Annotated in this window: 101 protein-coding genes (2 of these 101 running past the window's edge); 34 read left to right on the top strand and 67 right to left on the bottom strand. The window is 66.3% G+C overall.

The features are described 5' to 3' along the window. Positions 1–698 carry the 5' portion of an ABC transporter permease gene (locus DFR52_RS14465; RefSeq protein ID WP_110032654.1) on the bottom strand. 196 nt of this gene lie to the left of the window's left edge, so the window shows 698 of its 894 coding nt (coding positions 1–698); its start codon is at positions 696–698; its stop codon lies beyond the left edge, outside the window. Positions 699–792: 94 nt separating this feature from the next. Next, positions 793–1,905 carry an ABC transporter substrate-binding protein gene (locus DFR52_RS14470; protein WP_170132272.1) on the bottom strand — a complete coding sequence of 371 codons (1,113 nt, stop codon included), beginning with the start codon at positions 1,903–1,905 and terminating at the stop codon, positions 793–795. Positions 1,906–2,260: 355 nt separating this feature from the next. On the opposite strand from DFR52_RS14470, the gene DFR52_RS14475 reads away from it, so the two are divergent. The 5 genes from DFR52_RS14475 to DFR52_RS14495 all read left to right on the top strand — a co-directional run bounded on the left by DFR52_RS14475 (position 2,261) and on the right by DFR52_RS14495 (position 8,118). Then, positions 2,261–2,974, top strand: a complete 714-nt coding sequence (locus DFR52_RS14475; protein WP_110032656.1) for an HAD family hydrolase — start codon at positions 2,261–2,263, stop codon at positions 2,972–2,974. 111 nt (positions 2,975–3,085) lie between these two features. After that, positions 3,086–3,427 carry an ArsR/SmtB family transcription factor gene (locus tag DFR52_RS14480; RefSeq protein ID WP_110032657.1) on the top strand — a complete coding sequence of 114 codons (342 nt, stop codon included), beginning with the start codon at positions 3,086–3,088 and terminating at the stop codon, positions 3,425–3,427. Between the two features lie 186 nt (positions 3,428–3,613). Beyond that, the gene (locus tag DFR52_RS14485; RefSeq protein WP_245415343.1) at positions 3,614–6,454 is read left to right on the top strand and encodes a molybdopterin oxidoreductase family protein; all 2,841 of its coding nucleotides are present in this window, start codon (positions 3,614–3,616) and stop codon (positions 6,452–6,454) included. Further along, positions 6,451–7,197: a 4Fe-4S dicluster domain-containing protein gene (locus DFR52_RS14490; protein ID WP_110032658.1), complete on the top strand. Its 747-nt coding sequence runs from the start codon at positions 6,451–6,453 to the stop codon at positions 7,195–7,197. The genes DFR52_RS14485 and DFR52_RS14490 overlap by 4 nt, the downstream gene beginning before the upstream one ends. A 9-nt stretch (positions 7,198–7,206) precedes the next feature. Beyond that, entirely contained in the window at positions 7,207–8,118 is a 912-nt protein-coding gene (locus DFR52_RS14495) for a dimethyl sulfoxide reductase anchor subunit family protein (RefSeq protein ID WP_110032659.1), read from the top strand. 24 nt (positions 8,119–8,142) lie between these two features. On the opposite strand, the gene DFR52_RS14500 is transcribed toward DFR52_RS14495, so the two are convergent. The 3 genes from DFR52_RS14500 to DFR52_RS14510 all read right to left on the bottom strand — a co-directional run bounded on the left by DFR52_RS14500 (position 8,143) and on the right by DFR52_RS14510 (position 12,500). Then, the gene (locus tag DFR52_RS14500) at positions 8,143–10,179 is read right to left on the bottom strand and encodes a TRAP transporter permease (RefSeq protein ID WP_110032883.1); all 2,037 of its coding nucleotides are present in this window, start codon (positions 10,177–10,179) and stop codon (positions 8,143–8,145) included. Between the two features lie 61 nt (positions 10,180–10,240). After that, positions 10,241–11,266, bottom strand: a complete 1,026-nt coding sequence (locus DFR52_RS14505) for a TAXI family TRAP transporter solute-binding subunit (protein WP_110032660.1) — start codon at positions 11,264–11,266, stop codon at positions 10,241–10,243. 172 nt (positions 11,267–11,438) lie between these two features. Then, a complete protein-coding gene (locus DFR52_RS14510; protein ID WP_110032661.1) occupies positions 11,439–12,500 on the bottom strand; it encodes a M14 family metallopeptidase in 1,062 nt (353 codons plus the stop codon). A 114-nt stretch (positions 12,501–12,614) separates the two neighbouring features. Here DFR52_RS14510 and xseA point away from each other — a divergent pair, with 114 nt between their 5' ends. The 3 genes from xseA (at position 12,615) to DFR52_RS14525 (ending at position 17,170) form a co-directional block, all read left to right on the top strand. Beyond that, entirely contained in the window at positions 12,615–14,204 is a 1,590-nt protein-coding gene (gene xseA, locus DFR52_RS14515) for an exodeoxyribonuclease VII large subunit (RefSeq protein WP_110032662.1), read from the top strand. Positions 14,205–14,474: 270 nt separating this feature from the next. Further along, a complete protein-coding gene (locus tag DFR52_RS14520) occupies positions 14,475–15,710 on the top strand; it encodes a putative DNA modification/repair radical SAM protein (protein WP_110032663.1) in 1,236 nt (411 codons plus the stop codon). Beyond that, positions 15,710–17,170 (top strand): UdgX family uracil-DNA binding protein, encoded by a 1,461-nt coding sequence (locus DFR52_RS14525; protein WP_110032664.1) that lies wholly within the window; start codon positions 15,710–15,712, stop codon positions 17,168–17,170. Before DFR52_RS14520 ends, DFR52_RS14525 begins: the two co-directional genes overlap by 1 nt. Before the next feature lie 62 nt (positions 17,171–17,232). Here the strand turns inward: DFR52_RS14525 and DFR52_RS14530 are convergent, their stop codons facing one another. From DFR52_RS14530 to DFR52_RS14630, 21 genes are all read right to left on the bottom strand, one after another. Further along, entirely contained in the window at positions 17,233–18,486 is a 1,254-nt protein-coding gene (locus DFR52_RS14530; RefSeq protein WP_110032665.1) for an aminopeptidase, read from the bottom strand. Between the two features lie 90 nt (positions 18,487–18,576). Beyond that, complete coding sequence (gene ybaK / locus DFR52_RS14535; protein WP_110032666.1) at positions 18,577–19,050, bottom strand: Cys-tRNA(Pro) deacylase; 474 nt, start codon at positions 19,048–19,050, stop codon at positions 18,577–18,579. Positions 19,051–19,061: 11 nt separating this feature from the next. Continuing rightward, positions 19,062–19,412 (bottom strand): ArsC family reductase, encoded by a 351-nt coding sequence (locus DFR52_RS14540; RefSeq protein WP_110032667.1) that lies wholly within the window; start codon positions 19,410–19,412, stop codon positions 19,062–19,064. 209 nt (positions 19,413–19,621) lie between these two features. After that, positions 19,622–20,863: a type II toxin-antitoxin system HipA family toxin gene (locus DFR52_RS14545; protein WP_110032668.1), complete on the bottom strand. Its 1,242-nt coding sequence runs from the start codon at positions 20,861–20,863 to the stop codon at positions 19,622–19,624. Then, positions 20,863–21,240: a helix-turn-helix domain-containing protein gene (locus DFR52_RS14550; protein WP_110032669.1), complete on the bottom strand. Its 378-nt coding sequence runs from the start codon at positions 21,238–21,240 to the stop codon at positions 20,863–20,865. Before DFR52_RS14550 ends, DFR52_RS14545 begins: the two co-directional genes overlap by 1 nt. 300 nt (positions 21,241–21,540) lie before the next feature. After that, positions 21,541–23,112 (bottom strand): glutamine-hydrolyzing GMP synthase, encoded by a 1,572-nt coding sequence (gene guaA, locus DFR52_RS14555; RefSeq protein WP_110032670.1) that lies wholly within the window; start codon positions 23,110–23,112, stop codon positions 21,541–21,543. 81 nt (positions 23,113–23,193) lie between these two features. Then, positions 23,194–23,820, bottom strand: coding sequence for a 5'-methylthioadenosine/S-adenosylhomocysteine nucleosidase (locus DFR52_RS14560; protein WP_110032671.1), 627 nt, complete (start codon positions 23,818–23,820; stop codon positions 23,194–23,196). After that, positions 23,817–24,266 carry a PaaI family thioesterase gene (locus DFR52_RS14565; protein ID WP_110032672.1) on the bottom strand — a complete coding sequence of 150 codons (450 nt, stop codon included), beginning with the start codon at positions 24,264–24,266 and terminating at the stop codon, positions 23,817–23,819. Before DFR52_RS14565 ends, DFR52_RS14560 begins: the two co-directional genes overlap by 4 nt. 104 nt (positions 24,267–24,370) lie before the next feature. Beyond that, positions 24,371–24,829 carry a TspO/MBR family protein gene (locus DFR52_RS14570; protein ID WP_110032673.1) on the bottom strand — a complete coding sequence of 153 codons (459 nt, stop codon included), beginning with the start codon at positions 24,827–24,829 and terminating at the stop codon, positions 24,371–24,373. A 49-nt stretch (positions 24,830–24,878) separates the two neighbouring features. Then, positions 24,879–26,171: an RsmB/NOP family class I SAM-dependent RNA methyltransferase gene (locus DFR52_RS14575; RefSeq protein WP_110032674.1), complete on the bottom strand. Its 1,293-nt coding sequence runs from the start codon at positions 26,169–26,171 to the stop codon at positions 24,879–24,881. A gap of 104 nt (positions 26,172–26,275) precedes the next feature. Further along, positions 26,276–27,022, bottom strand: a complete 747-nt coding sequence (locus DFR52_RS14580; RefSeq protein WP_110032675.1) for an SDR family oxidoreductase — start codon at positions 27,020–27,022, stop codon at positions 26,276–26,278. Positions 27,023–27,057: 35 nt separating this feature from the next. Beyond that, positions 27,058–28,524 (bottom strand): aldehyde dehydrogenase family protein, encoded by a 1,467-nt coding sequence (locus DFR52_RS14585; RefSeq protein WP_110032676.1) that lies wholly within the window; start codon positions 28,522–28,524, stop codon positions 27,058–27,060. Next, complete coding sequence (locus DFR52_RS14590) at positions 28,521–30,161, bottom strand: ABC transporter ATP-binding protein (protein ID WP_110032677.1); 1,641 nt, start codon at positions 30,159–30,161, stop codon at positions 28,521–28,523. The genes DFR52_RS14585 and DFR52_RS14590 overlap by 4 nt, the downstream gene beginning before the upstream one ends. Continuing rightward, the gene (locus DFR52_RS14595; protein WP_110032884.1) at positions 30,158–30,958 is read right to left on the bottom strand and encodes an ABC transporter permease; all 801 of its coding nucleotides are present in this window, start codon (positions 30,956–30,958) and stop codon (positions 30,158–30,160) included. The genes DFR52_RS14590 and DFR52_RS14595 overlap by 4 nt, the downstream gene beginning before the upstream one ends. A gap of 56 nt (positions 30,959–31,014) precedes the next feature. Next, positions 31,015–31,965: an ABC transporter permease gene (locus DFR52_RS14600; RefSeq protein WP_110032678.1), complete on the bottom strand. Its 951-nt coding sequence runs from the start codon at positions 31,963–31,965 to the stop codon at positions 31,015–31,017. A 73-nt stretch (positions 31,966–32,038) separates the two neighbouring features. Continuing rightward, entirely contained in the window at positions 32,039–33,529 is a 1,491-nt protein-coding gene (locus DFR52_RS14605) for an ABC transporter substrate-binding protein (RefSeq protein WP_210205837.1), read from the bottom strand. Between the two features lie 36 nt (positions 33,530–33,565). Next, positions 33,566–34,873: an acetylornithine deacetylase/succinyl-diaminopimelate desuccinylase family protein gene (locus tag DFR52_RS14610; protein WP_245415344.1), complete on the bottom strand. Its 1,308-nt coding sequence runs from the start codon at positions 34,871–34,873 to the stop codon at positions 33,566–33,568. Between the two features lie 114 nt (positions 34,874–34,987). Then, complete coding sequence (locus DFR52_RS14615) at positions 34,988–35,347, bottom strand: septal ring lytic transglycosylase RlpA family protein (protein ID WP_110032679.1); 360 nt, start codon at positions 35,345–35,347, stop codon at positions 34,988–34,990. 160 nt (positions 35,348–35,507) lie between these two features. After that, positions 35,508–36,380, bottom strand: a complete 873-nt coding sequence (locus DFR52_RS14620) for an SDR family oxidoreductase (RefSeq protein ID WP_110032680.1) — start codon at positions 36,378–36,380, stop codon at positions 35,508–35,510. Beyond that, a complete protein-coding gene (queG, locus tag DFR52_RS14625) occupies positions 36,377–37,507 on the bottom strand; it encodes a tRNA epoxyqueuosine(34) reductase QueG (protein WP_110032681.1) in 1,131 nt (376 codons plus the stop codon). The genes DFR52_RS14620 and queG overlap by 4 nt, the downstream gene beginning before the upstream one ends. Positions 37,508–37,570: 63 nt before the next feature. After that, positions 37,571–38,263 carry a glutathione S-transferase family protein gene (locus DFR52_RS14630; protein ID WP_110032682.1) on the bottom strand — a complete coding sequence of 231 codons (693 nt, stop codon included), beginning with the start codon at positions 38,261–38,263 and terminating at the stop codon, positions 37,571–37,573. Between the two features lie 170 nt (positions 38,264–38,433). Between DFR52_RS14630 and DFR52_RS14635 the strand changes: the two genes are divergently transcribed. Beyond that, positions 38,434–39,240 (top strand): undecaprenyl-diphosphate phosphatase, encoded by an 807-nt coding sequence (locus DFR52_RS14635; protein ID WP_110032683.1) that lies wholly within the window; start codon positions 38,434–38,436, stop codon positions 39,238–39,240. 72 nt (positions 39,241–39,312) lie between these two features. On the opposite strand, the gene DFR52_RS24300 is transcribed toward DFR52_RS14635, so the two are convergent. The 11 genes from DFR52_RS24300 to DFR52_RS14685 all read right to left on the bottom strand — a co-directional run bounded on the left by DFR52_RS24300 (position 39,313) and on the right by DFR52_RS14685 (position 51,214). Further along, a complete protein-coding gene (locus DFR52_RS24300) occupies positions 39,313–39,516 on the bottom strand; it encodes a hypothetical protein (protein ID WP_146215616.1) in 204 nt (67 codons plus the stop codon). Positions 39,517–39,687: 171 nt separating this feature from the next. Then, a complete protein-coding gene (locus tag DFR52_RS14640) occupies positions 39,688–40,398 on the bottom strand; it encodes a sulfite exporter TauE/SafE family protein (RefSeq protein WP_245415345.1) in 711 nt (236 codons plus the stop codon). A 74-nt stretch (positions 40,399–40,472) separates the two neighbouring features. Continuing rightward, positions 40,473–41,453, bottom strand: a complete 981-nt coding sequence (locus tag DFR52_RS14645; RefSeq protein ID WP_110032685.1) for a complex I NDUFA9 subunit family protein — start codon at positions 41,451–41,453, stop codon at positions 40,473–40,475. Positions 41,454–41,575: 122 nt separating this feature from the next. Then, a complete protein-coding gene (locus tag DFR52_RS14650; protein WP_110032686.1) occupies positions 41,576–41,869 on the bottom strand; it encodes a DUF1330 domain-containing protein in 294 nt (97 codons plus the stop codon). A 20-nt stretch (positions 41,870–41,889) separates the two neighbouring features. Continuing rightward, on the bottom strand, positions 41,890–42,618 hold the full coding sequence (pyrF, locus tag DFR52_RS14655; protein ID WP_110032687.1) for an orotidine-5'-phosphate decarboxylase: 729 nt from the start codon (positions 42,616–42,618) through the stop codon (positions 41,890–41,892). Between the two features lie 105 nt (positions 42,619–42,723). Beyond that, on the bottom strand, positions 42,724–43,305 hold the full coding sequence (locus tag DFR52_RS14660) for an NADPH-dependent FMN reductase (protein ID WP_110032688.1): 582 nt from the start codon (positions 43,303–43,305) through the stop codon (positions 42,724–42,726). Positions 43,306–43,385: 80 nt separating this feature from the next. Then, positions 43,386–44,009 (bottom strand): phospholipid N-methyltransferase PmtA, encoded by a 624-nt coding sequence (gene pmtA / locus DFR52_RS14665; RefSeq protein ID WP_425351189.1) that lies wholly within the window; start codon positions 44,007–44,009, stop codon positions 43,386–43,388. Between the two features lie 123 nt (positions 44,010–44,132). After that, positions 44,133–45,266, bottom strand: coding sequence for a molecular chaperone DnaJ (dnaJ, locus tag DFR52_RS14670; protein ID WP_110032690.1), 1,134 nt, complete (start codon positions 45,264–45,266; stop codon positions 44,133–44,135). 130 nt (positions 45,267–45,396) lie between these two features. Then, entirely contained in the window at positions 45,397–47,313 is a 1,917-nt protein-coding gene (gene dnaK, locus DFR52_RS14675) for a molecular chaperone DnaK (protein ID WP_110032691.1), read from the bottom strand. Positions 47,314–47,539: 226 nt separating this feature from the next. Then, positions 47,540–49,726, bottom strand: coding sequence for a transglycosylase domain-containing protein (locus DFR52_RS14680; protein ID WP_110032692.1), 2,187 nt, complete (start codon positions 49,724–49,726; stop codon positions 47,540–47,542). Between the two features lie 87 nt (positions 49,727–49,813). Beyond that, positions 49,814–51,214: a M20/M25/M40 family metallo-hydrolase gene (locus DFR52_RS14685; protein ID WP_110032693.1), complete on the bottom strand. Its 1,401-nt coding sequence runs from the start codon at positions 51,212–51,214 to the stop codon at positions 49,814–49,816. Positions 51,215–51,585: 371 nt separating this feature from the next. Here DFR52_RS14685 and polA point away from each other — a divergent pair, with 371 nt between their 5' ends. The 8 genes from polA (at position 51,586) to DFR52_RS14725 (ending at position 63,765) form a co-directional block, all read left to right on the top strand. Next, the gene (gene polA, locus DFR52_RS14690) at positions 51,586–54,537 is read left to right on the top strand and encodes a DNA polymerase I (protein ID WP_110032694.1); all 2,952 of its coding nucleotides are present in this window, start codon (positions 51,586–51,588) and stop codon (positions 54,535–54,537) included. Positions 54,538–54,723: 186 nt separating this feature from the next. Then, complete coding sequence (locus tag DFR52_RS14695; RefSeq protein WP_110032695.1) at positions 54,724–55,419, top strand: hypothetical protein; 696 nt, start codon at positions 54,724–54,726, stop codon at positions 55,417–55,419. Positions 55,420–55,703: 284 nt separating this feature from the next. Continuing rightward, positions 55,704–56,876 (top strand): ABC transporter substrate-binding protein, encoded by a 1,173-nt coding sequence (locus DFR52_RS14700; RefSeq protein ID WP_425351198.1) that lies wholly within the window; start codon positions 55,704–55,706, stop codon positions 56,874–56,876. Beyond that, entirely contained in the window at positions 56,846–58,594 is a 1,749-nt protein-coding gene (locus DFR52_RS14705) for an ABC transporter permease (RefSeq protein WP_425351190.1), read from the top strand. Before DFR52_RS14700 ends, DFR52_RS14705 begins: the two co-directional genes overlap by 31 nt. 11 nt (positions 58,595–58,605) lie before the next feature. Then, positions 58,606–59,253: an ATP-binding cassette domain-containing protein gene (locus DFR52_RS14710; protein ID WP_110032697.1), complete on the top strand. Its 648-nt coding sequence runs from the start codon at positions 58,606–58,608 to the stop codon at positions 59,251–59,253. Further along, complete coding sequence (gene hrpB, locus DFR52_RS14715; protein WP_110032698.1) at positions 59,253–61,718, top strand: ATP-dependent helicase HrpB; 2,466 nt, start codon at positions 59,253–59,255, stop codon at positions 61,716–61,718. The genes DFR52_RS14710 and hrpB overlap by 1 nt, the downstream gene beginning before the upstream one ends. 86 nt (positions 61,719–61,804) lie before the next feature. Beyond that, on the top strand, positions 61,805–63,142 hold the full coding sequence (locus DFR52_RS14720) for an ActS/PrrB/RegB family redox-sensitive histidine kinase (protein ID WP_110032699.1): 1,338 nt from the start codon (positions 61,805–61,807) through the stop codon (positions 63,140–63,142). Positions 63,143–63,198: 56 nt separating this feature from the next. Continuing rightward, positions 63,199–63,765 (top strand): ActR/PrrA/RegA family redox response regulator transcription factor, encoded by a 567-nt coding sequence (locus tag DFR52_RS14725; protein WP_110032700.1) that lies wholly within the window; start codon positions 63,199–63,201, stop codon positions 63,763–63,765. A 9-nt stretch (positions 63,766–63,774) separates the two neighbouring features. Here DFR52_RS14725 and DFR52_RS14730 read toward each other — a convergent pair whose 3' ends face one another. Continuing rightward, positions 63,775–64,257 (bottom strand): MmcB family DNA repair protein, encoded by a 483-nt coding sequence (locus DFR52_RS14730; RefSeq protein WP_110032701.1) that lies wholly within the window; start codon positions 64,255–64,257, stop codon positions 63,775–63,777. A 206-nt stretch (positions 64,258–64,463) separates the two neighbouring features. On the opposite strand from DFR52_RS14730, the gene DFR52_RS14735 reads away from it, so the two are divergent. Further along, complete coding sequence (locus DFR52_RS14735; RefSeq protein ID WP_110032702.1) at positions 64,464–65,120, top strand: L,D-transpeptidase; 657 nt, start codon at positions 64,464–64,466, stop codon at positions 65,118–65,120. Between the two features lie 186 nt (positions 65,121–65,306). Here DFR52_RS14735 and DFR52_RS14740 read toward each other — a convergent pair whose 3' ends face one another. From DFR52_RS14740 to DFR52_RS14750, 3 genes are all read right to left on the bottom strand, one after another. Further along, the gene (locus DFR52_RS14740; RefSeq protein ID WP_110032703.1) at positions 65,307–67,469 is read right to left on the bottom strand and encodes a malate synthase G; all 2,163 of its coding nucleotides are present in this window, start codon (positions 67,467–67,469) and stop codon (positions 65,307–65,309) included. Positions 67,470–67,583: 114 nt separating this feature from the next. Continuing rightward, positions 67,584–69,587, bottom strand: a complete 2,004-nt coding sequence (locus tag DFR52_RS14745) for a hydantoinase/oxoprolinase N-terminal domain-containing protein (RefSeq protein WP_110032888.1) — start codon at positions 69,585–69,587, stop codon at positions 67,584–67,586. Between the two features lie 129 nt (positions 69,588–69,716). Then, the gene (locus tag DFR52_RS14750) at positions 69,717–71,126 is read right to left on the bottom strand and encodes a cytochrome P450 (RefSeq protein ID WP_110032889.1); all 1,410 of its coding nucleotides are present in this window, start codon (positions 71,124–71,126) and stop codon (positions 69,717–69,719) included. A 172-nt stretch (positions 71,127–71,298) separates the two neighbouring features. Between DFR52_RS14750 and gyrB the strand changes: the two genes are divergently transcribed. Then, on the top strand, positions 71,299–73,734 hold the full coding sequence (gene gyrB, locus DFR52_RS14755; protein WP_110032704.1) for a DNA topoisomerase (ATP-hydrolyzing) subunit B: 2,436 nt from the start codon (positions 71,299–71,301) through the stop codon (positions 73,732–73,734). 102 nt (positions 73,735–73,836) lie between these two features. Continuing rightward, a complete protein-coding gene (locus tag DFR52_RS14760) occupies positions 73,837–74,661 on the top strand; it encodes an extensin-like domain-containing protein (protein ID WP_110032705.1) in 825 nt (274 codons plus the stop codon). A 16-nt stretch (positions 74,662–74,677) separates the two neighbouring features. Here the strand turns inward: DFR52_RS14760 and DFR52_RS14765 are convergent, their stop codons facing one another. The 6 genes from DFR52_RS14765 to DFR52_RS14790 all read right to left on the bottom strand — a co-directional run bounded on the left by DFR52_RS14765 (position 74,678) and on the right by DFR52_RS14790 (position 79,467). Next, entirely contained in the window at positions 74,678–75,487 is an 810-nt protein-coding gene (locus DFR52_RS14765) for an amino acid ABC transporter ATP-binding protein (protein ID WP_110032706.1), read from the bottom strand. Between the two features lie 13 nt (positions 75,488–75,500). Next, entirely contained in the window at positions 75,501–76,166 is a 666-nt protein-coding gene (locus tag DFR52_RS14770; RefSeq protein WP_110032707.1) for an amino acid ABC transporter permease, read from the bottom strand. Between the two features lie 12 nt (positions 76,167–76,178). Beyond that, positions 76,179–76,832, bottom strand: coding sequence for an amino acid ABC transporter permease (locus DFR52_RS14775; RefSeq protein WP_110032708.1), 654 nt, complete (start codon positions 76,830–76,832; stop codon positions 76,179–76,181). 63 nt (positions 76,833–76,895) lie between these two features. Further along, a complete protein-coding gene (locus DFR52_RS14780; protein ID WP_110032709.1) occupies positions 76,896–77,717 on the bottom strand; it encodes a transporter substrate-binding domain-containing protein in 822 nt (273 codons plus the stop codon). A gap of 201 nt (positions 77,718–77,918) precedes the next feature. After that, positions 77,919–78,488 carry a HutD/Ves family protein gene (locus tag DFR52_RS14785; protein WP_158284969.1) on the bottom strand — a complete coding sequence of 190 codons (570 nt, stop codon included), beginning with the start codon at positions 78,486–78,488 and terminating at the stop codon, positions 77,919–77,921. A gap of 67 nt (positions 78,489–78,555) precedes the next feature. Beyond that, entirely contained in the window at positions 78,556–79,467 is a 912-nt protein-coding gene (locus tag DFR52_RS14790) for a LysR family transcriptional regulator (RefSeq protein WP_342587909.1), read from the bottom strand. A gap of 475 nt (positions 79,468–79,942) precedes the next feature. On the opposite strand from DFR52_RS14790, the gene DFR52_RS14795 reads away from it, so the two are divergent. The 8 genes from DFR52_RS14795 to DFR52_RS14830 all read left to right on the top strand — a co-directional run bounded on the left by DFR52_RS14795 (position 79,943) and on the right by DFR52_RS14830 (position 87,812). Beyond that, positions 79,943–81,226, top strand: coding sequence for a polyhydroxyalkanoate depolymerase (locus tag DFR52_RS14795; RefSeq protein WP_110032711.1), 1,284 nt, complete (start codon positions 79,943–79,945; stop codon positions 81,224–81,226). 157 nt (positions 81,227–81,383) lie between these two features. Continuing rightward, positions 81,384–81,812: a DUF2852 domain-containing protein gene (locus DFR52_RS14800; RefSeq protein ID WP_110032712.1), complete on the top strand. Its 429-nt coding sequence runs from the start codon at positions 81,384–81,386 to the stop codon at positions 81,810–81,812. 117 nt (positions 81,813–81,929) lie between these two features. Further along, a complete protein-coding gene (locus tag DFR52_RS14805) occupies positions 81,930–82,676 on the top strand; it encodes a M48 family metallopeptidase (protein WP_110032713.1) in 747 nt (248 codons plus the stop codon). 71 nt (positions 82,677–82,747) lie between these two features. After that, a complete protein-coding gene (locus DFR52_RS14810; protein WP_110032714.1) occupies positions 82,748–83,425 on the top strand; it encodes a phosphoribosylanthranilate isomerase in 678 nt (225 codons plus the stop codon). Continuing rightward, positions 83,403–84,647 carry a tryptophan synthase subunit beta gene (trpB, locus tag DFR52_RS14815; RefSeq protein WP_425351191.1) on the top strand — a complete coding sequence of 415 codons (1,245 nt, stop codon included), beginning with the start codon at positions 83,403–83,405 and terminating at the stop codon, positions 84,645–84,647. Before DFR52_RS14810 ends, trpB begins: the two co-directional genes overlap by 23 nt. 2 nt (positions 84,648–84,649) lie before the next feature. Beyond that, the gene (gene trpA, locus DFR52_RS14820) at positions 84,650–85,489 is read left to right on the top strand and encodes a tryptophan synthase subunit alpha (RefSeq protein ID WP_110032716.1); all 840 of its coding nucleotides are present in this window, start codon (positions 84,650–84,652) and stop codon (positions 85,487–85,489) included. Positions 85,490–85,526: 37 nt separating this feature from the next. Continuing rightward, on the top strand, positions 85,527–86,438 hold the full coding sequence (accD, locus tag DFR52_RS14825) for an acetyl-CoA carboxylase, carboxyltransferase subunit beta (RefSeq protein ID WP_110032717.1): 912 nt from the start codon (positions 85,527–85,529) through the stop codon (positions 86,436–86,438). A gap of 45 nt (positions 86,439–86,483) precedes the next feature. Further along, positions 86,484–87,812, top strand: coding sequence for a bifunctional folylpolyglutamate synthase/dihydrofolate synthase (locus tag DFR52_RS14830; protein ID WP_425351199.1), 1,329 nt, complete (start codon positions 86,484–86,486; stop codon positions 87,810–87,812). Between the two features lie 83 nt (positions 87,813–87,895). On the opposite strand, the gene trxA is transcribed toward DFR52_RS14830, so the two are convergent. The 12 genes from trxA to DFR52_RS14890 all read right to left on the bottom strand — a co-directional run bounded on the left by trxA (position 87,896) and on the right by DFR52_RS14890 (position 105,459). Then, positions 87,896–88,219: a thioredoxin gene (gene trxA / locus DFR52_RS14835; RefSeq protein WP_110032719.1), complete on the bottom strand. Its 324-nt coding sequence runs from the start codon at positions 88,217–88,219 to the stop codon at positions 87,896–87,898. 103 nt (positions 88,220–88,322) lie between these two features. Beyond that, the gene (gene addA / locus DFR52_RS14840; RefSeq protein WP_158284970.1) at positions 88,323–91,877 is read right to left on the bottom strand and encodes a double-strand break repair helicase AddA; all 3,555 of its coding nucleotides are present in this window, start codon (positions 91,875–91,877) and stop codon (positions 88,323–88,325) included. After that, the gene (gene addB, locus DFR52_RS14845; RefSeq protein WP_110032721.1) at positions 91,870–95,097 is read right to left on the bottom strand and encodes a double-strand break repair protein AddB; all 3,228 of its coding nucleotides are present in this window, start codon (positions 95,095–95,097) and stop codon (positions 91,870–91,872) included. The genes addA and addB overlap by 8 nt, the downstream gene beginning before the upstream one ends. Then, positions 95,094–95,828 carry a nucleotidyltransferase family protein gene (locus DFR52_RS14850; RefSeq protein ID WP_110032722.1) on the bottom strand — a complete coding sequence of 245 codons (735 nt, stop codon included), beginning with the start codon at positions 95,826–95,828 and terminating at the stop codon, positions 95,094–95,096. Before DFR52_RS14850 ends, addB begins: the two co-directional genes overlap by 4 nt. A gap of 18 nt (positions 95,829–95,846) precedes the next feature. Continuing rightward, on the bottom strand, positions 95,847–97,364 hold the full coding sequence (gene tsaE, locus DFR52_RS14855) for a tRNA (adenosine(37)-N6)-threonylcarbamoyltransferase complex ATPase subunit type 1 TsaE (protein WP_280954194.1): 1,518 nt from the start codon (positions 97,362–97,364) through the stop codon (positions 95,847–95,849). A gap of 6 nt (positions 97,365–97,370) precedes the next feature. After that, a complete protein-coding gene (locus DFR52_RS14860; protein WP_110032892.1) occupies positions 97,371–99,848 on the bottom strand; it encodes a sensor histidine kinase in 2,478 nt (825 codons plus the stop codon). 222 nt (positions 99,849–100,070) lie between these two features. Continuing rightward, positions 100,071–101,471: an adenosylhomocysteinase gene (gene ahcY / locus DFR52_RS14865; RefSeq protein ID WP_110032723.1), complete on the bottom strand. Its 1,401-nt coding sequence runs from the start codon at positions 101,469–101,471 to the stop codon at positions 100,071–100,073. A gap of 133 nt (positions 101,472–101,604) precedes the next feature. Beyond that, complete coding sequence (locus tag DFR52_RS14870; RefSeq protein WP_110032724.1) at positions 101,605–101,895, bottom strand: HPr family phosphocarrier protein; 291 nt, start codon at positions 101,893–101,895, stop codon at positions 101,605–101,607. Continuing rightward, positions 101,892–102,293: a PTS sugar transporter subunit IIA gene (locus tag DFR52_RS14875; RefSeq protein WP_110032725.1), complete on the bottom strand. Its 402-nt coding sequence runs from the start codon at positions 102,291–102,293 to the stop codon at positions 101,892–101,894. Before DFR52_RS14875 ends, DFR52_RS14870 begins: the two co-directional genes overlap by 4 nt. Before the next feature lie 158 nt (positions 102,294–102,451). Continuing rightward, positions 102,452–102,916, bottom strand: coding sequence for an HPr kinase/phosphorylase (locus DFR52_RS14880; RefSeq protein ID WP_110032726.1), 465 nt, complete (start codon positions 102,914–102,916; stop codon positions 102,452–102,454). Further along, a complete protein-coding gene (locus DFR52_RS14885) occupies positions 102,916–104,703 on the bottom strand; it encodes a sensor histidine kinase (RefSeq protein WP_110032727.1) in 1,788 nt (595 codons plus the stop codon). The genes DFR52_RS14880 and DFR52_RS14885 overlap by 1 nt, the downstream gene beginning before the upstream one ends. Before the next feature lie 45 nt (positions 104,704–104,748). After that, positions 104,749–105,459, bottom strand: coding sequence for a response regulator transcription factor (locus DFR52_RS14890; protein WP_110032728.1), 711 nt, complete (start codon positions 105,457–105,459; stop codon positions 104,749–104,751). 359 nt (positions 105,460–105,818) lie between these two features. Here DFR52_RS14890 and DFR52_RS14895 point away from each other — a divergent pair, with 359 nt between their 5' ends. The 4 genes from DFR52_RS14895 (at position 105,819) to DFR52_RS14910 (ending at position 109,307) form a co-directional block, all read left to right on the top strand. Beyond that, a complete protein-coding gene (locus tag DFR52_RS14895; RefSeq protein WP_110032729.1) occupies positions 105,819–107,432 on the top strand; it encodes a phosphoenolpyruvate carboxykinase in 1,614 nt (537 codons plus the stop codon). Positions 107,433–107,637: 205 nt separating this feature from the next. After that, on the top strand, positions 107,638–108,072 hold the full coding sequence (gene arfB, locus DFR52_RS14900) for an alternative ribosome rescue aminoacyl-tRNA hydrolase ArfB (RefSeq protein ID WP_110032730.1): 435 nt from the start codon (positions 107,638–107,640) through the stop codon (positions 108,070–108,072). An 84-nt stretch (positions 108,073–108,156) separates the two neighbouring features. Continuing rightward, positions 108,157–108,669, top strand: a complete 513-nt coding sequence (lysM, locus tag DFR52_RS14905; protein WP_110032731.1) for a peptidoglycan-binding protein LysM — start codon at positions 108,157–108,159, stop codon at positions 108,667–108,669. 26 nt (positions 108,670–108,695) lie between these two features. Continuing rightward, positions 108,696–109,307: an alpha-ketoglutarate-dependent dioxygenase AlkB gene (locus tag DFR52_RS14910; protein WP_110032732.1), complete on the top strand. Its 612-nt coding sequence runs from the start codon at positions 108,696–108,698 to the stop codon at positions 109,305–109,307. 129 nt (positions 109,308–109,436) lie between these two features. On the opposite strand, the gene coaA is transcribed toward DFR52_RS14910, so the two are convergent. Genes coaA through hisB form a run of 8 tightly spaced genes read right to left on the bottom strand, consistent with a single transcriptional unit; the run spans position 109,437 to position 114,422 of the window. Next, complete coding sequence (gene coaA, locus DFR52_RS14915) at positions 109,437–110,423, bottom strand: type I pantothenate kinase (RefSeq protein WP_110032733.1); 987 nt, start codon at positions 110,421–110,423, stop codon at positions 109,437–109,439. 2 nt (positions 110,424–110,425) lie between these two features. Next, positions 110,426–110,749: a phosphoribosyl-ATP diphosphatase gene (locus tag DFR52_RS14920; RefSeq protein ID WP_110032734.1), complete on the bottom strand. Its 324-nt coding sequence runs from the start codon at positions 110,747–110,749 to the stop codon at positions 110,426–110,428. Between the two features lie 22 nt (positions 110,750–110,771). After that, a complete protein-coding gene (gene hisF / locus DFR52_RS14925) occupies positions 110,772–111,548 on the bottom strand; it encodes an imidazole glycerol phosphate synthase subunit HisF (protein WP_110032735.1) in 777 nt (258 codons plus the stop codon). After that, positions 111,545–111,883: a hypothetical protein gene (locus DFR52_RS14930; RefSeq protein WP_110032736.1), complete on the bottom strand. Its 339-nt coding sequence runs from the start codon at positions 111,881–111,883 to the stop codon at positions 111,545–111,547. Before DFR52_RS14930 ends, hisF begins: the two co-directional genes overlap by 4 nt. Then, positions 111,880–112,626: a 1-(5-phosphoribosyl)-5-[(5-phosphoribosylamino)methylideneamino]imidazole-4-carboxamide isomerase gene (gene hisA / locus DFR52_RS14935; RefSeq protein WP_110032737.1), complete on the bottom strand. Its 747-nt coding sequence runs from the start codon at positions 112,624–112,626 to the stop codon at positions 111,880–111,882. Before hisA ends, DFR52_RS14930 begins: the two co-directional genes overlap by 4 nt. Before the next feature lie 25 nt (positions 112,627–112,651). After that, positions 112,652–113,302, bottom strand: a complete 651-nt coding sequence (gene hisH / locus DFR52_RS14940) for an imidazole glycerol phosphate synthase subunit HisH (protein WP_110032738.1) — start codon at positions 113,300–113,302, stop codon at positions 112,652–112,654. Positions 113,303–113,307: 5 nt separating this feature from the next. Then, complete coding sequence (locus DFR52_RS14945; RefSeq protein WP_110032739.1) at positions 113,308–113,778, bottom strand: DUF2628 domain-containing protein; 471 nt, start codon at positions 113,776–113,778, stop codon at positions 113,308–113,310. A gap of 35 nt (positions 113,779–113,813) precedes the next feature. Then, positions 113,814–114,422, bottom strand: coding sequence for an imidazoleglycerol-phosphate dehydratase HisB (gene hisB, locus DFR52_RS14950; RefSeq protein ID WP_110032740.1), 609 nt, complete (start codon positions 114,420–114,422; stop codon positions 113,814–113,816). A 161-nt stretch (positions 114,423–114,583) separates the two neighbouring features. Between hisB and hslV the strand changes: the two genes are divergently transcribed. Both hslV and DFR52_RS14960 read left to right on the top strand, forming a co-directional pair. Further along, positions 114,584–115,144, top strand: coding sequence for an ATP-dependent protease subunit HslV (hslV, locus tag DFR52_RS14955; protein WP_110032741.1), 561 nt, complete (start codon positions 114,584–114,586; stop codon positions 115,142–115,144). Next, positions 115,137–115,343, top strand: partial view of a GNAT family N-acetyltransferase gene (locus DFR52_RS14960; protein WP_170132274.1) — the start only. Its footprint extends 357 nt past the window's final position; only the first 207 of its 564 coding nucleotides appear in the window; it begins with the start codon at positions 115,137–115,139; the stop codon falls past the right edge of the window. The genes hslV and DFR52_RS14960 overlap by 8 nt, the downstream gene beginning before the upstream one ends.

A 115,343-nucleotide genomic window follows, 5' to 3' on the forward strand; every position in this document is an offset into this window, starting at 1 on the left:
GCGCCGAAGGAATTGGCAAACAGCAGCGCCCAGGTGCCGAGCAGCGAGGGGAACAGAATCGGGAAGGCCACCATGCGCCAGTACTGGAACGAGGTCGCGCCGAGCACCGAGGCCGCCTCCTTCCATTCGCGCTTCAGGCCGTCGAGCGCCGGTGTGATGATCAGGATCATCAGTGGAATCTGGAAGAACAGATAGGTGATCGTCAGGCCCCAGAAGCTGAGCAGATTGAAGCCCAGCAGCCGGAGGTCGATGCCCAGTTCGGTCCTCAGGAAGACGGTGATCAGTCCGACCGGGCCGAGCGTGGCCAGAAAGGCAAAGGCCAGCGGCACGCCGGCGAAATTCGAGGCAACGCCGGAGAAGGTCAGCAGCGGACTGCGGATCCAGCCCGGCAGGCCGCCGCGGACAACGGCAGCCGCCACGGCAAATCCGATGACGCAGCCGAGCGATGCGGACGCGACGCTGATCTTGATGGAGATCCAGTAGGCGCCGAGGATCGAGGGCGTGTTGAGACCTCTGATGTTGGCCAGCGTGAAGCTGCCGTCCGGGCTCTGGAAGGCGCCCACGACGATCTTCATCGTCGGCATGAACAGAAACAGAGTCACGAAGAGCGCGAACGGCAGGATCCCCAGCCAGTGCAATGGGAGACGCCAGCGCGAAGCCGGGGGCAATGGGCCGGTCAGGTCAGTTGGCGTTGTCATGGGTCCCCTTGTCTTCGCGGCCGGCTTCGTCCGTCCGGCACCGCGAAAGCCCGCCCCGGCGCGGTTGCCGGGGCGGAGCAGTCATGCGTTGCTGTTATTGCACGTTGGCGCCGACCACGGCATCCCAGCCGCCGACGACGGCTTCCTTGTTGGCATCGACTTCGGCGAGCGTCGGGAAATAGGCCTTGGCGTAGCCTTCAGCCGGCGGCAGCTTGTCGAGCAGGTCCTGCGGGATCTTGCCTGCGGCGGCCATCGCGTTGAAGCGAGCCGGGTGGCAATAGCCCTTGAGCCAGGCCAGCTGGCCTTCGTCGGAGTAGAGATACTCCATCCAGAGCTTGGCGGCGTTCGGGTGAGGAGCGTAGGCGGAGATCGCCTGCACATAGACGCCGGCAAGCACGCCGGAGGCAGGCACGATCACTTCCACAGGCGGGTTGCCGGCCAGAGTGTCCTTGGCGGCGAGCGCATTGTAGTCCCACATTACCACGATCGGGGTCGCTCCCTGGGCCAGCGTGCCGGCCTTGCCGATGACCGGAACGAAGTTGCCGGCCTTGTTGAGCTCGCCAAAATAGCCGAGACCCTTTTCGCCGGCTTCCTTGCCTGCGGCGCCGCCAGCGGCGAGGCCAGCGGAGAGCACGCCGAGGATGGCCTGGTTGGAGGCGCGCGGATCACCGGCGAGCGCCACCTGTCCGGCATATTCCGGCTTCAGCAGGTCGGACCAGTCGGTCGGCGTGTTGGCGACCAGGTCCTTGTTGACCAGGAACGACATGACGCCGTAGTAGTCGCCGTACCAGTGGCCGTCGGCATCCTTGATGCTGTCGGGGATTTCGTCCCAGGTGGCGACCTTGTAGGGCTGCACCAGGCCTTCGGCCATGGCGCTAGGACCAAAGGACAGGCCGACATCGATCACGTCCGGAGCCTGCGGGCCCTTGTTGTCCTTGTTGGCGCGGATGGCTTCGATTTCGTCCGCCGAGCCTGCATCCGGGTTCAGTTCGTTGATTGTGATTTCCGGGTATTTCGCCTTGAATCCGTCGATGACGCCGCCGTAACCGCACCAGTCATGCGGCAGTGCGATGGTGGTCAGGGAGCCTTCGGCCTTGGCCGCGGCAACCAGATCATCCATGGAATCGGCGAATGCAGCGCCGGCAAAGTTCACGGTGAATGCGGCGGATGTCGCCAGCACCACTGTCATTTTTCTGAAGTTCGTCATTTGGAACCACTCCTCTTGCCCGCATCCAGCGGTGTTGTACCGGCCTCAATGCCGCTGCGCCTTCCGGTAGTCGGTCCAGATGACGCGGCGATGACAAGTCCGGGCCATTCGGGCTGCCATCCGAAAGAAAGACAATCCCATTTAAGCAAACTGCGCAATAGCGCCGGCGAGCAATTGTGACAGTTGCCCGCCGGCGGCGGCCGCCGCCGAACCTCGCAAAACCGCGTACGTGCGCGAACGCCCGCTTGCCGCCGGCAATGGCGCTCCGGCATACATTGTTGAAGCGCCCGCATTGACGCGCCAGCCACGGCATGAATAGCTCGGCTCCGAACCTCACAAACGGAATGAGAGCAGAATGTTCACGCGCATGGCCGGCATCGTCTTCGACAAGGACGGCACCCTGATCGATTTTCACCGCACCTGGGAACCGGTGATCCGGCAGGCCGCCAATTTGGCCGCCGGCGAGGATCCCGCCCTGGCCCGGCATCTGCTCGTCCGGTGCGGCCTCGACCCCGATACCGGGGTGACCGCCCCGGACAGCCTGTTCGCCTCCGCCAACACGGTGGAGATCGCCGCCGCCATGGTCGCGGCCGGAAGCGAGGTATCCGCGGAAAGCCTGGTTCCCGCCTTCGACCGCATGTTCATGGACAATGCCCGTCATGCGGTCGCCCTTACGGATCTGCCTGTCCTGTTCGGCCGGCTGCGTCGGTCGGGGCTGAAGATCGGCATCGCCAGCAGCGACAACGAAGCCTCAATCCGGAGCACCATCATGGCGCTGGGGGCCCATTCCCTTGTCGACTTCATCGCCGGCTACGACAGCGGCCACGGGGTCAAGCCCGGAGCGGGAATGGTCAACGCCTTCTGCCGGCATACCGGCTGTGCCGCCGAGATGATCGCGGTTGTCGGCGACAACCGCCACGATCTCGAAATGGGGCGCGCGGCCGGCGCCGGGCTCGTCATCGGAGTGCTCACCGGAACCGGGACCCGCGAGAGCCTCGCCGGTCTCGCCGACCATGTCATTGGCGGCATATCTGATCTCCCCGGCCTGCTGTCGCAGTCGGAATCCTGAACCCGGCACCTTCACGCCTGCGCTTTCCGACCCCGCCGTGCCGGAGTTGAAGTGACCGGCGGCGGCGCTTATATATAAGTCCTCATCTATGTTCAGGAAAGCGAATGGACGATGCTTGAGACCGAGGACATGCTGGAGATGCAGCCCCGGATGGCGGAGGCGGCGCGGCTGATGGAAATGCTGTCGCAGCCCGTGCGGCTCCACATTCTGTGCATCCTGCTTGACGGCGAACGGAGCGTGCTCGATCTCGCCCGTCAGGCGGGTCTGTCGCAGCCGGCCATGTCGCATCACCTGCGCAAGCTGCGCGAGGCGGGGCTGGTGCAGACCAGGCGGGATGCGCAGACGATCTTCTATTCGCTCCGCGGCGAGGAGGCGCGCGCCGTCCTCGAGGTGCTGCACGGGCTCTACTGCGAGGGTGGCGCGGTAGCGCCCGCGCGCCTGTCCACCGGCTGAGCGCATCCCGCGCGGGCGGCCGCCGTATCGGCCCCGACGGGTTGACATTGGCGGCCCGACCGTCCCCATTCCGTGCAGCGTGACTCGCTTGGCCAATCATTTCCGGCCAACTGGCTACACGCAGCGCACCCGGGAGATGGCACAAGTTTCCCCGGGATGACGGCATGACCACGGGAGAGGCACAGCATGAGCAGCAAGGGGCATATGCCCAATCTTTCGCCCCGTGTGTCCGACGAGATCCGCAAGACCACCTGCTACATGTGCGCCTGCCGCTGCGGCATCAATGTGCATATGCTCGACGGCAAGGTGCGCTACATCGAGGGAAACCGCGACCACCCGATCAACCGCGGCGTGCTCTGCGCCAAGGGCTCGGCCGGAATCATGCAGCACTACTCCCCGGCCCGCCTGAAGAAGCCGCTGATGCGCACGGGCGAACGCGGATCGGGAGACTTCAAGGAGATCGAGTGGGAGGAGGCGCTGGGCCTCGCCGCCAGCTGGCTCGACGATGTGCGGCAAAGCGATCCGCGCAAGCTTGCCTTCTTCACCGGCCGCGACCAGAGCCAGTCTATGACCGGCTGGTGGGCGCAGCAGTTCGGCACCCCCAACTACGCCGCCCATGGCGGCTTCTGCTCGGTCAACATGGCGGCTGCCGGCATCTACACCATGGGCGGCGCCTTCTGGGAGTTCGGCGCCCCGGACTGGGACCGGACCGAACTGCACATCATCTTCGGGGTCGCCGAAGACCATGATTCCAACCCGATCAAGATGGGGCTGGGCAAGCTCAAGGCGCGCGGCGTCAAGGTGATCGGCGTCAATCCGGTCCGCACCGGCTACAACGCCATCGCCGACGAGTGGCTCGGCATCACCCCGGGCACCGACGGCCTGCTGATCCTGGCGCTGGTGCACGAGCTGATCCGCACCGGCCGCGTCGATCTCGACTATCTCATCCGCTACACCAACGCGCCCTGGCTGGTGATCGATGATCCCGAGGCGGCCGATCACGGCCTGTTCGCGCGCGACGCCGAGGGCGTGCCGATGGTCGCCGAGCGCGGGTCGGGCATGGTGGTCCCCTCATCGATGCCCGGCGTCAAGCCGGCATTGCAGGGCCGGCACCGGCTGGCCGACGGCCGCTCAGCGGTTCCGGTGTTCGAGCTGATGGCCGGGAAATACGCCGACGCCCGCCATTCGCCGGCCGCCGTTGCCGGGCGCACCGGCATCGATGCGGCCACGATCTCGCGCATCGCCGACGAGATCGCCGCCGCCGCCTTCGACCGGGAGGTGGTGATCGACCAGCCCTGGACCGACATGAAGGGCGAGCGGCACGAGAGGATGATCGGCCGGCCGGTGACGTTCCACGCCATGCGCGGCATCTCGGCGCACGCCAACGGCTTCCAGACCTGCCGGGCGCTGCACCTCTTGCAGATCCTGATCGGTTCGATCGACTGCCCCGGCGGCTTCCGCTTCAAGCCGCCCTATCCGCGCCCCGTTGCCGGCCAGCCGAAGCCGCATGGCGGGTCGCAGAAATGCACGCCGCTCAACGGTCCGCATCTGGGCTATCCGCGCGGGCCGGAGGACATGCTGCTGGAGGCCGACGGGCTGACGCCGCAAAGGCTCGACAAGGCGTTCAGCTGGGACGCGCCGCTGTCGGCGCACGGCCTGATGCACATGGTGATCTCGAACGCGCATGCGCGCGATCCCTACGGCATCGACGTGCTGTTCATGTACATGGCCAACATGGCCTGGAATTCTTCGATGAACACGTCCGAAGTCATGCGCATGCTGACCGACAAGGACGACAAGGGTGAGTATGTGATCCCGAAGATCATCTATTCGGATGCCTATTCCTCCGAGATGGTGGCGTACGCCGACCTGATCCTGCCCGACACCACCTATCTCGAACGCCATGACAGCATCTCGCTGCTCGACCGCCCCATCAGCGAACCCGAGGCGATGTGCGACTCGATCCGCTGGCCTGTGGTGGAGCCGGACCGCGACGTGCGCGGCTTCCAGAGCGTGCTGCTCGATCTCGGCCACCGGCTGGGACTCCCGGCCATGACCAACAAGGACGGCAAGCCGGTTTATCGCGACTATGCGGACTACATCGTCAACCACCAGCGCAAGCCGGGCATCGGGCCGCTGTCGGGCTGGCGCGGCGCCGACGGAACCAAGACCGGCCGCGGCGAGCCCAATCCGGACCAGCTCGCGCGCTACATCGAGAACGGCGGCTTCTCCGAGGTGCACATTCCCGCGGAGGCGCGGTTCTTCAAGCATGCCAACCGCGCCTGGAGCGACTGGGCCATAGCCCAGGGGCTGCAGGACGGACCGGTCGAGAATGTCTTCCAGCTCTATCTCGAGCCCTTGCGCAAGTTCCAGCTCGCCGCCGAAGGCAAGGCCGAGCCGCAGCCTCCCGAACATCACCGCGCCCGCATCCGCGCCTGCTTCGACCCGTTGCCGGTCTGGTACGCGCCGTTCGGCGACGCGCAACAGACCGCGGATTATCCGCTGCACGCGCTGACCCAGCGGCCTGCGGCGATGTACCATTCCTGGGGCTCGCAGAACGCCTGGCTGAGACAGATCCACGGCACCAATCCGCTGTTCGTTCCGGGCACGGTCTGCGACGCGCACGGCCTGGCCGACGGCGACTGGGCGCTGGTCTCCTCGCCCAACGGCGAGATCCGGGTGCCGGTTGCGCGCATGGACGCGCTTAACGGCTCCACCGTCTGGACCTGGAACGCCATCGGCAAGCGCAAGGGTGCCTGGGCGCTGGACCCCAAGGCGCAGGAGGCCGGCAAGGGATTCCTGCTCAATCATCTGATCGGGGAACTCCTGCCGCCGAAGGGCGACGGCATGCGCTGGTCGAACTCCGACCCCATCACCGGCCAGGCCGCCTGGTTCGACCTCCGCGTCGCCATCCGCCGCGATCCCGACCAGAGCCTGGGCCGCGCCAGCCCCGATACCGGAACGCAGAAGAGCCCGGTCGGCACCGGCCCCGAAACGGTGACCTATGGCAGGGAGTGGACCGAATGACCTGTCTTCCCACTTCGACCGAGAAGCGGCTCGGGCTGGTGATCGATCTCGACACCTGCGTCGGCTGCCACGCCTGCGTGGTCAACTGCAAGGAATGGAACACCGGCGGCTATGGCGCGCCGCTGGCCGACATCGACGCCTATGGCGAGGAGCCGTCCGGCGCCTGGCTCAATCGTGTGCACACCTTCGAGGTCACACCGGTCGCGGCGCCGGCGCAGATCGTGCATTTTCCGAAATCCTGCCTGCATTGCGACGACGCGCCCTGCGTCACCGTGTGTCCGACCGGGGCGAGCTACAAACGCTCCGAGGACGGCATCGTGCTGGTCGACGAGGACATGTGCATCGGCTGCGGACTGTGCGCCTGGGCCTGCCCCTATGGCGCCCGCGAAATGGACCCGGTCGCGAAGGTGATGAAGAAATGCACCCTGTGCGTCGACCGGATCTACAACGAGGAGATCCCGGAGATCGACCGGATTCCGGCCTGCGTGCGCACCTGCCCGTCGAGTGCGCGGCATTTCGGCGATTTCAACGACCCGGAATCCAATGTGTCAATCCTGACCATGGCCCGCGGCGGCTATGACCTGATGCCGGAAATGGCAACGCGACCGGTCAACAAGTATCTGCCGCCGCGACCGAAGACCAATCCGGCCGCGCAGGGCTGCGCCAGCCATTCCACACCCACCGTCAGCGCGCCGGGCGGCTTTCTCGGCTGGCTCGATGCAGCGCTCGAGCGGCTCGGCTGAGGACACATCATGCATCCCGCGATTTCCGTCATCTTCTTCACCGTCACGTCCGGCGCCGGCTTCGGACTGATCGCGCTCACGGGCCTCGGCTTCCCCTTCGGCGGCGGCGCCCTGTCCGTCTTCCTGTTCTGCCTGCTCGGCGGCGGGCTCGCCGTCGCCGGCCTCATCGCCTCAACCTTCCATCTCGGCCATCCGGAGCGGGCCTGGCGGGCGTTCAGCCAGTGGCGCTCGTCCTGGCTGTCGCGCGAGGGCGTGGCCGCCGTGGCGACGCTTTCACTGTTTGCGATCTACGCGCTCATCTGGATGATGACCGGCGACCGCCTGCTGTGGCTCGGGCTCATCGTGGCGGCCGGCGCGGCCTACACGGTGTTTGCCACCTCGATGATCTACGCTCAGCTGAAGACCGTTCCGCAGTGGCGCAGCCGCTGGACGCCGGCCGTGTATCTGGCGTTTTCGCTCGCCAGCGGCTGGCTGCTGGCTGCTGGTTTCGGCGATCTGCCGGGCGCCGGCATCTGGGGCGCGGTGCTGCTGGCGCTAGCCTGGGGCATCAAGCTGATGTGGTGGCGACGGGCGGCGGATGCCCGCCTGGCCGGCTCGGCGTCGTCGCCGGAATCGGCGACCGGGCTGGGCTTCATCGGCAAGGTGCGCCTCCTGGAGCGGCCCCACACCGGCGCCAACTACCTGACGCGCGAAATGGTGCACCAGATCGGCCGCAAGCATGCCGGCATCCTCAGGCGGCTGGCGGTGCTGTTCGGGGCCATCGTTCCGCTCATGGTTTCGGCCACCGTATGGCTTACCGCCGCGCCGGAATGGGTGCTGCTGGCCGCGGCGCTATCGCTGTTTGCCGGCCTGTTCGCCGAACGCTGGCTGTTCTTCGCCGAGGCCGAGCATTCGGTGTCGCTCTATTACGGCAACCGCTGAGGCGGTTCCACGGCACTCCTCATCTCATGCCGCCGGTTGCCGCTGGATCCCGCGCCAGGCGCTGAGCTGGCGCCAGACCACCGGCAGCACCAGCACAAGGCCGAGGCCCATCGTGGTGAGCCCCGGTGCCACGAACAGAAACGCCACCAGACCCAGCCAGATCCGCTCGAGGCGGTTGAGCGGCGCCAGCATGTAGCCGGTGAAGGCGCCGGCAATGAGCAGGATGCCGAGCACCGCGCCGGTCAGCGTGACGGCGAAGGCGGTCCAGGAAAAACCCTGGGCAACGAGCAGCAGCGACGGCGAATAGACGAAGACGAAGGGCACCAGCGCCTTGGCGATGCCGAGGCGGAAGGCGGTGTTGCCGGTCCGGAAGGGATTGGAACCGGCGATTCCCGCCGCTGCATAGGCGGCGAGCGCCACCGGCGGGGTGATGTCGGCGAGCACCCCATAGTAGAAGACGAAGAAATGCGACACCAGCGGCTCGACGCCCAGCAGCGACAGGGCGGGAGCGGCGACGGAAACCAGAATGATATAGGTCGCCGTTGTGGGGATGCCGGCGCCCATCAGGATGCAGGCGAAGGCGGTGAACACCAGGGTGAAGAACAGTGCCAGCGCGTTGACCGACAGCAGGCCGACCGGCAGCATGGCGGTGATGCTGGCGCCCATCCCGGCGGCGGTCTGGGTGATGATGTAGCTCAGGCGGAAGGCGGTGCCGGTGAGCGTGACGACGCCGACGACGATGCCGACCACTGCGGCGGCGGCGCCGACGGCCAGCGCGTATTTGGCGCCGAGCGACAGCGCGTCGATCAGGTCCCGCACGGTGAGCCGGTTGTGCGGGGTGATGAAGCCGACGACGATGCAGGCGGTGATGCCCCACACCGCGGCGTAGTCGGGCGTGCGGCCGGTGAGAATGAGAGCCATCAGCACGACGAGCGGAACGACGGCGAGCCAGTTCTCGCGCATCACGGTGAGGATGGCGGGCATTTCGTCGGGGCGGAGGCCGCGCAGGCCGAGCTTCTTGGCCTCGAAATGCACCATGGTGAAAATGCCCATGTAATGCAGCAGCGCCGGGAAGGTGGCGGCGATGACGATCTCGCGGTAGGGGATCTCGAGGAACTCGACCATGATGAAGGCGGCTGCGCCCATGATCGGCGGCGTGATCTGGCCACCCGTCGAGGCGGTGGCCTCGACGGCGGCGGCGAAATGCGGCGGGTAGCCCACCTTCTTCATCGCCGGAATGGTCAGCGATCCGGTGGTCACGGTGTTGGCGATGGAGGAGCCGGAAATGGTGCCGAGCATGGCGGAGGAGAAGATCGCCACCTTCGCAGGTCCGCCGGCGTAGCGGCCCGCCACGGAGGAGGCGACGTCGATGAACAGCTTGCCCAGCCCGATGCGGGTGGCGAGCACGCCGAAGAGCACGAACAGGAAGACATATTTGGCCACCGCCCCGATGGCGATGCCGTAGATGCCCTGATCGGTCATGTAGAGGTGGTTGACCAGCGCGCTCCAGGAGGCGCCGGGATGGCGGAAGACGCCCGGCATGTACTGGCCGAACAGGCCGTAGGCGATGAAGGCGAGCGCGATGGCGACCAGCGTCCAGCCGATGGAACGGCGGGCGGCCTCCAGTGTGAGCAGGATCATCGCCGTGCCCATGAGCACGTCCAGCGTCGAGGGGTTGCCGACCCGCATGGCCTGGGCGGCGGCGGGAAGCAGCGGCAGATACAGCGCGGCAACGACAGCGATGACGGCGAAGACCCAGTCCCAAAGTCCGACGCCGCCGGGCCGCAGGACGCTCGAGGGATGCAGCGTGTCGTTCTCGCGCCGCGTGGCGCCGAAAACGAGAAAGATCAGCGCCAGCACGAAGGAGAGATGGATGCCCCGGTGCACCAGCTCCCGCACCAGACCGAAGCCGGCGGCGTAATAATGGTAGATCGACATGGCGACCAGCGCCGTGGTGACGATCACGCCGACGGTACGGCCACTTGGCCGAAAGGCCATTTCGGGATCGTACTTCCGTTCCAGCTCGGCAAGGTCGATGGTCGGGTCTGCGGTCTCGGTCATGGCGTCACCTTGGCTGGAGAAGCCGCCCGGTTGCCCGGGCGGCCACATTCGGTCGGCGGCCCTACTTGATCAGGCCGGCTTCCTTGTAGAACTTCTCGGCGCCCGGATGCAGCGGAATGCCGATGCCGTCAAGCGCGGTTTCCAGCGTCACGGTCTTGCCCTTGGCGTGGCCGGCGTCCAGCAGGCTGCGGGTGCTCTCGTTCCACAGCGCCTTGGTGATGCCGTAGACCAGCTCGTCTGACTGCTTGGTGCTGGTCAGCCACTGCGCGCCGACGGCGACGGTCTCGGCTTCCGGGACACCCTTGTAGACGTCGGCCGGAATCGTGTCCTTGGAGAAGAAGCTGTACTTGGCCAACATGGCGTCGACCTCGGATCCCGAGATCGGCACCAGCACCACGTCGGCGCTGGAGGCAAGTTCGACCAGGGTGCCCGCGGGATAGCCGCCGACGAAGAACAGCGCGTCCAGCTGGCCGTTGCGGATGGCGTCGGACGCGGGGCCGGGCTTGAGATTCTCGACGGTCACATCGGATTCGGACATGCCAAAGGCCTCGAGGATGATCTTGGCGTCGACATAGGTGCCGGAGCCGGGCTCGTCGAGCGAGACCCGCTTGCCCTTGAGATCGGCCACCGAGGTGATGCCCGAGGCCTTGGAGGCAATCAGGTGGATGTGCTCGGGATAGAGCGCCGCAATGGCGCGAAGCTCTTCCATGGGCGCCTGGCCGTCAAAGGTCCCGGTGCCGGAATAGGCCCAGTAGGCGACGTCGGACTGCGAGAAGCCCGAGCTGAGGATGCCGGACTTGATGCCGTTGACATTGGCGACCGAGCCACGCGAGGACTGGGCGATGGCGACGAGTCCCGGGACGCCGCAGCTGCCGCCCTCGTCGCAGGCGCGCGATCCCGGAGGATTGGAAATCGCGTTGGCAATGGCGCCGCCGAGCGGGAAATAGGTGCCGCCGGTGCCGCCGGTGCCGATGGTGAAGAAGTTCATTTCCTGGGCCTGAGAGGAGGCGCCGAGTCCTGCGAGCAGAGCCGCCGAGAAGGCGACGGCCTTGGCCGCACCCGCCAGGTTTTGTGTGAATTTGCCCATGATGTTCTCCCTAATGGGGCATGCCTGGGCATGCCGGATGAATTGTCCGCCGGCGCGGCCCCTCGGAGCCACGGGTGGCGAAGCCGGACTTTCGCGGTTTGAGTCGCGCTTGTCCAGTCGACTCCGACATGGCCGTGACGGGCCGGCCCGTCAAGAGCTGGATGCGGGGGGCTCAGTTGTCGAGCGCGCCGGTCTTGGCGTGGGCAGAGCGATTGTCCCCGAACAGCTTGAGCACATCGTCGCCGATGCGGATGAAGCGCCGCATTCGCCGGCTGAGAACCAGCCCGTCCTGCGGCGCGCGCAACGCAACCGCGCCGCCCAACTCGCCCGGGCGGACGAGGATTTCCGCGAGCAGTTCGCCTGAACGCACCAGATCGCCAGGCCGGACATGAAACAGCAGCGTGCCGCCGGCGGGCGCGTGGAGGACGTCGACATGATCGATGGGCAGCGCCCGATGACTCGCGGCAAGCTCCTCCAGCGGCTCGACGTCATCCTCGATGACGCCGCGCAGCACCAGGAAGCGGTAGAGACCGTCCGCATCCTGGCGCGCCAGGTAGGGGGACACGTCGCCCTGCCCGCGCAGCTCCACGGTGCTGACGCAATAGCCGGCCTGCCCGAGTTCGGGACCGGCCTGTTGCAGCATGCGGGCAAAGACGGCCTCCTCGAAGGCGGCGTCCGGGGTGGCGTGCCAGCGAATGACCGCATCGGCGCGAAGGCAGACGGATAGGTCCGACAGCGCCGGCCAGAGTTCGTCGGCGACATAGAGATACTGCAGCGCCTCGTCGTCGCAGTGCAGGTCGAGCACGATCCGGTGACCGTCGGACAATTCCAGAAGCCGGCTCTTGAGCCGGCGTTCGGCAAAGACCGGCGCTTCGGCGGCATCGAGCGGCACGGCCCCATCGGCGTCGGGCATCGGGTAGTCGCGGTTGAAATTGACCCGCGTCGACAGCGAGAAGCGGCCGAGATGATCGGCAAGCACATGCTGTCCGGCAGCAATGGGGTTGGCCTGGGGAACGACGGTCACGGCGCCCACCAGGCGCCCTTCGGCCTCGGCGGTGGCGAGCATCGGCATGAGATAGTGCAGCGCGGCGACGCCCGGGCGTTCGTTGCCGTGCAGGCCCGCCTGCAGATAGGCGGCCGGCGCATCCGGATCGCCGCCGCCATAGCGATGCACCACGAGCTCGTAGCTGGTACCCGGCGTGTCGGCGGCGATGCGTTCGATCTCGGTGTGCATGAACTGTCCTTTCGCGCTGCAGGCATCCCCTCTAGCGCAAGTCGGCGCCCAGGGAAATCGCCGCAGATCGGATGGCGACCTTGACCTTCGCCGCCAAACCATGCCGAATCGGCCATGGCCCCTTCCCTGCTTGATGATTCGCCCACCAACGCCGCCGAATTCACGGTGAGCGAGATCTCCGGATCGATCCGCCGCACGGTCGAGGACGCCTTCGGCCATGTGCGCGTGCGCGGCGAGATCTCCGGCTATCGCGGCCCGCATTCCTCGGGCCATGCCTACTTCTCGCTCAAGGACGACAAGGCCCGCATCGAGGCGGTGATCTGGAAGGGCGTGTTCTCGCGCCTGAAATACCGTCCGGAGGAGGGCCTCGAGGTCATCGCCACCGGCAAGATCACCACCTTCCCGGGCTCGTCGAAGTACCAGATCGTCATCGAGGAGATCGAACCGGCCGGCGCCGGCGCGCTGATGGCGCTGCTTGAGGAGCGCCGGCGGCGGCTGGCGGCAGAGGGTCTGTTCGATGAGGCCCGCAAGCAGCTGCTGCCCTACATGCCGAAGGTGATCGGCGTGGTGACATCGCCCACGGGCGCGGTGATCCGCGACATCCTGCACCGGATCGAGGACCGGTTTCCGGTCCATGTCATCGTCTGGCCGGTCAGGGTGCAGGGCGAGACCTGCGGCGAGGAGGTTTCCAGCGCCATCGCCGGTTTCAACCGGCTGGTTCCCGGCGGGCCGATCGCCCGGCCCGACCTGATCATCGTGGCGCGCGGCGGCGGCAGCCTCGAGGACCTCTGGGGCTTCAATGACGAGGCGGTGGCGCGCGCGGCCGCCGGCTCCGACATTCCGCTGATTTCCGCCGTCGGCCACGAGACCGACTGGACGCTGATCGACCACGCCGCCGACCGGCGCGCGCCGACGCCCACGGGGGCGGCGGAAATGGCGGTGCCGGTCAAGGCCGAATTGCAGGCGCAGGTGGCCGCCCTCTCCGCCCGGCTCAAGGGTGCACAGTCTCGGGTGCTTGCTCGGCGCCAGGAGGGGCTCAGGGCGCTGGCGCGCGCCCTGCCGACCCTCGACAGCGTGTTGGCCCTGCCGCGCCAACGCATGGATCGGACATCGGCGGCGCTGGGCAAGGCGCTGGTGTTCAACACCGCCAACCGGCGGCGCCGCTTCGAGCAGCAGGCCGCCCGCATCAGTCCGGCGGCGCTGCTCTCGGCCATCCGCGAAAAGCGGCTGACGCTGGCCGACCGCGCTGCGCGCGGCGCGCGCGCCCATGAGCGGCAGATGGAGCGGCGGCGCGCGCTGGTCGAACGGCAGGCGCGCGTGCTGGCGGGGACGCCGCGACGACTGGGGGAAATCGTCACCCGCGGCCTGCTACGCAGTCAGGACGGATCGCGGCGCGCCGCCGATGCCGTCAGGCGGAGTCTCGACCGGCGGCGGACCCATCTGGCGGCCCAGGCCCGGGTCCTGCAGTCTCTCTCCTACCAGAGCGTGCTGGGGCGCGGCTTTGCCGTGGTCCGCGACGCCGATCGCCGGCCGGTCTCGCGCGCCGAGGAGATCACGAGCGGCGCCCTGATCTCGATCGAATTTGCCGATGGCGAAGTCTCGGCGCTCGCCAACAGCTCGTCCGCTGCGACACTTCAGGCAAAGCGGCCGGTGCGACCAAGAGCCGCCAGGCCGGGTGAGCCTGGACAGGGCGACCTGTTCTAGCCCTTCCGTGAAAGGGACTGACCCCCCCGGCGTATCGCAGGCTCATGGATTCAGACCGACGAACTGACTGGCAGTTTGCGGACTGCCTCCCGCAGGTTCTTTGCCGCGAGGGGCTGGAGCGCCTCGGTTTTGGCTGAATCGGGGAAGCGCTCCAAGCACCTGACTTGCCGCGTTTGCCTGCGTGACGTGAAACTCAACTCCTCTAAAATGCATTGGCCCGTCCTAACATGGGTTGTTGTGGCCGTCGGATATGGAACATATAAGGAACATATGACCGCAAAATCCCTCGAATCAAAACTCGCCATTCTCAGCGACGCCGCCAAATACGATGCCTCCTGCGCGTCGTCGGGATCGACCCGGCGCGACAGTCGGGACGGCAAGGGATTCGGGTCGAACGAGGGCACGGGAATCTGCCATGCCTATGCGCCGGACGGGCGCTGCATCAGCCTGCTGAAGATCCTGATGACCAATTTCTGCATCTATGACTGCGCCTACTGCATCAACCGCGTGTCGTCGAACGTGGCGCGCGCCCGGTTCTCGGTCGACGAGGTGGTGCGGCTGACGGTCGATTTCTACCGGCGGAACTACATCGAGGGCCTGTTCCTGTCGTCCGGGGTGATCCGCTCGCCGGACGCGACAATGGCCGACATGGTCGAGATCGTCCGGAAGCTGCGGGAGGAGGAGAATTTTCACGGCTACATTCATCTCAAGACGATTCCCGATGCGGCACCCGAGCTGATCGAGGCTGCAGGACGGCTGGCCGACCGGCTGTCGATCAATGTGGAGCTGCCGACGGATGCGAGCATGCAGCGCCTCGCGGCAGAGAAGAACCCGGCCCGGATCCGACGCGCCATGGCCGACTTTCGGCTGCGCAAGGAGGCGTCCAGCGACGCCAGCCATACCGGCCGCAAGCCACCCCGCTTCGCGCCGGCAGGCCAGTCAACGCAGATGATCGTCGGCGCCGATGGCTCCAACGATGCGGCAATCCTCGGCGAATCAACCCGGCTGTATTCGAGCTACCAGCTCAAGCGGGTGTACTACTCGGCCTTTTCGCCCATCCCCGACAGCTCGTCGCGGCTGCCGCTGATCTCGCCGCCGCTGATGCGCGAGCATCGCCTCTATCAGGCGGACTGGCTCCTGAGATTCTACGGCTTCGATCTCAAAGAGATCGTCGATGGCGCGCGCGACGGCAATCTCGACCTGGAACTCGATCCCAAGCTGGCATGGGCGCTCGGACACCGCGACATCTTCCCGGTGGACATCAACCGGGCCGAGCGGGAGCTGCTTCTCAGGGTGCCGGGCTTCGGAGTGAAGACGGTCAACCGCATCCTCGGCACGCGCCGACACCGGACGATTCGCTACGACGACGTGGTTCGAATGGGTGGCCTGATGAAGAAGGCCGGTCCGTTCATCACCGCCCTCGGCTGGTCGCCAGGGGGCCTTATCGATACGGCACAGCTACGCGCGCGGTTCCTGCCGCCGCCGGCGCAGCTGTCGCTCTTCTGATGCACCGGATCGCCCTGCCGGACACAGGCACGGCCTCGGCATGGCGCCAAGCCGCTCGCGCATGTCTGGATGCAGGGCTGTCTCCGGCAGATGTCTCCTGGGGAGACGATGCCGACGAGGCCGGCCTTTTCGACACGCTTCCGGTATCGCCGGCCAAACCTGTCCGGATGACGGTGCCCCGCAGCTTTGTCGAGATGGCCGAAACCGTGTGCTGGCACCGCGACACCGACCGCTTCGCCCGCCTGTACCAGTTCCTCTGGCGGCTCAGGGACGAGCCGTATCTGATGGGCGACCGCGGCGACCGGGAGCTTGCGGCATTGCGGCTGATGGAAAAGGGAGTGCATCGCTGCCAGCACAAGATGAAGGCGTTCGTCCGCTTCCGGGAGATCGGCGACCGAGAAGACCCGCGACGCAGCTTTGCCGCCTGGTTCGAACCAACGCATCACACGATCGAGCCAACCGCGCCATTCTTTGTCCGTCGTTTTGCCGACATGGACTGGAAGATCGTCACTCCGGAGAGATCGGTGATCTTCCAGGGTGGAGATCTGTCCTTTGGGCCGGGCCAGCCGAAGCCCGCCCTGCCCGATGACGCCAGCGAGGCGCTCTGGCTCACCTACTTCCGCAGCATTTTCAACCCGGCGCGGCTGAAAGTGCGGGCCATGACCTCGGAGATGCCGCGGAAATACTGGAAGAACCTGCCGGAGGCGGCGACGATTCCGGATCTCATCTCCGGGGCACCGGCAAGGGCCCGGGCGATGGCGGAAGCGGCGCCGACCCTTCCGCCCGCGCATGCCGAGAATGCGCGCCGACAGCTCGCCGGTCACGCCTCGGCCTGGTCCGGCCCGATGGACGCGCTGCCTGCGGCCATCCATGCCTGCCAGCGCTGCCCGTTGCACAGCATGGCGACCCAGGCTGTTCCCGGACAGGGACCGCAGGACGCGAGGCTGATGATCGTCGGCGAGCAGCCGGGCGACCAGGAGGATCTTGCCGGCGTGCCGTTCGTGGGGCCGGCCGGCCGGTTGTTCGACCGGGTCGCGCAGTCGGCAGGCCTCGACCGCTCCCTGGCGTTCGTCACCAATGCCGTCAAGCATTTCAAGTTCGAGCCGCGCGGTAAGCGACGCATTCACAAGCGGCCGAATGCCGGAGAGATCAGCCATTGCCGCTGGTGGCTGGACGCCGAACTGGCCCAGGTCAGCCCCAAGCTGATCCTGGCGCTGGGCGCCACCGCCGCCGAAGCCCTGACCGGGTCCGGAGACAACATTCTGGCGCGGCGCGGGACCGTCGAGACGCGTGCCGATGGAACCACCGTGCTGATCTCGATCCATCCGTCCTTCCTCCTGCGCCTCACCGACGGGCAGGAGCGGGACCGGCAGACGGACTTGTTCAGGGACGATCTCCGGCGTGCCGCCGCGATGATGCAGGACGGACCGCAGCCGTCGCGCTCGCAAGCCCTGGCGTGAGGGCAGACCGCCGGCCTGGCGCTGGAGTCAAGCCGGGATGGTTGCCGCGGCCCGCGCCTTGGTCAGGCCCATTCGCCCTTGCGCATCACCGGCACCGAGCGGCCGTCGGCGCAGATGCCGTCGATGTCGATCTCGCCGGAGCCGATCATCCAGTCGATGTGGATCAGGCTCGAATTGCCGCCCTGGGCGGCGATCTGTTCGGGCGTCAGCGAGGCGCCATCGAGGAAGCACTTCGAATAGCACTGGCCGAGCGCGATGTGGCAGGAGGCGTTCTCGTCAAACAGCGTGTTGTAGAACAGCACGCCCGAGGCCGAGATCGGCGAGGAATGCGGCACCAGCGCCACTTCGCCGATGCGGCGGGCGCCCTCGTCGGTGTCGAGCACCTTGTTGAGCACGTCCTCGCCCTTTGACGCGCTCGCCTCGACGATGCGGCCGGCTTCGAAGCGCACCTGGATGTTGTCGATGAGCGTGCCCTGGTAGGACAGCGGCTTGGTGGAGGAGACCGTGCCCTCGACGCGGCGGGCATGCGGCGTGGTGAAGACCTCCTCGGTCGGAATGTTGGGGTTGCAGGTGACGCCGTTCCTGGCGACCGACGCGCCGCCATGCCATTCGTGGCCGTCGGCCAGTCCGACGGTCAGGTCGGTGCCCGGACCGGTGTACTTCAAAGCCGCGAACCGCTCGCCGTTGAGCCAGGTCGAGCGTTTGGCAAGATGGGCGTTGTGGCTGCGCCAGGCGGCGACCGGGTCTTCGACATCGACCCTGGAGGCTGCAAAGATGGCATCGGCGAGCTTGCGGACCGCCTCGTCGAGCGGCAGGTCGGGGAACACCTGTGCTGCCCAGGATGGATTGGGATAGGAGCAGATGTTCCAGTTGATGTCGAAATTGGAGATATGCTCGAGCGCCGGCTTGTAGGCGATGGAGTTGGCTTTGTTGGCGCGCGCCACCTTGGCCGGGTCCTCGGCCGCCAGCAGCATCGGATTGTCGCCGGCGATCGCCAGCCGCGCCGCGCCGCTCTCATAGGCCCTGGCCATGCCGTCATAGAGCCAGCCGCTGGCCTTGTCGAAACTCGCGTCCGGCGCGTGCCGGTAGCGCGCAAGCGTCGATTCCTCATCGGCGTAGAAGGTGGTCACCAGGCCGGCGCCGGCCATGTAGGCGTGCTTGGTGATCAGCCGCGCCAGCGGCAGGGCGGCAATCGGCGCCGTCATCACCAGGTCCTGATCTTGCTGCAGCTGCAGGCCGATCCTGACGGCCACCTCGGCGAGCTTCTCCAGCTTGACGGGATCGACGGGCGAGACGAGGGGAGCGTGGAGGGTCATGGGATGCCTGACTGCTTGCTGGTTCGGGATGTCCAAGACTTAAGGTGCTTTGTGGCGGAATTGAAGGCCAAAGCGAAGGCGGCGCGCCGATCATGCGACAATCGCGGCGGCGATGGCGCCGAGCGCCCGTTGCGCGTCCTTCGGATCGAGCCGCAGCTGCAGGCCGCGCTGGCCGGCATTGATGTAGACGAGCGGCTCGTCAAGGGCTGCCAGTTCGATCGCGGTCGGAACCTGCTTCTTCTGGCCGAAGGGACTGATGCCGCCGACATGGTAGCCGGTGAGCCGCTCGGCATCCGCCGGCTTCATCATCGCGGCCGACTTGCCGCCGAAGGCGGCGGCGAGCTTCTTCATCGAGACCTCCCGGTGCGAGGGCAGCACCACGCAGACCGGCCGGCCGTCGAGCTCGGCCATCAGCGTCTTCAGCACCCGGGACGGATCCTCGCCCAGCGCCTCGGCCGCCTGCAGGCCGATGCTTGCCGCATCGGGATCATAGGCATAGCTGTGGACGGTGAAGGCGATGCCGAGCCTCGTCAGTGCCTGGGTGGCGCGGGTGGTCCTGGACATGGCAGCTCTCCTCAGCAGGCGAAGCAGCGATCGTAAAGCTCGGGCTTGAAGCCGATGAGCAGCCGCCCGTCGGCCTCGAGCACCGGCCGCTTGATCATCGACGGCTGCGCCAGCATCAATGCGATGGCCTTGTCCTGGTCGAGATCTTGCTTTTCGCTATCGGGCAGCTTGCGAAACGTGGTGCCGGCGCGGTTGAGAACCGTCTGCCAGCCCGCCTCGGCGCACCAGCGCCCGAGCTGATCGCGGTCGATGCCCGCCGCCTTGTAATCATGGAAGTCATGCGCGACGCCGTGATCGGCGAGCCATGCCCGCGCCTTCTTCATCGTGTCGCAGGTCTTGATGCCGTAGATGGTGATGGACATGTCGGATCTCCCGGTGAACCCTGTACTCATTGGCAGCGGATGGCGACTATGCGTTTGCCCGCGCCGCCATTCCGAACCCATTCTCGTCTCAGCAACCAAACCCACCTCCATCAGCGCGCCAGCCAAACCATACCAATTGCCGCAGAGACCGCTGCGTATCAATCCCTCATCTGTTTCGCCATATTTGACACACAATACATCATAAATAGTCATATATGACTAATTTGAAGCGCAGTCGCGATCTGATCATTGACGAAGGCTGGCTCATACTCTCGGGCCAGCATGCCCGAGACACCCACTTGGCGGAGAACTTCCCGCCATCCGTCCGAAATGCGCTTCGCCGTGATACGGATGATCTCCCGTGCCTCGGCCTCGGAAATCTCGAAAAATTCGCAGGCTTCCAGTGCGAGGATGATCGACCGATCATGGGCTCCCCCCTCTAGGATCGCGGTCTCAAGATGCGGGTTGCGATCCGGCGCCGGGTTGACGTCGAACACCGGCGACAAGCGCCACTGACCCGCTCCCACATAGAGAAAGCCGTGGTTCTTCAGGTGATCGTCCTTGTTGGACACGAGGATCGTGAAGATCAGACGCCGGTAGAGTTCACGGAAATCGTTGGAAGCATCGGGTGAGTAGGCCCGCATGAAATCGACGATCTCGGTATAGGAGCCCAGTTCCACCCCCGTCTTGCCGAGCGCGGTGCGCGCGGAGATGTAGGGAATTCGTGCGGCCCCGCGCCGGTCGAACCGCTGGATCAGCGCGACTGGGAACGGCGTGTCGGCCAGTTCCAACCGTGTCTCGGGCGTGCGGATACCGCAGGCTGCCGCCAGGCGCAACGTTGCGACCTCGACCCGCTCGATCGGCTGCTGATCGTGGACGGAGGTAAACTTCGCCAGCCACAGCGCGTCGCCGTCCCTAACATTGGCTTTGGGGCGAGCACCGCCGGAGCCGCCGGCGCCGGCCAGAGCCTGCATCTCCTCGGGCGAGATTTCCTTGCCCTGCTCATAGGCGCGCGCGATCGCCGTAATAGCTTCGAGATCGACCACACGCGGAACGGCGTCCGCTGCCTTGCCGCGAATGACCTCGCCCTTGTCATCCAGAAAGCGCAACGCCCCTTGCCGGCAGGTATCATCGGAAAGCGTCAGATACTCGAATTCGTTGAGACCATTGCCATGGGCGCGTTCGAGCAGCCTGCGTCCCCAACTGTCCGGAGCCGCATCGGCGAAAACGCCCGCCAAAGCGTCGCGCATGTTGCCGGGCTGTCCCGAAGTATGGAACGGGCCGGCCTCAAGAGGGAAATCTGGCTGTATGGCGAAGGCACGCGGATTTTCAATCCATTCGGCGCCATAGGCGAAGGTCGAGAATTGCCGCGGTCCGGCATGGGTGAAACGCAACTGGCCCACCGATGTTCGGCCGTCGCCAAGCGCGACATGGGCGACGAGATCGGCCATCAGAAGGAGGCCCCGTCAGGGTCGACAACGTCCTGCCGATCCTGCGTCTCCTGCGTCTGAGCCTTCTGCTTTTTCAGCCTTGCCGCGAAGGAGCGGCCGCGGCGCGGTCCGTGCTCCACTGCCAGCGCCAGCCCCAGATCGTCCTTGCGGATATCGACCAGGTCAGCGAGCCGCTCCAGAAGGCCCAGCACAACGAGAACGTCGGCAAGCGTTCCGATGGCAACGCCCGGATCACCCCGTTCAAGGCGGGCGATGGAGCTCGGCGAGGTTCCTGCACGCAAGGCGAGATCCGCCACGGCGATACCACGCCGCAGACGGGCGCTGCGGATATCCTGACCCAGCCGTTCCAGTGCCGGTTTCGCCTTGGGAGAACCCATTGAAATCATCCATATATGACATAATAGGGCGTAACATTAATCATATATGACTGATTGGAACCAGGGTCAAGACGGATACACACGGTCCCAGAGCGCGTCACAAAGCGGCGGCCCATGAGAACATGCCGCACCGGCCACCGCACGGATGGTAATGGGCCGTCCGCGCTTCGGGTGGACGGGACGCAATGGCTGCCGCGAGACGGCGTAGGCCTGCTCAATGGGAGTGAAAGACGGACAAGAATGGCTATTGGGCTACGGCTGACTCCAGCACCGAAACGCCATTGCCGCAGTCTGCATCCGTCACTCCCACTCGATGGTGCCGGGCGGCTTCGAGGTGACGTCGTAGACGACGCGGTTGATGCCGCGGACCTCGTTGATGATGCGGGTGGCGGCGCGGCCGAGGATGTTCATGTCGAACTGGTAGAAATCCGCCGTCATGCCGTCCACCGAGGTCACCGCGCGCAGGGCGCAGACGAACTCGTAGGTGCGGCCGTCGCCCATGACGCCGACGGTCTGCACCGGCAGGAGCACGGCAAAGGCCTGCCAGATGTCGTCGTAAAGCCCGGCCTTGCGGATCTCGTCGAGATAGATGGCGTCGGCCTGGCGCAGGATCTCGAGCTTTTCGCGGGTGATGCCGCCGGGGCAGCGGATGGCGAGGCCCGGACCGGGGAAGGGATGGCGGCCGATGAAGCTGTCGGGCAGGCCGAGCTCCTTGCCGAGAATCCGCACCTCGTCCTTGAAAAGTTCGCGCAGCGGTTCGACCAGCTGCATGTTCATGCGCGCCGGCAGGCCGCCGACATTGTGGTGCGACTTGATGGTCACCGACGGGCCGCCGGAAAACGAGACACTTTCGATGACGTCGGGATAGAGCGTGCCCTGGGCGAGGAAATCGGCGCCACCGACCTTCTTCGCCTCTTCCTCGAACACCTCGATGAACAGCCGGCCGATGGTCTTGCGCTTGGTCTCGGGGTCGGCCTCGCCCTCGAGCTGCGAGATGAAGCGGTCGGATGCATCGACCATCTTGAGCGACAGGTTGTAGTGCTCGCGGAACATGGCGACCACGTCGGCCGCCTCGTTCATGCGCATCAGGCCGTGGTCGACGAGGATGCAGGTGAGCTGGTCGCCGATGGCCTCGTGGATAAGCAACGCCGCGACCGAGGAATCGACGCCGCCCGAAAGCGCGCAGATCACCCGCCCGGAGCCGACCTGCTCGCGGATCTTGTCGACCATGGCCTGGCGGTAGGCGGCCATCGACCAGTCGCGCTTGAGGCCGGCGATGGCGTGGACGAAGTTCGACAGGAGCCTGGCGCCGTCGGGCGTGTGCATCACCTCGGGGTGGAACATGGTGGTGTAATAGCGCCTGGCTTCGTTGACGGCGATGGCAAACGGCGCGTTCGGCGAGGTGCCGATGACTTCGAAGCCCTCGGGCAGTCTTGTGACGCGGTCGCCGTGGCTCATCCACACCGGATAGCGCTTGCCCACTTCCCAGACGCCTTCGAACAGCGGCGAGGATTTCAGGATCTCGACATCGGCGCGGCCGAATTCACGGTGATGGCCGCCCTCGACATGGCCGCCAAGCTGCTGACAGAGCGTCTGCTGGCCGTAGCAGATGGCCAGGATCGGCACGCCCGAGTCGAAGACGGCAGTTGGCGCGCGCGGCGAGCCGGGCTCGGGCACGGAGGCCGGGCCGCCGGAGAAGATCACGGCCTTGGGCCGGAGCCGGGCAAATCCCTCGTCGGCGGACTGGAACGGCACGATCTCGCAGAAGACACCGGCCTCGCGGACGCGCCGCGCAATCAGCTGGGTGACCTGGCTGCCGAAGTCGATGATCAGGACGGAATCGGGGTGGGGAATGTCGAGTATGTCGGTCATGTCGAGCCTTTAAAGAACTGGCAAGTGCGGCGCAACTGGCATCGACCTGCATCGGTGGATTTTTTTGATGCTGTCCACGGCTCACGACGGCAGCAGCAGCCCTTCGGCCAGCGCCGCCTCGAGCCGGTCGACGGCGGCGGCGAGATTGGCGTCGACCACGTGCAGATACTGGGTCCAGTCATCGAAATGATGCAGGTCCGCCGCACCGTCGGAAATGCCGCGCAGGCCGATCATGGCCACGCCGGCGACCATGCAGGCGCGGTGGATGGCAAAGCTCTCCATGTCGACCATGTCGGCGTCGATGCCGTCATAGGCGGAGCCGGAGACGATGTTGGCCCCGGTGGACAGGCGCCCGGCGCCGATCCCGGGGATCTGCAGCGGCAGCGGGATTTCCGCGGGCAGGTCGAGAAACGGCGTCCGGCCCTTCTCGAAGCCGAGCGGCGAGGCGTCCATGTCGCGGTAGGAGACCGACGACGCCTGGTAGACCTCACCCTGCTCGAGCCTGCGCGATCCGGCCGATCCCAGCGACACCAAAATGTCCGGCCGGTGCTCGATCAGCGCGCGGGTGGCATGGATCGCCGATTCCACGGGCCCCACCCCGATCATCGCGGGCACGAAGCGGCGCCGGAGATGCTCCCCGTATTCGGCGTCTGCGGCCATGGCGAACAGGACCCTGCGACCGCCGATGATCCTGACCGGGTCGCTCATCCGGCCAGGTCCTGGCGGCCCTTGATGACCATCATGGTACCGGTCATGGAGGCCAGCAGCTTGGCCGGGCCATCGCCGATGGCATAGGCGCGGCCATCGCTGACGATGATGGTGCTGCCGGGCTTGGTGACCTCGCCGCGGAACAGGAAGCGCTCGCCGCGGCCGGGGGACAGCAGGTTGATCTTGAACTCGATGGTCAGCACCGCGGCGTCCTCGGGCATGACGGAAAGCGCCGCGTAGCCGCAGGCGGAATCGAGCGCCGTCGAGAGAATGCCGGCATGCAGGAAACCGTGCTGCTGGGTGAAGTCGGCGCTGAACGGCATCTCGATCTCGACCACGCCGTATTCGACGCTGGTGAGCTCGGCGCCGATGGTCGCCATCACCTTCTGGCGCGAAAAGCTCTCGGTCACCCGTTCGCGAAACATCTGGTTCGGCCTGCCGTCCATGCCCGTATCCTCATTGTGCAGCTGCGAAGGTGCCAAGCGCCGGAGAAAACTGCAAGCGGTTTCGCGGCGCCCGGACACAGGCGTTTGGACCGAGGCGCTTGGACTCAGCCCCGGTTGAGCCACCAGATCGAGGCGTTGAGCAGCGACGCGAAGCCGACCCAGGCGGCATAAGGGACAAAGAGCAGCGCCGACGGCCGTTCCGTGCGCCAGGTGGAGGCGATGAAGACCAGGATCGCGGCGAAGAGGGCCACGACGACCGGCAGGGCAAGGTCGGGACGCTGGGCGGCGAAGAACAGCGGCGACCAGGCAAAATTCAACGCCATCTGGACGACCCAGGCCTTCATTGCCCTGCCGCTCGGATCCAGATTCCAGACCCGGGCGCCGGCCACGGCTACCATGACGTAGAGGACTGTCCAAACCGGGCCGAAGATCCAGTTGGGCGGGTTGAAGGCCGGCTTGGCCAGGGTACGGTACCACTCGCCGGGGGCGGTGAGAAAGCCGATGGCGAGCCCCCCGCCGACGGTCAGCGCCAGAAAAAGCAACAATGTCTTGGCTCGGCTCATGATCGCACGCTCCCTTGATCCATCCCAGATGACGCGCAATCGCCGCCGGTCAAGCCCTGCGCCGGAAGGCAACGAAGTAGAAGCCGTCGGTGCCGGTGCGCCTGGGCGACAGCACGAGACCCAGCCCCTTGCGGGCCAGCGGCAACGGTGCGGCGGCATCGGCTGTCACCGACGCCCAGCGGCCGGCCAGGTCGATCGGCTCGAAGTCCGCGTGGCGGACCAGAAACGCCTCGGCGCGGGCGGTGTTTTCCGACGGCAGCAGCGAACAGGTGACATAGGCCAGTTCCCCACCCGGCCGGACAAAGCGGGCGGCGGAATCCAGCACCGCGTCCTGGTCGGCCATGCGGTCGGCGAGGTTCTTTTCCGACAGCCGCCACTTGGCGTCGGCGCGGCGGCGCCAGGTGCCGGTGCCGGTGCAGGGCGCATCGACCAGCACCCGGTCCAGCCGGCCGACGAGGCCTTCCAGGCCGGCGGCGCGCTCGACGAGTTGCACGTTGCGGACGCCGGCGCGGCGCAGCCGCTCGACCATCGGCGCCAGGCGGCGGCGATCGGCGTCAAAGGCGTGGATCTGGCCGTGATTGCCCATGCTTGCCGCCATGGCCAGCGACTTGCCGCCGCCGCCGGCGCAGTAGTCGAGCACCTGATCGTCGGGTCGGGCGCCCATCAGGGCGGCGGCCAGCTGCGAGCCCTCGTCCTGGATCTCGAACCAGCCCTTGGCGAAGCAGACCTCGCTCGTCGCCGCCACCTGGCGGGCGGGGCCCGGGCCGGCGGGAACACGGATGCCGAGCTTCGCCAGCCGGGTCACTTCGGCTCCCGGCGCCTCCAGCGCCGCAAGCACGCTGGCCTGGTCGGTGCACAGGCTGTTGACGCGCAGGTCCAGCGGCGGACGGTCGGCGAGCATGGCTGCCTCGGCAACCCACTCGGCTCCGAAGGCCCGCTCGAATTCCGGCACGATCCATTCCGGGATGTCGGCCTGCACATGGGCCGGCGCCTCGGTCAGCGGCCGCTGCAGGCGGGCCTCCAGATCGGCGAGGGAGGGAATCTCGGGCGCGAAACGGTCGCCGTCGAGTTCGGCGACCAGCTCCGCGGGCGTCACACCCCACTGGCGCAGCAGCACGCCGATGGCGAGATCGGCGGGCGTGTCGCCATTCATCACGAAGCCATGGGAGGCGCGCTTGCGCAGCGCATCGTGGACCAGGTTGCCGATGGCGCCGCGGTCGCCGGAGCCGGCAAAGCGGTGCGACAGGCCCCAATCCTTCAGCGCGTCGGGCACCGGCCGGTGCCGGGTCTCGATGTCGGTGAGGATTTCGATGGCTGCTTGCAGGCGTCCGCCAAGGCGCATGGTGTCTCTCCGCATGGCGCGTGCGAGGAATATCGGGCGCCGCTGGGGCCCCTGCTATCGCTTGCACGCCGACATGGCAAGCGATGGCCTAATCCGGACCCGGCTCAGATACAGCGGCCGCCGTCCACCTGCATGGCCACGCCGGTCACCATCGAGGCCTCGTCGGAGCAGAGATAGCAGGCGGCATTGCCCATGTCCTCGGGGGTGGAGAAGCGGCCGAGCGGAATGGTGGAGAGAAACTTCGCCCGCATTTCCGGCGTGTCCTCGCCCATGAAGGACTTCAGGAGCGGCGTCTCGCCGGCGACGGGGTTGAGAGCGTTGACCCGGACGCCAAAGGGCGCGAGCTCCACCGCCATGGTCCGCGTCGCGGTGATCATCCAGCCCTTTGAGCTGTTGTACCAATTGAGCTTCGGCCTCGGGCTGACGCCGGCGGTGGAGGCGATGTTGAGGATCGCCCCGGCGCGGCGCTGCTTCATGTGCGGCACGAAATGGCGGGCGGTGAGATAGACCGACTTGCAGTTGACCATGAACACCCGGTCGAAATCCTCCTCGCTGACGTCCTCCATGAGCGCTGGCAGATGGGTGATGCCGGCATTGTTGACCAGGATGTCGAGATGGCCGAAGCGGGCGAGCACCTCGTCGGCCATGGCGGCGACACTGGCATTGCTGCCGACATCGACGCCGACTGAAGAGGCCTGGCCGCCAAGCTCGGCCGCCAGCACCGCGGCGGCCCCGGCGTTGATGTCGGCGATGGCGACGCGGGCGCCTTCCGCCAGGAACTTGCGGACGATGCCGGCGCCGAAGCCCGACGCTCCCCCGGTGACGAGCGCGGTCTTTCCCTCAAGCCTCATGTGATTTCCTCCCGATTGGTGATCTGATGTCGCGGTCAGCGGCCGTGCCAGACGGCGACGGTCTTCAGCGCGGTGAAGCCGTAGAGCGCCTCGAAGCCCTTTTCGCGGCCGTGCCCGGATTTTCCGTAGCCGCCGAAGGGCAGTTCGACGCCGCCGCCGGCGCCGTAATTGTTGATGAAGACCTGACCCGAGCGGATCGCCCTCGCCATGCGCATCTGGCGGCCGCCGTCGCGGGTCCACACGCCGGCGACAAGCCCGTAATCGGTGCCGTTGGCGATCGCCACCGCCTCGTCCTCGTCGCGGAACGGAATGATGACCTGGACCGGCCCGAAGATCTCGTCGCGGGCGATCGACAGCGCCGGGTCGACATCGGCAAACAGCGTCGGCCGGACATAATGGCCGCCCATCGGCGCCGAAGCCGGCATCTGCCCCTCGGCAAGCGGCGCCAGCCCGTCGCGGTCCGCATCGGACAGAAAGCCGGCAACCACCTCCTTCTGGCGGGCCGAAATCAGCGGGCCGATGGACTTGTCCTCCATCGCGGCGCCGACGGTGAGCGCGCGATAGCGCTCCGCCATCAGCCGGGCGACCTCGTCGTGGCGGCTTTCCTCGACCAGGATGCGCGAGGAGGCCGAGCAGGTCTGGCCGGCGTTCTGGATGCCGGCATTGACCAGGAACGGCAGCGCCCGCTCCAGATCCGCGTCGGCGAAGACCAGCTGCGGCGACTTGCCGCCGAGTTCCAGCGTCACCGGAACGATGTTGCGGGCGGCGGCCTCCTGCACCTTGCGGCCGGTCTCCACCGATCCGGTGAAGGAAAGGTGATTGACGTCGGGATGGGCGCTGAGCGCCGCGCCGGCTTCCTCGCCGAGGCCGGGCACGACATTGAGCGCGCCGCGCGGCAGGCCGCAGTCGATGGCGATGCGGGCAAAGGCGAGCGCCGTCAGCGATGCCTCCTCGGCGGGCTTGAGCACCGCGGCATTGCCGGTGGCGAGCGCCGCCCCCACCGAGCGGCCGAGGATCTGCATCGGGTAGTTCCACGGGATGATGTGGCCGGTGACGCCATGCGGCTCGCGCAGCGTGTAGACGGTGTAGTCGTTGAGATAGGGGATGGTCTGGCCGTGCAGCTTGTCGGCGGCCCCGCCGTAGAACTCGAGATAGCGCGCCAGCGCCCGGGCGTCGTTGCGGGCCTGGCTGAGCGGCTTGCCGACATCGTGCGCCTCGAGCATGGCGAGCCATTCCACATGCTCCTCGACCGCGCGGCCGATCCTGGCCAGGACACGCCCGCGTTCGGCCGCCGTCATCTGCCCCCATTCCCCGGAGAGCGAAGCACGCGCGGCCTGAACGGCGGCGTCGATGTCGGCGATGCCGCCGCGGGCGATGCGGCCGATCTCGAGCCCGGTGGACGGGTCCTCGACGGCGAGGGTCTCGCCGGACCGGCATGCGGTCCACTGTCCGTCGATGAGGCACTGAGTGGTGTCGAAGCCGGCATCCAGCCTGTCAGTCATGCGTCTCTCCTCCCGCTCGGGGCGCGACGATCGGCCGGCGCCGCCAAAGCGGCGGCCAGCGACGGGGTCGCCGCGATCAGGCTTCGTGTATAGGGATGTTGCGGATCCTCGAAAACCCTCGTCGTCGGTCCCTCCTCGACAATGCGGCCGGCCTTCATCACCATCACCCGGTCGGTGATGGCGCGGACAACCGTCAGGTCGTGGGAGATGAACAGGTAGGACAGGTCGAGGCGGCCGGAGAGTTCCGCAAGGAGATCGAGGATCTGGGCGCGGATCGAGACGTCGAGCGCAGAGACGGCTTCGTCGAGCACGATCAGCGACGGCTCGATGATCAGTGCCCGGGCAATGGCGATGCGCTGGCGCTGGCCGCCGGAAAACTCGTGGATGTATTTGTCGGCGTCGCCGGCGGAGAGGCCGACCGCCTCCAGCGCCCGCAGCATCCGGGCCTCGAGCTCGGCCCCGCGGGGCGGCGAGCCGAGCAGATGGAACGGCTCGCAGACCAGGCGGCGGACCTTGTGGCGCGGATTGAAGGAACCGTAGGGATCCTGGAAGACCACCTGGACGCCGGCGCGCTGCGTCATGCGCGGCCCGTCGCCGGCGCTGGAGAACACCTCTCCGTTGAGCCGGATCTCGCCGCCGTCGAGCGGGTCGAGCGCCAGGATGGCGCGGGCAAGCGTCGACTTTCCGCAGCCCGATTCACCGACAAGGCCGACATTCTCGCCGCGCGCGATCTCGAAGGAGACGCCGTCGACGGCGCGGAATCGTGGCGGACGATGGAACAGGCCGCGGCGGGGCTGCGGATACTCCCGCACCACCTCCGACACCGCCAGCACCGGCGGGCCGTCAGCGGCCGGGGGCGGGGTTCGCGACGGCACGTGCGCCGAGGCCGAGAACAGCGCACGCGTGTAGGGGTGACGCATGGCGGCGAAGACGTCCCGGGTGGCGCCGCTTTCGACCACCGAGCCGTGCTGCAGGATGGCGATGCGGTCGGCGAGGCCGGCGACGACGGCGAGATCATGGGTGATCAGCATGAGGCCCATGCCCTCCTCGCGCACCAGGCCGCTCAGCAGATCCAGGATCTGCGCCTGGGTGGTGACATCGAGCGCGGTGGTCGGCTCGTCGGCGATGAGCAGCTTCGGGCGCAACGCAATGGCCATGGCTATCACCACGCGCTGGCGCTGGCCGCCGGAAAGCTCGTGCGGATAGCGGTCGAGCGGAAAGCGATCCGCAGGCAGGCCGACGCGGTCGAGCGTCTGTCGCGCCAGCGCCAGCGCCTCGCGGCGTCCGGTTCCGGTGTGGATGCGGATGGTCTCGGCCACCTGATCGCCGATGGTCTGCACCGGATTGAGCGCCGTCATCGGCTCCTGGAACACCATGGCCGCATCCCGGCCGCGCATGCCGCAGAGCTCGGTCTCGGTCATGGCGCCGACATCGTTGCCGGCAACCTTGATGCTGCCGCTCCACTGGCTGCCGTGCGGCAGCAGCTGCATGACGGAGAGCGCGGTCATCGACTTTCCCGAGCCGGATTCGCCGACGATGCCGACGATCTCTCCGGCCCCGACCGTCAGGTCGACGTCGGAGAGGATTGGAGTGCCGTGGATGGCCAGCGTCAGGCCGGAAACCGACAGCGCCGTCATGGCCGCGTCCGCCGGGATCGCGGATCGTGAAGGTCGCGCAATCCGTCACCCAGCAGGTTGAGGCCCAGCACGGTGACGACAATGGCCAGCCCCGGAAACAGCGCCATGTGCGGCGCCAGCGAGATCAGCGTCTGCGCGTCGGCCAGCATGCGCCCCCAGGACGGCAGCGGCGGCTGGGCGCCGAGGCCGACATAGGCGAGCGCCGCTTCCGCCAGAATGGCCAGCGAGAACTGGATGGTGCCCTGCACGATGAGCAGGTTGACGATGTTGGGCAGGATGTGCTCGGCGGATATGCGCAGCCGGCCCTTGCCCGCAACCCGGGCCGCCAGCACATAGTCGCGGGTCCACAGCGACAAGGCCGCGCCGCGGGAGAGCCGCGCGAAGACCGGAATGTTGAAGATGCCGATGGCGATGATCGCATTGACCGCGCCGGGACCGAAGACGGCGGTGATCATGATGGCAAGCAGCAGCGAGGGAAAGGCGAAGATGAGATCGTTGCCGCGCATGATGAACTCATCGACGAGACTGCCGCGCCGGCTGGCGGCATAGAGGCCGAGCGGCACGCCGGCGAGCATGCCGATGCCGACGGCGACAAAGGCCACGGCCATGGAGACGCGGGCTCCGACCATGATCATCGAAAACATGTCGCGACCGAAATGATCGGTCCCGAACCAGTGCGCGAGCGACGGTGTCCGGAGCTTGCCGGGAATGTCCAGACGCAGCGGATCCTGCGGCGTCCAGACGAACGAGAGCAATGCGGCCACCACGAAGATCGAGGACAGCACGATGCCGGCCATGAAGGCGGGATGATGCACCGCTGCCGAAACGATCCCTGTCCTTCTGGCGTGCGCGCTCACCGGCCGTGCCTCCTCAGCCGCGGATCGGCGATGGCGTAGGCGACATCGACCAGGAAGGTCACGGCGATGACGGCAAACACCAGCACGATGACGACGGAACGGACCACGATCAGGTCGCGCTGGGTGATGCCCTGGAACACCAGCCGGCCGAGACCGGGCAGGTAGAAGACGTTCTCGATGATGATGCCCCCGGCCAGCAGGAAGGAAAACTGCAGACCGACAATGGTCAGCACAGGGATCAGGGCATTGCGCAGCGCGTGGCGCCACAGCGCTTGCGACCGCGTCAGGCCCTTGGCGCGCGCCGAGCGCATGAAGTCCTCGTGCAGCGTGTCGAGCAGGGAGGAGCGCATCACCCGGGCGAGGATCGAGGCCTGCGGCAGCGCCAGCGCGACGGCGGGCAGGGTCAGTGCCTTCATCGCTGGCAGGAAGCCGGCTTCCCATCCCGGGAAGCCGCCGGCGGAGAAGATGCGCAGATTGATGCTGAAGACCAGCACCAGCAGCATGGCGAACCAGAAGTTGGGGATCGCCACGCCGATCTGGGTTGCGCCCATGACCGCGACATCGGTGGCCGAGTTGCGCCGGGCGGCTGCGATGATTCCGGCCGGAAAGGCGATGATCGTCGACAGCGCCAGGGCGTAGAGGGTGAGCGGCAGCGAAATCACCACGCGCTCCGCAATCAGGTCGGCTACAGGAACCCGGTAGGTGTAGGACATCCCGAAATCGCCGTGCAGCAGCCCGGCGACCCAGCCGAGATAGCGAAGATGGATCGGCTCATCGAGGCCGAGCTGGCTGCGCAGGGCGGCGATCGCCTGCGGATCGGCATTGATGCCCATCATGAACGAAGCGGGGTCGCCGGGCACGATTTCCAGCACCAGGAAGATGACGAGGCTCGCGGCAACCAGGCTGAGCGCCAGCGAGACGAAGCGGCCAAGCAGGTAGGCGGTCACGCCGCCGGCCCCTGCCGCCGCTCAGCCGCCGGTCCAGAAGCCGTGGCTCCGGGACCGGTCAGACGATCGGAGATCACTCCTCCCAATGGACACCGGTCATGTCGGTGGCCTGGGTCGGCGAGTTCAGCCACAGGCCCTTGAGCTTGGCGTCGGCGACACCGGCCTTGGCCAGTTCGAACAGATAGACATTCACATAATCGTCGGCGATCTTCTTCTGCGCCGCCTGCAGCAGCTCGGTGCGCCTGGCAGGATCGGTGCTGTTGTCCAGCTCGGCCATGATCGCCTTGAAGTCGGGATCGGCATACTGGAAATAGTAGTCGTCGCGGGCGTAGATGTTGATGTCGAGCGGCTCTGTGTGGGAAATGACGGTCAGATCGAAGTTCTTCGCCTTGAACACGTCGGAGAGCCACTGCGCCCATTCGACATTGGTGATCTCGGTGGTGATGCCGATGTCGCGCAGCTGGGCGGCGATGATCTCGCCGCCGCGGCGGGCATAGCTCGGCGGCGGCAGCTTCAGCGAAAGCGTCAGATCCTTGACCCCGGCGTCCGCCAGCAGCGCCCTGGACTTGTCCGGATCGAAGGCCGACTGTGCCGTCAGATCGACATAGGCGGGGTTGTGCGGCGCGAAATGGGTGCCGATCGGCGTGCCGTAGCCGAACATGGCGCCGTCGATGATCGCCTGGCGGTCAATGGCATGGCTGATCGCCTCGCGCACCTTGATGTTGTCGAGCGGCGGCTTCTTGTTGTTCATGGCGAGGATGGTCTCGCCTTCGGTCGAGCCGATGAGCACCTGGAAGCGCGGATCGGCCTCGAACTGGGTCAGGTTCTCCGGGGCCGGAAAGTTCGGATAGGCGTCGAGATCGCCGGCCATCATGGCGGCGAAGGCCGCCGTCGGGTCGGAGATGAACTTGAAGGTCACCTTGTCGAGACTGACCGCAGCGCCCCAGTAATTCGGATTGCGCACCAGGTCGACATGGTCGCCCTTGACCCATTCGGAAAACCGGAACGGGCCGGTGCCGACCGGATTGGTGGCATTGTCGGCCGCGGTTTCCGGCGCCACCATGATGGCGTCGCCCCAGGCCATGTTGAACAGGAATGACCCGTTGGGCTTCGACAAGGTCACCTTGACGGTCATCGGATCAACGACGTCGACGGATGCGATGCCGGCAAACAAGGCCTTCTGGGCATTGGTCGACTCGTCGGCGCGGGCGCGGTCGAGCGAGAACTTCACATCCTCCGCGTCAAACGTCGAGCCGTCATGGAACGTGACGCCGGACTGCAGCTTGAAGATATAGACCAGCCCGTCCTCGGAAATCTCCCAGGATTGTGCCAGATCCGGCAGCACGGCGCCATCGGGTCCGAAGCGCGTCAGACCTTCGAAGACATTGGCATAGACCACTTCGTCGATGGCTGCCGCGGCGCCGCCGGTGGGGTCGAGATTCGGCGGCTCAAGCTGCATGCCGACGGTGACATCCATCTTCGCGGCCGCGGCAGGGATCACCGCAAGGCCGGACGCCAGCGCGATCACGGCCACCGACGACATGGCAAGTGCATAGATTTTCATGGCAGGTATCCTTGCTCCAAGATCTGCGGCCGCGCGTCACACGCGCCGGTGAAGAAGATCGTCCATGGCGAAGGCCATCACCTTTGCGGCGTCGACCATGTCCTCGATTCCCACATATTCGTCAGGCTGATGGGCGAGATCGAGGATGCCGGGACCGTAGGCGATACAGTCTTTCAAGCGGCCGATACGGTCAACATGTTTCTGGTCGTAGGTGCCGGGGGACACCACATAGGCGGGCTCGCAGGAGAGAACGGCGCGAATGCTGCGATCGACCGCACGGACCACCGGCGCATCCCGGTCGGTCATCGACGGGCTGACCTGCCAGAGTACGTCGAGGTCGTAGCTGAAGCCGGGCCTTGCCGCCTTCACCCGCTCGAGCAGGGCGAGGATTTCCTCGTGCACCTCTTCCGGCTGCTCCTCGATCAGATAGCGGCGGTCGATGACCATGCGGGCGGAATCGGGCACGCAGGCCGAGGGAAAGCCGGTGAAGCCGCGCTCCGGTTCGGCCTGGCCGCCGTGGATGGAATTGATGTTCATGGTCGACTGGCGGGCGCCGTCGGGCACCACCGGCATGGCGGTGCGCTTGTCCGCCAGCGCCGGGAACAGGCTGGCCTCCATCTCGGCCATCACCGCGCCCATGTGGCGCACCGCGCAATCGCCGAGGAACGGCATCGACCCATGGGCAATGCGGCCATGGGTGCGGATCTGGGCCCACCAGACGCCCCTGTGGCCCAGGCAGATGCGGTCCTTGTTGAGCGGCTCCGGGATGATGACGTGCTGCACCCGTTCGGGCGAGAAATAGCCCTGCTCGGCAAGCCATGCGACGCCGCCATAGCCGCCCGTTTCCTCGTCCGCCGTACCGGAGATCTCGATGGCGCCGGGAAAATCGGCAAACAGCGCGACGAAGGCCTCGACGGCGACGATGGATGCGGCCAGCCCGCCCTTCATGTCGCAGGCGCCGCGGCCATAGACCTTGCCATTGGCCACCGTGCCGCCGAAAGGATCGAACGTCCATCCGGAGCCGGTTTCCACCACGTCGATGTGGGAGTTGAAATGCACGCAGGGACCCGGCCCCGCGCCCTCGCGCCGGGCGATGACATTCCAGCGCGGGTAACGGTCACTGTCCCCCGGCGTGCCCCGGGCGCGCAGCAGCTTGATGTCGAAGCCGGATCTGCCCAGGCGGGTGGCGAGATACTCGCAGATGTCGCGGTAGAACTCGCCCGGCGGGTTGAGCGTCGGGATGCGGATCAGATCCTGTGTCAGTTCCACCAGGTCGTCGCGGCGGGCGACGATTTCGCGGCTGAGCGCCGCCTGCCGATCCGACATTGCCGGGCTCGAATCCATCCATGCACTCCGTCTGCCGCCAGCCTTGAACGCCGGTCGTCACCCCGCGCTGCACCCGTTGTCGGATCACAATACAGCTGCGACCACGGCTGGCAAGCCGGCTCCGGCGACAGGTCAGGAGATTATGCGGTAGCAGACCTTGGCAACGCCGTTGTGGATCATGCCCAGCCGGGACGCTGCCGCCTTGGAGACATCGATCACCCGACCCTTCACGAACGGGCCGCGATCGTTGATACGGACAACCACCGATTTGCCGTTGCGGGCATTGGTGACCTCGACCTTGGTGCCGAAGCGCAGGCCGCGATGGGCCGCGGTCAGCTTCGACGGATCCATCCGCTCGCCCGAAGCCGTCATCGACGTCAGCGCGTACCACGAAGCACGGCCGCAGTTGCCGGCCGCAGCCTCGGTCGGCACGGACAGCGACACGGCGGACATGATTGCGACGCCAAGCGCCATACCGGATGCATTTTTCATCTAACGTCCCTTTGCAAACCGGAACCTCAAAGAACGTCCGGCGTGGAAAATTGTTCCTCAGGGGCGTCAATGATGGTCGGGTGCGGTCGAAACGTGGGGGAAAGGCGGCAATACCGTGGCGGGCGGTCAAGTCATGTTGCGGTATGTTACAGTGCAGATCTCAGCCGCGCCAGCCGTTGCCTTCCCACAGCGCCGAGAGACCTGCGCGATAATCGGGAAAGCTGAAGCTGTAGCCAAGCGCCTTGATGCGAGAATTGGCCACGCGCTTGTTCTCTCCGTAAAAGGATCGCGCCATCGGAGAGAGGTCGGCGGTGGCAAAGTCGGTTTCCGGCGGCGGAGCGACTCCCGCCAGCCCGGCCGCATAGGCGACCACGTCCTGGGGCGGGGCGGGCTCGTCGTCGGTGATGTTGTAGATGCCCCCGAGTTGTCGCTCGGCCAGCATCGCCGCGGCGGCGCCGATGTCGGCCACGTGAATGCGGTTGAAAACCTGGCCGGGCTTGACCAGCCGCCGCGCGGTGCCGCGATCGATATTGCACAGGGCATTGCGGCCCGGGCCGTAGATGCCGGAGAGCCGCAATGTGGCGAGCGTCACCTGGTCGCGGGCACACAGCCTGGCCCAGCCGCGTTCGGCCGCGAGCCGGGCGACGGAGCGACGGGACACGGGCCGGCACTCACTGTCCTCATCGACCCATTCGCCGCCATGATCACCATAGACACCGACCGTCGACAGATAGCCGACCCAGCACAGATCGGGCGCCAGCGCCTTGAGACCGGCGGCGAACAGCCCGAGCAGCGGATCGCCGCCCTGGTCGGGCGAAATCGAGGCCACCAGATGGGTGGCCGCCGAAAGCCGCCCCAGCAGGTCGGGCCCCGGTTCACCGCCCGCATAGATCAGCGGATGAAGACCCGCCCGGCGCAGGTCATCGAAACGGGCGGCGCTGCGAGTGGTTCCGCTCATCTCCAGACAGACCGGCGCCAGGTGGCGGGCGATGGCGAGGCCGGAAAATCCGGCACCGAAGATCATCAGGTTCATTCGGGCTCCTTGGCGATCGCGGGCGCGCATGCCAGACGCCATTCATCGCTCACTGTCAAATCGGATTCCCCTGCGTGCTCGGTCGCCAGCGCCGCAAGGCGGCGGACATCGGCGAGCATGGACACCGCCCAGACCGCGGCACCGCGGACCAGCGGGGACGGATCGGCGAGCAACGCTTCGCAGGGCGCCAGCAGAGCGCGCGAGCCGCTGTTGCCGGCCGCAATCAGCACGTTGCGCAGGAAGCGGTCGCGGCCGATGCGCTTGACCGGAGAGCCGGAGAACACCGCGCGGAAGCCGGCATCGTCGAGCGCCAGGAAGGACTGAAGCGGCGGCGCCATCAAATCGTGGCGGGCACTCAGCCTGGCCTCGCTGGCCGCGGTGGCGAACTTGTTCCACGGACAGGCGGCGAGGCAATCGTCGCAGCCATAGATGCGGTTGCCGATAGGCTTGCGGAACTCGACGGGGATGGGCGCCTTGCTCTCGATGGTCAGGTAGGAGATGCAGCGCCGCCCGTCGATCTGGTAGGGGGCGGGAAACGCATCGGTCGGACAGACATCGAGGCAGGCGCGGCAGGAGCCGCAATGGTCCGTCTCGGCGACGTCCGGCTCCAGTTCGGCCGTCGTGAAAATGGCGCCCAGGAAGAGCCAGGACCCGTGCTGCCGGCTGACCAGGTTGGTGTGCTTTCCCTGCCAGCCCAGGCCGGCAAGGGCGGCGAGCGGCTTTTCCATCACCGGCGCAGTGTCGACAAACACCTTGACGCCGGCAGCGCCGAGCGAGGCCAGGCGGCCGGCAAGCTGCTTGAGGCGTCCCTTGACGACATCATGATAGTCGCGGTTGCGGGCATAGACCGAGATCGTCGCCCGGTCCCGCTGCTCAAGCGTCGCCCGCGGGTCGATGTCCGGACCATAATTCATCGCCAGCATGATGACCGACCTGACCTCCGGCCACAGCGTCTGCGGATCGGCGCGCCGATCGAGCGTCTCCGCCATCCAGGTCATCGAGCCGTGGCGACCCAGCTCCACGAAGCTGCGAAGCCGCTGCGCGGCTGCGCCGAGTGCGTCCGGGGCGGCCACGCCGAAGGCCACGAAGCCTAGGGCTTCAGCCTCTGCCGCCAGGATCGCCCGCATCCTTGCAGGCGGAGAGCGGTCCGGCGCAGGGGGGCGGGAGGTCTGGGGCAAACCGGCCACCGGCTAGAAATCGAGATCCGCATAGTGGGCGACCGGCGGCATGTTGCGGATGCGGTCGCTCAGCAGCGGTCGGAAGGAGGGACGCGATTTGACCCGCTGATACCAGTCCTTGGCCTGCGGGCTGTCCTTCCAGTCGACCTCGCCCAGATAGTCCAGCACCGAGATGGCGGCTGCGGCTGCGAGATCGGCATAGCTCAGGCGGTCACCGGCCAGCCATGGCCGCGAGCCGGCAAGCCAGGAGAGATATTTGAGATGCTGGCGGATGTTGGCGCGCGCGGTGCGGAGCACTTTCGAATCAGGGGCGCCGCCGCCGTCGTCGGAGCGCATCTGCGGCTTGATGACGCGCTCCCGGGTCAGCGGCGTGGTGACGTCATGCTCGAACTTGATCAGGAACCACTCGATCAGGCGCCGGGTCTCGGCGCGCTTGTAGGGATCCTCGGCCAAGAGCCGCCGGTCGCGCTTGAACACGCCGAAGGATTCATCGAGATATTCGGCGATCACATGCGGCCCGCACAGCGCCTGGCCGTTGGCGGCGACGCAGACGGGCAGATGGCCCGCGGGATTGAGCCTGAGGAACTCGGCGCGTTTCTCCCAGGTCCGCTCCTCGATCATGTCGGCCTCGAAATCCATCTCGGCAAAACAGAGGCGGATGAAGCGCGAGGCGGCGGAGGCGGGGTGGTGATAGAGGACTGGCATGGACGCTGAATGTTCGCTTTGCTCTGAACGCCTGGAGGCGGGGCTGGTCAGGATTCCTGAAACCAAGCTATAGGGACTGGCCGGGTTCAAGACAAGCGAATCACCGGCGCCGGAGTTGCACCCTTGACCAGAACAGTGGCCGTTTTTGGCCCACGGGAGACTTTTTCGACATGACCGATACCACACTCGTCGGCGCAGCCTTTCTGGGGCTCATCGAAGGCCTGACCGAGTTCATTCCGGTCTCCTCGACCGCTCATCTGCTGCTGACGGGGCACTTTCTCGGCTTCAAGTCACCGGGCAACAGCTTCGAGGTTCTCATTCAGCTGGGCGCAATTCTCGCCATCCTGACCGTCTACTCCGCGCGGCTGTGGAAGCTGGTGACCGACCTGCCCAACAGCGCCCGCGCCCGGTATTTCGTGGGAGCCGTGCTGCTGGCATTCCTGCCGGCGGCGGTGATCGGCGCGTTGGCCCATGACTTCATCAAGAGCGTGCTGTTCGAGAGTCCGGCCCTGATCTGCGTGGTCCTGATCGTCGGCGGCATCGTGCTGCTGGCCGTGGACCGCATGAAGCTCGAACCGCGCCACACCGATGTAATGGACTATCCTTTGTCGCTGGCCTTCAAGATCGGGCTGTTCCAGTGTCTGGCCATGGTGCCCGGCACATCGCGCAGCGGTGCCACAATCGTCGGCGCGCTGCTGCTGGGCGCCGACAAGCGCTCGGCGGCAGAGTTCTCGTTCTTCCTGGCAATGCCGACAATGGCAGGCGCCTTCGCGCTCGATCTCTACAAGAACTATGCGTTGCTGGGCGAATCCGACATCGCGGCAATCGTCACCGGATTTGTCGTCGCCTTCATCGCGGGCGTGGTGGTCGTGCGCGGATTGCTCGACTTCGTCTCGCGCCACGGCTTCGCCGTGTTCGCCTGGTGGCGGATACTGGTGGGCGGACTTGGACTAGTCGGATTATGGCTGGTCGGCTGACAGGCAGCCTGTGCGCGTTTGCCGGGCCGGGACCAACCGGTTCCGCCCGACTCTAAGACAGGACGATGCGCGTCAGCGGGAGGCCTGGCGAAGGCAAGGCTCGATGCCGTAGGCCGGGTCGCAGCCATTGCCTGCCTCGGCGATGCTGCGCGGCGCAAACGCCGACGCGGACAGGATGACGACAACCGCAAAGGCGAACGCGGAAACGACTGTTTTGGCCATGAATTTTCTGTCCTGAGAGACTGTATTGCGACGTTGAACGACGACGTCTTCCATTTGCCTCCGCTGCCCGAAACGGTCCGGCGACGGAGGCTGCATACGACTTCCATGCCACGCCGGAGACATCGATCCCGGCTGCGGGCGGGCGGGATATACCTGTGCTCCTAAATCGGTTCAATACCGAAACACGGTCGAGACACAGTTGACCGCAAAAAAATTAAATCATCCCTAAGCATGGGGCATTCCTGCAACACCGCGGCGGATCAGATCCAGCGCCAGAAGCGACAGGCAGACGCTGAAGACGAACCGGAAGGAGCGCTCCGAGGTCCTGATCAGCGCAAACCGTCCCACCCAGGTGCCCGCCAGGCCGGTGATGATCATCAGGGCGATCAGCGGGAGCCACGGTCCGTAGGCAAAGCCGATCAGTGAAAAGGCCGCGAACTTGAGAAGATGCTGCACCGACATGATGGCGGCCAGCGTCGCCGCCAACCGCATTCGGCTGGCGAAGGCCTTGGACAGGACGACCGCGTTGAACGGACCGGTCGCGCCGAAGATCATGGTGAGGAACGAGGTGACGGCTCCGGTGAGCACGTAGCCGGGGGTCGAAATCCCGGCCATGGCCGGCAGCGGCGTCCAGGTCAGGCCGAGAATGAACAGGCCAAGCGTCAGCGTCATCACCGATTCGTCCACCCAGCCCACCGCAAGACCGCCGAACCAGGCTCCGGGGATGCCGCCGGCCAGGAACGCCAGCACGCAGGGCCAGGCGATGTGGCTGCGAAGCAGCGTCGCGCGGCCGATGTTCGACCCCAGCTGCACCATGCCGTGCACGGGAATAAGCGCGGCAATCGGCACCAGATAGGTCATGATCGCCAGCAGCGCCAGGCCGCCGCCGATGCCTGCGGCGATGGTGAGCGCCGAGGTGAAGAAGCTAACCAGCACCAGCAGCGCCGCAGCCGTCGGCGACAGGCCGGCTGGCAGCAGCTCGGCGAAGCCTGCCTGCAGGACCTCCAGGGTCAGGCCTTCTTGCCCGAACCGGTGAACTGGCCCTGGGGCCGGAAACGGACCAGATAAGTGGGCAGGATGGCTTCAACCGTCACGGCTCTGATGCCGAGGCCCTCGAGCGTGCGACCTTCGCGGGCGGCCGCCTCGGACACGATGTTGTCGGTTCGCAGCAGCGTCACCTGGTCACTGGTCAGAGGCGGATCGATGAGCGGAATGGCGCCGGCGATGCTGCCGATCATCGAGGCGAGGCCCCAGGGAAGTGACACCAGCATGCGCTTGCGCTGGATCACGGCAAGCATGGCCTCCAGACACTGCCTGAAGCTGAGAACCTCGGCACCGCCCAGTTCATAGGTCCGGCCGGCAGCGATCGTGCCATCGACGCTGCGGGCCACCACCTCGGCAACGTCTCCGACATAGACCGGCTGAAACTTCGTCACGCCGCCGCCGATGAGCGGCAGGACCGGCGAGAAGCGCGCCATCTCGGCAAACTTGTTGAAGAACCCGTCCTCGGGGCCGAACACGATCGAGGGGCGCAGGATCACCGCATCCGGCAGAATCCTTCGGATGGCTTCCTCCGCCCGGCCCTTGGCGCTGGCATAGGCGGACTCGGATTCGATGTCGGCGCCGAGCGCGGAAATGTGGGTCAGGCCAATGCCCTCGGCGCGGCAGGCCTCGGCGATGGCGCGAGCTCCGAAGTCCTGGACCGAATCAAAGGTGTTGCGGCCGGATTCGAACAGGATGCCGACGCAGTTGACCACGTGGTCCGCACCCTGGATCGCCCGTTCGATCGAATTGCGGTAGCGCAGATTGGCCTGCACGGCGGCGATCTGGCCGACGCCGCCCATCGGCTGAAGATGGAAGGCGAGGTCGGGACGGCGCACCGCCACCCGGATCCGGTAGCCGCGGCGGGCAAGCGCGCGCACGACATGGCGGCCGACAAAACCGGATCCGCCGAATACCGTGACGAGCCTGGGAATGGACTGGGTCTGCATGGCGGCGCTCCTGTGTCGTCGGCCGGAATCGCCCGGCGCTCAATGGGTCTTAGTCAATATCCCGCGCGAGGTGAAGAGCCCTGATCGCGCGGAGGGCGGCAAACCGGCGCCGCGGGGCCAAATCAGCCGTCGTGGCCCTCGATGATGATCAGGTCACCCTCCGAAAAGGCCATCCGGATCTTGCGCGCGTTCTGATAGGTCTCGCTTTGAAAGCAGGCCAGCGCCGCCTCGTAGCTCGGAAACTCGATGACGACATTGCGGGCGCGAGCCTGGCCGTCGGCCGCCTCGAAGCGGCCGCCGCGGACGAGGAAGACCGCGCCATGCTCCGCATAGGCCGGGGCAGCCGCCGCCATGTATCCCTTGTAGGCTTCGGCGTCGCGAACATCCACGCGCCCGATCCAGTATCCCTTGGCCATGATTGTCTCCCGGGTGTGTTTCAGCGACCGTTCATCTCGGCGACAAGGGCGCGGGCGGCGGCGGCCGGATCATCGGCATGCACGACCGGCCGGCCGACCACCAGATGCGACGCGCCGGCGGCGAGCGCGTCCGTGGGAGTCATGACCCGCTTCTGGTCGCCCTTCTCCCCGCCCGAGGGGCGGATGCCCGGCGTGACGACGGCCATGGCTGGGCCGACGATTCCGCGCACGGCCGCGGCCTCTTCGGCCGAGCAGACGATGCCGCCCATGCCGGCAGCGCTTGCCTGGGCGGCCCGCCGATGAACCAGTCCGGCCGCTTCGAGCACATAGCCAGCCTCGACAAGATCGGCGGAATCCATCGATGTCAGCACTGTGACGCCGAGCAGGCAGAGCGGCGAGCCGCTAGCCGCGGCAACCGCCGCCCGCATGGTTCCGGGATAGGCGTGCACGGTCAGCATGTCGACATCCATCCGGCAGATGGTCTCTACCGCCTTCGCCACGGTGTTGTCGATGTCGAGCAACTTCATGTCGAGGAAGACGCGCTTTCCGCCGGCCTTGAGCTCGCGGATGAAATCCAGACCGCCGGCAAAGGCCAGTTGGTAGCCGATCTTGTAGAAGGAGACCGTATCGCCAAGCCGGGCGACGAGCGCCTCCGCCTCCGCCCGCGTCGGCACGTCGAGCGCCACGATCAGCCTGCCATCCGCGCCTTCCAGGGTGGCGTCCGCCACCCGAGCCTGTTCAACCGCCATCCGTCGCTCCTTTTGCTCCCCGCTCGTGCCACAGCCGATCCCGGCCCGCAAGAGTCCGGGGCGGCGGTGTGCGCTCGCCACAACGTTTTTCCGCCGCGCTGCCCGTCATCGCCTGCTCATGACGGCGCAGAATTCGATCAGCGACCTGCAGGCCTTCTTCAGCCGCGCGGTCGTCACCGGATCGATGATGCGGCCGTCCGCGTCGAAGGCGCTTTCGCCAAAGCTGACGGAGCACTGCTCGGAAATCACCTGGGCGCCGACGTTCATCATCACCGAGCGGACGTGGTAGAGGCCGCGGATGCCGGCGAACTTGCCGTCGGACGCCGAACCCAGCGCAACGAAGCGGTCAGCCCAGGGCTTGAACGGACGATCGCCGTCGCGGGAGATCAGGCTGACCCAGTCGATGGTGTTCTTGAGCAGCGGCGGGATAGATGAATTGTACTCGGGACAGCACATGAAGACGCCGTCATGGGCGGCGATCACCCGGCCCAGCCGCATGGCGTTGTCCGGTATGCCGTTTTCCGCCTTGAGATCCTCATCGACCAGCGGAAGCGGGTAATCGGCGAGCGAGATCCGCGTGACGTCCGCGCCCTGGTTGGCAAGCTCCACCGACACGGCTGCCGCCAGCTTCGCGTTGAACGACCCGGTGCGATTGGATCCGGGGAACACGAGAATGCGCGCTGGCATGGCTGACTCCAAGCGGTCAATTCCGCTGCCCGGCATTTCTGCAGCATCGGGCTTCAATGTCCAGCCGGGACCGGCGCAATTCAGATCCCGCGGCGGTAGACCCAGAGGCGGGCCGGCGGCACGTTTCGCATGACGAAGTCATGGTGGGCGACGGTGTAACTGCCTCGGCGCGGCGCGATCGGCGATGATGGACCATAGGAGAACTGCACCACCGGGCGACCTGGCGGAACCCGGTCCAACAGGTCCTCGAGCAGCGCAACGCGCTGCTCCATGGGGAAGTTCAGCAGCGGGATTCCCGAGACGACCGAATCGAATGTCTGCTCGCGCCACGGGCCCAGCGTCAATGCGAGGTTGAAGGCGTCACCCCGGATGAAGTTCACCGCCGGCATGTCGGCGGTCAGCCGCGCGTGGAACTCGGCGGAGTATTCGATGGAAACCAGCTTTTCGGGCGCAAGGCCTCGAGCCAGGATGGCCCGGGTTATGACGCCGGTGCCCGGCCCCAATTCTAGTACGGGCAGCCCAGAGGCCGGATCGATCAGGCTCGCCATGCTGCGGGCGGCCGTGAGCGATGTCGGCATGATCGAGCCGACGGTCTTCGGGCCGTGTATCCAGCCCTTGAAGAAGCGGATTTCCTCGTCAAATCGTCGTGCAATTCGCGCTTGAAACCCAAAACTCACGGCTGCTCCCCAACGTCGATCCGCCACCGGCGGCAGCCTCGTTCAGAAGCTTTGATGGCGCTCAAACAAGGCCTTTATGGGACCTCGCCGCCGTCAGGTCCATCATATTCTAATGGACGCACGGCTGCGCGACGGAAGCGCGGTTGCGTCTCAATCGGTCAGCGTGTCGAAAAAGCCCTTCATGCGCGAGAAGAAGCCCGACGATTCGGGGCTGTTTTCCTTGGAGGAGAGTGATTCGAACTCGGCGAGCAATTCGCGCTGGCGGCGGCTGAGATTCTGCGGAGTCTCGATGGAAATGCGGACATACAGATCGCCCTTCTGGGCAGAGCGCAGCACCGGCATGCCCTTGCCGCGCATGCGCAGCTCCTTGCCGTTCTGGGTCCCCTCTGGCACCGTGACGCGCGACTTCGTGCCATCCATGGTCGAGAGTTCGAACTTGCCGCCGAGCGCCGCCGTGGTCATGGAGATCGGCACGGTGCAGTAGAGATCGGCACCCTCGCGCTGCAGGAAGGGATGCGGACGCACCGACAGGAAGATGTAGAGGTCGCCCGACGGCCCGCCGCGAACACCGGCTTCGCCCTCGCCCGAAAGCCGGATGCGGGTGCCGTCCTCGATGCCTGCGGGAATGTTGACCGACAGCGACCGTTCCTCGGTCACCCTGCCCTGGCCGCCGCACTTGACGCACGGATCGGAAATGATCTGGCCGCGGCCATGGCAGGTCGGGCATGTTCGCTCGATGGAGAAGAAGCCCTGGGCGGCGCGGACGCGGCCGGCCCCGGCGCAGGTGCTGCAGGTGGTCGGCTTGGTGCCGGGCTTGGCGCCGGATCCGCTGCAGACATCGCAGGTGATCGAGGTCGGGACCCGGATCTGCGCGGTCTTGCCGGAATAGGCCTCCTCGAGAGAGATCTCCATGTTGTAGCGCAGATCGGCGCCGCGTTCGCGGCCGCCGGCGGAGCGGCGCTGGCGGCCGCCACCCATCATGTCGCCGAAAATATCCTCGAAAATGTCGGAGAAGCCACCGCCCGCGCCCATTCCGCCCATCCCTCCGGGCCCGCCCTGCTCGAAGGCGGCATGGCCGAACCGGTCATAGGCCGCGCGTTTCTGCGGATCCTTGAGGGTCTCGTAGGCCTCGTTGATTTCCTTGAATTTGTGCTCGGCATCCGCATTGCCCGGATTGCGATCCGGGTGAAACTGCATTGCAAGCTTGCGGAAGGCACCCTTGAGTTCCTTCTCCTCAGCGCCGCGCGCCACACCGAGCGTTTCGTAAAAGTCAGCCTTGGCCATGTTTCTCCGCCGATATCCCGATGATTATCCGGGTGCCCGGGCAGTCCGAAACAGACACGCGATGGTGCCGGCCGGACCCCGAACAGGAACGGGATCCGGCTTTCGCCGGATCCCGCAGTGTCGTGGCCGGTCAGGCCGACTTCTTGTCGTCGTCCTCGACTTCTTCGAAGTCCGCGTCAACGACCTTCTCGTCGTTGCTTTCGGCAGGACCCTCGTCGTCAGCTCCGGCCTCGGCCTGGTTGGCTTCATACATGGCCTGGCCGAGCTTCATCGAGACTTCCATCAGCGCCTGGCTTCTGGAGGTGATGGTCTCGGCATCCGGTTCGGAGGCCTCGACCGCTTCCTTGAGCGCGGCAATGGCTTCGGAGATGGCATTGCGGTCATCCGCGGAAACCTTGTCGCCGTAGTCCTTGAGCGACTTTTCAGAGGAATGAATCAGGCTTTCCGCCTGGTTCCTTGCTTCCACCACGGCCCGACGCTTCTTGTCGCTATCTGCGTTGGTTTCGGCTTCCTTGATCATCGCGTCGATATCGCTGTCGGACAGGCCACCCGACGCCTGGATGCGGATCTGGTGCTCCTTGCCGGTGCCCTTGTCCTTGGCCGACACGTTGACGATGCCGTTGGCGTCGATGTCGAAGGTGACTTCGATCTGCGGCACACCGCGGGGTGCGGGCGGAATACCGGCCAGGTCGAAGCGACCGAGGCTCTTGTTGTCGGCAGCCATCTCGCGTTCGCCCTGGAACACGTTGATCGTCACCGCATTCTGGTTGTCTTCGGCGGTCGAAAACACCTGGCTCTTCTTGGTCGGGATCGTCGTGTTGCGGTCGATCAGCCGGGTAAAGACACCGCCCAGCGTCTCGATGCCGAGAGACAGCGGCGTGACGTCGAGCAGCAGCACGTCCTTGACGTCGCCCTGCAGCACGCCACCCTGGATCGCCGCGCCCATCGCAACGACTTCATCGGGATTGACGCCCTTGTGCGGCTCCTTGCCGAAGAACTGCTTCACGACCTCCTGGATCTTGGGCATGCGGGTCATGCCGCCGACCAGAACCACTTCATCGATTTCCGCAGCCTTGAGCCCGGCATCCTTCAGCGCGGCCTTGCACGGAGCGATGGTGCGCTGGACGAAATCATCGACCAGGCTCTCGAACTTCGAGCGGGTCAGCTTCATCGTCAGATGCTTCGGACCCGATGCATCGGCGGTGATGAAGGGCAAATTGATTTCGGTCTGGGAAGCCGATGACAGCTCGATCTTGGCCTTTTCCGCGGCTTCCTTGAGCCGCTGCAGGGCGAGCTTGTCCTTCCTCAGGTCGATGCCCTGGTCCTTCTTGAACTCGTCGGCGAGGTAGCTGACCAGACGCATGTCGAAGTCTTCACCGCCAAGGAAGGTATCGCCATTGGTCGACTTCACCTCGAAGACGCCGTCGCCGATTTCCAGGATGGAGACGTCGAAGGTGCCGCCACCCAGATCGTAGACGGCAATGGTCTTGCCCTCGGTCTTGTCGAGACCATAGGCGAGCGCTGCCGCGGTGGGCTCGTTGATGATGCGCAGCACTTCAAGGCCGGCGATCTTGCCCGCGTCCTTGGTGGCCTGCCGCTGGGCGTCGTTGAAATAGGCGGGAACGGTGATCACGGCCTGCTCGACCTTCTCGCCGAGGAAGGCTTCCGCCGTTTCCTTCATCTTCTGCAGCACCATGGCGGCAACCTGCGAGGGCGAATAGGCCTGGCCTTCAGCTTCGACCCATGCATCGCCATTGTCGGCGCGCACGATCTTGAAGGGGACAAGTTCCTTGTCCTTGGTCACGGCCTTGTCCTCATAGCGGCGGCCGATCAGGCGCTTGACGGCAAAGAGGGTGTTTTCGGGGTTGGTGACCGCCTGGCGCTTGGCCGGCTGGCCAACGAGACGTTCGCCGTCTTCGTTGAATGCCACCATGGAGGGCGTGGTGCGGGCGCCTTCCGCGTTCTCGATGACCCGTGCGTCCTTGCCGTCCATGACGGCCACGCAGGAGTTTGTGGTTCCGAGGTCGATACCAATAACTTTTGACATTCTGCATTCTCCTTGAAGCGAGCTGCCGGGACCCGGTGAGGCATTCCCATCGACAGCCCCTAACGGGACAAGATTGCGGATCGGGGCATTCTACCCTTATCCGTTGCCACGGATCGGCCTGCCTTGGGACAAACCCACCGTGGCTATGCGGCGTATATATGAATACCCATTCCAGACTGCAAGCCGCTGCGGCGGGCGCAATGCGCAGTTGGACGCCTTTTGTGGCTCAATTTCCCAGGATCAGGTCGAGCAGGGTGGTTTTCTGACGACTCTGCGTCGCGCCGATCTCGGCGGGCGGCGTCGGCCCGTCCTGCCGGGCGGCGGTCGGACGATCGGACGAGGCAGGAACGGGCAGCAGACCCTGCAGCAGACCGGCCACCGGATCCTGCCCCGAGCCGACAGGACTCCCGACGGAAGCCGGGGGAGCCGGGTTTCCAAGCTGGAGACCGATGGCGGGGACGCCCTTGTGCGCCGCCTGCATGAAGGCATGCCAGGCTTGCGCCGGCAGCCCACCCCCCGTCACCTTGCGCATCGGCTTGCCGTCGTCGTTGCCGAACCAGACGCCGGTGGTGAGATTGGCGGTGTAGCCGACGAACAGCGCATCGCGGAACGACTGGCTGGTCCCGGTCTTTCCCGCCGCCTGCCATCCATCCAGCCGCGCGCTCCGGCCGGTGCCCTCCTGCACGACCCGCGCCAGCATCTGGTTCATCATGGCATTGACCGCGGGATCGATGACCCGGGGAGGATGCTCGTAGGCATTCTCGAAAAGGACCCGGCCGTCCAGCGTGGTGACCCTGCGGATGACGTGCGGGGTGGCCTTGTAGCCGCCGTTCATGAAGGGGGCGTAAGCCGATGTCAGCTCAAGCAGCGTCACCTCGGAGGTGCCGAGCGCAATGGAGGCGTTGGCCTGCAGCGGCGACTCGATGCCGAGGCGGCGGGCGGTCTTGATGACCTGCTGCGGGCCCACCTCCATGACCAGCTGCGCCGCAATGGTGTTGAGCGATTCGGCCAACGCGTCCGACAGCGTGACGGCGCCGCGGTATTTCTGATCGTAGTTCTCCGGCGTCCAGTCACCGATCCTGACCGGCGCGTCGTTGCGCACGGATTCCGGCGTCCGGCCGATTTCGAGCGCGGCCGCATAGACGAAGGGCTTGAACGCCGAACCAGGCTGGCGCCGGGCATCGGCCGCCCGGTTGAACTGGCTGGTGGAATAGTCGCGGCCGCCGATAAGCGCGCGGACGGCGCCGGTGCCGTCCAGCGACACCAGGGCTCCCTGGCTGACGGCGAGTTTTTCGCCGCTGTCAGCGATGGCATCGCGGATCGCCCTCTCCGCCTCACTCTGGAGATGGAAATCGATGGTGGTCTCCACCACCAGGTCCTCGGTAACCGGGCCGATCAGCGCCGGAAGGCGATCCATGACCATGTCGGCGACATAGTTCTCCGATCCGGTCCAGTAACTCTTGGCTCGGGTCTGGGGTCTGGTCAGCGCGGTGGCGATTTCGCTGTCGGTGACGTAGCCGGCATCGCTCATCGCCTTCAGCACCACCTGCGCCCGTTCCTCGGCGGCCTGCGGGTCGTGAGCCGGCGACAGCCGCGACGGCGCCTTGAGCAGACCGGCCAGAAGCGCCGCTTCGGCCAGGCCCACATCCCGGGCGGGCTTGTTGAAATAGCGCCTGGAGGCAGCCTCGACGCCATAGGAGCCTGAGCCGAAATAGACCCGGTTGAGATACATTTCCAGGATCTGGTCCTTGGTGAACTTGTGCTCGAGCCAGAACGAGAGCAGGACCTCCTGCACCTTGCGCTCGAGCGTGCGCTCCGGCGACAGGAAGAGATTCTTGGCCAGCTGCTGGGTCAGGGTCGAGCCACCCTGGACCGTGCGGCCGGCGAAGAGATTGGTCGCCACGGCGCGGGCAAGACCGATCGGATCAATGCCGAAATGCGAATAGAAGCGGCGGTCCTCGATCGAGATGACTGCTTCGGGGATATAGGGCGACATGTCGCCCAGCAGCAGCGCCTCGCCGCCAGTGGCGCCGCGATTGGCCATGACGTCGTTGCTGACGGACACGATCTTGACGTTGGGAGACCGGTCCGGCACCGCCCAGGTCGATGCGCTGGGCATGCGCGCGCCATAGTAGGCGACGACGCCCGCCACGCCGATGCCGCCCCAGATGGCGAGCACGAAACACCAGTAGACCAGGCCGCGGATCACCCCGACAAATCCGCCCCGGCGCTTGCCGCCCCGGGCGCCGCCCTTGCCCCTGCCGCGCTTGCCGGCCGGCTTGCGACGCGAGGGCGCGCGCGCTGCCGAAGGCTTGGCGACGCGATCATCGGCCAGGGACCGCTTTCCGGTTCGCGGCTGGATGGAGTCGAAGCTCGGCTCAATGCGGTCGCGGCTGGTTGTCTTTCGCGCCATGGATGTCCGGTGTTCCTGATTCCGCGTGATCAGGAACACCGTAATCGGGCCGCTTTAAGGTGCGGTTAAGGAAACCGCACATCGGGTTCAGTCATCCTTGCGCTCTGCCAGGGCGGCCAGGATGCGGATCCAGGAGCGCATTCCCTTGTGGAACGACTGCAGTTCGTATTTCTCGTTGGGCGAATGGATGCGGTCGTCGGCAAGCCCGAAGCCGACAAGCAGCGATTCCATGCCGAGCAGAGTCTGAAAATCCCCGACGATCGGAATCGAGCCGCCCATGCCGATCATCACCGCCGGCTGCGGCCACTCGTCCGACAAGGCCTCGCGGGCGGTGCCGAGCAGCGGCGAATCATAGGGAAGCTGAATGGCCGGCGAGCCGCCATGGGCATGGAAGCTGACCGAACAGTCGGCGGGAACGAGCGATTCGACATAGGCGCGGAAGGCGGCGCGGATGGCTGAGGGATCCTGCTTACCGACCAGCCGGAAGGACACTTTCGCCGATGCCTGGGCGGCAATCACCGTCTTGAAGCCTTCCCCGGTATAGCCGCCGATGATGCCGTTGACCTCGGCGGTCGGCCGGGCCCAGGTCTGCTCCAGGACGCTGCGGCCCTTTTCTCCGGACGGAATGGACAGCCCGACCTCGCCGAGGAAGCCTTCGGCCGTGCGGCCGAGCGTGTCCCACATGGCCAGGATCTCGGCCGGCGTTTCCTCGACGCCGTCATAGAAGCCGTCCAGCGTGACGCGGCCGTCGGCGTCATGCAGACCGGCGAGAATACGAGCGAGGATGTGGATCGGATTGGCGGCGGCCCCGCCGAAATAACCCGAATGCAGGTCGCGGTCGGCGGCCGTGATGGTGATCTGTTCACCGACCAGGCCGCGAAGGCCGGCGGAGATCGCCGGCGTATCGGCGTCCCACATGTTGGTGTCGCAGACCAGGGCGCAGTCCGCCCTCAGCTCGGCGGCGTTGGCCTCGAGGAACGGTTTGAGCGAGGGCGAGCCGGATTCCTCCTCGCCCTCGAACAGGATGGTCACGCGGCACGGCAACGATCCCGAGACCGTCTTGTAGGCGCGGCAGGCCTCGACGAAGGTCATCAGCTGGCCCTTGTCATCGGCCGACCCCCGGCCGGTGATCACCTTGCGGCCCGGCGAATATTCCCTGAGCGAGGGTTCGAAAGGCGCGGTCTGCCACTGCTCGACCGGATCGACCGGCTGGACATCGTAATGCCCGTAGAACAGCACATGCGGCGCATCGGCGGTGGCGCCCGGATGGTGCGCGACGACCATCGGATGGCCCGGCGTGTCGCGCAGTTCGGCGGTGAAACCGAGTTCGGTCAGAGCATCGACGAGCCACTGCCCGGCCCTGCGGCATTCTGCGGCAAAGGCCGGATCGGTGGAAATCGAGGGAATGCGCAGAAGTTCGAACAGCCGTTCGAGGCTCACATTCAGGGTCGTGTCGGTGTGGGCTAGAACGGCGGACAGGTCTGACATGCTGGGTCTCCGGGAGGGAATCAGGAGCCGCGATCCTATCGCCCGCGCGCCGAAAAAGAAAAGCCGCCATGGCCGGAGGGGGGACCATGGCGGCATATCCGGGGACAAGGGCCAGAAGAGGGGCGGGGAGGCCCTTGTCCTAGCCTGGTCGCGGCGGGGGACGAGCCGGTGAACCAGACGGCGGCTTGTTTATTGCCGATGAGAATGAATTGGGCCTGCAATTGTGGTATTTCAAGGACAGGCCACATTACGGTTTTGTAACGAATCCGTGATGCCGCGCGCCGCCGAGATCCAGCCCGGGACCGGCAAAAAAGCACCGGCCGCGATCAGCGCGCTAGACCTCGGGGAAAGGTCGCGGTAGTCGTTGCAGCATGAAACAAGGTGACCATCTCTTTCTCGTCGACGGCTCCGGATACATTTTCCGGGCCTATCATGCGCTGCCGCCGCTTACCCGCAAATCCGACGGATTGCCGGTGGGCGCCGTGGCCGGCTTCTGCAACATGCTGTGGAAGCTGATCTCGGAGGCGCGCGACACCTCGGTCGGCGTGACGCCGACGCATTTCGCGGTGATCTTCGACTATTCGTCCAAGACGTTCCGCAACACGCTCTATCCGGACTACAAGGCCAACCGGTCGGCGCCGCCGGAGGATCTGGTGCCGCAGTTCTCGGTCATCCGCGAGGCGACGCGCGCCTTCGACCTGCCCTGCATCGAGATGGAGGGCTTCGAGGCCGACGACCTGATCGCCACCTATGCGCGGATGGCGCGCGAAGCCGGCGCGGACGTGACCGTGATCTCGTCGGACAAGGACCTCATGCAGCTCGTCGGCCCGAAAGTGTCGATGTATGACGGCATGAAGGACCGGCATATCGGCGTGGCCGAGGTCATCGAGAAATGGGGAGTCCCGCCGGAAAAGATGATCGACCTGCAGGCGCTGACCGGCGACTCGGTCGACAATGTTCCAGGAATTCCGGGCATCGGCCCCAAGACGGCCGCGCAGCTGATCACCGAGTTCGGCGATCTCGACACGCTGCTGGCGCGGGCGGAGGAGATTCCGCAGCCCAAGCGCCGCGAGAGCATCATCGCCAATGCCGACAAGGCGCGCCTGTCGCGCCAGCTGGTGCGGCTGAGCGACGATGTCGCCGTGACCGAAGATCTCGATTCGCTGTTTCTCAATCCGCTCGACGGTCCGAAGCTGATCGCCTTCCTCAAGGCGATGGAGTTCACCTCCCTGACCCGCCGGGTGGCCGAAGCCACCCACACGGAGGCGGCCGAAATCGCCGCCGCGACCATCGCCATCGATTCGCCCGAAGCCGCCCACGGCCCGGACCTCGATCCCGGCGAGGCCGGCGGATCTCCGGCGGCGGACGGCAACAGGCCACCCGACGGCGGCGGCGGAAATCCCGGATCGGTGGCCCAGCGCCGCGCCGAGCTCGCCGTGGCGGCGAAGATCGACACCACGGCCTATGTCACCATCCGCGATGCCGAGACGCTGAGGGCCTGGTGCGACGCCGCCCGCGAGGCCGGCCTGTTTGCGTTCGACACCGAAACCACCTCTCTCGATGCGATGCAGGCCGATCTGGTGGGGTTTTCGCTCGCGCTTCCGGTGGGCACTCCGGAGGCGGGGACTTTCTCGATCCGCGCCGCCTATGTGCCGCTTGCCCACATCACCGGCATCGGCGACCTGCTGGGCGGCGGCCCGGCCGAGGGGCAGATGAAGCTCGATGCGGCACTGGCGGAGCTCAGGATGCTGCTGGAAGACCCGTCGGTGCTCAAAGTGGGACAGAACCTGAAATACGACATGCTGGTCATGGGCCGGCACGGGATCCGCATCATCGGCTTCGACGACACCATGCTCTTGTCCTACGTGCTCGACGCCGGCCGTGGCGGCCATGGCATGGATGCGCTGTCGGCAACCTGGCTCGGCCATCAGCCGATCGCCTACAAGGACGTTGCCGGATCCGGCAAGGGGCTGATCGGGTTCGACCAGGTCGAGATCGACAAGGCGACCGCCTACGCCGCCGAAGACGCGGAGGTGACGCTGCGCCTGTGGCATGTGCTGAAGCCCAGGCTGGTGGCGGACGGCCTGACGTCGGTCTATGAGCGGCTCGAAAGGCCGCTGGCGGCGGTGCTGATGCGGATGGAGGAGCGCGGCATTTCCATCGACCGGCAGATCCTGTCGCGGCTTTCGGGCGAACTGGCCCAGGGTGCCGCGGCGCTGGAGGCGGAGATCCACGATCTGGCGGGCGAAAGCTTCAATGTCGGCTCGCCCAAGCAGCTCGGCGACATCCTGTTCGGCAGGATGGGCCTGCCCGGCGGCTCGAAGACGAAATCGGGACAGTGGTCGACGTCGGCGCAGGTGCTCGAGGACCTGGCGGCGGCCGGCCACCCGCTGCCGCGCAAGATCGTCGACTGGCGGCAGCTGACCAAGCTGAAATCGACCTACACCGATGCCCTGCCGGGCTTCATCCATCCGCAGACCAAGCGGGTTCACACCTCCTTTGCCATGGCCGCGACGACGACCGGACGGCTGTCCTCGTCCGACCCCAACATCCAGAACATTCCGGTCCGCACCGCCGAGGGCCGCAAGATCCGCACCGCCTTCATCGCCGAGCCCGGCAATGTGCTGATTTCCGCCGACTACAGCCAGATCGAACTTCGGGTTCTGGCCCATGTCGCCGACATTCCGCAACTCAGCCAGGCCTTCGCCGACGGCATCGACATTCATGCCATGACCGCTTCGGAAATGTTCGGCGTTCCGGTCCTGGACATGCCGTCGGAGGTCCGCCGCCGCGCCAAGGCGATCAATTTCGGCATCATCTACGGCATCTCGGCATTCGGGCTTGCCAATCAGCTCGGTATCGAGCGCTCGGAGGCGGGCGAGTACATCCGCAGATATTTCGAACGGTTTCCCGGCATCCGCGACTACATGGACGAGACCAAGGCGCAGGCGCGTGAGAACGGCTATGTGGAGACCATCTTCGGACGCCGGGCGCATTATCCCGAGATCCGCTCCCCCAATCCGCAGGTGCGCGCCTTCAACGAGCGCGCAGCCATCAATGCCCCGATCCAGGGTGCGGCCGCCGACATCATACGCCGCGCCATGGTGCGGATGGAGGATGCGCTCGAGGCGGCCGGGGTCAACGCCCGCATGCTGCTGCAGGTCCACGACGAACTGGTGTTCGAAACCGCGGAAGCCGAGGCGGCCAAGGCCATTCCGGTGATCGTGTCGGTGATGGAGCATGCCGCCATGCCCGCGGTGGCGATGCGCGTGCCGCTTCGGGTGGACGCCCGGTCGGCGCGCAACTGGGACGAGGCGCACTAAGGCACTTCAGATTCCCACGATTCGCACCCGCTTTTTCCAAGTCATGCGTGCGGTGATTACGAAACCGCAGCACTTTCGGGCGAGGCCAAGGTTTTTCTTCGCCTCTCCCCCAAATGCGGGATGAGGCGGAGCCCTCATGTCTGTTTTCCTCAAGCCGCCGGCAGAACCGGCCTTGAGGGGACACCAATGACGAAACCACACTACCTTGCGGCGCTGGCCGCGGCGCTGGCGCTTGCTGGTTGTCAATCCGGCCAGACATCGACCGCCGGCGCGATGGCCACGGCCAGTGCACCTTCCGCTACGTCGGCTTCCGCCGGAGCCGGTACGCAGTCGGCCTTTGCGGCCACCGCTTCGGCCCCGGGCGGCCAATGCAGCATCACCCTGGCGGGCGGCCCGCCGCCGAAGCCGGCGAAGGGGGCCGATTTCGCCAAGAACGCCATCGGCAACAACATCAAGCGCAACGTGACGCGGAACCTGATCAGCAACATCGGCGCCCGGGTCGCCGGCCCGCTCGGCGGCGCGGTGGCGCAGGGCATCGCAACCGACCGGATCCGCACCGAGCAGGACCTGAAGGGCATCTGGACGATCACGGACGGTCGCAGCGATTGCGGCTGTGCGGTCGATATCAGTTCCGGCGTGAACTTGCAGATGAAGAGCTCCAACGCCGGCGCGTTGACGACGCGGGGCTGTGCAAACGTCCAGCTGGCGCAGGCCGCGCGCTGGTCGCTCGGCCATTCCTTCACCGGCTATGACGCCCCGCTCACCGTGATGGCGCCGGACCGGCGGACGGTGGTGGCGACGCTCAACCGAGACGGCCTCAACTACTTCTCGGGCACGCTCGCCGACGGCTCGGCCGTGACCATGTGGCGGCGCGGCGGCTGACCCAGCCCTACTGATCGGGATGGCGGCCTCGCCGCCATGCTGATGCCGGGGATCGGCAGGCCCCTCGCCGGTCCCCGGCCACGGTTGCACCGGCGCAGCCCCACGGACCGGGCCGCCACGGTCGCGGCATCACCGCATTGTGAGACATGCTCATCACCGGCTTTGTTGACGCTGGGGATGAGCTGTGATGTGTGAAGCATTCTTGAAACTTCACGGGGATCATCATGCGCGGCTTGTTACTGACCATGGGGGCAATCGCTGCCGCCGGCCTTTCCCTGGCGCCGATGGCGCGCGCCGCCGATCCGAATCCGAGCGACTGGCAATCCGTGCTGGATCAGGCGAAGGGCGAGACGGTCTATTTCAATGCCTGGGGCGGTTCGGAGAACATCAACGCCTATATCGACTGGGCCGGCCAGCGGCTGAAGGAGCAGTTCGGCGTCACCGTCGTCCATGTCAAGCTCGACGACACGGCCAATGCGGTGGCCAAGGTCGTCGCCGAAAAGGCGGCGGGCCGGGATGACGGCGGATCCGTCGATCTCATCTGGATCAACGGAGAGAATTTCGCCTCGATGAAGCAGCAGGAACTCTTGTTCTCGCCGGACTGGACGACGGCGCTGCCGAACTGGGCCTTTGTCGACTATGAATCGATGCCGACCATCCTGACCGACTTCACCATTCCCACCGACGGACTGGAAAGCCCGTGGGGCGGGGCCAAGCTGGTGTTCTTTCACGATTCGGCGCGGACGCCCGAGGACACGATGCCCGACTCCGCCTCCGAACTGCTGGCCTGGGCCGAACGCAATCCGGGCCGGTTCTCCTATCCGCAGCCGCCGGACTTCATCGGCTCGTCGTTCCTCAAGCAGGTGCTGTCGGAAGTGATCGTCGACAAGTCCAAGCTGACCAAGCCCGTCGATGATGCCACCTTTGAGGCCGACGTCGCCCCGCTGTTTGCCTATCTCGACAGTCTGCACCCGCTGCTGTGGCGCGGCGGCAAGGCCTATCCGCAGAATTATCCGGACATGAAGCAGAAGCTTGCCGACGGCGAGCTCGACATCATCTTCGCCTTCAATCCGTCCGAGGCATCCGCGGCGATCAAGACGGGCGAACTGCCCGACACGGTGCGCTCCTTCACCTTCTCGGGCGGCACGCTTGCCAACACCCATTTCGTCGCCATTCCCTACAACGCGAAGGCCAAGGCGGGAGCCCTGGTGCTGGCAAATTTCCTGATCTCGCCAGAGGCCCAGGCCCGAAAGCAGGATCCGGCCGTGTGGGGTGACCCGACCGTGCTGTCGCTGTCGAAGCTCGACCCGTCGGACCGCGCCGCCTTCGAGGCGCTGGACCTCGGCGTCGCGACGCTGACCCCGGACAAGCTCGGACCGGCGCTGGACGAGCCGCATCCGGACTGGATGGAGCGGATCGAAGGCGAATGGCGCAAGCGCTACGGCGTCGCCAACTGAGCCCGGCCGGCGGCGTGCCGGAGAGGGTCGGCGGCATGCGCCTGGCGCGCATCGCTCCGCCGCTGACCCTGCTGGTTCTCGTCGGGCCGCTTGCCTTCGGCCTTGCCGGAACGCTGCTGCCGGCATTCGGCTATCTGCCCAGCCTCGGCGGCACCCGCTTCAGTCTCGATGCCTTCCATCTGCTGGCCGGTACGCCGGGCATCGTCCGCTCGGCGGCAACCAGCATCCTGGCCGGACTGGTGACGACGCTGCTGGCGCTGCTCTGCGTCGTCGCCTTCGCGGCGGGCCATCTCGACAGTCCGCTCTTCCTGCGCATGCGGCGGCTGATCTCGCCCCTGCTCGCCGTGCCGCATGCGGCGGCCGCCTTCGGCTTCGCCTTCCTGGTCGCACCGTCCGGCCTCATGATGCGGCTGGTCTCGCCCTGGCTCACAGGCCTGGACCGGCCGCCCGACGTGCTGATCGTCCATGACCCGATGGCGATCACCATGGTCGCCGGGCTGGTCATAAAGGAAATCCCTTTCCTCTTCCTGGTCATGATGGCCGCCTTGCCGCAGCTCCGGCACAAGGAGACGCTGCAGCTCGGGCGCTGCCTCGGCTACGGCCGGGTGGCGAGCTTCATCTTCCTCCTCTGGCCCCAGATCTATGCCCAGATGCGGCTGGCGGTGTTCGCGGTGCTTGCCTATGCCACCTCGGTCGTCGATGTCGCCGTCATTCTCGGCCCGCAACTGCCGCCGACGCTACCGGTGCGGCTCATCGAATGGATGAACGATCCCGAACTGCAGACCCGGTATCTCGCATCCGCCGGCGCGCTGCTGCAGCTCGTGGCCACCTTCGCCGCACTGCTTGGCTGGCTCGGCATCGAGAGGATCGGCGGCCTCCTCGTTTCGCTCCCGAGCGGGCGCGGCCTGCGGTTCCGCCATGACCGGCCAGCGCGTCACGCCGCCCTGGCGGCGATGGCGCTGTCGGCCCTCATGGTGTTCGGCGGCATTGCCATGCTCGGCCTCTGGTCGCTGGCCGGCCTCTGGCAATTCCCGAAGGCGTTGCCATCGGCCTTCACCCTCGACAGGTGGTCGGCGGCCTTGCCGCGCATATTGGATCCGCTCGTGACCACGCTCTGGGTTGCTGGCATCTCGACCGCGATTGCCGTGGTGCTGACCATCCTGTGCCTGGAACGGGAGCTGGAAACGGGGCGCGGGCAGGGCGGGCGATCGCTGATGCTGATCTATCTGCCGCTGATCGTGCCGCAGATCTCGTTCATGTTCGGGCTGCAGGTGCTGGCAATCGCCGCCGGCGTCGAAGGCACCGCCGCCAGCCTGGTCCTGGCGCATCTGGTGTTCGTGCTGCCCTATGTGTTCCTGTCCCTCAGCGACCCCTGGCGCGCCCATGACCGGCGCTACGATGCCATTGCCGCCGGCCTCGGCATGAGCAGGACCCGGGCGCTGATGCGGGTCAGGCTGCCGATGCTGGCGCGCGCCATCCTGACGGCAGCGGCGGTGGGGTTCGCCGTCTCGGTCGGCCAGTACCTGCCCACCGTGCTGATCGGCGCAGGCCGGCTCACCACCGTGACCAGCGAGGCGGTGGCACTGGCCGCCGGCGGCAACGGCCGCGTCATCGGCGTCTACGGCTTTCTGCAGACGGTGCTGCCCTTCCTGGCCTTTGCAATTGCCACCGCGGTCCCGAACTTGCTATTCCGCCACCGGCGCGGACTGCGCCTTTGAGCAGGATCGACATGACGAAGACAGAGGGACTTGCACTCGACGGCATCACCATCCGGCTGGGCGGCCGTCGGCTGATCGCGCTCGACGCGCAGGTCGGCCGCGGCGAGGTGTTGACCGTCATGGGTCCGTCCGGCTCGGGAAAGTCGACGCTGCTCGCCTATATCGGCGGCTTCCTCGACCCGGCCTTCGAGGCCGAGGGGTCGGTGCGGATCGACGGATCCGACCTGACCGGTCTCGCCGCCGAGGATCGCCACGCGGGAATTCTCTTCCAGGACCCGCTGCTGTTTCCGCATCTCGACGTCGCCGGCAACATCGCCATCGCCATCCCGCAGCATTCGGGATCGCGCCGGGACCGCAGGCGCATGGCCGAGGCGGCCCTCGCCGATGCCGGTCTGGAGGGGTTCGGCGATGCAGATCCCGACACCCTGTCGGGCGGCCAGAAGGCCCGCGTGGCACTGCAAAGGGTGCTGATGTCCAGGCCGCGGCTGCTGCTGCTCGACGAGCCGTTTTCCAAGCTCGACGCCCATCTGCGCGAGCAGACGCGGCAGATGCTGTTCGCCACGGCCCGCCAGGCGGGCCTGCCGGTTGTGCTCGTCACCCATGACGAGGCGGACGCCGCGGCGGCCAATGGCCGGGTTCATAGGGTCGGTGACAGCTGATGGCCGTCACCGACCAGCATGCGAATCTGCCGGTCCACGCCGTGCTCGGGGATCTGCTGGCGGCGCTGCGCGCCGTCCCGAACGCGGTGCTGGCCGCCCCGCCGGGTGCCGGAAAGACGACGCTGGTGCCGTTGGCGCTGCTCGAGGAGGGGTGGTGCAGAGGGCGCATCATCCTGATCGAGCCCCGCCGGCTTGCCGCCCGCGCCGCCGCCCGCCGCATGGCTTCGATGCTGGGCGAGGAGGTCGGCTTGACCGTCGGCTACCGGATGCGGCTCGACACCAGGGTGTCGCGCGGCACGCGGATCGAGGTGGTGACCGAGGGCGTCTTCACCCGCATGGCACTGGAGGATCCGGAACTCGCCGGCATCGACTGCGTGATCTTCGACGAGTTCCACGAGCGGGCCCTCGAGGCCGATTTCGGACTGGCGCTGGCGCTCGACATCCAGTCCGGACTGCGCGAGACGCTGCGCATCCTGGTGATGTCGGCGACACTGGACATCGACCGGGTCACCGCGCTGCTCGAACCGGCCACCGCCATTCGCAGCGAGGGCCGCAGCCATGCCGTGGAGATCCGGCACATGGACCGCCCGGCAGGCGAGCGGATCGAAGCGGGGATGGTCCGGGCCATCGAACGGCTGCACGGGTCCGACCAGGGCTCGATCCTGGCCTTCCTGCCGGGCCAGGGCGAGATCCTGCGCGTCGCCGAACGGCTGGGAAGCGGCCTCGGAGCAAACACCGATGTCATGCCGCTTTATGGCGCGCTGTCGGCGGCGGAGCAGGACGCGGCAATCCGGCCGCCCGATCCCGGACGACGCAAGGTGGTGCTGGCAACCCCGGTGGCGGAAAGCTCGATCACCATCGACGGGGTGCGCATCGTCATCGATTCCGGCCTTGTCCGGCAGCCCGTTTTCGAACCCTCAACCGGGATCACGCGGCTCGAAACCGCGCGCGCCTCCCGCGCCAGCGCCGACCAGCGCGCCGGCCGCGCCGGCCGCACCGAGCCCGGGATCGCCGTTCGCCTCTGGCACACCGGCCAGACCGCGGCGCTGGAGGCCTATGCGCAACCGCAGATTCTCGCCAGCGACCTGTCATCGCTTGTGCTCGACTGCGCCGCCTGGGGCGTGGCGGAGCCGGGCCGGTTGCGGTTTCTCGATCCGCCGCCGGCGGCAGCCGTCGCCGAGGCCCGGGCCCTGCTGGTGGAGCTCGGTGCCCTCGATGCGTCCGGCGCGCTTCTGCCCAGGGGCCGGTCGATGCGGGCGCTGTCGCTGCCGCCGCGCCTGGCCGCCATGGTGATCGCGGCCGCGGCAGGGGGCGACACCGCGACCGCCGCGGCTCTCTCGGTGCTGCTGACCGAACAGGGCCTCGGCGGGTCGTCCGTCGATCTCGACAGCCGACTGGTGAATTTCCACCGCGATCACAGCCCGCGGGCAAAGGCCTCCCGCGACCTGGCGCGGCGGCTGACGCGGAGCGCGGGCGGCGGGGCCGCGGACCCGGGCGGCGGCCTGGCCGCACCGCACCTGGTCGAGGCGTTTCCGGACCGGATCGCCAGGCAACGCGGCGGTCGCGGACGATTTGTCATGGCCAACGGGCGCGGCTGCGTCCTCGACGAGACGGAACGCCTTGCGGGCGCCGAATTTCTGGTGGTCGCCGATCTGAGCGGCAAGGCCTCGGGCGCGCGCATTCTCGCCGCCGCCGAACTCGGGGGCAGCGCCCTCGAGGCCGTCCTGAAGCAGCGGTCGACGGTCGGCGAGTCCTGCGTCTTCGACACCGAAAGCCGCACGGTGCGGGCACGCCTTGTGACCCGGCTCGGCGCCATCGCGCTCTCGGAGGTGCCGAGATCGAAGCCCGATCCGATCGCGGCCGCGGCCGCCCTGGCCGAGGGCGTGCGCCGGCTCGGGCCGGCGGCGCTGCCGTTCTCCGCCGCCGCCACGCAACTGCGCGAGCGGATCGGCTTCCTGCATCGGAGCCTGGGCGCGCCGTGGCCGGACACCTCCGACGCAGCTCTGCTTGCCCGGCTCGAAGAGTGGTTCACGCCGTTCCAGGCCCATGTCCTGTCCTTCAGGGCCATCGACCCGGCAACCCTGATGGAGGGCCTGAAGACGCTCGCCGGCCACCAGAACCTGCGCGACCTCGACCGGCTGGCGCCGACCCATTACGAGGCGCCGACCGGATCCCGCATCCCGATCCGCTACGACGGCGCCGAACCGGTGCTGGCGGTGCGGGTGCAGGAGCTGTTCGGCGAGACCCGGCATCCCGCCATCGCCGGCGGCGCGACGCCGCTGCTGCTGGAACTGCTGTCGCCGGCGCAGAGGCCGCTGCAAACCACCCGCGACCTGCCCGGCTTCTGGAGCGGATCGTGGCTGGATGTCCGCGCCGACATGCGCGGCCGCTATCCGCGCCATCCCTGGCCCGAGGACCCGGCAGCGGCGGCTCCGACGCGGCGGGTCAAGCCTCGCGGGACCTGAACCGCCGCAATCCGGCACGACCCCGGCCGAAACTCCGGGGCGGGCGCATTTCCCCAGCCGGCAAACTGGGCTAGAACCAACCCACCATGACGACATTTCCGACCCTACTTGACGATCACGCCATGCGGCACCGGCTGCGGCTACAGACCCTGACGCGGCTGCGCTGGCTGGCGGTCTTCGGGCAGAGCGCGGCCGTGCTGATCATTTCCCAGGGCTACAGCTTTCCGATGCCGGTGGCTTTCTGCTTCGTGCTGATCGCCTGTTCGGCCTGGCTCAACATCTTTCTGACCGTGCGCTTTCCCGCCGCCCACCGCCTGCCGCCGCTGGCGGCGATGGCGGTGCTGTCCTTCGACGTGCTGCAGCTTTCGGGCCTGCTGTTCATGACCGGCGGACTGTCCAATCCGTTCTCGGTGCTGATCTGCGTTCCGGTGATCATCTCCTCGGCCTCGCAACCGGTTCCCTACACCCTGGGGCTTGGCGCCCTGTCGGTGACGGCGGTGACGTTGCTGGCGTTCTTCTCGCTGCCGCTGCCGTGGCACCCCGACAATGCCTTCACCATGCCGTTCCTGCTGATTGCGGGCATCTGGATCGCCATCGTCTCGACCACCGCCTTCGCCGCCTTCTATGCCTACCAGGTCTCTGTGGAGGCCAATCAGCTCGCCGACGCGCTGGCGGCGACGGAACTGGTGCTGCAGCGCGAACAGCACCTCTCCGCGCTCGACGGCCTGGCCGCGGCGGCCGCGCACGAGCTCGGCACGCCGCTGGCCACGATCTCGGTGGTGGCGCGTGAAATGGAAAAGGCGCTCGGACGGGACCCGCGCTATGCCGAGGACGTGCAGTTGCTGCGCAGCCAGAGCGAACGCTGCCGCGACATCCTGCGGCGACTGACCAGCCTGTCGGCCGCCGACGAGGACCACATGCGCTGGCTGCCGCTGCATTCGCTGGTCGAGGAGGTCGTGGCGCCGCACCGGGAATTCGGAATCGGCATCGATGTCGTGACCAGCGACGACGGCTCGCCCGAACCGGCCGGCCGGCGCAATCCCGGCATTCTGTTCGGGCTCGGCAACCTGATCGAGAATGCGGTGGATTTCGCGGCCAACAGGGTCATCGTCGAAGTCGTGCAGGATCGGGAGAAGGTGGAGATCACCTTCATCGACGACGGGCCGGGATTCGCCCCGGACGTCCTGGCGCAGATCGGGGTTCCGTTCATGAACCGCAAGAACCGGACCAATCGCGAGCAGGCGGGCGGATTGGGCCTCGGCCTGTTCATCGCCAAGACGCTGCTCGAGCGCTCCGGCGCCACGCTGACCTTCTCCAACAACGCCGCGCCGCCCGGCGCGCGCGTCTGCGTCAGCTGGCCGCGGGATAAGATGGACATCGCCGACAACGCCGCCAATGGCAGGCTTGATCCGCAAAGGCGATAATTCAGGGTTGAACAGGGCCGGTGCGCGCGCCATACATTGCAGATAAGGTGAGTATCATGACCGAACTTGGCGCAGCAGACGAAACCGAAAAAGTCGAACCCGGCACCACGTTGCTGCTGGTTGACGACGACGGCCCATTCCTGCGCCGCCTCGCGCGCGCCATGGAGACCCGCGGCTTCAGCGTCGAGATCGCCGAATCGGTGGCGGAAGGGCTCGCCAAGGTGCGCGCGAAGCCGCCGCAATACGCGGTGGTCGACATGCGGCTCGGCGACGGCAACGGCCTCGACGTCATCGAGGCCATCCAGGAAAAGGGTGACAACACCCGCATGATCGTGCTGACCGGCTATGGCAACATCGCAACCGCTGTCACGGCGGTGAAGCTCGGCGCCATCGACTACCTCGCCAAGCCCGCCGACGCCGACGAGGTGTTCGCGGCGCTGACCCGCAAGCCCGGCGAAAGGGCCGAAGTGCCCGAGAACCCGATGTCGGCGGACCGGGTCCGCTGGGAGCACATCCAGCGGGTCTACGAGATGTGCGAGCGCAATGTTTCGGAAACGGCGCGCCGGCTCAACATGCACCGCCGGACGCTGCAGCGCATCCTGGCCAAGCGCGCGCCGCGCTGACGGCGCCGCTCAGAACCGGTGACCGGCGGCGGCCAGTTCGGCATGGAGCAAGCGTTCGGCGGCCACACGCGCGAAGCGTTGCGTCAGCGCCTTGCGGGCGGGCGCGGACAACCGGTGCTCGGGCGCGTCGCGCAGCAGGTGGCCACTGTAGGCATCGGCGACGATCAGCCCGCAATCCTCCGGAAAGATCGATACCGGCACCGCGGCGTGGGTGGCGAAGAACAGCCGGTCGCAATGCAGTCGGTATTCCGGCCACTTGCTGTCGACCCGGAAATCCTCGATCGATGACTTGATCTCGACAATCCAGATGTCGCCCCGTTCGCTGAGCGTGATCAGGTCGGCGCGACGTCCCGACGTCAGCGACAGTTCCGGCAACACCGCGTGGCGCATGTCGATGAGGAGCCGCTGCACCCCGCGGCGCACCATCAGCGCACGCGCGGATTGCCGACCGTCGAGGAGGGGCTGGTCGTTGTGCGGCGAAATGATCGGCATCCGCCAAGCCTGCCATCATGTCCGGCCATCCGCAATGCGGCGGCGCCGGTTTGTTGCAGAAAAGCAATTGGCGCAATTATTGCAATGGCGAGGCGGCACGGACTGGGGGCATGGCCCTTGCGCTCCGCCCCATTATTCAAAATAAAGCAACGTCCCAGGCGCCGAATCAACGAGCAGCTGGCCTCCCTCGCCACATAGAGATGTAAATGACCCTTCGTTCTGCCCTTGCCGCATTTGGACTGGCCGCCACCTTGGCGCTCGCCGGCTGTTCAACCAGCACCGAGAACGGCGCATCCGGTTCATCGCTTGAAATCTTCACTTCCGAATACGGCGCCGTCAAGGATGCCGCCTATTCCGTCCCGGCCGTTCCGATCGCCAAGCTCGACAAGCGCTTCCATCGCCAGACGGTCAATTACAACACGAAGGAAAAGCCGGGCACGCTGATCGTCGATACACCCAACCGGTTCCTGTATCTGGTCATGCCGGGCAACAGGGCGATGCGCTACGGCATCGGCGTCGGCAAGGCGGGATTTGCCTGGGAAGGCGAAGCCTATATCGCCTGGAAGCAGGCCTGGCCCAAATGGACCCCGCCGCAGGAAATGATCGGTCGCCGCCCGGACCTGGCGAAATACGGCGACGAGGGCATGAAGCCCGGCCTCCAGAACCCGCTCGGCGCCCGCGCGCTCTACCTGTTCAACCAGGACGGCGAGGACACATTGTTCCGGCTCCACGGAACGCCGGAATGGGCCTCGATCGGCACCGCCGCCTCGTCCGGCTGCATCCGGCTGATGAACCAGGACATCATCGATCTCTACGACAGGGTCCGTCCCGGCAAGTCGGCCAAGGTCATCGTCAAGCAGTGATCCTGACGCGCTGCCGGCTCCGGCAGCACAATTGAAAGACCCGCCACTGCCAAGCAGCGGCGGGTCTTTGTCGTTGCGCCATCGCGCTTTTCCTGCTCGCAGACTGCAGAAGCGCCCGAAGTCATCGATCCGGCGCCTTGCGCGGCGACGAAGCGAGGGCGGCGTTCCGCAGAATTGCCCCGGAGCTCAGCCGCGTGCCTTGAGCTCCTGGCGGCGGCGGTGAAGCACCGGCTCCGTGTAGCCATTGGGCTGGTTGCGGCCGTCAAGCACCAGTTCCAGCGCGGCCTGGAAGGCGATGGAATGCTCGTAGTCCGGCGCCATCGGGGTGTAGGCGGGATCGCCGGCATTCTGTCCGTCGACGACCGCGGCCATCCGCTTCATCGTCTCGACGATCTGGACTTCGGAGACCACCTTGTGGTGGAGCCAGTTGGCCATGTGCTGGGCCGAGATCCTGAGGGTGGCACGGTCTTCCATGAGCCCGACATTGTTGATGTCGGGCACCTTGGAGCAGCCGACGCCCTGATCGACCCAACGCACGACATAGCCCAGGATGCCCTGCGCATTGTTGTCGAGCTCGTGCTGGATCTCCTCGGCTGTCCAGTTCGGCCTGCTGGCCACCGGCACCGAAAGAATGTCGTCGAGGCTGGCGCGGCCGCGACCGCGCAAAGCCGCCTGCACTTCGGCGACATCGATCTGGTGATAATGGGTGGCGTGCAGCGTCGCCGCCGTCGGCGACGGCACCCAGGCTGTGTTGGCGCCGGCCTTCGGATGGCCGATCTTCTGTTCCAGCATCGCCGCCATCAGGTCTGGCATGGCCCACATGCCCTTGCCGATCTGGGCGTGCCCGGCGAGACCGCATTCCAGGCCGATGTCGACATTCCAGTTCTCGTAGGCCGAGATCCAGGCGGCCTGCTTCATGTCGCCCTTGCGGATCATCGGGCCAGCCTCCATCGAGGTGTGGATCTCGTCGCCGGTGCGGTCGAGAAAGCCTGTGTTGATGAAGACGACGCGGCTTGCTGCCGCGCGGATGCATTCCTTCAGATTGATCGTCGTCCGGCGCTCCTCGTCCATGATGCCCATCTTGATCGTGTTGGGGGCCATGCCGACGGCCTGCTCGACGCGGCCGAAGATCTCGGCGGCGAAGGCGACTTCCTCGGGGCCGTGCATCTTCGGCTTCACCACATACATCGAGCCGGCGCGCGAGTTCATGTGCCGTCCCCCGGCGCCGATGTCGTGCAGCGCGATCAGACCGGTGATCATTGCATCCATCATGCCTTCCGGCACCTCGTGGCCATCGCGGTCATGGATCGCCGGATTGGTCATGAGGTGTCCGACATTGCGGATCAGCATCAGCGAGCGGCCGGGCAGGCTTGCAGGGTTGCCCCGGGCGTCGAGGAACTGCAGGTCGGGATTGAGCGCGCGGTCGAAGCTCCGGCCGCCCTTGGTCACGGTTTCCTTGAGGTTGCCCTTCATCAGGCCGAGCCAGTTGCGGTAGATGACCAGCTTGTCGGCGGCATCGACGGCGGCCACAGAATCCTCGCAGTCCATGATGGTGGTCAGCGCCGATTCGAGAACGAGATCCGAAATGCCGGCAGCGTCCGAGGCGCCGATGGTGCTGGACCGGTCGATAACGATCCGGGTGTGGAGACCGTTGCGGGCCAGGATCACCGCAGATGGTGCGGCAGCTTCGCCCTCGTAGCCGACGAACTGCGTCTGGTCGGCCAGCGCGACCGCACCGGCCCGGGTCGACACGGCAAGTCCGGTCCCGGAGACGGCCAGACCGGTGGCATCGGCCCAGCTGGCGGTGGCCAGCGGGGCGGACTGGTCGAGGAACTTGCGGGCCCAGGCGATCACGCGGGCGCCGCGCGCCGGATTGTAGCCGCCGCCGCGCTCGGCACCGTCGTCCTCGGAAATGGCATCCGTGCCGTAGAGCGCATCATAGAGCGAACCCCAGCGCGCGTTGGCGGCGTTGAGCGCATAGCGCGCATTCATCACCGGCACGACGAGCTGCGGCCCGGCGACGCCGGCGATCTCCGGATCGACATTTTCTGTCGAGACCGAGACCGGTCCACCCTCGGGCAGCAGATAGCCGATGCCGGTGAGGAAGGTCCGGTAGACAGCCATGTCGACCGGTGCGCCGTTCTTGCGATACCAGGCATCGATCTCGGCCTGCAGATCGTCACGCTTGGCCAGCAGCGCCCGGTTGCGCGGCCCCAGCTCGTGAACCAGGTCGGCGAATCCGCTGAAGAATGTTCCGGCATCGGCGCCGGTGCCGGGGAGGGCTTCCTCCACCAGAAAATCATGGAGCCCGCGGTCCCAGACAAGTCCGTTTTTTTCGATCGTGGTCACGCGCAATCTCCGTCGTTCATGAATGGTCGGGGCGGCAGGGCCCGACCCTGCCCGCGCCGGGCTTTTGTGTCAATTCATCGAAGATGCCAAGCACTTGTCCCCGATTGGAACAAATCAGCCCGCGGCAATGCGCGGGCGGCCGCTGGCGGTGGCGACAAAGCGGGCCTCGACAAGCTTTTCCAGTCCCTCGATCACCGGTGCCAGGATGGTCTGGCTGCGCTGGATCACAGGTGATTCGGCGCCGCTCCGCAGGGCCAGAGCAAGGGCTGCGCGGTCGCCGATGTCGCGCGCCAGTTCAAAGGCGTCGTCGCGCCGGACCAGGCGGTGGCTCTCGCCGCCGCCATTGACGGCAAACAAGCCGTCCTCCAGCTCGGTGACGAACACTGTGACGCTCTCGCGCACCTGCCCGACCACCGCACCCAGCGCGTTGGCAACGCCGGCGTGCAGCGGGATGACGCTCTCGGCCCCGATCATGGCGGCGATCGCCGGATAGTGCACCTGCGCCGACGCGCCGAGCGCCACCAGCGGGCGGTCGAGTTCCAGCCGGAAGCGGATGAAGCCCGATTCCCGTCTCAGGGCGCGATCGACCAGCGAAGAGCCGGCCGGGTCGACGCCGGTGATTCCGTCCTCGGCAACCAGCGCCGTCAGGATGGCCTCGCAGCTCTGCCGGGTCATGCGCGCCGACACCATGTCGGCGATCGAATGGGCGCCGTCGGCCAGCGCCCGGCCGGCACCGTCCTTGCGCCGGGCGAACAGCTCGGCGCCGATGCAGGCCGCCTGGCTGTTCCACTGGCCCTGGCGGCCGAGCACATGCATGGCGTCGGACGGCGTGAAGCCGGCGATCTGCACCAGGCCGCGGCCCACCAGACGATCCAGCGTGGCTCGCTGCGAGGTGCTGGTGAGCAGGGTGTCAAGCGGCTGCGGCACCGCGCTCATGCGCTCGTAAAGCGCCAGTTCCTGGCTGGTCAATCCCGCGGCAAGCGCATCGGGCAGGCCGGTGCTGACCGCGAACCGCCCTTCCGCCCGGCCCGGATACGGCTGCCGCAACTGCCGCTCCAGCGCCGCCAGGACCGGCTCGGGATGCATGTGGGCGGCGAGACTGAGAGGCATCAGCCGGCGCGGTCCGAGAATGAGGCCCGGCTTCAAGCCGCCCTCGTCGAGTCTCACCTCGGAATCGCCGCCCAGACCGAATGTGTGCATCGCCACCGCTTCGACCATGGTGCGGTAGGACCCTACCACCGCGCCCTCCTCATCGAGGCGCGGACGGCCGTTCTCGAGCACGGCCACATCGGTGGTGGTGCCGCCGATATCGGAAATCACCGCCGCGTCGAGGCCAGTGAGATGGCGGGCGCCGACGAGGCTCGCCGCCGGACCCGACAGGATCGTCTCGATGGGCCGGATCAGGGCCTCCTCAGCCGAGATCAGCGCACCGTCGCCGCGCACCACCATCAGCGGCGCCGAGATGGCGCGGGTGGCGAGGAAAGTCCCGGTGGCGCGGATGAGCCGCGAGATCATCGAGATCAGCCGGGCATTGAGCAGCGTCGTCAGGGCACGGCGCGGCCCGCCGAGCTTCGATGTGAGCTCGTGGCTGCAGGTGACGGGCAGGCCGGTGGCCTCGCGCACCAGGTCGCGAACGGCCAGTTCATGCGCCGGATTGCGGACCGCGAAATAGCCGGCGACGGCCACTGCGGAGACTTCATTGGGTAGATCGGCAAGCCGCGCGGCCAGCGGGGCGAGATCGAGCGGCGTCTCGCGGCCATGGACGTCATGACCTCCCGCGAGATACAGGACGGGATCGCCGCCCAGCGCCTCGGCGAGGCCGCTGCGGGCCAGATCGGCGGGTCCGAAGCCTATCATGATGAGAGCCACCCGGCTGCCCTGGCCCTCGACCAGCGCATTGGTGGCAAGCGTCGTGGACAGCGATACCAGCGAGATGCGGCCGGCGTCGCCGCCGGTCTCGGCCAGCACCGCGTCGACAGCTCCGGAAATGCCGATGGCGAGATCATGCCGGGTCGTCAACGCCTTGGCTGTGGCAAGGATGCCGTCGGTTTCGCTGAAAAGCACCGCGTCGGTGTAGGTGCCGCCGGTATCAATGCCCAACAATATCTGAGATGCCACTTGCCGCTGCCTCGCCTGGTTGACCCCGCCCAAACCGGCCGGCTGCCTGTCCCTGTTCTATTGCTGATAGGATACTTCGCAAGAGCCGTCATTGTCAGCCGCGACGTTTGCCGCCGTGGTCGGGCGAAATCAGCGCCGGGTGACCCGCATCGGAAGACCGCCCTGCGGCTGGGTGGTGAGCTTCTGGACCGGCCAGGGCCTGGTTTCCGGCACGCACTCGAACCGGTAGCGGCCAAGCAGCACGGCAAGGGCGATGACCGCCTCCTGCAGCGCAAAGGTGGCGCCGATGCAGATCCGCGGGCCGACGCCGAACGGCAGGTACTGAAAACGGTCGATGCGGCCGCGATTCTCGGGCAGGAACCGCGACGGCACGAAATGGCGCGGCCTGTCCCAGAGCATTTTGTGCCGGTGCAGTGTCCAGGGCATGATCAGGATGGTGGTGCCTTCGGGAATGTCGACCGAGCGGCCGTCCGGACCCTCCCATCTGTCCGGTTTGATCGCCGCACGGTTGATCGACGGCGCCGGCGGGTAGAGCCGCATCGCCTCCTCGAACACGGCGCGGGTCCAGGGCATCTTCTCGAGCCAATGCACGGGATCCGCCTCGCTCGCGGTCACGCGGTCCACCTCTTCCTCCACCTCGGCCAGATCGAGCGGCGAATTGGCCAGACAGTACAGAGTCCAGGCCAACGCGCGGGCCGTGGTCTCGTGGCCGGCGCCGATGAAGGTGATGATGTTGTCCTCGATTTCCTCGATGCTCAACCCGTCGGGTCCGCGTTGGCGCAGCAGCAGGGTGAGAAAATCCTCCGGCACCGTGTCCGGATGGTCGCGCATGCCGCGCTCCCGGCTTTCAATGGTCTGCTTGACGATGCCGCGGAACTTGGCCAGCACCCGGCGCCCCATCAGCCGCCGCAATCGCGGCACCCAGCGCGGCGCCTTGAGAAGGTCGAGGGGATCGACGCTGCCCATGGTCGAGAGCAGACGATCGACGTCCTGGGCGAATTCGCTTTCGCGGCCGGCGACCTCGCCGGAGAACAGCGTTTCCGACAGGATCTCGAAGGTGAGTTCGGTCATGTCGCGGGCAACGTCATGCACCCGGTCATCCGTCTGGCCCTCGCCGGGTCCCGACGTCTCGTAGCGGGCGACAAAGGCGCGCGAGCGCGACAGCATCTGCTCGGCGAAGCCGCGGGAGTGGCGCGGCGTGAAGACCGGCGCCATCGCCTTGCGCGACCGGCGCCAGGTTTCGCCCTCGGCAGTCAGCAGGCCGTCGCGCAGGATCGGCCTGAGGATGAGCTGACGAATGGTCCCCATGCGGTAATTGGCGGCATTGTCGACCAGCACATGGCGCACGAGGCCCGGATCGTTGACAATGAGCGAGCGCTCATTGATGAACCTGGTCATGATCCAGGGCAGGGTGAAGGAGGGTTCTCCCCACAATTCCAGCGGGTTGCGCATCACCGTCCGGATGATCTCCATCCTGCTGGGCGGCGTGGTCCTGGGGATCGGCGCCGGCGCTTCGAAGGGAAGAGGGGTTGCATCCATGATAATGCCCTTTGTGCACAGGTCCGACACCCTATATATGGTCTTGGAAACCCGCAAATCCACGCGGTCCGAGATTTGGTTTTCATTTCTCCACCCCCTATAGTGAATCGTGACCCTTGGCGGTGATTCGCCGGGGTCCGCCCGAACGAACCAGCCTGAAAGACAATTGCTCATGGATGAACTGCCCGATACCAACGCGGACGTCGAACAGGAATACGGCGCCGAATCCATCAAGGTGCTCAAGGGCCTTGATGCGGTGCGCAAGCGGCCGGGCATGTATATCGGCGACACGGATGACGGCTCGGGACTGCACCACATGGTCTACGAGGTGGTCGACAACGCCATCGACGAGGCGCTTGCAGGCCATGCCGACCGGGTGACGGTGACGCTCAATCCGGACGGCTCGGTCAGCGTGACCGACAATGGCCGCGGGGTTCCCACCGACATCCACCAGGGCGAAGGCGTCTCGGCGGCCGAAGTGATCATGACGCAGCTGCATGCAGGCGGCAAATTCGACCAGAATTCCTACAAGGTGTCCGGCGGCCTGCACGGCGTGGGCGTTTCCGTGGTCAACGCGCTGTCGGACTGGCTCAAGCTCAAGATCCGCCGCAAGGGTCATGTGCACGAGATGCGGTTCAGCAACGGCGTTCCGGATGCGCCGCTGGCAATCACGGGCGACTGCGGCAGCGAGACCGGGACCGAAGTGACCTTCATGCCGAGCACCGCCACCTTCACCATGACCGAATTCGACTACGGAACGCTTGAGCACCGCTTGCGCGAGCTTGCATTCCTCAATTCCGGCGTGCGGATCCTGCTCAGCGACCGGCGCCATTCCGACATCAAGGAAGTCGAGCTGCTCTACGAAGGCGGCCTGGAAGCCTTCGTGCGCTATCTTGACCGGACCAAGAAGCCGCTGGTCGCCGATCCGGTGACGCTGCTCGGCGAAAAGGACGGCATCGTCGTCGAGCTCGCCATGTGGTGGAACGACAGCTACCACGAGAACGTGCTGTGCTTCACCAACAACATCCCGCAGCGCGACGGCGGCACCCACATGGCGGGCTTTCGCGGCGCGCTGACCCGGCAAATGGTTTCCTATGCCGATTCATCGGGCATGACGAAGAAGGAAAAGGTCTCGCTGACCGGCGACGACTGCCGCGAGGGCCTGACGGCCGTCCTTTCCGTCAAGGTTCCCGATCCGAAATTCTCGTCGCAGACCAAGGACAAGCTGGTGTCCTCGGAGGTCCGGCCGGTGGTTGAGAACCTGGTGACGCAGACCCTCGGGGCCTGGCTGGAAGAGCATCCCTCAGAAGCCAAGGTGCTGGTCGGCAAGGTGATCGAGGCGGCTGCCGCCCGCGAGGCGGCGCGCAAGGCGCGCGAACTGACACGGCGCAAGGGGGTGCTCGACATCGCCTCGCTGCCCGGCAAGCTCGCCGACTGCTCGGAGAAGGATCCGGCCCGCTCGGAATTGTTCCTCGTCGAGGGCGATTCCGCCGGCGGTTCGGCCAAGCAGGGCCGTTTCCGCGAGAACCAGGCTATCCTGCCGCTCAGGGGCAAGATCCTGAATGTCGAACGGGCCCGCTTCGACAAGATGCTCGGCAGCCAGGAAATCGGCACGCTGATCACCGCGCTCGGCACCGGGATCGGCAAGGACGAGTTCAACATCGAGAAGCTGCGCTATCACAAGGTCATCATCATGACCGACGCCGACGTGGACGGCGCGCATATCCGAACCCTGCTTCTGACTTTCTTCTTCCGGCAGATGCCGTCCCTGATCGAGCGCGGCCACCTCTACATCGCCCAGCCGCCGCTCTACAAGGTCTCGCGCGGCAAGTCGGCGCAGTATCTCAAGGACGAGAAGGCGCTGGAGGACTACCTGATCAGCACGGGTCTTGACGAGGCTGCGCTGGAGCTGTCCTCGGGGGAAGTCCGCATGGGCGCCGACCTTCGCGAGACCATCACGGACGCTCTCCGGGTGCGCTCGCTGCTGGACGGGCTGCATTCGCGCTATGACCGCACCGTCATCGAGCAGGCGGCCATCGCCGGCGCGCTGAATCCGGAGCGGGTGGCAAACGACGCCATGTCGCAGACCATGGCCGAGGCCGTGGCGACACGCCTCGATATGGTTTCGGAGGAAACCGAGCGCGGCTGGAGCGGCATGATCACCGACAGCAACGGCCTGCGGCTCGACCGCACCGTGCGCGGCGTGGCGGAAACCATCCACATCGACAGCGGCCTGATCGGCAGCCAGGACGCCCGCCTGATCGACCAGATGCACGGCAAGCTGCAGGACGTCTATGCCGAGCCGCCGGTTCTGCGCCGCAAGGATGGCGGCCTGGCGGTGTCCGGCCCCCGCGAATTGCTCAACGCCGTCTTCGCCGTGGGCCGCAAGGGCCTGACGATGCAGCGCTACAAGGGCCTCGGCGAGATGAATGCCGAGCAGCTGTGGGAGACCACGCTGGATCCGAACGCGCGCTCGCTGCTGCAGGTTCGCGTCAACGACGCCGTCGACGCCGACGACCTGTTCTCGCGCCTGATGGGCGACGAAGTCGAGCCGCGGCGCGAGTTCATCCAGAACAACGCGCTCAGCGTCGCCAATCTGGACGCTTGATCCGCGGGCTCTCCGCCCCAGTTACTTCGACATGTGATCCGGCCGCGGCAGTGCTGCGGCCGGTTCTGTTTCCGGCCAGGTCCGGGTCGATCGGAGGAACGCATGCGCATTGTCCTGGGTCTGCTTTTCTGTCTGACGGGCTTGTCCGGCGCACTCGCCGAGACGATTCCCGTTCCGACGCCGGCTCCGCGCGATGCGGGGTCGACAGACTCCGCGCAACCCGCGCCGCAGTCGGACCCGTCCCCGGATGCGGCGGCACGGCCCGCCAGCGACGCCGGCACGAGCGAGAGCAAGGACGGGCCGGAGAAATCCACAATGGCCGACAAGCTCGCCGATGCTCCCGAAGCAACCGACAATCCGGCCTGCGAGGCGTTGCTCAAGGAATTCGGCGTCACCTATGACAAGCTCGATCCGATCAGGGGAGACGGCGGCTGCAGCATCCCCGAGCCATACCGGATCATCGAGATCGCGCCCGGCGTGAGCGTCGAACCGGCCACCCAGCTGCGCTGCGAGGCCGTGCTGGCCCTGGCAAGGTGGACCCGCGCCATGGTGCTTCCGGGCGTGGAGGCGCTGAGCGTGCCAGGCTATGACGGCAAGGCGCCGCCGGTGGCCAAGCTGAAGGCGATCCGGCAGGCATCGACCTATGCCTGCCGTCTGCGCAACAACCTGTCGAGCGGCAAGGTCAGCGAGCATGCGGTCGGATCCGCCATCGACATTGCCGCCTTCGTCTTCGAGGGGCGCGACGACATCAAAATGCTGCCGCGGGCCGGCGACGGCACGCGCGAGGAAGCCTTCCAGCGGACGATGCGGGCCTCTGCCTGCCTGTATTTCACCACCGTGCTCGGCCCTGGCTCCGACAGCACCCACATGGATCACATGCATCTCGACCTGGCGGAGAGGCGGGGCGGCTTCCGCCTGTGCCAGTGACGCCGGCGCCGGCCGCTCAGACGACGTTGCGCTCGCGATAGGTCTGGAGGAACGCGCGGATCCGCTCGTCGGCCGGGGTGGCGCCGAAGATCTCCGCCGGCGGAACGCAGGCCACCAGCCGCGCCCGGTCGAGAAACGCCACCCGGTCGGCAACATGAGCGGCAAAGCCCATTTCGTGGGTGACGACCACCATGGTCATGCCTTCGGCCGCCATCTGTTTCATGACGCTGAGCACCTCGCCGACCAGCTCGGGGTCGAGCGCGGAGGTAGGCTCGTCAAACAGCATCACCCGGGGCTCCATGGCGATGGCCCGCGCGATGGCCACGCGCTGCTGCTGGCCGCCCGAAAGACCGGAGGGATGGTTGCCGGCCTTGTCGGCCAGATCGACCTTGCCGAGCGCCGCCTCGGCGCGCGCGAACGCCTCGTCGCGCGGAAGCCGCTTCACCCGCAGCAGGGCCTCGGCGACATTCTGCAACGCCGTGAAATGCGGCCAGAGATTGAACTGCTGGAACACCATGCCGATGTGCTTGCGCTGCTCGCGAAGGACAGCCGAAGGCAGCGGTCGGCGCGGCGCGGCGCCGTCGTCGCGCCAGCCTATCAGCTCGCCCTCCATGCGCACCTCGCCCTCGTCATAGCGCTCGAGAAAGTTCATGCAGCGCAAGAGCGTGCTCTTGCCCGAGCCGGACGGGCCGATGAGGCAGAGCACTTCCGAGCGGCGGACATCGATGCTGATATCGGTCAGCGCCTCGAAATCGCCGAAGCGCTTGCTCATCGCCCGCACAGTGATGATCGGCGCGCCCTCGGCGCTGTCTCGGTTGTCCGGCATCGGCAGTGTCCTTTCAGGCGTTGGCGCGCCGCAGATGGCGGGTGACACGGTGTTCCACCTTCTGTCCGAGCCAGGATGTCAGCACCACCAGCAGCCAGTAGCAAAGCGACAGCACCAGGAACGGCTCGACATAGGTGAAGGTCTCGGCGGCCATGGTCTGGGTCTCATAAAGCAGTTCCGGCACGGTGACGACCGAGAGAATGGCGGTCTCCTTGCTCAGGATGATGATGAAATTGGTCAGCGGCGCGGTGATCAGCACCAGCATCTGCGGCAGGACGATGCGGCGCAGAATTGCCGCCTCGCCGAGCCCCACGCATCGGGCAGCCTCGATCTGGCCTTCCGGGATCGAGCCGAAACCGGAGCGGAAGATCTCGGAGAAATAGGGACTGCCATAGATGACGAAGCTCAGGATCCCCGCCTGCACCGGAGACAGCACAAGTCCGACATAGGGGCCGCCGTAGTAGAGGATGAAGAGCTGGATCATGAACGGCGTGCCGCGGATGAGTTCGACATAGGCCTGCAGAAGCCAGCGCACGGGCCGCCAGGACCAGCGATAGAGGCAGGCAATGGCAAAGCCGAGAACGATGCCGCCGATGGAACCCGCGACCCAGCAGAGGATCGTCACGCCGAAACCGCGCAGCAGCGCCGGCCCGTAACGGTGGAAGAGCTCGAACTCCATTGCCGGCCTCCCTCAGTTGAGCTGCAACCGCCGCTCGGCGACGCGGCCGAGTTGCGAAATGACGAGATTGATGAGGAAATAGATCGCCGCGGCGGCGATGTAGACTTCCAGTGGCCGATAGGTCTGCCCGGTGATGTTCTGCGCCACGCGGGTGAGCTCGCCGATGCCGACGACGGAGGCCAGCGACGACACCTTCACCAAGAGGATGAGTTCGTTGACCAGCGACGGCATGCCCAGGCGCAGGGCCTGCGGCACCAGGATGCGGCGCCAGAGCCAGACCGGCGACATGCCCAGGGCATCGGCGGCTTCGGTCTGTCCGGCCGGTATGGCCTGCAGGGCGCCGCGCAGGATCTCGGCCGTGTAGGCGGCCGAGCACATGCCGACGGCGAGAATCGCCGCCGCCATGGCCGGCAGATCGATGCCGACATGGGGCAGCATGTAGAAGAACACCAGCAGTTGCACCAGCAGCGGGACTCCGCGGAAGAAGCTGATGTAGACCGCCGCGGCCCGGCGCAGCCAGGCGGCGCGCGAAATGCGGGCGGCACAGATGAAGATCCCCAGGAAGATGCTGATGGCCATGCCGGCAACGGAGATCAGCAGGGTCCATTTCGCCGCCGCCAGCAGAAAGGGCAGATTGTGCAGAATGACCTTGAAGGAAAAATCCACGTCTGACGCCCCCGGAAGCGGCACCCGGCCCGGCGAAGATCCGGACCGGGTCTGATTGCTGGATTATTTGGCGTCCGGCATGGTGGTGGGCAGCTCCGGCGGCGAACCGAGCCATTTAGTGTTGATGGCTTCCAGACGGCCATCCTCGTGCATCTTCACGATCGCATCGTTGATCGCAGCGATCAGGCTGGCACTCTCCTCGCCGGGGCGGGCAACCCAGGCGAAATATTTCGGATCACCGAATGGCGGCATCACCAGCGCGAAGACTTCGGGACGCTCGACGGCGGCATAGCCCATCAACGGCATCGAGTTGGCGACCGCATTGATGCGGCCGGCGGCCAGATCGGCCAGCGCCTCATCGATGTTGACATATTCGCGCACGTCGACAGGCGAAGGCAGGGTGGCCGAAAAGGCCTTGAGCTGTTCGAGCTGGGCGGACCCCTTCTGCGAACCGGCGATCTTGCCGGCAATGTCTTCCGGCTTGGTGATCGACTCGTCGCCTGCCTTCTTGGCCAGCGCCACCGTGGCATTGCCGATCGGCAGGGTGAAGCTGTAGCGCTGCATGCGCTCGGCGGTGATCGTCACCGGCGCGTTGACGATGTCGAACTTGCCGGCTTCCAGACCCGGCAGCACGCTGGACCAGGGAAGATCGAGGAACTCGACCTCGACGCCGAGCTCCTTTGCCACTTCCGTGAAGAGGTCGTGGCAGATGCCCTCATACTTGCCGTCAACCAGCATGTCGAAGGGCGCGAAATGCATCTCGGTGGCCGCGACGATCTTTCCGGCCTTCTTGATGTCGGCCAGCTGGTCGGCCTGCGCGGGTGCCGCAAGGCCGAGCCCAAGTGCGATGGCGGCGACGGCGCCAAGTATCCGATGTCTTGCCATGTCAGGAATCTCCCTCGGGGTGGAATTGAACCGGTCTGTCGTCATGTCCATGGAGGAGAGCCATGCCGATGGTGGCGGCATGCAGCTGCCATCGGGACCCGGACCCATGTCGATGCCGAGCGTATGACGTGACTTTTCTTATGTCTACACATAATGTGACAGGCCGAATCGACCCGCCAGATCGGCGGCGTCGCCGGCGGTTCAGCCGGCCTGGGGCGGGCCGCACGGATCGAGGCTGACCAGCAGAATTGTAGCCCCGTCCTCAAGCCGGATTTCGGTGATCTCGTCGCGCAGCAAGGCGGTGTCGCCCTTGCCCAGAACCGTGTCTTCGCCCGCTGCGACGCGGCCGGACATGCAGTGCAGCAGCCGTCGCTGCCCGCCGCCCGCGGCGACGAAGCGCTGCCCCGGCCCCGCTATCGCCACGACCGAGCCGCCGAACCGATCGGGCGCGAAGAAGAGATTGAAATCCCGCAAGGCACCGTCGCGCAACACGGAGCTGACCGCCATGCCGCCGTCAAAGAGGACCGGAACGCCCGGCAGGGCGACGAGCGTCCCTGCCGGGGTGAGGAGGTCCATTCCGGCCCCATCGATCACCGTGAGAATCCGCATCAGGCCGCTGAAATCGGAAAAGGCGCCGTCGCTGTCCACATCCGCCATGCTCACACGCCAGACCAGCGCCCCGTCCTCATGGACGGAGGCGATGTCGCGGGTGACGCCGCCGCCATTGCGCCATGGCACTTCGATGAGGTCCGCAAACCGGAAAATGTCCATGCTCTCGCTCCCGTTGCCGCCGTCGCCTCTCCAACCGCGCGTGACGATGCCGGAGGTGCTATCGATCCTAAGCTGCGGACTGCGCTCCGCGGGCATAGGCCCGCAAGGCATCGAACAGAAAATCGGACACGAAGCGCATGCGCGGACTGTGGCGCAGATCGGTGTGCATGGCGAGATATATCGGAAGAGTGGGCAGGTCCAGCGTTTCTAGGCAGCTTTCCAGATCCGTCGAGGCGGACACCATCGGCGCATGGGCGAAACCGATGCCGGATCCGGAGCGCAGCGCTTCCCAGAGCACGAGATGATTGTCGGAGCGGATCTTGAACACCGACCGCTGCACCTTGATGCCCTGCTGGGCAAAGCCGGAAATGATGGCGTCGGACTGGTCAAATCCGATGAGATCGTGATCCGACAGGTTTTCGGGGACCTGCGGCTTGCCGCGCCGTTCGAAATAGGCCCGGGACGCGCAGGTCACCAGCGGCACGTCGGCGACATGGCGGATGGCCAGGTCCAGCTGGTGTGGCCGCATCATCCGAATGGCGATGTCGGCATCGCGGCGCATCAGGTCGCCGATCGTGTTGGACGCGACGATCTCGATCTCGAGATCGGGTTCCGCCTCGCGCATCCGCTGGGCGATGGCGGGCAGGACAAGCGCGCCGATGATCTCGCTGGCGGTGATGCGGACAGGCCCGGCAATACCGGCTTTCTGGCCGAGCGCCACCCGGGCGAATGAATCGGCGGCCTGGCCCATTCGGCGGACATCCGCGATCAGCTCCTGACCGGCATCGGTCAGTTCGCGCCCGCCCGGGCTCCTGCGGAACAGGACCCGATCAAGGATCCGCTCCAGTTCGGTGATGTGACGGCTCACCGTGGGCTGGCTCGTGCCCAGCTGGCCGGCGGCCGCCGATAGATTGCCATGGTCGGCGACTGCGAGAAAGCTGCGCAGAAGCGACCAGTCGATCGCGTCGATATTGTTCATCTCTGTCCAATCCATCCCGATCGGGAGCAGTTCATCCCTCAATCCGAAGGCCGCCCGGCCCCCGGCGGACGTCGCGCCAGCGGCCAGGCCGTGGCGCCATCGTCCGTCGCGCATGCCGAGCCCGTCTTTACCCTTGCGCCGCTCGCATATGGTGGCTGCGGTTCGGCATGACAAGCACGCCGCGGATCGGGGCCGCAGCGCCGCCACCTGTCGGCGCGGACAGGCCACGCATGCGATCAGCACGGCGGGAATCCGCCTGCCCTGGTTCCGGAAAAGCTGGTGTGGCTCAAGGTGTTTCAGCCGGAGCGCAGCGGCTGGCGATGGCACGATCGAAGCATATATTGCAATGCAACAGAACCATGATAGGGTTGATCGGGGTCCGCATTGACGGTCCTGGTCATGGTGCGGCAAGCTTTGGGCCCCATGATGGTGAAGACCAGGCAGTCGGATCGGGCTGTCGAAGAAAGGTATCGCCATGTTCTACCAGTTATATGAACTCAACCACGCGGCGATCGCCCCGTGGCGGGCTTATGCCGACAGCATGCAGCTGGTCTTGCGCAATCCGGTCAACCCGTTTTCGCACACGCCGATTGCGCGGGCGATTGGCGCCGGTCTCGAGGTGTTCGAGCGCACGACGCGACGCTATGCCAAGCCGGAGTTCGGCCTGAAGGAAACCAAGTTGACGACGGGACCGGTTTCGGTTCACGAAAAGGTGGTCTGGTCGCGTCCGTTCTGCAAGCTCATTCATTTCGAGCGCGCCCTGCCCGACCGCCATCGCGCCGACCCTAAGATCCTGCTTGTGGCGCCGATGTCCGGCCACTACGCGACCCTGCTTCGCGGCACAGTGGAAACCCTGCTGCCCAACGCCGAGATCTACATCACCGACTGGACCGACGCCCGCATGGTGCCGGTCGCGGACGGCCGCTTCGACCTCGACGACTATATCGACTACATCATCTCGATGCTGCATGTGCTGGGTCCCGATACCCATGTCATGGCGGTGTGCCAGCCGTCCGTGCCTGTCCTGGCCGCGGTGGCGCTGATGGAGGAAAACGGCGACAAGTACGCGCCCTCGAGCATGACGCTGATGGGCGGGCCGATCGACACCCGCATCAACCCAACCGGCGTCAACGAACTGGCGCAGAACAAGCCGCTGGAATGGTTTGCCGACAACGTCATCATGCAGGTCCCCTTCCCGTTGCCCGGCTTCACACGCTCGGTCTATCCGGGCTTTCTGCAGCTGACCGGTTTCATGACGATGAATCTCGACCGCCACATGATCGCGCAGAAGGATTTCTTCATGCACATGGTCAAGGGCGATGGCGATTCGGCCGAGCGGCACAGGGATTTCTACGACGAGTACCTGGCCGTCATGGACATGACCGAGGAGTTCTATCTGCAGACCGTTGATGCCGTGTTCATCAAGCACTCGCTGCCCAAGGGCGAGCTGATGCATCGCGGCCATCGCGTTGATCCGAGCGCGATCAAGTCAGTGGCGCTTCTCACGGTCGAAGGCGAGAACGACGACATTTCCGGCCTGGGACAGACCGAAGCCGCCCACACGATCTGTTCCAACATCCCGCAGGACATGCGGCACCATTACGTGCAGCCGGATGTCGGCCATTACGGTGTGTTCAACGGCTCCCGATTCCGCTCCGAAATCGCGCCGCGGATTCTCGATTTCATGCGCACCCACGCGCAGGCCAACCGGGGCAAGTCCCCCGTCCGCGGCGTCATCAAGGGCGGCAAGAGCGCCTGAGCCGCTGATGCCGCAAGTTCAGCCACCCGGATTTCCTGATAGAATCCGGGTGTTTGTGCGTTTGTCGTGCGGCAATTCTTGAATCGGCGGGCCGGACCTACCAAATCAGAATCACGAGGTGACGATCCCCGTTCCTCTTCTGACGAGGTTTCGACTGATGACACATTCCGCAATGATCCGCCCGGCCTGGACGCCGGCGACCATCGCCCTGATGGTGCTCGGTTTCATGGTGTTCTGGCCGCTGGGCCTGGCCATGCTGGCCTACATCCTCTGGGGTGACAGGCTTGACGCGTTCAAGGCCGATGTCAATCGCGCCACCGACGGCTTCGCCCGTTCCTGCCGCCGCGGCGGCAAGCGCGGCATGCACTCGCAGTCGGGCAATGTCGCCTTCGACGAATGGCGCGAAACCGAACTGACGCGTCTGGACGAAGAGCGCCGCAAGCTCGACGAAATGCGCCGCGAGTTCGACCAGCACATGCGCGACCTGCGCATGGCACGCGACCGGGAGGAATTCGACCGGTTCATGGCCCGGCGCGACGCTGCGCAGAGAACCGGCGCTGCCCCGGCCTCGGAGATCGACGGCTGACAGGGTTTGGTCTGATGGAGGGCGGCGGCTTCGGGCGCCGCCCTCTTGTCACAAATGCGGGAGAGGCGGCCGATCTCCCCGATTCCCTGGGGCCCGTACTTGGGTTATGAGATGACCATGTTCGGATTCGGCCGCAAAGCTCCCCCTGCCCCCGCCCCGCGCCGGCTTGACCTCGAGGTCAACGGCCGCAGCCTGCCGCTTGCAATCCGCGAAAATTCCCGCGCCACCCGGATCACGCTCCGCATCGAGCCGGGCGGCCACGCGCTGCGGCTGACCGTGCCGCCCGGCCTGCCCGCCGGCGAAATCGACTCCTTCCTCACCCGTCACCACGGCTGGCTGATGACCAGGCTGGCGCGCCTCCCCGAGAATGCGGCGGTCGCCGGCGACGCGATGGTGCCGATCCGCGGCATCAACCACCGCATTTTGCTCACCGGCAAGCTGCGCGGGCTGGCGGAAGCGGGGATGGACAAGGGCGAGCCGGTGCTGTTCGTCTCGGGCGCGCCGGAACACACGGCGCGGCGGGTGGCCGACCATCTCAAGCGCGAGGCCAGGCGCGATCTGGAAGCCGCGGTGGCCATCCACGCCGCGACCCTCGGCCGCCCGGTGCGGTCGATCGCCTACAAGGACACAAGGAGCCGCTGGGGCTCGTGCTCGTCGGACGGCAATCTGTCCTTCTCGTGGCGCATCGCCATGGCGCCGCCGCATGTCATCGACTATCTGGCGGCGCATGAAGTGGCGCATCTGAAGGAAATGAACCACGGGCCGCGCTTCTGGGCCGCCTGTCGCATGCTCTGCCCCCGCACCGACGAGGCCAAGCGCTGGCTCAAGCAGCATGGATCTCGGCTGCAAGCCTGGCGATTCTGACGCAGACGCCGTGCCCGGTCAGTCCGATGTGGATCTCGACTCCGGCGCCGATATATGCGAGGTGACCGCTCATGAAAACCAGGATCAAGATGTGCGGCTTGAGCACCAGGGAAGCGGTGGAGCGTGCCGCATCCCTCGGTGCCGTGTGGGCGGGATTCATCTTCTTCCCGAAAAGTCCCAGGCATGTGACGGTGGCCACGGCCGCCGATCTGGCCGAAGTGGCGCGGCGGGCCGGATTGAAGACCGTCGCCGTCACCGTCGACGCCGACACCGAGCAGCTCGACCGGATCGTCGCCGAAATGAAGCCTGACATGCTTCAGCTGCATGGCGCGGAGACGGTCGCGCAGGTCCGCGCCGTCAAGGCCCGCCATGGCCTGCCGGTGATGAAGGCCTTCGCGATTCGCGAGGCCGCCGATCTCTATGCGCTCCGGCCCTATGTGGGCGTCGCCGACATGTTCCTGTTCGACGCCAAACCGCCCCGCGGCTCCGACCTTCCCGGCGGCAACGGCCTCAGTTTCGACTGGCGTCTGCTGGCGGCGCTTGACCCCGGCGTGGATTACATGCTTTCGGGTGGGCTGACCAAGGACAATGTCGGCGAGGCGCTGGCACTGACAGGCGCCGGCGCGGTGGATATTTCATCCGGCATCGAGCGCGCGCCAGGGATCAAGGACCTCGACATGATGGATGGCTTCGTTCAGGCTGTCCGGACGTATGAAGACAACAGGCATGCAACAGCCGGGAGTGTATGACGTGGATCAGCCGACCCAACCGAATTCCTATCGGACCGGACCCGACGAACAGGGCATGTTCGGCATCTATGGAGGGCGATTCGTCGCCGAAACGCTGATGCCGCTGATTCTCGAGCTGGAAGCCGAGTGGGAGAAGGCCAAGTCCGATCCCGCCTTCAAGGCAGAGCTGGAGAACCTCAACACCCACTACACCGGCCGGCCGTCGCCGCTCTATTTCGCCGAGCGCCTGACCGAGCATCTCGGCGGCGCCAAAGTGTATTTCAAGCGCGACGAGCTCAACCACACCGGTTCGCACAAGATCAACAACTGCCTGGGCCAGATCCTTCTCGCCAAGCGCATGGGCAAGACCCGCATCATCGCCGAGACCGGCGCCGGCCAGCACGGCGTGGCATCGGCCACGGTGGCGGCGCGCTTCGGTTTCCCCTGCGAGGTCTATATGGGCGCGACCGACGTGGAACGCCAGGCGCCGAACGTGTTCCGGATGAAGCTGCTCGGCGCCAAGGTCAACCCGGTGACGGCCGGCCACGGCACGCTCAAGGATGCGATGAACGAGGCGCTGCGCGACTGGGTCACGAATGTCGATGACACCTACTACCTGATCGGCACCGCGGCAGGCCCGCACCCTTATCCGGAAATGGTGCGCGAATTCCAGTCGGTGATCGGGCGCGAGACGCGCGAGCAGATGCTGGCCACCGAGGGCCGGCTTCCCGACATGCTGGTCGCCGCTGTCGGCGGCGGGTCGAACGCCATCGGGCTGTTCCATCCCTTTCTCGACGATCCCACGGTCCGGATGGTCGGCGTCGAAGCCGGCGGCAAGGGTCTCGACGGCGAGGAGCACTGTGCATCGCTGACTTCGGGCTCGCCCGGCGTGCTGCATGGCAACCGCACCTATCTGCTGCAGGACGGCGACGGGCAGATCAAGGAAGGCCATTCGATCTCGGCCGGCCTCGACTATCCCGGTATCGGACCCGAGCATTCCTGGCTCAAGGATTCCGGCCGCGTCGAATATGTCCCCATCCTCGACACCGAGGCGCTGGAAGCCTTCCAGCTGCTGACCCGCATCGAGGGCATCATCCCGGCGCTGGAGCCCAGCCATGCACTGGCGGAGGTGATCAAGCGGGCGCCGAAGATGGGCAAGGACCAGATCATCGTGATGAATCTCTGTGGCCGCGGCGACAAGGACATCTTCACCGTCGGTAAGATTCTGGGCGTGGAGCTTTGACCATGACGACGCGCATCGACACCAAATTCGCCAGCCTCAAGGCCGAGGGCCGACCGGCGCTGGTCACCTATTTCATGGGCGGCGACCCGGACTACGCCACCTCGCTGGCGATCATGAAGGCCCTGCCCGGCGCGGGGTCCGACGTCATCGAGCTCGGCATGGCCTTTTCGGACCCGATGGCCGACGGCCCGGCGATCCAGCTGGCCGGACAGCGGGCGCTGAAGGCGGGACAGTCGCTGGTCCGCACGCTCGACCTGGCGCGCGACTTCCGCAAGGAGGACGACACCACGCCGATCGTACTGATGGGCTATTACAACCCGATCTACATCTATGGCGTCGAGCGCTTTCTCGTCGATGCCAAGGCAGCCGGCGTCGACGGGCTGATCGTGGTCGACCTGCCGCCGGAGATGGACGATGAACTCTGCATCCCGGCGATGGCCGCAGGGCTGAACTTCATCCGGCTGGCGACGCCGACCACCGACGCCAAGCGGCTGCCCGCCGTGCTCCACAACACCTCGGGATTCGTCTATTATGTGTCGATGAACGGCATCACCGGATCGGCCATCGCAGACACGACGAAGATCGAGGCGGCGGTCAGGCGCATCAAGCAGCACACCGACCTGCCGATCTGCGTCGGATTCGGGGTGAAGACGGCGGAGCATGCGCGGGTGATCGGCCAGTACGCCGATGGCGTCGTCGTCGGCACCGCGATCGTCAACCAGATCGCGCTGTCGCTGGATGCCGAAAACCGCGCAACCGCCGACACGGTGCAGAGCGTGGCAACCATGGTGCGCGGCCTCGCCACCGGCGTGCGCGCCGCGCGCCTTGCCGCCGCAGAGTGAAGACCCCACATAGGGTCAGGATATCGGAGAGATCGCTTTGAACTGGATCACCAACTATGTCAGGCCGAAGATCAATTCGATGCTCGGCCATCGCGAGGTTCCCGAAAACCTCTGGATCAAGTGCCCGGAGACCGGTGAAATGGTCTTCCACAAGGATCTGGAGGAGAACCACTTCGTGATTCCGGCCTCCGGCTATCATATGAAGATGTCGGCGAAGGCGCGACTGAAGCACATCTTCGACGACGGCACTTACGAGCTGCTGCCGGTTCCCAAGGTACCGCAGGATCCGCTCAAGTTTCGTGATTCGAAGAAATATGCCGACCGGCTGAAGGAGAACCGGGTCAAGACCAGCCTCGAGGACACCATCGTCTCCGGCTACGGGTCGGTGCGCGGCGTCAAGCTGGTGGCCTGCGCCCATGACTTCAGCTTCATGGGCGGTTCGCTCGGCATCGCCGCCGGCGAAGCCATCATCCAGGCCTTCGAGGCGGCGATCAAGCGCCACTGCCCGCTGGTGCTGTTCCCGGCCTCGGGCGGCGCGCGCATGCAGGAGGGCATCCTGTCGTTGATGCAGATGCCGCGGACCACCGTCGGCGTCGAAATGCTGAAGGAAGCCGGCCTTCCCTACATCGTCGTGCTCACCAACCCGACCACCGGCGGCGTATCGGCGTCCTATGCGATGCTCGGCGACGTGCATCTGGCCGAGCCAGGCGCGGAAATCTGCTTTGCCGGCAAACGTGTGATCGAGCAGACGATCCGCGAGAAGCTGCCGGAAGGCTTCCAGACCTCGGAGTATCTGCTGGACCACGGCATGGTCGACATGGTGGTTCACCGCCACGACCTGCCGGACACGATAGCCCGCCTGCTGAAGATCTTCCTCAAGCAGGACGGACCGGTCGCCATTGCAGAGACCGATCTGGAACCGGTGAAAATTGCCGCCGCGGCGGAATGATCCTGCCGGATCGGATGACGCGCATCGGGAGACTGCAACATGGTGATGGTGTCGGCCGCCGAAGCGGAAATCAATGAGCTGCTGACACTGCACCCGAAGGGTTTCGACCTTTCGCTTGACCGGATCAGCCGCCTGCTGGCGGCGCTCGGCAACCCGCAGGAGCGGATGCCTCCTGTCATCCATGTGGCCGGCACCAACGGCAAGGGATCAGTCACGGCCTTCAGCCGCGCCATGCTCGAAGCTGCGGGGCTCCGCGTGCATGTCCACACCTCGCCGCATCTGGTCAATTGGCACGAACGCTACCGCATGGGTCAGCCGGGCGGCAGCCGCCTGGTCGAAGACGCCGTGCTGGCAGAGGCCATCCATCGCGTCGCCGCCGCCAATGGCGGAGCAAAGATCACGGTGTTCGAGATCCTCACCGCGGTGATGTTCCTGCTGTTTTCCGAACATCCCGCCGATGTGGCCATCGTCGAGGTGGGGCTCGGCGGCCGCTTCGACGCCACCAATGTGATCGCCAGGCCCGCCGCCTGCGTGATCACCTCGATCTCGCTCGATCATCAGGCCTATCTCGGTGACCGCGTCGAGCTGATCGCGGCCGAGAAGGCCGGCATCATCAAGCCCGGCGTGCCGGTGGTCATCGGCGAGCAGCCCGAGGACGATGCGCGTGCGGTGCTGGTGACGACGGCGGAGCGGCTGCACGCGCCCTCGACGGTCTATGGACAGGACTACTTCACCTTCGCCGAACGCGGACGCCTGACCTATCAGGACGAGGACGGCCTGCTCGATCTGCCGTTGCCCCGCCTGACCGGCCGCTACCAGTACGCCAACGCGGCTGCGGCCATCCGCGCGATCAAGGCCGCCGGATTTGCGGTGTCCGAGGATGCGATCGCCCAAGGCATGGAAACGGTCGAGTGGCCGGGGCGGATGCAGCGGCTGAGCCACGGCGCCATTTTCGACCTGGCCGTCCCCGGCGCGGAAATCTGGCTCGACGGCGGCCATAATCCCGGCGCCGGCAGGGTGATCGCCGAAGCCATGGCCAATCTGGAAGAGATTCAGTCGCGGCCGTTGTTTCTCGTCACGGGGATGATCAACACGAAGGATCCCGTCGGCTATTTCGAGGCATTCGCCGATCTGGCCCGGCATGTCTTCACGGTGCCGATTCCGAGCTCCGACGCCGGACTGGACCCGCTTGCGCTTGCCGATGACGCGCTCGACGCCGGCCTGACGGCGGAACCCGTCGATTCGGTGGAAGATGCCCTGGCGATGATCGCGCAGGTCAGGGACACCAGCCAACCCGCGCCGCGCATTCTGATCGGCGGATCCCTGTATCTGGTCGGCGAGGTGCTGCGGGCAAACGGCACGCCGCCTGTCTGAGACCGGAAAAAACCCGCCAGGCTGACCAGGCGGGTTGATGGGCAGGTGATCGGAGCGATCGGGATCCGACGGACGCGGACTGCTCAGCCGACAGCGCCGGCGATCCAGTTCGACAGGGCGGTCTTCGGCGAAGCGCCCACCTTGATGTCGGCTACTGCGCCTTGCTTGAACATGGCCAGCGTCGGAATCGAGCGGATGCCGAACTGCGATGCGAGCTCCGGATTCTCGTCGATGTTGAGCTTGACCACCTTGATCTTGCCTTCCATCTCATTGGAGATTTCCTCGAGGCTGGGCGCGATCATCTTGCAGGGACCGCACCATTCGGCCCAGAAATCCACAACGACGGGGACGGTGGAATCAAGGACTTCACTCTGGAAATTGGCGCTGTCAACTTTCACGGTTGCCATATCGAGGCACTCCTTTGGGACTCAGTTCGGATAGATGCAATGTGATGACTCGGAGGGGTATATTCAAGAGCTTTGATGCCGCAGCGGTCGGGCAACAGCGGGTTCATGCGCCTCCAAGCCTGGCAAAGGCCAGGTCGAGTTCATCAGCGCCGAGCCTTATGAGCAGCGGGCCGGCGGTGTAGAGCAGCGCGGCGGTGATGGCATGGGCCGGATAGAGCGGCTTGAGCAGCGCCCGATAGATCGCCAGCTGGGCCACATGGCCCGCGGGAACCGCATCCGGCGCCGGCGGCTGCCCGGTCTTGTAGTCGATGATCAGCACCCGGTCACCGTCGACCGCCAGTCGATCGATTCGGCCGGTCACCGTGCGCTCCGCTCCGCGGAGCGACAGCGTGCCCATGACCGAGACCTCCGCAGCGGCAGTCCCCTCGAAGGCGGCGGCGAAGGCGGGATCGGACAGGATGGCGAGCACGCGGCCGACCATCGCCTGGCGGTCGGCGTCGGGGAGACCCGGAAGGGCGCGGGAGACATAGCGTTGCGCCGCGGCGGGCCGCTCGCCCGCCGCCATCCCGGGCAGCACCTGCAGCAGCCGGTGCATGGCGCGCCCGCGGTCCAGCGCCGGCGTCGGCAGCGCCGCCGGTCCTTGGAACGGAGAGGAGGGCGGCCCCTCCTCCGCGTCGTCGATCACCGCACCCACGCCGGAGGGCACCAGCGGGCGCGGCAATTCGCGGTCGGGCGGGAGGGGCGAGGACGGGCACTCGAACGGCGGCGCGGCGGCGGGCGGCGGCGCTGGCATCACGTCGGCCGGGCGGGCGGGCGGCGCCCGGTCATGCAGCAGGCAACGCACCGAGAAGGCGCTGTCGCCCTCTCCATGGGTGATATCGCTGACCGATCGGCCGCTCGCACCATCGGCCGCCGCCCGGTCGAAGCCGGCGGTCACAAGGCTGTGCCAGGTCGGCGACTTGGCCTCGCGCAGGCCGCGGTAGCCGCAGACCACCAGCCGGTCCGCCGCCCGCGTCAGCCCGACATAGAGAAGACGCCGGTATTCCTCCTCGGCCTGCAGCTTGAGCACGGCGTGAGTGGCGTCGCTGGCCCCGGTGCGGTGGTCCTTGGTGGGGAACCAGACCGGCACCGAACCCGGGCCCGTCTCGCCCGGTCGCTCCGGGAGCAGCCAGACGCGTGGCAGATGCGAAGGCTGAAACGCCTCTCCACCCGAATCGACCAGGAAGACGAAGGGCGCCTCCAACCCCTTGGCGGCGTGCACGGTCATGACCCGGACGGCGTCCGTGCCCTGCTCCATCTCGCGCTTGATCTCCGGCGATTCGGTTTCCAGCATCGCCAGGAAGGACTGCAGGCCGGGAATGCCGGCTTCCTCATGGTCGAGCGTCAGGCCGAGAAATTCATCGAGGACGTCGCCGACCTCCCGGCCCAGCCGGGCGAGGAACAGCTCCCGACCGCCGCCGGGGCCGATGACGGTCGCGTAGAAATCATGCACCGAGAGCCTGCGGGCCAACCCACACCAGTGCGAAAGCCGGGCCGACATCCGGGCGAAGTCCGCATCGTCGGCGGAGAGCAGATCGAGATGGTCGGAAAGGCTCATGCCGTCGGGCCGCCCGGCCGCCAGCCGGAACAACTGATCCTCGCTCAGTCCGACCAGCGGGCTCTTGACCAGCGCCGCCAGCGACAGGTCGTCATCGGCCAGCAGCGCGTGCCGGCCGAGCGCCATCAGATCCTGAACGGCGACGTGGTCGGTCAGCCGCAGCCGGTCGGCGCCGGCCACCGGGATGTCGCTGGTGGCCTTCAATGTCCTGAGCAGGGTCGGTACGAAGCCGTCCCGCTTGCGCACCAGCACCAGCACGTCGCCAGGGCTGACGGGGCGCAGCAGCCCGGTCCTGGCATCCATGATGCGGTCGTGGCCGATCCAGGCCTGAAGCACGGTGGCAATGCGGCTGGCCAGGCGAGCGGCGGGCGCCGTTTCGGGAGTGTGGTCGAACGGCTCGGTCCAGCTTTCGCTCTCCTCGGACGCGTCGCTTGCCAGCATCTCCCACAGCTCCGCCCGCCCGGGGGCGGACAGCCGGGCGGTTTCATGAATGACGGCGGCGCGGTCCTCGCCCAGTCCCTGGCTGGCGTCATCGGAGGCGAAGACCAGATCGACCAGGGTGAGGATTTCCCGTGCCGAGCGGAAGGAGACCCGGAGCGATATGCGCTCGAACTGCATCCTCGCGGCGCGGGCGCGGCGTTCGGTGAGACTGCGCTCCTCGGCGAACTGCTCCGGGCGCGCGCCCTGGAACGAGTAGATCGACTGCTTTTCGTCGCCGACCGAAAACAGCGTCCGCAGGCCGGGGCGGGCACCGGAGCCGGCAAAGAACTCGGCCGACAGCGAGCGGATGACGCTCCACTGCAGCGGCGCCGTGTCCTGGGCCTCATCGACCAGGATGTGGTCGATGCCCTGGTCGAGCTTGTAGTGCACCCAGGCGCCGGCGCCGCTGCGTGCCAGCAGCGATTCAGTGCGGTCGATGAGGTCGTCATAATCGAGATAGGCCTGCCGATGCTTGAGCTCGTCGAACTCGCCGAGATAGCGGCGGGCAATGATCATGGCGGCAAGACTTGATTCCAGCGCCGCATGGGCGCGCAACGCATCCTCCGTGGCGACGACATGAGCGAGCGCCTGGGCGAGGCGGTCCTCGATATCGGGCAGCGTGGCGGCAACGGCCTTGCCGGCAACCGTCGACAGGCTTCGCGGCTTGCCCGCCTGGGTGAAGAAGATCTCGCGTACCTGCGCCAGCCTCTCCTGCGGGTCTGACTGGCCCGCCGCCAGCAGGCCCGTGGCAAAGGCGCTCGCAGTCTTCAACTTGGCTGCGGTGGCGACCGCCTCGATGTCGCGCAGGATCGCGTCCGGCAGGCCGGGCAGCGGCCAGATCCGCGCTTCCACATCGGCGCGGCTTTCCCCTTCCGCGACGCCGAGTGCGCGCCTGAGGCAAGGCTCGACGCCACCCTGCGCTTCGGCCTTGCGGCGGAAGGCCGCAATCTCGCGGCGGCGCGAATAGAGCCCGCCCAGCAGCTGGTCGAAACCGTGCTCGCCGCCGAGATCGAGCGCCGTCATCACCGCGCCCGGCAGCTGCGGGTCGGTTTCGAAATGGGACGTCGAAAACAGCATGCGGCGGGATTCGGCAAGCAGATTGGCGGCGGCCTGGTCGTCGAGCACGTTGAAGCGGCCGGCCACATTCGCCTCTAGCGGAAAACGCTGCAGCACCGCCTCGCAGAAGGCATGGATCGTCTGGATCTTGAGCCCGCCCGGCGTTTCCAGCGCCGTGGCGAAGAGCTGCCGGGCGCGCGTGAGGTCGGCGGCGGACGGCTCCGTGCCCTGGATCCGCGCAATTCGCCCGCTCAGCGCCGGATCATCCAGCCGCGACCACTCGGCCAGCATGCGGAACACGCGGTTGGACATTTCCGCCGCGGCCGCCTTGGTGTAGGTCAGGCAGAGAATGGCCGACGGCCGGGCGCCGCCGAGCAGCAGTCGGATGACCCTCTGGGACAGCACGTGGGTCTTGCCCGATCCGGCATTGGCGGACACCCAGGCGGAGAGCGACGGGGTCGATGCCCTGCGCTGCCGCAGTCCGGTTTCGGTGACGAGATCGGCGGACAGGCTGTCGTCACTCATCGCCGTCACCCTGGTCGCTGTCGACAACGGTCTGCCATTCGGCGACCCGTGCCAGATGGTCGAAATCGCCGCCATAGCTGCGGGCGCTCTCGGCAATCACCCGGGACATGAAGCCGCGCCGCCCCGACCGGAGCGCGGCGACAAGGCCGGTGAGCTCCTGCGCCGCCTTGCCGGCCAGCTCGTCCGGCCGCAGCGGTTCGTCGCGGGTTCTCGATCCCGGCGCATCGTCGATGCGATCCACGAACTTCTCCTTGCCGGTAAGCCGCACATACAGCAGTTCCGAGACCGGCATGGCGGCCACGCCGTCGAACCCGCCATTCATCACCGCATAGGCCTCGAGCGCCAGCTGCGGGTCGATCAGGATGCGCGCGACCTTGCGCGAAGGCGTCGTGCCGGTCTTGTAGTCGATCAAGACGGCGGTTCCGTCCGAGCGAAGGTCGATGCGGTCGGCAATGCCGCTGACGCTGACCTCGGGCGAGATGGCGATGCGGCCGCGGCATTCCACCAGCCGCCGGACGATGTCGGGCGCGCGCCCCGCCTCCCAAGACTCCAGCGCCTGCGCGGCCTGGTGGATACGGTGGCGCCAGACCGCAGCGACGTGGTCGGGAAGATCCTCTCGCGCGATCAGTTCATCGGCGATCCGCATCAGCCGCCCGCTCGTCAGCTCGGCGGGGGAGGCGTCGCGGACGAACCTCTCGAGGATGGCGTGGAAGAGCGTGCCGCGCTCGCGCGGACCGGGATCGCCGACAAAGGCGTCGAGCGGGTCGAGCCTGAGGATCCGGCGGCCATAGATCGCATAGGGATCGCGGCGGAGCCTGCCGACCTCGGAAAAGGAGTAGGACGCCGGTTGCAGGGCGGCGGGCGGCCGTGGCTCCGGCCGTCTCGCCGATGCCGTTCCCGTCACTCGGTCGCGCAGCCGCACATGCTCGACAATCGCGCGGCCGCGCCCGCGCATCTCCGCGGCCGATGCTGCGCCGGCGACGGCGAGCAGCCTCTGCAGCCAGCGCGACGGCACCGTGGGCGACTTGCCGACCCGCTCCGAACGGGACAGGACGACATTCGGAGCGCCCATGGCCATCTGGAAGTCATGCGCCGCCTGCCCGACCCGGCGTTCGGGGGGCTCCAGGCCGATGGCGGCCTTCATCGAGCGCGACAGGAACGGATCTTCCGCGCCGGGCGCCGGCCAGGTGCCCTCGTTGAGGCTGGCGAGAATCAGCGTGTCGACCTGCTGTAGCCGCGCCTCGAGCGCGCCCCAGATGAAGGCGCGCGAATGGCCGCCGGCACCCGGCTTGACCATGTGCCCGGACATCAGCGCCTCCAGCGCGGAGATCCACTCATGCCCGTTGAGCGCCAGCGCCGTGCGGCTGTCTCGGGTTTCGAGCAGGATTGCCGAAAGTGCTTCGCCGGATTCGCTTGCCCACAGGCCAGCGAGCGAGCCCGCCTCGTCCACGGCAATCAGCTCCAGGCTGGCAGCGGTCGCCGAGGCGAGAGCGGCGATGGGAAAGTCGGGCCTCAGGCTCAGTCCCGCCGGCGTCTCCACTCCATGCAGCAGCAGCGAGGTCAGCGGCGCGAGCGCCTGCGTGATCCGACGGGCGTGGATTTCGGCCGCGGCGAATTCGGCGTCGGTGACCCGCGCCAGCCATTGCGGCGCATGCCGGTCGCCGCGCCGTCCGGCGCGATCGGCCAGCAGTCCGGCCAGGTCATCCACGTCGGCGGCACCGGCGCCGCCCCTGAGCGCGAGACGTTCGACGAGGCTGCCGAGATCGCGCGCCGCCGCCGCGCTCTGCCCGAAGCGGGCCAGCGGATGCTTGATCAGCGCGGCGAGGGCCACCGGGTCGCCGGGCGCGAAGGCGACATGCGCGACCAGCCGAGCGAGGCTGCCGGTCTCGGTCTTGGCCAGCGGCAGGCCGCCCGAATCATTGGCCTCGATGCCGTAGCGAGAGAGTTCGATGACGACGCGGCGCGCGAGATTGCGGTCCGGCGTCACCAGGGCCACGGTCGGCGCGGCCCGATCCGGCGCGGGCTCCAGTGCCCTGCGCATGGCGGCCGCCAGGGCCGCGGCCTCTTCGCGCTGGTTGGCCGCCTCGATCAGCCCGACGCGGGCGAATGCCGGCGCGATCTCCGTCTCCTCCGGCAGGACGCCGGTCTCGCTCCAAGCGGCGGTGGCCGATGGAGGAAGCAGAGCCAGCGACACGAGCGCCGCGCGGGTCCTGAGTTCGGGTACCGGCGTTGCCAGTTCGGGGATCGCTCCGACAGCGCCGGCATCCAGTCCGAGGAACGACAGGAGATGCAGGAGGCCGTATTGCGGGTGGCTGCGGATGGTGATCGGCGCCAGCTGATCGACCTGCCAGCCGCCGGGCGCCGGAAGCGGCCGGGCGGCCCGCTCGATGAGCTGCCAGTGATCCGCGCGCATATGCTGGTCGAGGCCGGGCAGCACCACCGCGCCCTGCGGCAGATCCGACACCGCCGCGATCAGCCGCGCCGTCGAGGGACGCGTGCCCGTGGATCCCGCCACGATCACCGGCCCGGCATGGCCGCCGGCGGCAATGCGCCGGGTCTCCGCATCAAGCAGCACATTGTGGTGCCGGGCGGGGCTCGATTGTCCCTGCTCGGCCAGGGTTGCGGGCCAGTACTGCCGGGCAATGCGGAGAAATTCACTGGTCAGCTGCCACCATTGCTGCAGCGAATCATCGACCATGCCGTCGAGCCGGTCGAAATCGGCTTCCTCGGATTCCACCGCCTGGATCAGGTCGTAGAGGCTGCGCCCCAGCCAGATGGCATCGGCCGGGTTGGCGGGAGCGACCAGAGGCGAGCCCTGCAGGTGATCGGTCACCGCCTTCGGCAGGGCCTGCTTCCACGCCAGCACCAGGTCGGCCAGCCTCAGAGTGGCCTGGACGGTGGCGACCGGCGGGTTGAGGTCGAGCGCCACCGGATCGGTTTCGTCAAAGAAGCCGCTGTCGTCGTCGGTCTCCCCCAGCGGCCGGATCACCGGCAGCACGGCGCTGCCCTGGCCGATCCAGTCGGCGATCTCGGAGCGCAACGCGCGCGCGGCTCGGCGGGTCGGGACGTAGATGGTGGTGGCGGCAAGCGCCAGCGGATCCTCCGGACGGTGCGCCAGGCCGGGAATGAGGCGGCCAGCCAGGATCGCATCGGCCAGCGTGGACAGAAAGGGCACGCCGGACGGGATGGTGAAGACCCGTGATGCGCCGCCGCCGGTCACGAGGCGGGACGCCCGAAATAGGTGCGCATGGCCGACTCGGCTTCGCCGATCGCCTGCGGCGTGCCGACGGTCAGCCAGTGGCCCGCCAGCGGCAGGCCATGCAGGCGCCCGGCGGCGATGGCCGCGTCAAAGCAGCGGTTGAGCGAAAAGACGCGCTCGGAGATGCCGGCAAAGATGCGCGGATGCAGGATCAGCGCGCCGGCATAGATCAGCGGCTCGCCATCGCCGCGAAAGCGCTTCAGCCGGTTGTCGGCATCGGCGAAGAAATCGCCCGGGCCGCTGTGGCCGGTGGCCTGGTCGGGGCGGGCCGTCAGCATGAGAATGTCCATCCGCTCCGGATCGAAACCGGCCTGCAGCGCGGCGAGATTGCCGCGACCAGCGGCGGGATCCTCGACCCAGAAGGTGTCGGCATTGAGAAGCAGCAGGGGCTGGTTTCCCAGTTGCGGCAGGGCATGGACCACCGCGCCGCCGGAATCGAGCAGTTGCTCGCGCTCGTCGGAGATGAGGATGCGTGCGCCAGTGCGGCGGTCGAGCCAGTCCGTCAGGACGTCGGCGAGATAGTGGACATTGACGACGATGGTGCCGACACCCAGGCGCTCAAGCGCTTCGAGGCTGTAGGCGATGAGCGGCTTGCCGCCGACCTCGACCAGCGGCTTCGGGATGGTGTCGGTGATCGGACGCATGCGGGTGCCGAGACCTGCGGCCAGCACGATTGCAGATCCTGTTTCCATCACTGGCGTCTTCCCGGTTCATGATTCGGTCGTGCCGATTCCAGCCGCTGTGAACCATGAGCGCAAGGGGCGCAATGCCTCGTGGCCGAGAGCGGTCGAGATATAATGCTCGATCCGGGGCAGGTGCTTGAGATAGCCGGGCTTTCCGTCGCGCTGCTTGAGCCGCACGAAGATGCCGAGGATCTTGGCGGCGCGCTGCGCGGCCATGATCGCATAGGCTTCGCGGAACATCTTCCGGTCAAAACCCGGATCGGATGCCGCGCGCAGCTCTTCGTACTGGCCGAGAAGCCGGTCGGCCATCTCCACCGGGACTGTCACCCGCGCATCCTGCAGCAGCGAGGCGACGTCATAGGCGGCGGGTCCGATGAGCGCATCCTGGAAATCGATGATTCCGATGCGGGCAAGACCGCCGCGTTCGGGGCACCAGATCAGGTTGGGCGAATGATAGTCGCGCAGCACCACCGCCTTTTCGGCAGCCTGGAGGCGCCCGAACAATTCGTCCCAGCAATCGAAATAGGCCTGCCTGGTTGCGGCGGACACATCAGCTTGGCCGCGCCAGGGCAGGTACCAGTCGACCAGCAGGGCGACTTCGATGCGCATCGCCGCCTCGTCATAGGCCGGCAGGCGATAGGCCTGGCCATCGCCGAGCCCCAGGTCGAGGCTCCCCGGCAGGGACCTTTCATGCAGTGCGGCAAGGCATTCGACCGCAACGCCGTAGCGCTCCGGATCGGGCCGGCCGGCGGCATCGAGAACCGTCTGGCTGCCCAGATTCTCGACCAGGAGAAAGCCGGATTCGGTGTCGGCCGCCGGAATGTCCGGCGCCGAGAAGCCTTGCGCGCGCAGCCAGCGGGCGACGGCGACGAAGGGCACGACATCCTCGGCGAGATGCGCGATTCGGGAATAGGGCAGCCCGTCCTGGATCGGCGGCCCGTCCGGCCGGCGGGGCGAATTCATCAGAATCACGGGCTCTGCGGCACCGTCGCGGATCATCTCGTAGGTTCTCGCCGAGGCGTCGCCCTGCAGGAAGCGGCGCGCGCTGCCGGAATGGCCGTGGGCGGCCAGGAACGTGCGCGCCAGCCTGGACCGGGCGAGGCGCTGCATGAAGCCGGCGGGACCGGTGACGCGGATCCGCCGGCTGTCGCCGCTGCCGTCGATGCGGAACAGGATGTCGTCCCCCGAGACCCGGTCGCCGGCCCGCTCCGGCCATTCCACCAGGGCCGCGCCGCGGCTGAGCGCATCGTCAAGGCCGAGCTCCTCCAGCTCGTCGACCGAGGTCAGGCGGTAGAGGTCGAAATGACCGATGGGAAGGCGCGTCTCATAGCTCTGGACCAGCGTGAAGGTGGGGCTGGGAACATCAAGGTCCGGATCATCGGCCATGGCGCGGATGAGCGCCCGGGCGAAGGTCGATTTGCCCGCGCCGAGATCGCCGGACAGGCAGAGGCAATCGCCGGGCGCCAACGCCATCGCCGTGTCCTCGGCAAACAGCCTCGTCTCGCTCTCGTCGCGCAGGATGAGCTCCAGCACGTCAGGTCCCACGCGCGATCACTCCGCGGCGTCCCTGCTGGCTTCCAGATCATGCGGGATCCGGCAGGTCACCTGCGTGCCTTCTCCTTCACGACAATCGATCGTCACCTGGCCGTGGTGCAGGCCGACAAAGCTCTCCACGATCGACAGGCCGAGGCCCGCACCGCGGCGCCGGCCGCCCTGGCCGCCGGTCTCGAAGCGGGAAAAGGCATTCTTGAGCATGTCGGACGGGATGCCGGGTCCCGAATCGCTGATCGTGAAGACCGTGTCGCTGGTGTCGCGCCAGCAGGCCAGACGGATCACCGACCCTTCCGGGGCGAAATTGGCGGCATTCATCAGCAGCTTGAACAGAATCTGCTTGAGACGCTGGTGGTCGCCCTGCATGGCTGCCGGAGCGTTGGCGATGTCGATCTCCAGCCGCAGGCCGTCCTCTTTCAGGCGGTCGGCGATCAGGGCCGCCGCCTCGGCCACCAGATCCGCCGCGGCGACATCGCCGATCTCGAGCCGCATGATGCCGGCATCGACGGTCGCCAGATCGAGGATGTCATTGACGATCGTCAGCAGCATGGATGACGAGGTGGAGATGTGGTCGAGATATTCGGCCTGCCGGTCATTGAGTTCGCCCATCCCGGGCGTCCGCAAAAGATCGGTGAAGCCGATGATGTTGGTCAGCGGCGAGCGCAGCTCATAGGAGACGTGCTGGACGAACTCGTTCTTGAGCTTGTCGGCCTTCTGCAACGCCTCGTTCTTTTCGGTCAGCATCCGCTCGGCGCCGACGCTGTCGGTGACATTGGCGAAGGCGATCATGGTCTGCGCATCCGGCAGCGGCACGACGGCGTAGTCGAGGATCAGGCCCGTGGCCAGTTCGATGCGGCCGTCGCGGGTCTTGCGCTCATCATCGAAGCCGGTGATCGATCCAGCGAACATCCGCCAGCCGTCCGGCTGGTCATAGGATGGGCGACACAGCGCTGTGACATCACGGATATGGGCGCCGGGCCGCGTTTCGGCTTCGCTGAGACCCCAGAGGGCGCGAAAGGCGGTGTTGCACAGGCGCAGCTTGCCGTCCGGCCCGAAGACGCAGATTCCCTCGGCAAGATGGTCGATGGTCTCGCCCTGGACACGCAGCAGCGTGTTGTAGCGCGCTTCCAGGTCGACCTTCTCGGTCAGGTTCTCGAATATCCAGGTGGCGCCGCCCTGCGGATGCGCATTGGCGAAGACGTTGAGCGTCTGTCCGTCCGGCAGATGCCAGAGATGCGGCTGCGCCTCGATGGAGCGATAGACCGACAGCACCTGCTCCTTCCAGTCGCGCCAGGAGTGCGGCTCCGGCAGCTTGCCTTCGACCCGCAGCCGCTCGAGGAACTCGCCGTTGTCGGGTCGTCTGGCGAGATAGGGTGCGTCAAGATCCCAGAGTCGCTGGAAGGCCTGGTTGAAGAACTGCAGCCGCTGGTCGCGGTCGAAGATGGCCACCGGCGTGGCCAGGTGGTCCAGCGTGTCGGCATGGCTGCGCAAGGTGCGGCGCAGCTCCTCGCGGACATCCTCCTCGATGGAGACGTCGCGAGCCAGGCCGGCAAAGCCGGCTCCGGAGCGCACGTCGGTCACATCGAGGAAACGGCGGTGACCGCCGATGACCGTGGAGACCTTTTCATGGAACGGCCGCTCGGTGGTGGCCGCCGCGCGCACCCGCTCGCGTGTCGCGGTTCCGAGCAGCTCCAGCTTGCGGTCAAGCACATCATGGAGGTCGGCGCCCTCGACCGCCTGGACATAGGCGGAATTGACCCAGTTCAGGTTGCCGTCCGGGTCCCGCAACCACACCGGCATGTCGAGCACGTCGAACAGTGTCTGCACGATGTCGAGGGACGCCACCAGCCGGGCGCGCTCGGCCTTCAGGCTGGCGAGTTCGGCGCGCACATTGGAAAGGGCGACGAAGCGGACGAAGGCACGGCCGCCCGACACCCGCCCCTGGGCCTCGATGACATGGCCGCGGACCGTCTCGAGCACCAGGTCGAAGCGCTCGGCGCTGGAGCGGAGCTGGTCGATGGCCTGCTGCAGGCCGGCGGCCGACCGCGCATCGAGCCAGCGCCCGAACGCCAGGAAGTCGGCCGTCGATTGCGGCGCGCCGGTCTCCGCGGGCAGATTTCCCAGGAATTCCGCCGGAAGGCCCACTCCTTCCCAGATGATGATGCGGCGGTCGCGGTCGACGACCAGCGCGTGATAACGGGCGACATGGGCATTTGCGTCGGCCAGGGAGCTGCGCAGGACGGCATTCTCCGCGTCGATCTTGCCGCGTTCGCGGATGAGCCAGATGGCCGAGATCATCGCCGCGGAGATGGCGCCGATGACCATCGCGAAATTGACGACTTCAAGCGACGACACCGAGAATTCGGAGGCGGCCTCGGCCGCGCCGGCCGATGCCGTCACCAGGGCGGTGGTGCCTGCCAGGAGGGAGCGGAGCGACTTCGACGCAATCCGTGCGCGCGGGGTTTTCACCTGCTTCATTGCATCCAAATCAACCTGCACCGGCATGCCTCCGTCCCCTTGCCGCCTGATTGACAAGACACCGCCGATTCATCCCGTCGGCCCGTTCCGACCCTGAGCGAATCAATTGCCAAAAACATACCGGTTTCGCGAATCACGGTGAAGGGGACAGGGGTCAAAAAGAAACCGCATCCTTGTTGTCAAGAATGCGGTTTCAAGATGTTGTGGTTATGGACAGATAAATCAGTACCTGTAGTGTTCCGACTTGAACGGGCCCTTCGGGCTGACGCCGATATAGGCGGCCTGTTCGTCGGACAATTCGGTCAAACGCGCGCCGAGCTTGTCGAGATGCAGCCGCGCCACCCGTTCGTCGAGGTGCTTGGGCAGGACATAGACCTGATTCTCGTAGTTCTCGCCCTTCGAATAGAGCTCGATCTGGGCCAGAACCTGATTGGTGAAGGACGCACTCATGACGAAGGACGGGTGGCCCGTGGCGTTGCCCAGGTTGAGCAGCCGGCCTTCCGAGAGCAGGATCATCCGCTTGCCGCCGGGGAACTCGATCATGTCGACCTGCGGCTTGATGTTGTCCCATTTGTAGTTGCGCAGCGACACGACCTGGATCTCGTTGTCGAAGTGACCGATGTTGCCGACGATCGCCATGTCCTTCATCTCGCGCATGTGTTCGATGCGGATGACGTCGCGGTTGCCGGTGGTGGTGATGAAGATGTCGGCGGAGGCGACTACGTCCTCGAGGCGAACGACTTCAAATCCGTCCATGGCGGCCTGCAGCGCGCAGATCGGGTCGGCCTCCGTCACCTTGACGCGGGCGCCGGCGCCGCTGAGCGATGCAGCTGAGCCCTTGCCGACGTCGCCGTAACCGCAGACGACGGCAACCTTGCCGGCCATCATCACGTCGGTGGCCCGGCGGATGCCGTCGACCAGCGATTCCTTGCAGCCATACTTGTTGTCGAATTTCGATTTGGTGACCGAATCGTTGACATTGATGGCCGGGAAGGGGAGCAAGCCCTTCTGATGCAGCTGATAGAGCCGGTTGACGCCGGTCGTGGTCTCTTCGGTGACGCCGCGAATCGCATCCCGCTGCTTCGTGAACCAGCCCGGCGACAATTCCATCCGCTTGCGGATCTGCGCGAACAGGATCTCTTCCTCTTCCGAGGCGGGGTTCTTGAGAACATCCTCTCCAGCCTCGGCACGGGCGCCGATCAGGATGTACATTGTGGCATCGCCACCGTCGTCAAGGATCATGTTGGAGAAGCCGCCATCGGGCCACTGGAAGATCCGATCGGAATAGTCCCAGTATTCCGTGAGCGTCTCGCCCTTGACCGCGTAGACCGGAACGCCGCTCGCCGCGATGGCGGCCGCCGCATGGTCCTGGGTCGAGAAGATGTTGCACGAAGCCCAGCGCACTTCCGCACCGAGCGCCACCAGGGTTTCGATCAGCACCGCAGTCTGGATCGTCATGTGCAGCGACCCGGTGATGCGGGCGCCCTTGAGCGGCTTGGAGACGCCGAACTCTTCGCGGCAGGCCATCAGGCCCGGCATTTCCGTTTCGGCGATGGTGATTTCCTTGCGTCCGTAATCGGCCAAGGCAATGTCGGCTACTTTGTAGTCCTGGGTGGCGGACATGGAGGTCTCCCGCTGGATGGCGCCGCCACCGGAGAGCCCGGAGCGATCAGTTCGGCGGTGCCATATCAGGAATCAGAAGCGCGTGCAACCATGACATAAAGATGTCTTTATGTCATGGTTGCCAGGATGCGCATCATGCTTCCTCGCCGAACCGGTCGACGATCAGGGCCTCCAGCGCGTCGAGCACCTCGACGGCCTGGCGGCCGCTGGCGGCAACGTGAATGACACAGCCCGGGCTTGCCGCCAGCATCATCAGCCCCATGATCGACGTGCCGCCGACCGTATTGCCGTCGCGCGTCACCCGGACGTCGGCATCATACCCTTCAACGGTCTGGACAAAGCGCGCCGAGGCCCGCGCGTGCAGGCCACGCTTGTTGATGATCAGCAGTTCCCTGGCCTGGGTGGAGTCGGCGGACGCGATCATTTTCCGGTCAGGAGGCGGCTTGCCACGTTGATGTATTTGCGGCCGGCTTCCTGGGCATCAAACAGCGCCTTCTCCATGTCGGTCGTCGAGCGGATGCCGGCAAGTTTGATCAGCATGGGCAGATTGACTCCGGCAATGACCTCGACGCGTCCGGCCTCCATGACCGAGATCGAGAGATTGGAAGGGGTGCCGCCGAACATGTCGGTCAGGATGATGACGCCCTTGCCGCCCTCGGCGCGAGCGACGGCGCCGACGATGTCGAGGCGACGCTGGTCCATGTCGTCCTCGGGGCCAATGCAGACGGTCTCAAATGCAGTTTGCGGCCCGACCACGTGCTCTAGCGCATGCCGGAACTCTTCCGCGAGCTTGCCATGGGTGACAAGCACCAATCCGATCATTTTGCCTCCACCAGCATTTCAATCCGCCAATATCGCCCTATGCGAGCGCCTATTATTGCTTTGCAACCGTATAATTTTTTTCGTTTTTCATCTTGGCCAGACGAGCGTGAAGTTCAAGTGCAAAAAGGCAGCGGCATGATTGTTTCGAAAGCGGCGAATCACGCGTCCGCGGCGAAGAACCGCTGCCCCAAGAGTCGCAGCACGGCCAGAGGATCCGCCGGCGCGTCATAGAGAATGCGCAAAACGGGGAGCGCAAGACCTTCGAAGTCGGCGGTCTCGTTTTCGACCGGCACCCGGTCGGCACCGCTCGCCGCGCCGGGCGCGACGACGACGTGGATGACCGCAACCGGACACGCCGGAACCAGGACCAGCCCGCTGCCGCGGACTTCCGCCAGCCCGGCGATCGAGGCTGGGGAGCGCGCCAACAGCATGCCGCAAGCGGCGTCCAGCCGCACCCGGTCGTCCGCGACGAGCGCGTGGTGCCAGCCCAGCAGGCCGGCCGCCTGAAGGCATCGCAGCGCCAGCATGGTCTTGCCCGCGCCGGATGGGCCGGTGATCAGCAGGCCGGTTTCACCAACGACGATAGCGGTGGCGTGGGTGGTCCGGCTCGGCCCGTCCGCCATCAGTCGCGCTCCACCGGAAGGTCGATGGTAAACCGGGCGCCGGCCCAGCTGCCCTCCTCGGAACCCGGCATGTTTTCCGCCGTCAGGGTGCCGCCATGCGCCTCGATGATCTGGCGGCTGATCGACAGCCCAAGTCCGGAATTCTGGCCGAAATCCTCGGCGTCCGGACGATCGGTGTAAAAGCGTTCGAACACCCGTTCGATGTTCTCGGCGCGAATGCCGGGACCGTTGTCCTCGATCGTGATGACAACCGAGTCCCCGGGGTGGGCAAGGCGGACCAGAATCCGACCGCCCGGGTCGGGAACGAAGGAGCGGGCGTTTTCGATCAGGTTGGTGATCACCTGGCCGAGCCTGAGATCGTGGCCCGAAACCACGAAGCCCGTCTTGCCGGCCCCGCGGCGGTCGACCTTGAGCTCGATGGCGACCTCCTTGTGCCGGGTGCTGACCTGCCGGGCAATATCGACGAGCCCGGTGACCAGTTGCTGCAGGTCCACCTGGGCGCCGTCCTGGCGAGCCAGTTCGGCGTCCAGCCGGGAGGCGTCGGAAATGTCGCTGATCAGCCGGTCCATGCGGCGGACATCGTGCTCGATGACCTCGAGCAGCCGCTTGCGCGCCGCATCCGTGCGGACCACCGGCAATGTCTCGACGGCGCTGCGAAGCGAGGTCAGCGGATTTTTCAGTTCGTGACTGACATCGGCGGCAAAGCTCTCGATCGAATCGATCCGGTCGTAGAGCGCCGTGGTCATTTCCCGCAGCGCGATCGACAGATTGCCGATCTCGTCCTGACGGGCGGAGAAGTCGGGTATCTCCTCGCGCGCCTTGGCTCCGCGGCGAACCCGGATCGCCGCCGCCGACAGCCGCCGCAACGGCGTGGCGATCGTGCTTGCCAGCAACAGCGACAGGACGATCGTGACGGTCGAGGCGACGCCGAAGACCCGGAAGATCGCCATGCGCTCGGCATGCACGATCTTGTCGATGTCGCCGGCCTGGGTGGAGAGCAGCAGGACGCCGAGCACGGCGCGAAAGCGCTGGATCGGAACCGCCACCGAGACGATGAGCTCGCCCTGCTCGGTGACGCGCACCACGGCGCCGCGCCCGCCGGTCAGCGCATTCATAACCTCGGGATAGATCGAGCCGTCCGAACCGGGCGGCTCCCGGTAGACCGCCAGATCTCGGCGCTGGAACAGGCGGTTGAACAGTCCGGTCACGATCTCGCTGATGCTGCGCGATTCGGGTTCTGCCGGCGGCAGGCCGAACCGCAGCACCTGACCACTGGAATAGAGATAGCGCGAATCCAGCAGCAGGCTGGCATCGGCATCATAGATCCGGGCCCGGGTGCGGGTCGGCGATATCAGCCGCCGGAGCACCGGGGCCACCCGCTCGGGATTGATCGGAAATTCAAGGTTGTCGCTGTTGGCATTGGGCGAGATCGTCTCGCCGGCCTGAAGCTCGAGGAGTTTTTCCGGGTCGATGGTGATGGAATTGGTTTCCACCGAGGCCGAGGCGGCGATGGCGCCGGCGATGATCTCGCCCTGGGTGAGCAGGCTCTCGACCCGGGCATCGATCAGGCCCTCGCGGAACTGGTTGAGGTAGAGGATGCCCGACACCAGCACCAGAAGCGCGACCAGATTGAGGAACAGGATGCGGCGGGTCAGGCTCGAGAACAGGATGTTGCCGAAGACCCGCCGGATCAGGGTCACGGGATGGCCGAGCCCGCGCCACTGCGCGCGGGCCGTCCGGCGGGCCGCATCACCCGCAGTGCCGCTCTCGTCTGTCTCAGCAACCATTGCGCCTGCTTGGTCCGATCCGGCCTGCCGCCCCTGCCGGCATCATCAGGCGGCTTCGCGGAAGCGGTAGCCAACACCGTAGAGGGTCTCGATCATGTCGAAGTCATTGTCGACCATCTTGAACTTCTTGCGCAGCCGCTTGATGTGGCTGTCAATGGTACGGTCATCGACATAGACCTGCTCATCATAGGCGGCATCCATGAGCGCGTCACGGCTCTTGACCACACCGGGTCTCTGGGCGAGTGACTGCAGGATCAGGAATTCGGTCACCGTCAGCGTCACGGGCTCATCCTGCCAGGTGCAGGTGTGCCGCTCCTGGTCCATCACCAGGTGGCCGCGCTCCAGCGACTTGGTCGGCGTGGTCGATGGGCGGCCGGCAGCCCCGGCCTCGCGGCTGGCCGCGCGCCGAAGCACCGCCTTGACGCGTTCGACCAGGAGCCGCTGCGAGAAGGGCTTGGTGATGAAATCGTCGGCTCCCATCTTCAGTCCGAAGAGTTCATCGATCTCCTCGTCCTTCGAGGTCAGGAAGATGACCGGGATGTCGGACTTCTGGCGCAGGCGCCGCAACAGCTCCATGCCGTCCATGCGCGGCATCTTGATATCGAAAATGGCAAGCTGGGGCGGCCGGGCGGTCAGACCGTCGAGTGCCGAGGCGCCATCCGTGTAGGTCTCGACACGATATCCCTCGGCCTCCAATGCCATGGAAACCGATGTCAGGATATTGCGGTCGTCGTCGACGAGCGCGATTGTTTGCATAAGTTCATTCTCCATCATGAGCAGGCCAGACCTCTTGGAAGCGCCCCCGCCTTGATCCGCGTCGACGCCCCCGTGGACGCCCGCAGCGAATTCCCGCGACCCGTCCATGAGGATAAAGTAAGAACAAAATGTGGCACAGATTGCCGGCGCTGTCATTCGGCGTTTGAATCGGCGGCGGTGAAGGCTTCGGCACTGTGAGGCCGACTGAACCGATTGAATCAGACACTTGGCTGTTTAAATCGATTAATATACTGATTTCATTGAGCATTCAACGGATTGGATGTTGTGTTTTCACTTTCTCGAACCTATGGTCCCGCGAAATCTCACTGCACAGCCAGTGCAACGCAAGGGTATCGGAAATGACGCAAGAGTTCGGGATTCGCAATTCGGAAGCGGGCATTGACCTCGCCGGCCTGACAAGAACGGGATCGGTGCGGTACAATTTCGGCGAAGCCGAGCTTGTGGAGCTGGCGGTTGCGCGCGGCGAGGTCAACCTGACCGCCCATGGCGCCGTGCGGGCATTGACCGGCCAGCACACCGGCCGTTCGGCCAAGGACAAATACGTGGTCCGCGACGAGTCCACCGACGGCCAGATCTGGTGGGACAACAACAAGGCGATGTCGCCCGAGGCCTTCGACCTGCTGCACGCCGACATGATGGCGCACGCCGAGGGCCGCGACCTGTTCGTGCAGGACCTGGTCGGCGGCGCGGATGCCGAGCACGCGTTGCCGTCGCGCATCGTCACCGAATACGCCTGGCATGCCCTGTTCATCCGCAATCTTCTCATCCGACCGGAGCGCTCCGAACTCGCCGGATTTGTCCCCGAGCTGACAATCATCAACCTGCCGAGCTTCCGGGCCGATCCGCAACGTCACGGCTGTCGCAGCGAGACCGTGATCGCGGTCAATTTCAGCCGCGGCCTGGTGCTCATCGGCGGCACATCCTATGCCGGAGAAATGAAGAAATCAGTCTTCACCGTGCTCAACTACCTCCTGCCCTCGCGTGACGTCATGCCGATGCACTGCTCTGCCAATGTCGCGCCGGACGGCGCCTCGGCGGTGTTCTTCGGTCTCTCGGGCACGGGCAAGACGACGCTGTCAGCCGACCCGAAGCGCACGCTCGTCGGCGATGACGAGCATGGCTGGGGACCGGACGGCATCTTCAATTTCGAAGGCGGCTGCTATGCCAAGACCATCCGCCTGTCGCGGGAGGCTGAACCGGAGATCTTCGCCACCACGGAGAGATTCGGCACGGTGCTGGAGAATGTGGTGCTGGACGCAAACCGGATTCCCGATTTCAACGACGGCTCGCTGACAGAGAACACCCGCTGCGCCTATCCGCTGCATTTCATCCCCAACGCCAGCGACAGCGGCCGCGCCGGTCACCCGACCAACATCATCATGCTCACTGCCGACGCCTTCGGCGTCATGCCGCCGATCGCCAGGCTCACGCCGGAGCAGGCGATGTATCACTTCCTGTCGGGCTACACCGCCAAGGTCGCCGGCACCGAGAAGGGCGTGACCGAGCCGGAGGCAACGTTCTCCACCTGCTTCGGGGCGCCGTTCATGCCAAGGCACCCGTCCGAATACGGCAATCTGCTGCGCCGCTTCATCAACGATCACGGCGTCAACTGCTGGCTGGTCAACACCGGCTGGACTGGCGGCGCCTACGGCATCGGCCGGCGGATGCCGATCAAGGCGACACGGACCCTGCTGTCAGCGGCGCTTGACGGATCGCTCAGCGATGCCCGGTTCCGGATCGACGATAATTTCGGATTCTCCGTGCCAGTCGCTGTCGAGGGCGTCGACACGGCCATTCTCGATCCGCGGTCGACCTGGTCCGACAGCGCAGCCTACGACCGGGCGGCCGACCGGCTGGTCCAGATGTTCATCGCGAATTTCGCCAAGTTCGAGGCCCATGTCGACGGCGCCGTTCTCGATGCGGCACCTGCCTTCCGGATCGCGGCCGAATAGCCGGCCAATCCGGCGGCAAGCGGTTTTGCAGGCCCCGTTGACCGGACGGGGCCTGTCGCGCATCCTAGGGCGAGACGTCCCGATTCAGGCACAGCCGCTCCCCATGACCGTTGCACCACCAGTCCGATCATCGCCCGCCTGCCGGATTTCCCCTGGCGGGACAGCCGTGCGCGGGCGACGGCCAGCCGGAACCCGGATCTAGACCATGGCCTCCGCTCCGCTTCACGCCGCCCGCGGGATCGTCATCGCCGGCTGGGAACTCGACGAGAGCTTCATCCGCGCCTCCGGTCCCGGCGGACAGAACGTCAACAAGGTGTCGACCGCCGTCCAGTTGCGGTTCGATATCCGCAATTCCCCCTCGCTGCCGGAGCGGGTGAAGACCAACGCGATCCGCCTCGGCGGCAGCCGGGTGTCGAAGGAGGGCGCGATCATCATCGAGGCCAACCGGTTCCGCACCCAGGAGCGAAACCGGGCCGACGCCCGCGCCCGGTTGCTTGAACTGATCGACGAGGCCTCGGAGCCGCCGCCGCCGCCGCGGCGGAAGACCAGGCCCGGGCGGGGCGCGATCGAGCGGCGGCTCACATCCAAGGCGGGCCGCGGCCAGCTCAAGAGAACCCGCGGCAAGGTGAGCGAGGAGTGATGTCCGGTCCCAGGCCTCACAAATCGGGTTTGCAAGCCCCGGCGCCCGTGCTTTAGTCGGGCGCGGTTCAACAGGAGAGTCTCCATGGGTATCTACGACTTCATCAAATCGGCCGGCAAGAAGCTTGGCCTGGGCGGCGATGACGAGCCGGACGCCGAGGCCATCAAGAAGGAACTGGACTCGCACAAGCTCGGAACCGAGAAGATCGACGTCAGCGTCGACGGCGACAAGGTAACCCTGCGCGGCGTGGTCAAGGATCAGTCGATCTTCGAGAAGGCGATCGTCGCCGTCGGCAACACGCTCGGCATCTCCATGGTGGAGGCGGCCGAGCTGAAGGTGATGGTGCCCGATTCCGGCCTCTCGCTCGATTCCGCCGACATGACGGAACTGGTCAAGGCATCCACCGCGGCGGTGGAACCCCGTTTCCACACCGTCAAGAAGGGCGACAATCTGTGGAAGATCGCCGAGGCAGCCTACGGCAAGGGCAAGGGCAGCAAGCACACGGTCATCTTCGAGGCCAACCGGCCGATGCTCTCCCACCCCGACAAGATCTATCCGGGTCAGGTGCTGCGGATTCCGGAGCTGGAGACCGCCTGAGCACCGCCGATCCCGGGAGTGAAGCGATGATGGTCTTGCCGAAAGGCGTTCGCCATATTCCCGGGCGGCTCGACCGCCCGGGCCAGCAGGCGCTCGTCGACGACATCAGGGCGGTGGTCGAGGCGGCGCCGCTGTTCCGGCCGGAAATGCCCAGAACCGGAAAGCCCTTCAGTGTGAGGATGACCAATTGCGGTTCACTCGGCTGGGTCGCCGACAAGGGTGGGTATCGCTACCAGGCAAACCATCCGGTCACCGGTGAGCCCTGGCCGGCGATTCCCGATCGGCTGCTGCAGATCTGGCGCGAATTCTCCGGCTACGACTTTCCGCCGGAAGCCTGCCTGGTCAATTTCTATGAGGCAGGCGCTCGCATGGGGCTGCACCAGGACCGCGACGAGCAGGACTTCGACGCACCCGTGCTCTCCGTGTCGCTCGGGGATGCCTGCCTGTTTCGCATCGGCGAGGCCAGCCGGTCCGGACCCACCCGGTCATTCCGGCTGGAAAGCGGCGACATCGTCGTGCTTGGCGGCGAAGGCCGGCTGGCCTTCCACGGCGTCGACAAGATCTATCCGATGACCTCGACGCTGCTGAAGAACGGCGGCCGGATCAACCTGACCCTGCGGCGCGTGACCCGGCCGTAGAGCACTTTCCCGTTCTGCAAGATCGGAGAGGCGCTCAGGACTGTCGGTCGGTCGCGGCGTCCCGCGGACCCGATCATCTCGCCCGGACATCTTAACCCGTCCCCTGACCGTGGCCTCGCCGGCACGGCATCAGAGCTTGCGCAGCGCGACCTGCTCGATGAGGTGGTCGGGTCCCTTGCGCAGGATCAGGTCGGCGCGCGGCCGCGTCGGCAGGATGTTCTGATGCAGGTTGCGCAGGTTGATGGTCTGCCACAGGTTCTCGGCGATGGCGCGCGCCGCCTCCTCCTTGATCGCCGCATAGCGATGGAAGAACGAATCCGGATTGCGGAACGCGGTGTCCCTCAACCGCATGAAGCGATCGACATACCAGGTGTGGATGTCTGCCTCGTCGGCGTCGATGTAGATCGAGAAATCGAAGAAGTCCGAGACGAAGGGGACAATCTTGCCGCCCTCCGGCAGATCCCGGACCTGCAGCACATTGATGCCCTCGAAAATGAGGATGTCGGGCCGGTCCACCACCTGGAACTCGCCCGGCAGCACGTCGTAGGTCATGTGCGAATAGCAGGGCGCACTGACATTGGGCCGGCCGGCCTTGATGTCGGACAGAAAGCGCAGCACGGTGCCGACATCGTAGCTTTCCGGGAAGCCCTTGCGGTCCATCAGATTCTCGCGCCGCAGCACCTCGTTGGGGTAGAGGAAGCCGTCGGTGGTCACCAGATCCACTTTCGGGCTGGCCGGCCAGCGCTTCAGCAGTTCCGCCAGCACACGGGCGGTGGTGGACTTGCCCACTGCCACCGAACCGGCGATGCCGATGATGAACGGCGTCTTGGAGACATCGGACAGGTTGAGGAAGCGCTTGCGCTGCTCGAACAGCATCTGCGAGGATTCGACATGCGCCGACAGCAGTCGCGACAGCGACAGATAGATGCGCCGGACCTCGTCGAGATCGACCGGATCATTGAGCGACCTCAGGCGGCGGACTTCGTCCTCGGTCAGCGTCATGGGCGTGTCGGCGCGGAACCCGGCCCAGTTCTCCGTGGTGAAGAATCGGTAGGGTGAAAAATCGTCGCCGCGAAAGTGATCCAGTGCGGCCGGCGCGTTGTTCATCTGGTCCATACTCAATCCGATCGTCGGGCCGCCTTCTCCGCAAGTCCCGATTGCGCCGTCCGCGCCTCAAGTTCGGCCAGCACGTCGGCCAGCGGAATGTCCGCCACCCTTAACACGACCAGCAGGTGAAAGAGAAGATCGGCCGATTCCAGCACAAGGGCCGGGCGGTCGCCCGTGACCGCGGCAATGACGGTCTCGACCGCCTCCTCGCCGAGCTTCTTCGACGCCTTTGCCATCCCGCCCGCCACCAGCCTGGCGGTCCAGGACTGGGTCGGGTCGGCTTGCGCCCGCTCGGCGACAATGCGCTCAAGGTCTTCAAGTCGGAAATCTGTCATTGCTGCTGCTCCGCCATCCGCATCATGCCAAGCGGACCGCCAGGCCGGCTGCGGCCATGTGCTTCTTGGCCTCGAGGATTGTATAGGTCCCGAAATGAAAGATCGAGGCGGCCAGCACCGCGGTGGCATGACCGTCGCGGATTCCCGCGACCAGATGATCGAGGGTACCGACACCGCCCGAGGCGATCACGGGCGCCCGGATGGCATCGGCGACGGCGCGCGTGAGCGCGATGTCATAGCCGGCCTTGGTGCCGTCGCGGTCCATCGAGGTGAGCAGGATCTCGCCGGCGCCGAGCGCCACGACCCGATCGGCGAACTCGATCGCGTCTATGCCCGTGGGCGTTCGGCCGCCATGGGTGAAGATCTCCCAGCGTTCGGACTCGCCCGGACGCGAGACCTTCTTGGCGTCGATGGCGACGACGATGCACTGATTGCCGAACTTGTCGGCCGCCTCGGCGACGAAATCCGGATTGCTGACGGCCGCGGTGTTGATCGAGACCTTGTCGGCACCGGCGAGCAGGAGCTTGCGGATGTCGCCGACGGCCCGGACGCCGCCGCCGACGGTCAGCGGCATGAAGCACTGGTCGGCGGTGCGGGCGATGACATCGAAGATCGTCTCGCGGTTGTCGGATGACGCGGTGATGTCGAGGAAGCACAGTTCGTCGGCGCCGGCCACGTCATAGGCGCGCGCCGCCTCGACCGGGTCGCCGGCATCGACGAGATCGACGAAATTGACGCCCTTGACGACACGGCCGTCCTTGACGTCGAGACAGGGGATGACGCGGGACTTGAGAGTCATTGAGCCGGATTCCTTCCTTGTCGGCGCATCACCAGTCCGAGGACCAGGACGATGAGCCATACCGCCAGCGCGGCCGCCCCGGCGGGGACCGTGAAAAACATGAACCAGCCGGCCACGAACATGATGGCCAGCGTCTCGCCGTGATCGACGCCGGCGATGACGCAGGGGTGGACGCCGCCCTCGTTGAGCACGCAGTCATTGGCCGCGGCGATCCAGCTCGACAGCAGCACAGACAGCAGGGGGGCCGTGGCAAACAGGATGATGACGACCAGCAGCACCGACATGAGCGCGGCAAAGCCGCGCCGGCGTCGCGGCGTCTGCGCGGCGGCGATCATCGTTGCGCATCCGCCTTGAGAAGCGCCAGCGCCTCAGCCGGGTCGATGCGTCCGTCATAGAGCGCCCGGCCCGAGATCACGCCTTCCAGCCGGGCTGCATCCGGCATCGTCATGCGCACGATGTCGGCCATGGACGCCAGCCCGCCCGACGCGATGACAGGGATGGAGACCGCCTCGGCGAGATCGATGGTCGCGTCCCAGTTGATGCCGGAGAGCACGCCGTCGCGATCGATGTCGGTGTAGATGATGGCGGCAACGCCGGCGCCCTCGAACTTCCGCGCCAGCTCGATGACGTCGAGTTCGGAGGCTTCGGCCCAGCCCTCGACGGCAACCTTGCCGCCCTTGGCATCGATGCCGACGGCGATCCGGCCGGGGAACAGCCTGCAGGCCTGCCTGACGAGCTCCGGATCGCGCACCGCGACGGTGCCCAGAATGACGCGGGCGAGGCCCCTGGAAAGCCAGCTTTCGATATGGGCGAGCGTGCGGATGCCGCCGCCGAGCTGCACCGGGTTGGCGGTCGCCGCGAGAATGGCCTCGACCGCTCCTCCGTTGACCGACTGGCCCTCGAAGGCTCCGTTGAGATCGACCACATGCAGCCAGTCGAAGCCCTGCTCCTCGAAGGCCCGCGCCTGGGCGGCGGGATCGTCGTTGTAGACGGTGGCGGTGGCCATGTCGCCGAGCTTCAGCCGCACGCACTGGCCGTCCTTCAGATCGATAGCGGGAAAGAGGATCTTGCTCGTCATGGGAATGTCACCGTCCCGTTCATCGTCATGGCTTCCAACGGAGAAAATTGGCAATCAGCGCCAGGCCCAGCGTCTGGCTCTTCTCCGGGTGAAACTGGGTGCCGGCCCGGTTGCCGCTGACCACCGCCGCCGTCACCGGGCCGCCGTAGTCGGTTCGCGCCAGAACGTCGTCGGCGGACGCGGCCTTGAGATGATAGGAATGCACGAAATAGGCGTGCAGCCCGTCCGGGCCGGTGGGGATGCCATCGAACAGCGGGTGCGGGCGCGCCAGGTCCAGGGTGTTCCAGCCGATCTGCGGAATCTTCAGCGCCGGATCGTCGGGCGTGATCTCGACGACATCGCCGCCGATCCAGTCGAATCCCGGCGACACCGTCTTTTCCAGCCCCCGCGTCGACATCAGCTGCATGCCGACGCAGATGCCGAGAAAAGGCCTCGCCCTGGTCTCGACCACCTCGCGCAAGGCTTCGTGCATGCCGGGCACTGCGTCCAGGCCGGCGAGACAATCCGCATAGGCGCCAACTCCGGGCAGCACCACCCGGTCGCAGCCGGCGACCAGATCCGCATCCGCCGTCAGGAGAATGTCGGCGGCGATCCCGGCCTCGCGAGCGGCGCGCTCGAAGGCCTTGGTGGCGGAGCGGAGATTGCCCGAGCCGTAATCGATGATGGCGACCTGCATCGGCCTCAACCCTTCTGCCATGGAACAAGACCGATGGAGGCCCGCTCATCGCCGGCGGCCGAACGAGCCCGTGCAGGCGCGGCCGCAGCCGGACGCAGCACCCGCGCGGCATCAGGCCAGCCGGCCACATGCATGTCGAAGGCGGTCTCCGCATCCGGCGCCTCGATGACATCGACTAGACGCCAGCCGCGCCGCACCAGAGTTCTGACACGCCAGTTGGCGCCTTCCAGACCGACGCACAGAACGATGCAGAAGGCGAGAACACATCCCGCGAGGGTCCAGTGCGGTGTGGCCATGGCCAGGACGGCGATCACAAGGCCGAAGATGACCAGCGCCGCCTGCAGCCACAGCCGGCTCGTCAGCAGCCAGAGGGCGCTGAACCAGAATGCCGGCCACGAAAACGAATCCCTGATGACGACGGAGCCGTCATCAGGCAGGGGCGCCTCGGGGCGGGCGAGAATGAGCTGAGTTGCCATGACGATCTTCCATCAACGATCCGACCCGGCCGGGTCTACACCAGCGTGCCCTTGGTCGAGGGCACGCGCCCGGCCTGGCGCGGGTCGATCTCGCAGGCGGTCCGGAGCACACGCGCCACCGCCTTGAAGCAGGATTCCGCGATATGGTGGCTGTTGGCGCCGTAAAGATTGTGCACATGCAGGGTCACTCCCGCATGCTGGGCCAGCGCCTGGAAGAATTCGCGCACCAGCTCGGTGTCGAAGCCGCCGATCTTGGGGGCGGTGAATCGCACATCCCAGACCAGAAACGGCCGACCGGACACGTCGATGGCCGCGCGGGTCATGGTTTCATCCATCGGCAGGTCGATGGAGGCATAGCGGCAGATGCCCTTGCGATCGCCCAGCGCCCGCGACAACGCCTGGCCGATGGCGATACCAGTGTCCTCGACGGTGTGGTGATCGTCGATGTGCAGGTCGCCGCTGGCGGAAATCTCCATGTCGATGAGGGAATGCCGCGACAGCTGCTCGAGCATGTGGTCGAAGAAGCCGATGCCGGTTGCGATGCTGCCCGCCCCGGTTCCATCGACGGAAACGCTCACGGCTATTTCGGTCTCATTGGTCTTTCGCGACACCGCTGCGGCGCGTCGGGTTTCGGCAAGTGCCATCGGGCATCTCCGGAGAATGGTTTGGCCGCTCCATAACAGCCCGGGGCGCAAATATCCAGAACGGCTTTCGCCGCACGCGCCGCGGCGGATTTGCATTCCCGTGCGCCGTCCTTACATATGCCGGAAGCCGCGCGGATGCGGCAATCAGCAAAGGATGTTCCATGGGCGAGCACAACCCCTACGGCACCATGCATGCCACGACCATCATCACCGTCCGCAAGGGCAGCCAGGTGGTGATGGCCGGCGACGGACAGGTCAGTCTCGGACAGACCGTGATGAAGGGCAACGCCCGCAAGGTGCGGCTCATCGGCAAGGACGGCCATGTCATTGCCGGCTTCGCGGGCGCGACCGCCGATGCCTTCACGCTGCTCGAGCGGCTGGAAAAGAAGCTCGAGCAGTATCAGGGCCAGTTGATGCGGGCGGCGGTCGAGCTTGCCAAGGATTGGCGCACCGACAAGTATCTGCGCAATCTCGAGGCCATGATGCTGGTGGCCGACAAGTCGATCACGCTGGCGATCACCGGCAACGGCGATGTGCTGGAACCCGAGCATGGCACCATCGCGATCGGTTCGGGCGGCAACTACGCCTATGCAGCCGCACGCGCATTGATGGACACCGACAAATCCGCCGAACAGATCGCCCGTCGCGCCATGGAAATAGCCGGCGACATCTGCGTCTACACCAACGGCAATATCGTCATCGAGACCCTCGAGCTTGATTGACGCCGCCCGCATCAGCTTCCGGCCGGTCACGCGGGATGATCTTCCGCTGCTCGGGCGGTGGATGGAGACAGCGCACTGGCGGCAGTGGTGGGGCGAAGCCGAAACGGAACTGGGGCAAATCCGCGACATGGTCGAGGGCCGGGACACGACAAGGCCGTTCCTGTTCCTGCTCGACGACCGACCGGCGGGTTACATCCAG

It is taken from the genome of Hoeflea marina (genome assembly GCF_003182275.1).
Lineage (GTDB): Bacteria > Pseudomonadota > Alphaproteobacteria > Rhizobiales > Rhizobiaceae > Hoeflea > Hoeflea marina.

Coding starts and splice junctions, on each gene's coding strand:
- DFR52_RS14470 (WP_170132272.1), bottom strand. CDS start 1,905: ATGACGAACTTCAGAAAAATGACAGTGGTGCTGGCGACATCCGCCGCA.
- DFR52_RS14475 (WP_110032656.1), top strand. CDS start 2,261: ATGTTCACGCGCATGGCCGGCATCGTCTTCGACAAGGACGGCACCCTG.
- DFR52_RS14480 (WP_110032657.1), top strand. CDS start 3,086: ATGCTTGAGACCGAGGACATGCTGGAGATGCAGCCCCGGATGGCGGAG.
- DFR52_RS14485 (WP_245415343.1), top strand. CDS start 3,614: ATGAGCAGCAAGGGGCATATGCCCAATCTTTCGCCCCGTGTGTCCGAC.
- DFR52_RS14490 (WP_110032658.1), top strand. CDS start 6,451: ATGACCTGTCTTCCCACTTCGACCGAGAAGCGGCTCGGGCTGGTGATC.
- DFR52_RS14495 (WP_110032659.1), top strand. CDS start 7,207: ATGCATCCCGCGATTTCCGTCATCTTCTTCACCGTCACGTCCGGCGCC.
- DFR52_RS14500 (WP_110032883.1), bottom strand. CDS start 10,179: ATGACCGAGACCGCAGACCCGACCATCGACCTTGCCGAGCTGGAACGG.
- DFR52_RS14505 (WP_110032660.1), bottom strand. CDS start 11,266: ATGGGCAAATTCACACAAAACCTGGCGGGTGCGGCCAAGGCCGTCGCC.
- DFR52_RS14510 (WP_110032661.1), bottom strand. CDS start 12,500: ATGCACACCGAGATCGAACGCATCGCCGCCGACACGCCGGGTACCAGC.
- xseA (WP_110032662.1), top strand. CDS start 12,615: ATGGCCCCTTCCCTGCTTGATGATTCGCCCACCAACGCCGCCGAATTC.
- DFR52_RS14520 (WP_110032663.1), top strand. CDS start 14,475: ATGACCGCAAAATCCCTCGAATCAAAACTCGCCATTCTCAGCGACGCC.
- DFR52_RS14525 (WP_110032664.1), top strand. CDS start 15,710: ATGCACCGGATCGCCCTGCCGGACACAGGCACGGCCTCGGCATGGCGC.
- DFR52_RS14530 (WP_110032665.1), bottom strand. CDS start 18,486: ATGACCCTCCACGCTCCCCTCGTCTCGCCCGTCGATCCCGTCAAGCTG.
- ybaK (WP_110032666.1), bottom strand. CDS start 19,050: ATGTCCAGGACCACCCGCGCCACCCAGGCACTGACGAGGCTCGGCATC.
- DFR52_RS14540 (WP_110032667.1), bottom strand. CDS start 19,412: ATGTCCATCACCATCTACGGCATCAAGACCTGCGACACGATGAAGAAG.
- DFR52_RS14545 (WP_110032668.1), bottom strand. CDS start 20,863: ATGGCCGATCTCGTCGCCCATGTCGCGCTTGGCGACGGCCGAACATCG.
- DFR52_RS14550 (WP_110032669.1), bottom strand. CDS start 21,240: ATGGGTTCTCCCAAGGCGAAACCGGCACTGGAACGGCTGGGTCAGGAT.
- guaA (WP_110032670.1), bottom strand. CDS start 23,112: ATGACCGACATACTCGACATTCCCCACCCCGATTCCGTCCTGATCATC.
- DFR52_RS14560 (WP_110032671.1), bottom strand. CDS start 23,820: ATGAGCGACCCGGTCAGGATCATCGGCGGTCGCAGGGTCCTGTTCGCC.
- DFR52_RS14565 (WP_110032672.1), bottom strand. CDS start 24,266: ATGGACGGCAGGCCGAACCAGATGTTTCGCGAACGGGTGACCGAGAGC.
- DFR52_RS14570 (WP_110032673.1), bottom strand. CDS start 24,829: ATGAGCCGAGCCAAGACATTGTTGCTTTTTCTGGCGCTGACCGTCGGC.
- DFR52_RS14575 (WP_110032674.1), bottom strand. CDS start 26,171: ATGCGCCTTGGCGGACGCCTGCAAGCAGCCATCGAAATCCTCACCGAC.
- DFR52_RS14580 (WP_110032675.1), bottom strand. CDS start 27,022: ATGAGGCTTGAGGGAAAGACCGCGCTCGTCACCGGGGGAGCGTCGGGC.
- DFR52_RS14585 (WP_110032676.1), bottom strand. CDS start 28,524: ATGACTGACAGGCTGGATGCCGGCTTCGACACCACTCAGTGCCTCATC.
- DFR52_RS14590 (WP_110032677.1), bottom strand. CDS start 30,161: ATGACGGCGCTGTCGGTTTCCGGCCTGACGCTGGCCATCCACGGCACT.
- DFR52_RS14595 (WP_110032884.1), bottom strand. CDS start 30,958: ATGGCCGGCATCGTGCTGTCCTCGATCTTCGTGGTGGCCGCATTGCTC.
- DFR52_RS14605 (WP_210205837.1), bottom strand. CDS start 33,529: ATGAAAATCTATGCACTTGCCATGTCGTCGGTGGCCGTGATCGCGCTG.
- DFR52_RS14610 (WP_245415344.1), bottom strand. CDS start 34,873: ATGGATTCGAGCCCGGCAATGTCGGATCGGCAGGCGGCGCTCAGCCGC.
- DFR52_RS14615 (WP_110032679.1), bottom strand. CDS start 35,347: ATGAAAAATGCATCCGGTATGGCGCTTGGCGTCGCAATCATGTCCGCC.
- DFR52_RS14620 (WP_110032680.1), bottom strand. CDS start 36,380: ATGAACCTGATGATCTTCGGTGCCGGATTTTCCGGCCTCGCCATCGCC.
- queG (WP_110032681.1), bottom strand. CDS start 37,507: ATGCGGGCGATCCTGGCGGCAGAGGCTGAAGCCCTAGGCTTCGTGGCC.
- DFR52_RS14630 (WP_110032682.1), bottom strand. CDS start 38,263: ATGCCAGTCCTCTATCACCACCCCGCCTCCGCCGCCTCGCGCTTCATC.
- DFR52_RS14635 (WP_110032683.1), top strand. CDS start 38,434: ATGACCGATACCACACTCGTCGGCGCAGCCTTTCTGGGGCTCATCGAA.
- DFR52_RS24300 (WP_146215616.1), bottom strand. CDS start 39,516: ATGGAAGACGTCGTCGTTCAACGTCGCAATACAGTCTCTCAGGACAGA.
- DFR52_RS14645 (WP_110032685.1), bottom strand. CDS start 41,453: ATGCAGACCCAGTCCATTCCCAGGCTCGTCACGGTATTCGGCGGATCC.
- DFR52_RS14650 (WP_110032686.1), bottom strand. CDS start 41,869: ATGGCCAAGGGATACTGGATCGGGCGCGTGGATGTTCGCGACGCCGAA.
- pyrF (WP_110032687.1), bottom strand. CDS start 42,618: ATGGCGGTTGAACAGGCTCGGGTGGCGGACGCCACCCTGGAAGGCGCG.
- DFR52_RS14660 (WP_110032688.1), bottom strand. CDS start 43,305: ATGCCAGCGCGCATTCTCGTGTTCCCCGGATCCAATCGCACCGGGTCG.
- dnaJ (WP_110032690.1), bottom strand. CDS start 45,266: ATGGCCAAGGCTGACTTTTACGAAACGCTCGGTGTGGCGCGCGGCGCT.
- dnaK (WP_110032691.1), bottom strand. CDS start 47,313: ATGTCAAAAGTTATTGGTATCGACCTCGGAACCACAAACTCCTGCGTG.
- DFR52_RS14680 (WP_110032692.1), bottom strand. CDS start 49,726: ATGGCGCGAAAGACAACCAGCCGCGACCGCATTGAGCCGAGCTTCGAC.
- DFR52_RS14685 (WP_110032693.1), bottom strand. CDS start 51,214: ATGTCAGACCTGTCCGCCGTTCTAGCCCACACCGACACGACCCTGAAT.
- polA (WP_110032694.1), top strand. CDS start 51,586: ATGAAACAAGGTGACCATCTCTTTCTCGTCGACGGCTCCGGATACATT.
- DFR52_RS14695 (WP_110032695.1), top strand. CDS start 54,724: ATGACGAAACCACACTACCTTGCGGCGCTGGCCGCGGCGCTGGCGCTT.
- DFR52_RS14700 (WP_425351198.1), top strand. CDS start 55,704: ATGGCGCGCGCCGCCGATCCGAATCCGAGCGACTGGCAATCCGTGCTG.
- DFR52_RS14705 (WP_425351190.1), top strand. CDS start 56,846: ATGGCGCAAGCGCTACGGCGTCGCCAACTGAGCCCGGCCGGCGGCGTG.
- DFR52_RS14710 (WP_110032697.1), top strand. CDS start 58,606: ATGACGAAGACAGAGGGACTTGCACTCGACGGCATCACCATCCGGCTG.
- hrpB (WP_110032698.1), top strand. CDS start 59,253: ATGGCCGTCACCGACCAGCATGCGAATCTGCCGGTCCACGCCGTGCTC.
- DFR52_RS14720 (WP_110032699.1), top strand. CDS start 61,805: ATGACGACATTTCCGACCCTACTTGACGATCACGCCATGCGGCACCGG.
- DFR52_RS14725 (WP_110032700.1), top strand. CDS start 63,199: ATGACCGAACTTGGCGCAGCAGACGAAACCGAAAAAGTCGAACCCGGC.
- DFR52_RS14730 (WP_110032701.1), bottom strand. CDS start 64,257: ATGCCGATCATTTCGCCGCACAACGACCAGCCCCTCCTCGACGGTCGG.
- DFR52_RS14735 (WP_110032702.1), top strand. CDS start 64,464: ATGACCCTTCGTTCTGCCCTTGCCGCATTTGGACTGGCCGCCACCTTG.
- DFR52_RS14750 (WP_110032889.1), bottom strand. CDS start 71,126: ATGGATGCAACCCCTCTTCCCTTCGAAGCGCCGGCGCCGATCCCCAGG.
- gyrB (WP_110032704.1), top strand. CDS start 71,299: ATGGATGAACTGCCCGATACCAACGCGGACGTCGAACAGGAATACGGC.
- DFR52_RS14760 (WP_110032705.1), top strand. CDS start 73,837: ATGCGCATTGTCCTGGGTCTGCTTTTCTGTCTGACGGGCTTGTCCGGC.
- DFR52_RS14765 (WP_110032706.1), bottom strand. CDS start 75,487: ATGCCGGACAACCGAGACAGCGCCGAGGGCGCGCCGATCATCACTGTG.
- DFR52_RS14770 (WP_110032707.1), bottom strand. CDS start 76,166: ATGGAGTTCGAGCTCTTCCACCGTTACGGGCCGGCGCTGCTGCGCGGT.
- DFR52_RS14780 (WP_110032709.1), bottom strand. CDS start 77,717: ATGGCAAGACATCGGATACTTGGCGCCGTCGCCGCCATCGCACTTGGG.
- DFR52_RS14785 (WP_158284969.1), bottom strand. CDS start 78,488: ATGGACATTTTCCGGTTTGCGGACCTCATCGAAGTGCCATGGCGCAAT.
- DFR52_RS14790 (WP_342587909.1), bottom strand. CDS start 79,467: ATGAACAATATCGACGCGATCGACTGGTCGCTTCTGCGCAGCTTTCTC.
- DFR52_RS14795 (WP_110032711.1), top strand. CDS start 79,943: ATGTTCTACCAGTTATATGAACTCAACCACGCGGCGATCGCCCCGTGG.
- DFR52_RS14800 (WP_110032712.1), top strand. CDS start 81,384: ATGACACATTCCGCAATGATCCGCCCGGCCTGGACGCCGGCGACCATC.
- DFR52_RS14805 (WP_110032713.1), top strand. CDS start 81,930: ATGTTCGGATTCGGCCGCAAAGCTCCCCCTGCCCCCGCCCCGCGCCGG.
- DFR52_RS14810 (WP_110032714.1), top strand. CDS start 82,748: ATGAAAACCAGGATCAAGATGTGCGGCTTGAGCACCAGGGAAGCGGTG.
- trpB (WP_425351191.1), top strand. CDS start 83,403: ATGCAACAGCCGGGAGTGTATGACGTGGATCAGCCGACCCAACCGAAT.
- trpA (WP_110032716.1), top strand. CDS start 84,650: ATGACGACGCGCATCGACACCAAATTCGCCAGCCTCAAGGCCGAGGGC.
- DFR52_RS14830 (WP_425351199.1), top strand. CDS start 86,484: ATGGTGTCGGCCGCCGAAGCGGAAATCAATGAGCTGCTGACACTGCAC.
- trxA (WP_110032719.1), bottom strand. CDS start 88,219: ATGGCAACCGTGAAAGTTGACAGCGCCAATTTCCAGAGTGAAGTCCTT.
- addA (WP_158284970.1), bottom strand. CDS start 91,877: ATGAGTGACGACAGCCTGTCCGCCGATCTCGTCACCGAAACCGGACTG.
- DFR52_RS14850 (WP_110032722.1), bottom strand. CDS start 95,828: ATGGAAACAGGATCTGCAATCGTGCTGGCCGCAGGTCTCGGCACCCGC.
- DFR52_RS14860 (WP_110032892.1), bottom strand. CDS start 99,848: ATGAAGCAGGTGAAAACCCCGCGCGCACGGATTGCGTCGAAGTCGCTC.
- ahcY (WP_110032723.1), bottom strand. CDS start 101,471: ATGTCCGCCACCCAGGACTACAAAGTAGCCGACATTGCCTTGGCCGAT.
- DFR52_RS14870 (WP_110032724.1), bottom strand. CDS start 101,895: ATGATCGCGTCCGCCGACTCCACCCAGGCCAGGGAACTGCTGATCATC.
- DFR52_RS14875 (WP_110032725.1), bottom strand. CDS start 102,293: ATGATCGGATTGGTGCTTGTCACCCATGGCAAGCTCGCGGAAGAGTTC.
- DFR52_RS14880 (WP_110032726.1), bottom strand. CDS start 102,916: ATGGCGGACGGGCCGAGCCGGACCACCCACGCCACCGCTATCGTCGTT.
- DFR52_RS14885 (WP_110032727.1), bottom strand. CDS start 104,703: ATGGTTGCTGAGACAGACGAGAGCGGCACTGCGGGTGATGCGGCCCGC.
- DFR52_RS14890 (WP_110032728.1), bottom strand. CDS start 105,459: ATGCAAACAATCGCGCTCGTCGACGACGACCGCAATATCCTGACATCG.
- DFR52_RS14895 (WP_110032729.1), top strand. CDS start 105,819: ATGACGCAAGAGTTCGGGATTCGCAATTCGGAAGCGGGCATTGACCTC.
- arfB (WP_110032730.1), top strand. CDS start 107,638: ATGGCCTCCGCTCCGCTTCACGCCGCCCGCGGGATCGTCATCGCCGGC.
- lysM (WP_110032731.1), top strand. CDS start 108,157: ATGGGTATCTACGACTTCATCAAATCGGCCGGCAAGAAGCTTGGCCTG.
- DFR52_RS14910 (WP_110032732.1), top strand. CDS start 108,696: ATGATGGTCTTGCCGAAAGGCGTTCGCCATATTCCCGGGCGGCTCGAC.
- coaA (WP_110032733.1), bottom strand. CDS start 110,423: ATGGACCAGATGAACAACGCGCCGGCCGCACTGGATCACTTTCGCGGC.
- DFR52_RS14920 (WP_110032734.1), bottom strand. CDS start 110,749: ATGACAGATTTCCGACTTGAAGACCTTGAGCGCATTGTCGCCGAGCGG.
- hisF (WP_110032735.1), bottom strand. CDS start 111,548: ATGACTCTCAAGTCCCGCGTCATCCCCTGTCTCGACGTCAAGGACGGC.
- DFR52_RS14930 (WP_110032736.1), bottom strand. CDS start 111,883: ATGATCGCCGCCGCGCAGACGCCGCGACGCCGGCGCGGCTTTGCCGCG.
- hisA (WP_110032737.1), bottom strand. CDS start 112,626: ATGACGAGCAAGATCCTCTTTCCCGCTATCGATCTGAAGGACGGCCAG.
- hisH (WP_110032738.1), bottom strand. CDS start 113,302: ATGCAGGTCGCCATCATCGATTACGGCTCGGGCAATCTCCGCTCCGCC.
- DFR52_RS14945 (WP_110032739.1), bottom strand. CDS start 113,778: ATGGCAACTCAGCTCATTCTCGCCCGCCCCGAGGCGCCCCTGCCTGAT.
- hisB (WP_110032740.1), bottom strand. CDS start 114,422: ATGGCACTTGCCGAAACCCGACGCGCCGCAGCGGTGTCGCGAAAGACC.
- hslV (WP_110032741.1), top strand. CDS start 114,584: ATGGGCGAGCACAACCCCTACGGCACCATGCATGCCACGACCATCATC.